Raw genomic sequence first — 87,875 nt, forward strand, 5'->3', positions numbered from 1 at the left:
CCAAGGGAGATTAAGGGGATATTTGAGTAGAATCGGTGGATATTTGAAACGAAAACAGCCGAAATCCTGTTTTGGGCTTCGGCTGTTGAGGAAAGGGCTATTTTGCAAAGGTCTCAGGCCGTCTGAATGGTGTAACCGAAATCCTTGATTTCGTTTTACGGCTGTTCAGACGGCCTTTGGTTTGTATCAGATTGGCTTGGGTAAGCTTTAAAAACAAAGGGCGTGTCTATCAATCACGCCCTTTGTGTTTGCTTCAGACGGCCTTAGAATTTCACGCCTTTATGCAGGGCAACGATGCCTGCGCTCATGTTGTGGTAATCCACGCTATCGAAGCCTGCATCCAGCATCATTTGTTTCAAGGTTTCTTGGTCGGGGTGCATACGGATGGACTCGGCGAGGTATTGGTAGCTGTCGGCATCTTTGGCAATCAGTTTGCCCATAATCGGCAGCAGTTTGAAAGAGTAGAGGTCGTACACGCCTTCCAAAGGTTTGTACACTTTGGAGAATTCCAACACCAGCAGGGTGCCGCCCGGTTTCAATACGCGGTACATTTCTTTCAGCGCGGCATCTTTGTGCGTCATGTTGCGCAGGCCGAATGCGACGGAAACCAGATTGAAATAGTTGTCGGGGAACGGCAATTTTTCAGCGTCTGCCAACGATACGGGCAGAATCATGCCTTCGTTGAGCAGGCGGTCGCGGCCGACGGTCAGCATGGAGGAGTTGATGTCTGTCAGCCAAACTTCGCCTTCTTTGCCCACACGTTTTGCCCAGCCTCGGGACAAATCGCCTGTACCGCCGGCGATATCTAATACTTTGTCGCCTTTTTTTAGGCGGGCGGTATTGATGGTGAAATGTTTCCAAACGCGGTGCAGACCGCCGGACATTACGTCATTCATAATGTCGTAGTTTTTTGCCACGGAGTGGAAGACTTCGGCAACTTTGCCTGCTTTTTCGTCTTCGTCAACGGTAGTGAAGCCGAAATGGGTTTTGTGGTCGCTCATAGTGTCTGCCTTCTTAAAATAATACGGATTCAGGTATCGAATACGTCGAAATCGCCAACCACTTTCGACGCGGGAAATATAGTTTGTGCCTGCCGCTCCAGCATCAGGCGTTGTTCTTCTTCGGTATAACGTGCGCTGATGTGGGTCAGGTAAAGTTGTTGCACATTGGCTTGCCAAGCCAGCTTGGCGGCATCGGATACGGTTGAATGGAACACTCGTTCCGCTGTTTCTTCATCGCCTGCCGCAAAGGTTGCTTCATGCACCGAAACGTCTGCGTTTTGCGCGGTGCGTACTGCCTGCGGACGGGCTTGGGTATCGCCGAAAATGGCCACTTTTCGGCCTTTGGGGGACGGGGAGAGGAACGCTTTGCCGTCAATGGTTCTTCCGTCATCCAAACTTACGGTCTCTCGCTTTTTTCAGACGGCCTTTCCGCCACAACCACCGCTACCGCAGGAATGTGTGTGCTTGGGTTTCAAATCTTCGGCACTTGGCGTTCTGGACGCACCGGCCTTTTCGAGGCGGTCGAGATAGTCTTGCCAAAGCGTGTCTTGATTGTGCGCCAGTCGGTAGAGATAGTCCCAATCGTAAAGGCCGCTGTCGTGGCCGTCTGAAAAAGTAATTTTCAAGGCGTATTGACCGACGGGGTCTAAATCGGTAATGCTGACTTCGGCTTTGCCTGTTTGCAAAACATCTTGGCCGGCACCGTGTCCGCGCACTTCCGCGCTGGGCGAGTACACGCGCAAGTATTCGGCAGGAAGGCTCTTGGCACCGTCAACATAGACCAAAGTCAGTACGCGCCGTTCTTTTTGAAGGCGGATTTCTTGTGGGATTTTATCGGCTTGGGTCATGTCATGCTCCGTTCTTTTTACGCAAATAGGCAACGCGTACAGAAAAAATACCACCAAGTACGGCAAACAGCATGATTGCGTAGAGTGAAAGCCGTATCAGGCTTACTTGGGTGTCCGCCGTCAGCCCCAAAGGCAGCAACATCACGGCAACGAACAGTAAAAATGCGGCCAACATGGCGGCAATGCTGGCAAAGGTATAGCGGGTATTGGCTGCTGTTTGCGGATGTTTGGTCATATTGGATGGCTTGCCGTAGGGTGATGAGGCGGTATTTTATCAGTTTTTTGGTGCTTCATGCCGTCTGAAAACGGCTTTATTTCCATAAATAAAGCGTAATGGCGCGCCTATCTTCGCCTTCGGGCATTAAGCGGATGCTGCTGCCCTTGCTTCCGTTGACACGGATAATGATACCGCCGGCCTGCCGCTCGATGATGTCGAGTTGGGTGTCGCGGTTCATGCGGTAGTTGTAGCGTTCGCATTGCTTCAAGCACCAAAAATCCTGCCAATGGATAAAATATTTTTGTCCGGATTCGATGGCCAGCGTTTCGCCGCCTTTGACGATGAAATAAGGATAATCGGGTTTTTGCGTGCTGAATGTCCATTCGGCCGTTCTGTTTTTTCCGTTTTGACGGTATTCGAACAGGGCACGGTAGTCGGTATCGTATTCCAAGGGCTGTAAAGGAAACAGCGCAAATTGGCGGTCGGTCAGGAGGTGGTTTGGGTCATTATCTTTATCTAAGATTTTGACGTCTTTGATTTCTTTTGTGTCCTGATATAGTTTGAACGAACGCATTTTGACCGGAGGCGATTGTTCTGAGAACGCGATGCTGACCGGATTGCCGGTCATTTCATAATGCGGCATAGGGTCGGGACGCTCGCCGTGGAAAACCGGTGAAGCGAAGTTGCCTTGCGGATAGGTGATGTAAGGCCGGAATTTGCGGTTGGAGATTTCATCTGCATAAACAATGGCATGACCATGACAGGCATCTTGATAAAATGAACGGCTGAGGTCAGATAATGGGCGGTTTTTTTGGCAGAGGCTGTTGAATCTGCTGTCGCCTTGATTGATGCTCAGCGCGATTTGTTTGCCTTGAGATTCAAATGCTGCACCGGCTTCGTCGATATTTTGATCGAGCAAGGAGAAACGGTGGTAAATCGCCGTCATTAGGTTGTCCAGTTGATGTTGGGCAGGCAGGTGGTCGTTGATTTTTTCGTTTGGCGGATGCTGGCCGGTACTGACGTTTTCGTGTACGCCTTTATAGGCATAACCGGCTTTGCGCGTGCGGTCTGATGGGCGTGGGCCTGTGTAAAAGGGATTGCGCGTATTGTGTTCGTCATGTCCGTCGTCAGGGTTTTGCAGAAGATAGCGGGCATGATTGCGCGCGGCGCGTTCGAGCGTGGCCGAGTGCGCCAGTGCGGGCAGATTGGCTGAGGCGCGGAGGAAGTTTAAATACGCCAAAGCGTCAAAATCGGCAACGGCAGAACGATTTTGCGGCGGTTGGGCGTAGATGAGCTGGTCTTCGGAATAGCGATGGGTTTCGTAGTATTGGAATATGCCGAGGGCGACGGCAAAACCACCCAGCCAGTAAAGAATGTGTTTCATTATATGCACTGCGTTCAGACGGCCTTGAGCTACGGCTCTTTTTCTTTGAAACTCATGCCGTTAAATGATTATTTTGATAGCGGCTTGACTTGGAATGCTTCAGGATGGGATTTGAAATATTCGACAGCGATAAATCCGCCGCCAATAATAATCAAGAGGGCAATGGCCATGCCGATCATCGCTAAAATGAATTTGTCCATATGTGTCCGTTTGAATGAAGGCCGTCTGAAACACTTGAAAGCGTTCAGACGGCCTTAAGTCAGTTTAATTAACGTTCGATTTGCGATACGTCGCGCACTGCGCCTTTGTCGGCGGAAGTCGCCATCGCGCCGTAGGCACGCAGGGCTGCGGAGACGTAGCGGTCGCGGTTTTCCGGTTTCCACGCTTTGCTGCCGCGTGCTTCCATTTCGGCACGGCGTGCAGCAAGCTCTTCATCGGAAATGACAAGGTGGATACTGCGGTTTGGAATATCGATTTCGATGGTGTCGCCTTCGTGTACCAAACCGATGGCGCCGCCTTCTGCCGCTTCAGGCGAAGCGTGACCGATGGACAGGCCGGAAGTGCCGCCGGAGAAGCGGCCGTCGGTCAGCAGGGCACAGGCTTTGCCCAAACCTTTGGATTTCAGGTAGGAAGTCGGGTACAGCATTTCTTGCATGCCCGGGCCGCCTTTAGGGCCTTCGTAGCGGATGATGACGATATCGCCAGCCACGATTTGGTTGCCCAAAATGCCTTCTACTGCGTCTTCTTGGCTTTCAAACACGCGGGCGCGGCCGGTAAATTTGAGGATGCTCTCGTCCACGCCTGCGGTTTTCACTACGCAACCGCGCTCGGCGATGTTGCCGAACAATACTGCCAAGCCGCCGTCTTGCGAGTAGGCATGCTCAACATCGCGGATACAGCCTTTTTCGCGGTCGAGGTCGAGGGTTTTCCACATACGGTTTTGCGAGAACGCCTGAGTAGTGCGCACGCCGCCTGGAGCGGCTTTAAAACGCTCGATGGCATGGGTGTTTTCGGGGTTGGTCACGTCCCATTTTTCAATCGCGTCTTTCAGCGTCGGCGCGTGGATGGTGTACACGTCGGTGTGCAGTTTGCCTGCTTTATCCAATTCTTTCAGGATGGCGAAAATGCCGCCTGCGCGGTGTACGTCTTCCATATAGTAGTCGTGGTTGTTTGGCGCGGTTTTGCAGATGCAAGGCACAACGCGGCTCAGGCGGTCGATGTCAGCCATTTTGAAATCGACACCGGCTTCGTTGGCAACGGCCAACAGGTGCAAAATGGTATTGGTAGAGCCGCCCATGGCGATGTCCATGGTCATGGCGTTTTCAAATGCTTTTTTGTTGGCAATACTGCGCGGCAATACGGTTTCGTCGTCTTGCTCGTAGTAGCGTTTGGTGATTTCGACAATCATGCGGCCTGCTTCGAGGAACAATTCTTTGCGGCCTGCGTGGGTCGCCAGATAAGAACCGTTGCCCGGCAGGGAAAGGCCGAGTGCTTCGGTCAGACAGTTCATGGAGTTGGCGGTAAACATGCCGGAGCAGGAGCCGCAAGTCGGGCAGGCGTTTTGTTCGACTTCTTCGACTTGTTTGTCGCTGATGTTGTCGTCAGCCGATTCGATCATGGCGTCAATCAAGTCCAAACGGCGTTCTGGTTGAATATTGGCTACGCCGATAACTTTACCGGCTTCCATCGGGCCGCCGGAAACGAAGATGGTCGGAATGTTCAGGCGCATGGCGGCAATCAGCATGCCCGGGGTGATTTTGTCGCAGTTGGAAATGCAGACCAGAGCATCGGCGCAGTGGGCGTTGACCATGTATTCGATGGAGTCGGCAATCAGGTCGCGGCTGGGCAGGGAGTAGAGCATACCGCTGTGGCCCATGGCGATACCGTCATCAATGGCGATGGTGTTGAATTCTTTAGCAATGCCGCCGGCTTTTTCGATTTCACGGGCAACCAGTTGACCCATATTGTGCAGGTGCACATGGCCCGGGACGAATTGGGTGAAGGAGTTGGCAATGGCGATAATCGGTTTGCCGAAGTCGGTTTCCATGACGCCGGTCGCACGCCACAATGCGCGCGCGCCTGCCATATTGCGGCCGTGGGTAGAGGTTTTGGAGCGGTATTCAGGCATTTTTGTTCCTTTGTTTTATGCTGAGGCCGTCTGAAATAGGCTGGTTAATTGGCGGCCCGTTGTAGAAATAACTGGGTATTTTATACCAATTACGAGCGATGAAGCACGCTATTTTGTAATAAAACTAAACTGTATTTGCTACACCTGAATTTGCTGCTCATTCTTTCAGACGGCCTGAAGTTTTCTTAAGATGAAACGTTGTCTTTCTCAGTTGCAAAAGATGTTGGTATCAAAAAGTGATATGATAGGGAACTTCTCACATTTCTAAGGATAAGACGATGAAAAAAATCATGTTTGCATTGTGTTCGGCCATGTTGGCTTCTGCTGCGTCTGCCGCTGTTTATAAAGTGGACGAATTTCATGCCAATGCCCGCTTTGCCATAGACCATTTCAACACCAGCACCAACGTCGGCGGTATTTATGGTTTGACCGGTAATTTGGAATTTGACCGTGCCAAACGCCAAGGCTCAATCGATATCGTATTGCCTTTGTCCAAACTGCAAACCGGTTCTGACCGCTTTACCCAACACTTGAAATCTGCCGATATTTTCAATGCAGACAAATACCCTGAAATCCGTTTTGTATCCACCAAATTCAATTTCAACGGCAAAAAACTGCTGTCTGTTGACGGCAATCTGACCATGAACGGCAAAACAGCGCCGGTGAAACTCAAAGCCGACAAATTCAACTGCTACCAAAGCCCGATGTTAAAAGCAGAAGTATGCGGTGGCGACTTCAGCACCACCATCGACCGTACCAGATGGGGCTTAGATTATTTGGTAAGTGCCGGTATGAGCAAAAAAGTTAACATCAATATCCAAATCGAAGCAGTGAAACAATAATCCTGCTTGATTTCAAAATAAAGGCCGTCTAAACAGGTAAGGCAGAAATCGTTGATTTCGTTTATCCCTGTTCAGACGGCCTTATGATTAAAGACGTTTAGGATTCTTTATTTTTATCGGCTTTGGCTGCCCAATAAGTTGCCAGGAGCGAGCCGGAGATATTGTGCCACACGCTGAACAATGCGCTGGGAACGGCAACAACCGGCGCGGCGGCAAAGTGCGCGGCCGCAAGGGCGGCACCTAAGCCTGAGTTCTGCATACCGACTTCGATGGCCAGCGTTTTTTGTGCATCATAAGGCAGGCCGGTCCATTTGGCGGCAAAGAAGCCGAGCAGATAACCGATGCCGTTGTGAAGTACGACAACGGCGAAAATCAGCAGGCCGCTTTCAATAATCTTGCCTTTGCTGGCACCGACTACCGCGCCGATAATCAGCACGATGGCGGCAACGGAAACCAGCGGCAGCGCGTCGGTCAATTTTTCAGTTTTTTTGCCCAAGACTTTATGGACAATCAAGCCCAAAACGATGGGGAACAAAACCATTTTGACGATGGACATCAACATACTGCCCGCTTGGATTTCCAGCATTTCACCGGCAAGCATCAGGAAGATGGCGGGGGTCAGCAATGGAGAAATCAGAGTAGAAACCGATGTAACGGCAACCGACAAAGCCACATTGCCGCGCGCCAGATAAGTCATTACATTGGAAGCCGTACCGCCCGGGCAGCAGCCGACCAAAATCACACCGACTGCGATTTCGGCAGGCAGGTTCAACAGCTTGGCCAGCAGATAGGCGGTTGCCGGCATGATGGCGAATTGTGCAATCACGCCGATGATGACGGCTTTGGGGCGTTTGAACAAAATGTCAAAGTCGGAGGGTTTAAGGGTCAAGCCCATACCGAACATGATGATGCCCAGAAGCCAAGGAATGTAAGGGCCGACCCATTTGAAGGTATCGGGTGCGAAAAAAGCGATACCGGCAAAGAGCGCAGCCCAAAGGGAAAATGTTTTTCCAATAAAGTTGCTGATTTTATTGAGGATACTCATGATAATATGTTGTGAAGTTGTTTTTAAGGGAAACCAAGGATACACGTCTTAACCTTAATTTGCAAAATGACACTTAAAAATAAACCAGGCCGTCTGAAAATAGAGATTGATTTTCAGACGGCCTGCAATTTGTATTTATGATATAGACAGTATTACTCTTTTGATAAAATATTGCGCAGCCATCGGGCGGCAGGTGCGATTTCTCCGGCGAGCATGCCGGTTTCGATTTGGCTGCTGTGTTTGATGACATCGGCTGCCGCTCCGTGCAGCCATACGCCTGCGCAGGCGGCTTGGAATGTCGGAATGCCTTGTGCCAGCAGGCTGCCGATAATGCCGCTCAAGACATCGCCGCTGCCTGCGGTGGCCAAACCGGCATTGCCGCTGGTGTTGGTATAGACTATGCCGTCTGCCGTGGCCACCAATGTATGATGGCCTTTCAACACGACGGTTGCACCATATTTACGGCTGATTTCGGTTACGGCTTTCTGTCTGTCGGCTTGAACTGATTGGGTATCAGTACCGAGCAGGCGGGCGGCTTCGGCCGGATGAGGTGTCAGGACGATATGTTTGTACGATTTGAGGCGTTCGGTCAATTCGGAAGAACGGGCCAGCAGTGTCAAGGCATCTGCATCGAGCAATAAAGGCTGGTCATGGTGTGTAGACAGGATTTGTGGCAGCAGCTGATCTGATAATCCGTCCAAACCGAATCCGCAGCCGATTACCCGTGCGCTGACATCGTTGCGCTCCATCAGTTGAGCCGCAGTGGCGAGCATGATTTCAGGGCGTTCGGGAATGATGGCAAAAGGCAGCGTGGCTTGGTTGAAACCCACCCAAACCTTGCCGCATCCTTGATACATCGCGGCTGTGGCTGCCAAAACCACTGCGCCGCTCATTCCCGTTGCGCCGCCGATAATGGCAAGCGTGCCGTATGTGCCTTTGTGCGATTCTTGGGCGCGGGGGCGGAATACGTCGGGAAATGCTAAGGCCGTCTGAAAAGCTTGAAGCGATTCAGGAAGCGTGTAGATGGGCTGCATGGCGTAACCTTCCAAGATAAGAAATTTAATTTTAAATCAGAAAGTAAAAGGTAATGAAGCAAAAAATAAAAGTTTGGGACGCACCTACGCGCCTGTTCCATTGGCTCTTGGTGTTATTGATGGGATTCATGTGGTACAGCGCAACCCAAGGCGGCGATATGCTGGTATGGCATTTGCGCGGCGGTTTGTTGATGCTGGCGTTGGTGGTTTTCCGCTTGTGCTGGGGGATATGGGGCAGCGATACGGCAAAATTCTGCCGATTTGTGCGTCCGTTCTCCGAAATCCGCCGCTATACGCAAGGCCGAATGTCTGAAGACGAATTGGTCGGCCACAATCCTTTGGGCGCGCTGATGGTCATTGCTTTATTGGCCGCCCTGGTTTTTCAGACGGCCACAGGCTTATTTGCCGCCGATGAAAATACGTTTACCAATTCCGGCTTTTTGAATCATTTGGTCAGCGAACACGCCGGTACGCTGGCGCGAAAAATCCATGTTAATTTCTTTAATGTGTTAGCTGTTTTGGCGGGCGTACATATCGCGGCTGTTTTGCTGTATCGCTTTGTGAAAAAACAGGATTTGATTACGCCGATGATTAACGGCTTTAAAACCATCGATGCCAAGCAGCCTAAATTGGCCGGAATGAGACAACTGTTTGCCGCTTTGTTGGTGGCGATTGCGTTAGTGTGCACAGTATGGATGTTGCGTGGCTGATGTTTTAAAACGGATACCAAAAACAAACCGACCCTGATAGCGAAATGGCTGTTGGGGTCGGTTTCTTTTAGAGTTTAAAAGATAAAGTTCAGTCGGCCTTAACGCAGCGCAAGATGCTGTGGCCGCGGCCGATGCCGTCTGAAATTTCTGCTACTTTCAATCCGGCTTTTTCAACGCAACGGATCAGGTCTTCAGAATGGAAGATTTTGCTGTTGCCGTTGGCCATGGCAGTGAAATACAGGCTGGTCATGGTCAGGCAGTAGGCGGCGGTTTCGTAGCGTTGTCTGTCCCAGAAAGGCTCCATGATGTAGAGGCTGGTGTTTTCGCTCATGGATGCAGCGGCGCGTTGAAGAATGCTGGTGGCTTGTTCTTCGGTGAAACAGTCTAGGAATTGGCTCATCCAGATCGCGTCAAAACCGGTTGGGAACGGAATCTCAGGATCAAGCAGGTTGGCCGGATGGGCGTGGATACGGTCCGCACCGTTTTTGCCTTTGGTCGCCTCACGCATTAAGCCGATTTGTTGCGGCAGATCCATGATGGTTACTTCGACTTCGGCATTGTGGTTGACGCATTGCTCCGCCCAGCGGCCGGTATTACCGCCGACATCGAGCAGTTTTTTAACCGGTTTGGCGAACACGGTGTTCAGTGCTTCGGCGAAGGAGTTGTCGGAATAATAATGGTCGAATGCAAACCATTTTTCCTGCGCGACGCTTGGCAATGAAGACAAGCCTTCGTAAATGGTCGGCCAGTCGCCGAATACTTTCAGGCCTTCGGGCTTGCCGGTTTGCAGGGTTTTTTCCAAATTAAACATGCCTAGGTAGCAGATTTCCTGCGTGAAATCCATGTTGACGCGGGCCATTTTGTCTTTGAGGACAAACCAACCGGCCTTGCTGATGAAATAGCGGTTGTCACGAGTCAAGACAGTGCCGATAGACAGCGAAGCTTCCAGCAGGACTTGTGCCGCGTAGTTGCTGATTTTCGCTTTTTCGGCGATTTCGGCTTGAGTGAGGCCGTCTGGATGGTCGTTCAGCAAGTCCAGAATGCCAAATTTCACCATCAGGCGGGAAACTTGGAACACAATCGGTGCAAAAGCGATTTCTTGAGCCAGACGTTGAGCCTCGCCTGCGGACTGGTGTTCGTGGGAATAGCGTTGTTCTAGGGCAGGGAAGAGTTGCATATTGTTGGTTTTCCACTAAAAAGTTAATAAGTATATTCAGACGGCCTCAAACACAATCCGTCCTGATGCACACGGATGCTCTCCGTTGTTGATTTTAAAGCTCAGTTTGTTTTTGCCTTCATCAAATTTCAGCTCTACCGACACTTCATCATGAGGGCGGATAAACTGCTGATATTTTAGATTTTCGATGCGGATGACGCGCTGTTTGCCCCATGGCTTGGGCGCGATCAGGTTGCGCACCCATTGCAGCTCGACCATGCCGGGAACCAGCGGGAAGGTGGCAAAATGGCCACCGAAATAAACCAAATCCAAAGGCACGCGCCCGATAAAAGTTTCGGTATTGGTTTCATCGTCAGATGATGTTTTCGACCAAACGGGCGAAGTTTGGGCAATGGTAAAGGCCGTCTGAAAATCCGCCGCAGCGATTTTGGCTTGGGCATTACGTGGCAGGTTGTCGGTAAAACGCCAGTAACGCGGCAGGGCGATGGTGTCCTGCGTGGCGGCCAGATGGCGTTTGAGCGTATCGGCGACCGCAGTGCGGCCTTTCTCGCGCAAGGCAGCGATACCGTCTGCGTTCAATGCCGCCCATATGGCAATGCGTTGATGTTGCGGATGACGGCCGCAGTGGGCGTCGGCAATCCAAGGGTGTTGTAAAAGTTCGTGTTCGATTTGGGTCAGCGACACGCGTTTGTCCTCAAATTTAATAATGCGGTCTTGGCGGCCGAGCAGCAGGAAACCGTCATCTTGCGGTTCGATCAAATCGGCGGTTTGGCGGCGTTCGGGCGACCAAGGCGAAGAAGCCCAAAGTGCGCCTTCTTCGTTTTGCCCGATTTCCACGCCTTTGAAAGGCTGCCATTCTTGGCGTTCGCAACGTGAGGCAATTACGCCGGTTTCGGTACTGCCATAGACTTCAAACGGGCGGACGGCAGCCTGTTGCAGCAAATCCGCCGTGGCTGAAGGAAGCGCGCCTCCGGCTGAGATAATGCCTGCAATTTTATGGCCGATACTCTGCCAGTTGCGGTTTTCGCCCAAGCGGTTGAGTACGGCCGGACTGGCAATCCAAACCACTTTATCATGTGCGGCCGTACTGGAAAGCAGGTTTTCCGGATAAACCGCCTGCTGTCGTTCCATAGTCCAACCCATTGTCAACGCGAGTGCGAAGCGGAAAGTGAAGCCGTAAAGATGCTGCGGAATCACGCTGCCGATCACGGTTTCACCGTGTTGTCCAAATGGCAGCGTATTTGCCAAAGTCAGGGCTTCTGCCTGCATTTGCGCGGCGGTTTTCACAATAATCTGCGCTTCGCCGCTGGAACCTGATGTTTTCAGCCATGCTTCGGCATGGTCGGGAATCAGATAGTTTTCAGGATAGGTGCTCAGTCCTTCCGATTCTGTTTGAGTCAATACATTAGGCAAGTGCCAGATGTTCAGGCCGTCTGAAGAGAGCTTTTTATCTGTTGAATCTGTTAAAAACGCCTCTGCCGTCCGCCCCCAGTCCAAATTGTCCCGCGCCAGATTCGGCAGCAGCAACACCCGCCCGCCCGAATGCCACACTGCCAACACGGCACAGGCAAACAGCGCGGCATCGTCAAACCACAACGCGGCAGTTTGCACGCCTACCTGTTTCAGACGGCCTGACAGATGAAAAACCGTACGGTTGAAATCAGCACGCGTCCAATTCGGATGGGCGGCGATAAGGTCGTGTTGGGGTAGGTTTGGGGATAGGATTTGGGTTAGGTGCATGATGGTTCTAAGGTTTTATAATTTTGATGTATTTGCCTTGGTATCTTCTTTGAATTGGGCCAAGCATTCATCGTATTGTTTGTTTGTCGTTTGGCGTACCAATTCGTAATCATTTGCCTGCCACTCTTCCAATGAATGGCTTTCACTTCTTTTGAAGCAATGGAGTAAGCGATCGGTTTTGCTGTTTTGTCCGTCTAAAAAAAGGCTGACTTCATTGTTCAGAAAGAATCGGTCTCGTTTATTGAATTTTTCATAAACCAAATAGAAACGACCCGGTTGGACAAATAGTTTTTTATTGGCACTATTGCCTTTAAATGACCATTTTGCCGCCCAATCGCGAACTTTTGGGGAGAATTGTTCAAAAACGGGATTCGCAAAATTCGGTTTAATAGGCTTCCCGCTTAAACTGTGTTTGTCCAGCAGGTCAGGACCTTCATATCCAATATGATTGCTGTTGTGGGCAAGAATAAGTAATGCAAAAGTTGCTGTAAATACGGCTGTTTGTGCAGCCCTTGCTTTTACCGTATTGGATTTCCGAATAATCATCAAATTCATGCTGCTGGTTGTAGTATCGTCAGAATAACGATTGTGTATTCGGTCAATGACGGTCAGGTTTCCCGAGCGCGTTTTAATGGTGTGGCTGGCAACTTCCGTATAATTTTTCTTGTATTCGGCTTCCGCCTTTTCTTCAGGGGATAAAGGCGTTTTAGATGTAGAAGAGCATGCGGTAAATGCGAAGGAAATCAGGGTGAGTAGGATGATTTTTTTCATTATGGTTATTCGTCATGGTTATTCGTCTAATTGATGAAATATTTTTAATGGATTAAACCTTCAAAACCAATTTCCGATAAATCCACTCTCCGGCAAATAAGATTCCCATTAACACATAAGACACGATGCCTGTATAAGCCGCCCACCAATCGTAATATTGCAAGCCTGCCAAAATGGCGGCGGTTGCGCCGTTGAAGACAAAGAAGGCGCACCAGATTTGCGTAACGCGCCGGGTGTGGCGCACGCCTTCGGGCGGCAGGTCGGGGTGTTGCAGTCGGGCGAGGCGTTCGATAACGGTTTGTTTGGCAAACAGGCTGCCGCCGAAAACGGCAAGCATCAGCGCGTTGACGGCGACGGGATACCAATACATCGAGTCGGGCCGTCTGAAAACCAGTACCGCCGCAAAAAAGGCGGCAAGGATAATGGCCGTAATGCGTTGTGCCGTGGTTTGCGGCATGGCGGCGCGTATCAGCCATAACACACACATAGCCGCTGCAAGCCAGAAAAATGCGCCGTTTTCCCTGCCGTAATACCATAGGAGTGGATAGGCAAGGCTGGCGAGGATAAGCAGGAGTTTTCCGAGTATTGTCATGGTTGCGATTGATTTTCAGACGGCCTTGCCGATTGACAAGGCCGTCTGAAAATATGCTGATTCAAAGCGGAATCAGGAATCTTGTTGTACTTTCAAAACCGCTTGAACCACGTCCTCTACGGTACGCACGTTGCGGAAATCTTCGGCTTGCAGTTTGCGGCCGGTTTCGCGTTTAATGTGGTCGATAAGGTCGATGGCGTCGATGCTGTCGATTTCCAAATCTTCGTAGAGGTTGGTTTCGGGTTTGATGCGTTCCGGTTCGATTTCAAACAGGTTAACCAGTGCATCGGTCAGCAGGGTGCGTACTTCTTGTTCGGTCATCTTCTCTCTCCCTTATGCTTGGCGGCTCTTGACGAACTCGGCCAGAGTTTTGACGTTGGCGAAGTTTTCGCGCAGGTTGTCGTTTTCGCCGTCGAGCTGGAAGCCGAAGGTTTTTTGTACGGCCAAACCAAGTTCCAATGCATCAACCGAATCCAGACCCAGGCCGTCGTCGCCGAAAAGCGGATCTTCGCTGCCGATGTCGGCAACGGTAATGTCTTCCAAGCCCAAGCTGTCGATGATTAATTGTTTGATTTGGTTTTCTAAATTGCTCATGTGGTTTTCCTTGTAAAATAGTCTTGCAGGTATTCGTTTAAACGGCGTGCGGCGATGGGCAGGGGTTTTTCTGCCAGCCATTCTTCCGGCAGGATGTCGTCGCCGACGGTAATTTCATAATGAATTTTTTGTGGCGGGATTTTGTACCACGGTTGCCCTTTTTTAAAATTGGGCGGCGTCATCTTAATGCACACGGGCGTGATGACTGATGCGCTGCGCAAACCGAGCGATACGGCGCCGCGGTGCATTTTAACCTGTCCGTCCCAACCTGTGCGCGTGCCCTCGGGGAAAATCAGCAAACTTTGCCCGCTTTTGAACACGGCATCTATTTCTTCCAGCATTTCCATGCTTTCATCGTTGGGGATATAGCCGGAAGCGATAATCTGGCTTTTCATGCTGGGGTTGTGCAACAGGTCTTTTTTAACCAGTACGTTTGGCTCCGAATAATGGCTGATCAGCAAGACGACATCCAAAAGCGAGGGATGGTTGGCAAGAATAAGCTGGCCGGGCCTGCCGAGTTTTTCCAAGCCGTTGAAGCGGACGCTCAATACGCCTGACCATTGCAGGTAGCCGACGAAGAAACGCCAAACTTTGCCTATCATGAGCCTTGCTTCAAGTTGACGTTTGATGTCGCCTTTGGTCGATTTGAGCGTATAGGGCAAAAGTGCGATTTTGAACAATACGCCTGCAACGCCGAAAAGGATAAAGCCGAAGAGTGTGGCAAAAAAGCGACGGAAATAGTCTAAAGTCTTCATGCGTTTTTCTGCCAGTGCCAGTTTCTACCGATATAGTGTTGCGTGTGTTGTCGGCCGTCTGAAAGCAGGAAGCGTATCCACTCCAAGCTGCTCCAATAAGGCTCGACTGTTGTATCTTTAGGATTTTCAGACAGCCTTGCGGCTGTGGTTTCCAAGCTTAAGGTATAGTCTTCGCCTTTTGTGATGACCAGTGCCAATGCATAGGCAAACGGCGCACGTGTAGCCAAGACGGGATAGTCTTCAGACAAAGGATCATCGGCGACAATCACTAAAACAGATGGCGCGCCGTCTTGCAAAAGCGCGAATGCCTCGGTCAGCGCGGTTTCAAAGGAATCGGCGGCAACGGCCAACGCGGTATGCTCGCTCATGTCTTTGCGCAACATCGACCATTGCCCAATCGTTGCGTTGTGGACGGACAGGCCGAATGAGGTCGGCGAGACGGTATGCGTGTTCAAAAGCTCTTGCCATAATTCAAAGCTGCGGTTGCTTTCGCCGTCGTGCGAAACGTAAACCGGTACACTTTCAGGATATTGGTCGGCCAGATTCCATGCGGCATCACAAACCAAGCGTGCCGCTTTTCCCAAGCGGCGGCGTTGCATAGGCGGCAAAAAGGAGAGCGCGGGTTTGCACTCCGGCAGGGATGCGGTATCGAGTTTTCCCTGCGCCCAGTCCTGCCATTGCTCCGGCGTACTGATTTTGCTGGAGGAGGCCTGCCATGCGGCGATATTGAAGCTGAAACGGCAAACGTTTTGAGGCATGATGTCTTTCAATGTTTTACATTTTCATACATTGTAATGAAATAGGTTAGTAAAAGCTAGGCTCTGTTATAATGCATATTGTAACGTAATTTATTCCCGGATGACATTTTATGCCTTCAATACCGAGTGCCCCGATTTATGATGTGGCTTCGCTGCTTCCGCACAGCGGACATATGGTGCTTATCGACTGTGTGAAAGAATTTGGCGATGACTACACGGTTTGCCGTGCGCCGGTTGGCGACAAGCATATTTTGCTGCAGGACGGCGTGTTGCCGTCTATGGCTTATATGGAATTGATGGCGCAGGGCATAGGCGCGTTTGCAGGCATTGAGGCTTTAAAGGCCGGAGAGCCTGTCCGTTTGGGTTTTTTATTGGGAACGCGCAAGCTGGATTTGTTTGCTGATTCCGTGCCTGTCGGTACTGAGCTGGAAGTCAGGGCGCATGTGTCCATTCAGGATTTGGGCGGCATGGGCGTATTTGATTGCGAGTTGCGCTGGACGGATGCGCCGGAAGATGTGAAGCATCTGTTGCCTCCGGACGGTTTGCTGGCAAAAGCTTCTTTAAATGTGTACAGTCCGAAAGACGGTCAAGTCATTTAAACCGTTTACAAGGCCGTCTGAAAAGACAAAGATTCAGACGGCCTGTCGATATAGTGAGAAAACGTATGAGTGAAACTATTTTAATTACAGGGTCTAATCGCGGTATCGGTAAAGCCGTCGCACTTGGTTTGGCGCAGGACGGCTTTGATATTGTCGTCCACTGTCGCAGCCGCCGTGATGAAGCGGAAGCTGTAGCGGAAGAAATCCGTACATTGGGTAGAAATGCGCGCGTGTTGCAGTTTGACGTATCCGACCGCGAAGCCTGCCGAGAAATTTTGACTGCCGACATTGAGGCAAACGGCACATATTACGGCGTGGTGCTGAATGCCGGCCTGACGCGCGACAATGCGTTTCCTGCGTTTACAGATGACGATTGGGACTTGGTGCTGCGTACCAATTTGGACGGTTTTTATAATGTGTTGCACCCTTTGACCATGCCGATGATCCGCCGCCGCAAAGCAGGACGGATTGTGTGCATGGCGTCGGTGTCCGGTTTGACGGGTAACCGCGGTCAGGTCAATTACAGCGCATCCAAAGCGGGCCTGATCGGCGCGGCAAAAGCCTTAGCAGTTGAGTTGGCAAAACGCAAAATTACCGTCAACTGCGTGGCACCTGGCCTTATCGATACCGATATTATCGATGAGAACGTGCCTGTCGAAGAAATCTTAAAGGCTGTCCCTGCCGCGCGTATGGGATTGCCCGAGGAAGTGGCGCATGCGGTGCGCTTTTTAATGGATGAAAAAGCGGCGTACATTACGCGCCAAGTGATTGCTGTGAACGGAGGTTTGTGTTGAATACCAGAAGAGTCGTAGTAACAGGTATCGGCGGTATTACCGCCTTCGGCCGTGATTGGCAAAGTATTCAGACGGCCTTTAAAGCCGAAAAAAACGCAGTCAAACACATGGACTGGAGCGAACGCTTTCCTGAATTGGAAGCGCAACTGGGTGCACCGATTGAAGGCTATTCCCCTCCAGAGCACTGGACGCGCAAGCAGCTCAGAAGCATGGGGCGCGTATCTCATTTGTGTGTTGATGCGGCAGAACAAGCCTTGACGGATGCGGGCTTGCTGGGCGATGAAAGCATTACCGACGGCCGTATGGGCGTGGCGTGCGGTTCATCTGTCGGCAGCACCAAAGACATTGGCGATATGGGCGAACTTTTGATAACAGGCACATCGCGCAATTTCAACGCCAATACCTATGTGCGCATGATGCCGCATACGACTGCCGCCAATATCGGCATTTTCTTCAGTTTGAAAGGCCGCATTATCCCGACTTCGAGCGCGTGTTCTTCCGGCAGCCAAGGCATTGGTTATGCCTACGAAGCGATTAAATACGGCCTGATTGATATGATGCTAGCCGGCGGCGGCGAAGAGTTTTGTCCGTCCGAAGTGTATGTATTCGACTCGCTTTATGCCGCCAGCCGCCGCAACGGCGAACCTGAGCTGACGCCGCGCCCTTATGACAACGCTCGAGACGGCTTGGTCATCGGCGAAGGCGCAGGTATTTTCGTATTGGAAGAATTGGAACACGCCCGTGCGCGCGGTGCGAAAATCTATGCCGAACTCGTCGGCTATGGCGCCAACAGCGACGGCAGCCACGTTACCCAGCCGCAAAAAGAAACCATGCAAAAATGTATGGAGCTTGCGCTGAAAGACGCTGGTATTACGCCTGATAAAGTCGGCTATGTCAGCGGCCACGGTACGGCGACCGAAAAAGGCGATATTGCCGAAACGCTGGCAACTGAGGCAGTGTTTGGTTTTGTGCCGATGAGTTCGCAAAAAAGCTACCTCGGCCATACACTCGGCGCGTGCGGCGCATTGGAAGCCTGGTTTACCATCGAAATGATGAACAACGGTTGGTTTGCGCCGACCGTCAATTTGGAAAACATCGATCCGCGTTGCGGCAAGGTGGATTACATTCAAACAGGCGGACGTGAGATTCAAACCGATTATGTGGTCAGCAATAACTTTGCTTTTGGCGGCGTCAATACATCGCTGGTGTTCAAACGTTGGCAAGAATAATCATTGCTTGATTTCATGATTAAAGGCCGTCTGAAACTTATCTTGAGTTTCAGACGGCCTTTATTTCATTTAGGGCTTGAGATGCTTGCGAATTTTATTCGTTTGTTTTCTTCTGATTTAAATCCACCAGCCTTGTTCCGGCCAAGAAGTCGTAGAGGAACTGGCGGTCGGGATGGAACAGGGCGAAGCCCCATGGCAGGATGAGCCAAATAAGCGCGGCGCCGAATGCGCCTTTGGGCGGTATATTGAGCAGATGACGCAATCCGGCGTAGGCAAATAGGGGAATGAAAACAATAAAAATGCTAGCCCAAATAAAGCGCAGGCGCAGCTGCGGCAGGGGCGGCTGGGTATCGTTTTTATCGGCTAAACCGATTTTCCATGTCTGCATGGCAAGGGTTTGGCCTTTTTTGTGCCAGTTGGCGCGAAAGTAGAGCCACCATGCGTAGAACAAAATCAGACAGGTTGTCAGCATGGACAGGCGCGTGGAAATGGGATTGAGAAAAATGGCGACAATACCGGCTGCAAGGGCGGCAATGCTGGTAACGGCGCCGGTCAGCAGAAGTTCGTAAACCAGTGCGGCGAGGCGGCGTTTGAGTGGGGCGGTAGGAAGACGGGTCATAATGCGATGGAAACGGAAATGGGTTTGATGGAAATAAAAACAGGCCGTCTGAAACGGGATAGGATGTTCAGACGGCCTGTTACTGTCGGGATTAACGATGTGGACGTTTTTGACCGCGTGCCTGTTGGGCAGCCATTTGGTTCATTTCCTGACGGGTCGGACGTTTTTTGAAGATGGCGTGCGCTTCGTCAACGGAACATTTTTGTGACAGGCAAACCAAGGTAATCGCGTCTTTTTGATGTTGACCGCCGCTGTGGTACATGCGGCGCAGGTTGGCTTCGTTGATACGGCCTTTTTCCGGATCGATGTCGAATTTTTTCAGGCGCTCGAGGAATTGGCGTTGCTGACGGCGTGAAGTCCAAACGAAACCGCCTGCGGCAGCGGCCACGATGATGGCGGCCAACAGGATGGCGAGCGGCCATGAGTCGACGATCAGAACGATGATGAGGCTTAATACGGCAGTGGTCAGCAGGGCCAGACCGCCGATGCGAAGTTTGGTTTTATTATCCATATGGTTGGTGTTTCCTTGTTTTTTGCTGGAAGAGGCCGTCTGAAATGCGAGGTTCAGACGGCCTGAATTTGAGTTTACGCTATTTTACAGTATTTTCTGTTTTTGGGGCGTATTGCGTGCAAGTTTCTTGACGCGTGGCAACGGTTTTCAGGCGGCCAGCGAAGTGACGAGCTGTTTGAACTCGGTCCATGCATCGCCTTCTTCCGCGCCTTTGATGATGCGGTCGATTTTGGCGCAGGTTTTGAGCGCGTCGAGTAGGCGGTTGATGAAAATGCGTTTGGCCGCCATCGGTGCAAGGGTCTGCTTGTCGCCCCATAAGCGCAGGCTGTTGCGCAGGCTTTGGATGTTTTGGCCTTGCTTGAGTGCGGCAGTCAGGCGGATTAGGGTGCGGATGTCTTCGGCAACTGCCCACAACAGCAAAACCGGCTCTTCGCCTTCTTCTTCCAAACCGTCCAGCAAACGGGAAACGCGCAGGGCATCGCCTTTCATCCATGCGCCTGCCAGTTGGAATACATCGAAGCGGGCGACGGTGGCAACCGCGGCCTCTGCGTCGGCAATATTGATCAAATGGCCTTGGGGATGGAGCAGGGCGAGTTTTTCGATTTCCTGACGGGCGGCCAAAAGATTGCCTTCGACGCGCTCGGCAAAAAGGGCGAGTGCTTCAGGTTCGATGTCCAAACTCTGCTGTTTCAGACGGCCTTGTATCCATTGCGGCAAAGCATGTGGCGCAACGGCTTTGGCTTCTAAGACGATGCCTTTGCCTGCCAATGCGGAAAACCATTTGGACTGGATTTGCGCTTTTTCAAGCTTGGGTAGGAGGATGAGCGTAACCGTATCTTCGGGCAGGCGTTCGGCGAAGGTTTGCAGGGCATCGCCTCCGTTTTTGCCGGGTTTGCCGTTGGGAATATGGATTTCCAGCAGTTTCAAATCGGCAAACAAACCTGCGCTGCCGGCACTTTGCAACAGCTCGTTCCAGTCAAAATTGTTTTCGGCGGTATAGACTTCGCGGTTGAGATAACCTTGTTTTTTTGCGGCTGCGCGCAGCGTATCCAAAGCCTCGATGCGCAATAAATCCTCTTCGCCGTGAATAATGTACAACGGTTTGAGCGGCGTATCGGGGCGCAGGCTCTCAATGGGCGCGGCAGCCATTATTGCGCCTTCAGGAAAGTCAGGCGGCGGACGATTTGATCTGCGGCGTCGATGCGCATTTCAGACCAAATGGTTTCTTCCTCTTCCTGTTTGCCCAACACTTCGCTGTCGGCGTAGTCCATGGTGCGGTGAACCTTAACTTCTATCGGTTCGCCAACCGGCTCGCCGTTGCGGAAGGCTTGGGCTTTGACGGTCATGGCCAGCAGGTATTCGTTGATCGCGGCGGCGCGGGTGATGGTGTAGATATCACGGCGTTTTTGAAAGTCGACAACGCGCAGGGTGATTTGTGATTCGGCTTCGCTAACCGGATGACCGTCGGCACGGCGTAAGGCATTTTCCAGCGCTTTTTGCATGATGGCTCCGCCTTCTACATGCCAGTTTTGATAAGGCAGCGGCTGAGAAGTCACACCCGTGCCTTTCAGGTGGAAACCGCAAGAGGCAAGTAATAGGGCGAGTGCAGGCAATAGGATTTTTTTCATTGGATATTCCTTCGTTGAAACCGGTTACGGTATCGTCGGATTATAACGAATAATGTTTAGGCCGTCTGAAACCGTAAACGGAAAGTATTTCAGACGGCCTTGTCTTTGATGGCGCAAATCTTATTTTTCCAACCAAATCAGGCTGACCATGCGGCCGGTTTGTCCGTCGCGGCGGTAGGAGAAGAAAGTATCGCGTTCCAAGACGGTGCAATGGGTGCCTCCATAAATCATGTTCACGCCTTCGCGGTGCAGAACCATGCGTGCCAAAGCGTAAATGTCGGCAAGGTATTTGCCGCCGCCGATGTCTTCAAACGCATCGACAGCTTCCGGCATGGGTGTGCAAAATGCATCAAATACATCTTGTCCCACCTCAAACGCATCAGGGCCGATGGCAGGGGCGAGATAGGCCATGATTTCCAACGGCTCGACATTCATTGCTGCAATAGTGTTTTGCAAAACGCCACCGGCCAAACCGCGCCAACCTGCATGAGCTGCTGCAACGACTGTCCCTGCTTTGTCGCAAAACAAGACAGGCAGGCAATCGGCAGTCATCGAAGCGCAAGCGACTGTTCCCGTTGTATCCACCGAGGCATCGGCGTCGGGTGTATTTCCTAACGCTTCGACGGCATTTACAACAATGGTGCTGTGGATTTGATTGAGGTAGGCAACGGGCAGGCCGACTTGTTCCTGTACGATTTCGCGGTTGCGGAGCACGGCTTCCAGATTGTCGCCGACGTGCGAACCGACATTCAGGCTGCGGTATACGCCTTCGCTGACACCGCCGTTGCGCGTGGTAATAAGCGTTTTAACATTGGTAGGAGCAGGCCAGTCGGCAGTTAAAAAATTTTTGCCTTGCGGGGTGAGGTTTAGGGTATCTGTGATGGTTTTCATAATCTTTGAGTTGCTGAAATATTGGAACGGATTGATTTCAGACGGCCTCAAATAATATTTTAGGCCGTCTGAAACTATGGGTTTAATCCCTTACATAAACGACTTCGACATCGTAGTCGTCTTCATTCCAATCATCATCATCGTCCATGCCGAATTTCTCTTGCCATTCTTCCTCGTTGCTTAGGGACGAATCCAAACCGGCTTCCAGACGCAGGACGGAGAGCAGGTGGTACATATCGTCAGGCATAGGCGCTTCAAAGGAAACGGTTTCGCCGGTTTTCGGGTGTACAAAGCTCAAGCGGTAGGCATGCAGGGCTTGGCGCGCGCCGAGGGCTTTGATGGCTTCTTTAACCGCATCGCTGCATGGATGGCGCAGGTTGCCGTAAACAGGATCGGCGGCCAGCGGATGGTTGGCTTCGCGCATATGAACGCGGATTTGGTGGGTGCGGCCGGTTTCGAGCGAGCATTCGATGTAGCTGTGCGCCAGATAACGTTCCAACACTTTGACGTGGGTAATGGCAGGTTTGCCGCCGAATTTGACGACTGCCATTTTCAGGCGGTTGTGCGGATCGCGGCCGATTTGGGTTTCGATTTTGCCGTCAAAAGGGACGATGCCGTTGGCAACGGCGCGGTAAATGCGTTTGACTGTGCGCTCTTGAAGCTGTTGAACCAGTGAGTTTTGCGCCGGCAGGGTCTTGGCGACTACCATCAGGCCGCTGGTTTCTTTGTCCAAACGGTGTACGATGCCCGCACGCGGCACTTGGCTTAATTCGGGACAGTGCGCCAACAGGCCGTTGAGCAGGGTGCCGCTCCAGTTGCCTGCGGCAGGGTGGACGACCAACCCGGCCGGTTTGTTGATGACGATGACGGTATCGTCTTCATAAATAATGTCCAAATCCATCGGTTCGGGTGTGAACGCGAGGTTTTCTTCGCTCGGACGTACCGTAACGGCAATCAATTCACCGCCTATCATTTTATCTTTGGGTTGCGCGGGCTTATCGTTTACAATGACTGCACCCTCTTTAATCCACGAACTCAGGCGGCTGCGCGAGTAGTCAGGCATGAGTTTGGCCAATACGGCATCCAGCCTTCCGCCCGCCATTTCGAGCGGAACGGTCAAATTAACACAACTTTCTGTTTCAGGGGATGACGGAAAGTCTAAATCATCGCTATAATCGGCTTCGTTATCAAAGGAAGTATTCTGCATGAAAAAAATTCTTTTAGTAGTTTCTTTAGGTTTGGCACTGAGTGCCTGCGCAAATAAAGGCACAATCGATAAAGACGCCCAAATTACTCAAGATTGGAGTGTGGAAAAGCTTTATGCCGAAGCGCAAGACGAGTTGAACAGCAACAATTATACGCGAGCTGTCAAGTTATACGAAATTTTAGAATCCCGTTTTCCAAACGGCCGATATGCCCAGCAGTCTCAGTTGGATACGGCGTATGCCTATTATAAAGACGATGAGCCGGAAAAGGCCTTGGCTGCCATTGCGCGCTTCCAACGCCATCATCCGCAACATCCGAATATGGACTACGCGCTGTACTTGAAAGGTCTGGTCCTGTTTAACGAAGACCAGTCTTTCTTGAACAAGCTGGCTTCTCAAGACTGGTCCGACCGCGACCCGAAAGCCAACCGCGATGCTTATCAGGCGTTTGCAGAGTTGGTTCAACGTTATCCAAACAGCAAATACGCTGCCGATGCAACCGAGCGTATGGCCAAGCTGGTGGACGCGTTGGGCGGTAACGAGATGTCTGTGGCGCGTTATTACATGAAACGCGGTGCTTATGTCGCAGCGGCCAACCGTGCGCAAAAAATCGTCAGCCGTTACCAAAATACCCGTTACGTCGAAGAAGCTTTGGCGATGATGGAATTGGCATACAAAAAACTGGACAAGCCGCAACTTGCTGCCGATACACGCCGTGTTTTGGAAACCAACTTCCCGCAAAGCCCGTTCTTGCAACATGAATGGCGATCTGACGATATGCCTTGGTGGCGTTACTGGCGCTAAGCGTCGGGTTGTTCAGGCATGAATTAAGGCCGTCTGAAAATGATGCAGCTATGCATTTGGTTTTCAGACGGCCTTTGTTTTTAATGTTTTTTTACGCTCTCTGTAAACAGGGTGCAAAATTCGTTTTAATATGGTAAAGTCTGATTTTAATAACTCGACGGTTTGAAGCCGTTACTCAGGGGCTGTTTAAATTTAAAATCAGTTTTGTTGAAGCTGCATCGGATTTGCCGTTGATGCATTCAGGAAAATTTCAGTCGTCAGGCTGATTTGGTTTTAAATTTAAGCAGCCCTTTATGTTTACAAAAAAAACAGAGGTAGATTCTCATGAAGTCTTGGCAGCTTCCTGAACACGTTGCCGACGTGTTACCGACCAATGCCCGACAACTGGAAAGTGCCCGTGAGCGGCTGTTGGCTTTGTTCCGCGTGCATGGTTATGAATTAGTGCAACCGCCATTGATGGAATACAGCCATTCCTTATTGACGCATATCGATGCCGGTTTGTCTTTGAAAACCATTTTGGTTGTCGATCAGCTCAGCGGCCGTCAGCTCGGTATCCGCGCGGATATTACGCCGCAGGTGGCGCGTATTGATGCCCACTTGCTTTCCGCCAACCAAGGCATCAACCGTTTATGCTATGCCGGTTCGGTGCTTCATGCGCGGCCTGATGGATTGCTCAATATGCGCGAGCCTTTACAGACAGGTGCGGAAATGTACGGCTTGGAAGGCATTGAAGCGGATATCGAATTGATTGATTTGATGCTGAAAAGCATGAAGATTGCCGACATGGGCGAAGTTTTGCTTTCATTAGGTCATATCGGCGTATTCCGTGCTTTAGCAAATGCCGCGCATTTAGATGAGCAGCAATCGGCAATCCTGCTGTCATCGATGCAGGACAAGGATGCCGAAGCCGTCAGCCAGTTGGTGAAAGAGTGGAAACTTGATGGCATGTGGGCAAAAGCGTTTTCATTATTGCCCCGACTGTACGGTGGTCGTGAAGTGCTGACTGTGGCTAGAGAGAAATTACCGGAATTGTCCGCAGTCAGTGTGGCTTTGGATGAATTGCAGGCAGTATGCGATGCGTTCCCAAATCAAAAAGTGCATATCGATTTGTCGGAATTGCGCGTTGACAATTACCACACCGGTTTGCTTTACGCGGCTTATGGTTCAAACCGTCATGATGCTGTGGCACGCGGCGGCCGTTATGACGGATTGGGCGGATACTTCGGACGCGCGCGTCCGGCTGCCGGATTCAGTTTTGATTTGCGCAGCTTTATCGGCCGCCTTCCTGCTATCGGACGGGAATCCGTGGTGGCGGTTGATGTCAAAGACATGCCTGCGGCTCAAGAAGCGGTAGATGCTTTGCGTGAACAAGGACAATGTGTCGTTATCGATTACGGTATCGGCTATAACGGTTCGGAAGAGGTTACAGGCCGTCTGAAACAGGTAGACGGTGTTTGGAAAGTAATCGCTTTGAACGATTGAGTTTTATTTTGAAATTTTGTATCTGAAATAAGGTTAGATGGCTATGGCTAAAAATGTTGTCGTAATCGGTGCCCAATGGGGTGATGAAGGCAAAGGTAAGATTGTTGACTGGCTGGCGGAAGAAACCAGCGGTGTAGTACGTTTCCAAGGCGGCCACAATGCCGGCCATACTTTGGTCGTCGGTGGCAAAAAAACCATTTTGCGCCTGATTCCAAGCGGCATTTTGCATGAGACTTTGGACTGCTTCATCGGCTCAGGTGTTGTAGTTTCTCCTGAAGCATTGCTGGGTGAAATCGACGAATTGAACGCTGCCGGTGTGAAAAACGTTGAAGGCCGTCTGAAAATTGCGCCGACCTGCCCATTGATTCTGCCTTACCACATTGCGCTTGACCAAGCACGCGAAGCTTCCCGCGGTAAAAGCAAAATTGGTACAACCGGTCGCGGCATCGGCCCGGCCTATGAAGATAAAGTTGCCCGTCGCGCGATTCGCGTGGTGGACTTGTTGCACCCTGAAAAACTGGTTGAAAAACTGGAAGCCGTTTTGGCTTATTACAACGTTCAGTTGCAACACCTGCACAATGCCGAGCCGGTAAAACTTGAAGATGTGATGGCGGTCATTGAAAAAGTTGCACCGCGCATTACGCCGATGATTACCGATGTTTCCCGTGTTTTGAACGAGAAAAACCGTAAAGGTGAAAGCCTGTTGTTTGAAGGCGCGCAAGGTACGTTGCTGGATATCGACTACGGTACTTATCCGTTTGTCACTTCTTCCAACTGCTTGGCAGGTGCCGCATCTGCCGGTGCAGGCGTAGGTCCGCAAATGCTGGATTACGTCTTGGGTATCGTTAAAGCCTATACCACCCGAGTGGGTTCCGGTCCATTCCCGACTGAATTGTTTGACGAAGTGGGCGCAGGTTTGGCTGAACGCGGCCATGAATTCGGTTCTGTAACCGGTCGTGCGCGTCGTTGTGGCTGGTTTGACGCGGCTGCTCTGAAACGCTCTATTCAAGTTAACGGCATTTCCGGCATGTGCATCACCAAGCTGGACGTGATGGACGGTATTGAAAACATCAATATCTGCGTAGGTTATGAATTGCCTGATGGCAGCAAAACCGACATTCTGCCTTGCGGCTCCGATGCGGTAGAAACCTGCAAACCGATTTATGAAACCATGCCTGGTTGGAGCGAGTCGACTTTCGGCGTGAAAGAGTACGACAAGCTGCCTGAAAACGCTAAAGCTTATCTGAAACGTATTGAAGAAGTGTGCGGTGCGCCTGTGGCCATTGTTTCAACCGGTCCTGACCGTGAAGAAACCATCGTTTTGCATCATCCGTTTGCTTAATTGATTAAGTGAATAAAAGGCCGTCTGAATGTTTCAGACGGCCTTTTATATGAAATGCAATAAAAATTCAGCCCTAAAGGATGTCTGTCTTCAGGGCTGAATTTTGCATTTTACGCCGTTTTTAAACGCGAGTGTTTGGAAACCGAGATGTAGTGCCAAGTAACAATTATTCTCATTGACGTAAATCAAGAAAAACCAAATCTGTAATTTTATTTCACAAAAACCCCTGTAAATAAATGGGTATTGATGTTATCCTTTCAGAAAATTTACAGTCTATATTTTCAATAAAATTAGGAGCTTGATATGTCAAATGATGTTCAGCAACGTCCTGCCGCTTGGGAAGGTTTTGTCGGTGGAAACTGGGAAACCAACGTAGATGTCCGCGATTTTATTCAGAAAAACTACACACCTTATGAAGGCGATGCTTCTTTCTTGGCACCTGCAACCGAAGCCACAACCAAACTGTGGGCGGAAGTGATGGAAGGCATCAAGGTTGAAAACCGTACGCACGAGCCGTATAAAATCGACGCGCAAATCGTCTCCGGTATTACCAGCCATGCACCGGGCTATATCGACAAAGATTTGGAAACCATCGTCGGCCTGCAAACAGACGAACCTTTGAAACGCTCTATCATGCCGTTTGGCGGTTTGAAAATGGTGCAAGACGCGTGCAAAGTGTACAACGTTGAATTGAATCCCGAAGTCAGCGAAATTTTCACCAAATACCGCAAAACCCATAACCAAGGCGTGTTTGACGTTTACACTCCCGACATCCGCCGTTGCCGTAAATCAGGCGTGATTACCGGTCTGCCGGATGCTTATGGCCGTGGCCGTATTATCGGTGACTACCGTCGTGTTGCATTGTACGGTATCGATTTCTTGATGAAAGACAAACTCAATCAGTTCAACTCACTACAAGCCGATTTGGAAAACGGTGTGGACTTGGAAGAAGTCATCCGCCGTCGCGAAGAAATCAACGAACAATACAAAGCTTTGGGTCAAATGAAAGAAATGGCGGCTTCTTACGGCTACGACATTTCCGGCCCTGCAAAAAATGCACAAGAAGCCATCCAATGGACTTACTTTGCCTACCTTGCCGCCGTTAAATCTCAAAACGGCGCAGCGATGTCCTTCGGCCGTGTGTCTTCGTTCTTGGATATTTATATCGAACGCGACCTGAAAAACGGTGTGATTACCGAAACCCAAGCGCAAGAATTTATCGACCACTTGGTGATGAAACTGCGTATGGTCCGTTTCCTGCGTACGCCCGAATACGACCAACTCTTCTCCGGCGACCCGATTTGGGCAACCGAATCCATCGGCGGTATGGGCTTGGATGGCCGTACCTTGGTAACCCGCACCAACTTCCGCGTGCTGCATACCCTGTACAACATGGGCCCATCTCCTGAGCCGAACATCACTGTATTGTGGTCAGAACAATTGCCGCAAGGCTTTAAAGAATTCTGCGCCAAAGTATCCATCGATACTTCATCTATCCAATACGAAAACGACGACTTGATGCGTCCTGACTTTAATAGCGATGACTACGCTATTGCCTGCTGCGTGAGCCCGATGATTGTCGGCAAACAAATGCAATTCTTCGGCGCACGCGCCAACTTGGCTAAAACTCTGCTGTACGCAATCAACGGTGGCGTGGATGAAAAATCTAAAGAGCAAGTTGGTCCGAAAACCGAGCCGATTATGGACGAAGTTTTGGACTACGACACTGTCTTTGAGCGCATGGACAAATTCATGGATTGGTTGGCAACCCAATACGTTACCGCGCTGAACATTATTCACTACATGCACGACAAATACAGCTACGAAGCCGCGTTGATGGCGTTGCATGACCGTGACGTGAAACGTACGATGGCATGTGGTATCGCCGGTTTGTCTGTGGCTGCCGACTCATTGTCCGCCATTAAGTACGCCAAAGTGAAACCGATTCGCGATGAAAACGGTATTGCTGTTGACTTCGAAATCGAAGGCGAATACCCACAATTCGGTAACAACGACGACCGCGTTGACGATATCGCCTGCGATTTGGTTGAACGCTTCATGAAAAAAGTGGCAACCCACAAAACTTACCGCAACGCCACTCCGACTCAGTCCGTACTGACCATTACTTCCAACGTTGTTTACGGTAAGAAAACCGGTAATACTCCAGACGGCCGCCGTGCAGGCGCTCCGTTTGGTCCGGGTGCAAACCCAATGCACGGCCGTGACGTCAACGGTGCAGTCGCTTCATTGACTTCCGTAGCCAAACTGCCATTTGAGTTTGCCAAAGACGGTATTTCCTATACCTTCTCCATTATTCCTGGCGCTTTGGGTAAAGACGAGCATTCTCGCGAGCGCAACCTTGCCGGTTTGATGGACGGTTATTTCCACCATGAAGACGGTATTTTGGAAGGCGGTCAACACTTGAACGTCAACGTATTGAATCGCGAGACTTTGGAAGATGCGATGCACAATCCGGAGAAATATCCGCAGTTGACCATTCGTGTGTCCGGTTATGCGGTTCGCTTCAACTCACTGACCCGCGAACAACAGCTTGACGTGATTACTCGTACGTTCACAGAAACCATGTAATCCGGGTGGCGAAACAAACCAGAAGCTAAATTTGCGTTTGGTTTGTTTTGAAACAAAGCTCCGAGGCCGTCTGAAATGTTCAGACGGCCTTTATTATCGTACAATCCATATAAGCAAAAACATTTTTGAGCCGAACACTATGTCCACGACTTTTGCCATTACCCCCGAGCCGGAACTGAAAGACCTTGGCCACCGTCACTATAACGGCAAAGGCATTATTCATTCGATTGAATCTTGCGGTGCTGTCGATGGTCCGGGTTTGCGCTACGTGCTCTTTTTGCAAGGTTGCCTGATGCGTTGCCTTTATTGCCATAATCGCGATACTTGGGATTTGCATACCGAGCAGGCGCAGGAATTGGATGTGGCAACCGTGATGAAGCAGGTCATGACCTATCGTCATTATCTGCGTGCGACAGGCGGAGGCGTAACGGCAACAGGCGGCGAGCCATTATTGCAATATGAGTTTGTACGCGATTGGTTTACGGCCTGTCGGGAACACGATATCCATACTTGTCTCGACAGCAATGGCTATGCCTTGCACTATGATTCGATTTTGGATGATTTGCTTGATCATACTAATCTGGTCATGCTCGACTTAAAACAAATCGATCCTGAAATTCATAAAGTGCTTGTCGGTATCCCAAATACCAAAACGCTGAAATTCGCGCGCTATCTTGCCGAACGCAATCAGCCGACGCGGATTCGTTATGTGGTTGTTCCAGGTTACACCGATGATGAGCGTTCAGCGCATTTATTAGGCGAGTTTATCGGTGATATGGATAATGTAGAAATGGTCGAGCTTTTGCCGTATCACGAATTGGGCGCACATAAATGGGCTTTGTGCGGCGACGAATACAAGTTAAAAGGCGTACATCCGCCGCCTAAAGAAACCATTTTGAAAATCAAAGAAATATTAGAGAGCTACGGAAAAAACATTATTTATTAAAACAGAAAAAGGCCGTCTGAAACGAAATAATCAGTTTCAGACGGCCTTTTCATTATTGAAAAAAATTTAAGCGTTTAATGCAGCCAGAACCTTAGCGACAACTTCTGATACCGCAACGGTTTGAGCCTGATTGTCACGGCGTTCGGCATATTCGACATTGCCTTCTTTTAAGGCGCGATCGCCGATCACGATACGGTGAGGAATACCCAACAGCTCGGAGTCATTCAGCAATACGCCCGCACGTTCGTCGCGGTCATCCAGCAATACATCCGCACCGGCAGCCAAAAGCTCGGCATAGATTTTGTCGGCGGCTTCGCGTACAGCTTCTGATTTTTTGTAGTTCATCGGTACAATCACGACTTCAAACGGTGCCATTGCTTTGGTCCAAACAATGCCTTTTTCGTCGTTGTTTTGCTCGATGGCTGCAGCCACAACGCGGGTGATACCGATACCGTAGCAGCCCATTTCCATGATTTGGGATTTGCCGTTATTGTCCAAGAAGCTGACATTCATGGCTTGGGTATATTTGTCGCGCAATTGGAAAACGTGACCGACTTCAATACCGCGCGCCAGTTTCAGACGGCCTTGTTCGTCGGGGCTGATGTCGCCTTCGATGACATTGCGCAAATCGACAAATTCAGGCTCGGCAGCATCTCGGCCGAAGTTGAAGCCGGTATAGTGGTAGTCGTCTTCGTTTGCGCCGATAACCCAATCTGCCCCTTTTTCGGTGGCGAAATCGGCATAGACTTTACCTTTGAAGTTAACAGGGCCGAGAGAGCCGCCGTTTGCACCGAACTGTTCAACAATCGCTGCAGGGCTTGCCATGGTCAGCGGTGATTTCACGCCGGCCAGTTTTTCTGCCTTGATGTCGTTAAACTCATGGTCGCCGCGCAACAGCAGCAGGACGAGTTCGCCTTCGTTTTCGCCTTCGACCACGATGGACTTGAGGGTTTGTTCAACCGGAATATTGAGGAATTCAACCAAAGACTCAATGGTTTTGACATTTGGTGTATGTACTTTGGTCAACTCAGCTTGAGCAGCGACGCGTTCGCCTTTGAGCGGCAAGGTAGGCGCCAGCTCGATATTGGCGGCGTAATCGGAAGTATCGCTGTATGCAATGATGTCTTCACCGCTTTCAGCCAATACTTGGAATTCGTGAGAGCCGGTACCGCCGATGCTGCCGGTATCCGCGGCAACAGGACGGAATTCCAAACCCAAACGGGTGAAGATACGGCAGTAAGCGTCGTACATATCCTGATAGGTCGTCTGAAGCGAGGCATAGTCGGCATGGAAGGAATAAGCGTCTTTCATGACGAACTCGCGCGCACGCATCACACCAAAGCGCGGACGCACTTCATCGCGGAATTTGGTTTGGATGTGGTAAAAGTTTTTCGGCAGTTGTTTGTAGCTGTTGACTTCTTTGCGTACGATGTCGGCAATCACTTCTTCACAGGTCGGACCCATGCAGAAATCGCGGTCATGACGGTCTTTCAGGCGTAGCAGCTCTTTACCGTAAAACTCCCAGCGGCCGGATTCCTGCCACAGCTCGGCAGGTTGTACCACCGGCATCAGCAGCTCTACGCTACCCGCGCGAGCCATTTCTTCGCGCACGATATTTTCAACTTTGCGCAATACGCGCAGACCCATCGGCATCCAAGTATAAAGACCAGATGCATTGGCTTTGATCAAACCGGCACGAATCATCAGCTTGTGGCTGGCAAGTGCGGCTTCGGCAGGGGCTTCTTTAAGGGTAGAAATGAAGAACTGGGAGGCTTTCATGGCGTATTTTTCTTTCTTAAAAATAAGTGCGTATTGTAACGCAAAATGTATGGCCGCGTGTCTTTTGAATGGCATCTGATGAAATCGGCCGTTGTTTTACGCAGCTTTTGATTCGGGGCGATTTTTAGGGATGTCAACCCTAATTTATGCACAAAGCCGCATAACCTTGTTTTACCTATAAATTTTCACTGTATGATTATAGTAAAATCTTATAAATATAACTAATTGATTTTATTATGTTTTATTTGATTAAATTTTAGTCAATTTAAGACTTAGTTTGTTCCTAAAGAAAATTTTACGATTACCCAAAGCTTATCAACAGATTTATCCACAGAGATTGTGTATAGATTTTAAATGCTGTCGGCGTAATGATTTCGCATGATTGGCAAGCCTTGTTTAAAGCAGATTTGGTTGCCTTAAAAAGATAGGGCAACAACACGATGGACAGGTTTTGCGCTAACATTCTGCTTATTGTTGTTTCCTTACAAGGAATAAAATGAAAAATTCAGAATTGCATTTGCTGGAACGCAGAAAGATGTTTAACGGGCATCAGGAACGGTACTGCCACTTTTCTCAAACCTGCCGGACGGATATGGTATTTGATGTCTATCTGCCGCCACAAGTCTTAAAAGGCTATCCCGCACCTGTTTTATATTTTCTTTCCGGCTTAAATAGTGATGGTTCTGAATTGGTTCGGCAAAGCGGAATCCAACGTTTTGCGGCACAATGGAATATTATTGTGGCTTTTCCGGATACCTCGCCACGCGGTCAGCATGTTGCCGACAGTGAGGAATATTATCTTGGGCAGGGTGCCGGATTTTATGTCAATGCAACTGAAGCACCTTGGGCGCAGCATTACCAAATGGAAAGCTATATCAGCCAAGAATTGCCTGATTTGATCGAGCATCATTTTCCGGTAACGAAAGAGCGCAGCATTGCAGGTTTCAGCATGGGCGGGCATGGCGCGCTGCATTTGGCTTTGAAGCATCCTGGCCGATATGCTGCGGTTTCAGCCTTTGCGCCTTTATGTCATCCAATCGATACGGAAGGCGGCAGGCAGGCGTTTTCAGCTTATTTGGGTCAAAACGTAGAAACATGGAAATACTATGACAGTACAAAGCTGCTTCAGACTGCCTCGCATAAATTGCCTGTTTTGATTGATGTCGGCAGTGAAGATGCTTTGTATCCTGAAGTCTTGCAACCGGAAGGGTTTGTTCGCTCAGCACGAGAAAAAGGTTTCAATATCCAATATAAAGTCCGTCCGGGCTATGGGCATGACTATTTCTTTATTGCCAGCTTTATCGATTCGCATATTGAGTTTCACGCTCAAGCATTAGGGCTTTAAGCAGTATTGAATAAAAGGCCGTCTGAAATCCGATTAATGGTTGGATTTCAGACGGCCTTTATTTGGTCTTTAACCTTTAATTTCAAACAGACTTATTCCTCAGGACGTTCGCCGTCGGTATCATCCAATTTGCCTTCGGTAATATCGACATTGATACCGACTGCCGCACGGATTTTGGCATCGATTTCGTTGGCGATATCAGGATTTTCTTTCAGCCAAACGCGTACATTGTCTTTACCTTGGCCGATTTTTGCGCCGTTGTAGCTGTACCATGCACCGGATTTCTCAACGATGTCATGTTTGACGCCCAAGTCAATCAATTCGCCTTCCCAGCTGATGCCTTCGCCGTAAAGAATATCGAATTCGGCTTGACGGAATGGAGGCGCAACTTTGTTTTTGATGACTTTGACTTTGGTTTCATTACCAATGACGTCATCGCCTTTTTTAATCTGACCGGTACGGCGGATGTCGAGGCGGACGGAGGCGTAGAATTTAAGCGCGTTACCGCCGGTCGTGGTTTCAGGGCTGCCGAACATCACGCCGATTTTCATACGGATTTGGTTAATGAAAACAACCAATGTATTGGTGCGTTTGATGTGGCCGGTCAGTTTGCGGAGGGCTTGGCTCATCAGGCGGGCTTGCAGGCCGACATGGCTGTCGCCCATTTCGCCTTCGATCTCGGCTTTAGGCACAAGTGCGGCTACGGAGTCGACAACGACCATATCGATACCGCCTGAGCGTACCAATGTATCGCAGATTTCCAATGCCTGCTCGCCGGTATCCGGTTGGGAGAGATAGAGTTCTTCGACTTTTACGCCGAGTTTGCGGGCGTAAATCGGGTCAAAAGCATGCTCGGCATCGATGAATGCGCAGATGCCGCCATTTTTTTGGCATTGGGCAATGGCTTCGAGACAGAGTGTGGTTTTACCGGAGGATTCTGGGCCGAAAATTTCAACCACGCGGCCGCGGGGTAATCCGCCAACGCCGAGTGCCAAGTCCACGCCGAGGGAGCCGGTGGAAATAACATCAAGGTTTTCTTCCTGCTGGCTGCCGTCCATTTTCATGATGGAGCCTTTGCCGAAGTTTTTTTCGATTTGGGCAAGGGCGGCGGCTAAGGCTTTGCTTTTTTCGTCTGACATGTTTTCTCTCCGAAAGGAAATATGAATAGCTAAGAATTTATTTAGCTATTATCGCATAAATTAAGAAAAAGTATAGTTTTATTTTATTTTTCAGACGGCCTGTGTTTTTTGTATGCAACAGGCCGTCTGAAACTTTGAATAATCAATCAGTTGGTCAATGATGCAAAAACTTGGAAATAGTCGGGGAAAGTTTTATGCGTACATTTCGGGTCGTTGATGATGACCGGGACACCCAAAAGCGAAGCCAGCGAGAAACACATAGCCATGCGGTGGTCGTCATAAGTATCGATGACGGCATCGGGGGTAAGTGTTTCGGGCGGCGTAATATGGATGGCTTCGGCCTCTTCAATAACTTCTGCCCCAAGTTTACGCAGTTCGGTTGCCATGGCGGCGATACGGTCAGTTTCTTTGACGCGCCATGAGCCGATATTGCGCAGGGTGCAGGGCTGTTTGGTGGCCAGTGCGACGATAGCCAGAGTCATGGCCGCATCAGGGATATGGTTGGCATCCAAATCAAAAGCCTGAATCTTGCGCTCGGCGGGACGGGAAATCTCAACAAAATTTTCGCCCCAAATAACATCCGCACCGATTTTCTCTAGCTCGCGTGCAAAGGCAACGTCGCCTTGGATGCTGTGTGCGCCGATACCGGTTACGCGGATGGGTGTACCGGCAATCAGGCCTGCACCCAAGAAATAAGACGCGCTGGATGCATCACCTTCTACATATAAATGTTCGGGCGCATGATATTTGGCACCGGCCGGGATTTTAAATACACGGTAGTCTTCATTGATGATGTCCACACCGAACTGCGCCATCAGCTTGAGCGTGATATCGATATAAGGTTTGGAAATCAACTCGCCTACCATGTGGATTTCAAATGCTTGTCCGGTCAGGGGCAAAGCCATCAGCAGGGCGGTCAGGAATTGGCTGGAAACATTGCCTTTAATCGGAATAACGCGCTCGTCGTTGTCTTGGCGTTTGCCGATCTGAAGCGGAGGATAGTTTTCATTGCCCAGATATTGTACGTCCGCGCCGGCAATGCGCAGCGCGTCGACCAAATCGCCGATAGGGCGTTCGTGCATACGTGGTACGCCGTGCAGATGATAGTCGCCACCCAAAACGGCAAGTGCGGCAGTCAAAGGGCGGAATGCCGTACCGGCATTGCCTAAAAACAAATCGGCGGTTGGATTGGGAAAGCGGCCGTCGGTGCCATGAACTTTCAGACGGCCTTCAGGTAAAGATTCAATTTGCACGCCGAGTTTGTCGAGTGCTTCAAGCATTCGGTCGGTATCATCGGATTTGAGCAAAGAATGGATTTCGCAAACGTTGTCGGAGAGTGCCGCCAAGAGTAGCGTGCGGTTGCTGATGCTTTTGGAGCCGGGCAGGGCAACGGTGGAGGGCTTGAGTGTGGAAGCGGGCAGGCGGATGGATTCGGTCATTGGTTAGGATTTCAAATTGTAGACAAAACGATATTATACGCAGGCAAAGGCTGTCTGAAAAATGGAAGTGGCGTTGTGGGTAAGAAAAGCCGGACTCTTTTTGAAAGTCCGGCTTTGGGATGCTCAATATTTTAATGGTTAACCTAAAATATGCATTAACTGGTCAATGTTGAACGTACCTTCGTCAAAGCGGAATTCGCTGACTGAGGGAATTTTTTTACCTTGGGCGTCGGTATGGATGTCGGCATATTGGTGGTCGATGGTGATGAGCTCATTGTGATTGTTTTCGCCACGAATGGTGATGTTCCAAGTCGTGCCGTCCTTTTCGGTAACCATTTCGAGCGACAGATCCGAGAGGGAAATGCCTGCGCCGAATTGGATAGCATTTGTGCCGTGATGGTCGAAAATGGTGTCATGACCTTCGCCGCGATTAAATACATAGGTATCGTTACCGGCTTCGCCGCGCAATATATTGTCTCCTAAGCCGCCGAACAGTGTGTCGTTGCCTGCGCCGCCGTGAAGGATGTCGTTACCTGCTTCGCCCAACATAGTATCGTTACCGGCGCCGCCATACAGCGTGTCATTGTCTAAACCGCCGTTCAGATGGTCATTTCCACCGCCTCCGTAGAGAATATCGCTGCCGGCATCGCCGTTGATGACGTCGCCGCCGGTGTCGCCGGACAATTTGTCATTGCCGCTGTCGCCATGAATCTCATCATTGCCCCAGTTGCCGTAGATGATGTCTTCGCTTTCAGTACCTTTGATATGGTCGTCGGTGTGGGTGCCGTTGAATGTGGTTTTGCCGTCGGCAAAGGTTTGGCTGACGCTTGCCTGCCCTAAATTGCTAACATAAAGCATATCCCAGACATCCAGGCTCGGTACGGTGACTTCCAGTGCCACCGGTTTGCCGTTTTCATAGATGACGGAAGATTCTAATGTGTGCATGGATATATCGTCTGAGTCGGGGGAAGACAGTTGTACGATGGCTTGCTCGGCCTGTTCTGCGCTGATTTCTATATCAAACGGGATTCTGACTTTAGGGTTGTCGAGTTTCAGCGTGTGGTGGTTGGAGCTGTTCCAATTGGTGTCTTTGTCGAGACCTGCGAGATTGATTAATTGGACAACTCGGCCGCCGTCTGCGGTGGCTTTGGTCCATGTATAAACTTTGCCTCCTTCGCCTGAAGTGGAAGTCATGTCATAGCCGTCGGATGCTACGATGGAGGCATGACTGTCTTTGAGTTCAACCAAGCCTTCGCCGCGAAGCAGCTCCTCATAGGCGGTAATGAATTGTTGATAGTTAAATTCTGATTTGGCCAGGGTTTCGTTGGTTTTGATCGTTTGAGCGGGATAGTATGGGTCTTGCAAAATACCAAAACCATGTGCGTTTTTATCCGGGAGGTTGTTTAATGCGGCAACAGTCATGTGGTAGCCGCCACTCGCTGCGATAACGGCATCGACCAGCAATTCGTTGTCCGGATTGAGTTCGGAAGAATGATCTTCCGGGTGGGTATCTTTTTGAGTATAGGCGGCAATAATCGGGGAAACGTGATTGTAATCGTACAGACGGCCTACCAAGCGTTTAAGCTCGGCATAGTTGTGGTTTTCATAATGGGTATTTCCGGCTGTATCTTTAAAATCGCGCGGCCAGATTTCTGAGTAAGGAACATCCATGCCGGTGGTGGATAAGACATCGGCCCTACCTGTGCTGATGTCGTTGATCATATAAGTTTGACCGTAATCGTGTAACTTTTCCGCAGCCGCGGCTGACAAATCGTCATAACCGTCAGACATTCTGAAGTTTTCAGTCTTTTGGCCGTTTTGTATTTTGTAAACGAGGTTATCACCCATGGTATCGGCCTGCCAGCCGTCGAAGCCGCCTGTTTTCAGGGCTTTGATCATGGTGTTGACGATATAGTTTTGCCAGCTTTTGTCGGCAGGATCGACGAATTGTTGTACGGATGTTTTGGTTTCTGCACCGGCTTTGCCGAAGTCGGGATGCTCTTGGGCATTGTAGAGTTTGACATTATTTAAAATTTCTTTGATGGCCGGGGTATCGAGTTCGTCATTGGAGGCGGCGTTAAGCATATTGTAGAGCATGGCACTGCCGCCTTTTTCGTGAATTTTATTCACGAGGTTTTTAATCAGCAGGGTATCGATTTGGGGAGGGTTTGGTTGGCCGTTTTTGACAGCCCAAGTCGCCCATTCTTGCTTGAAGCTGTTTACGTTTGGAAATGGATTGGAGGTTGTTTCGTACACATCATAGAAGAAATAATTGTTGATGTGCATTTGTGCCAGCTGATCGATATTGTTTTGATAGCCTTCGAGCTGGTCATTGGTCATGGAGTTGTTTTGTTCTGCCGAATTATCGTTAGATCCCGCCACTACGCCATAGCGGGGAAAAATGGTCCAGTCGTCTTCGACAGACAATCCCAGTGTTTTGCTGGTGTGGTTGCCGGTGTTGTCAACGGTTTCTACTTTGACGACGTAGCCTGAATTGGGTGAAAAAATATCGGAAGAGAGTTTGACGGTGGTTGAGTTCAGATTATCCAATTTTTGGATTTCCGTACCCAAATGGTTGACGGTAACAGAGGTGATTTTGTCTGTCGCATTGGAGATGTTCAGAATAGCATCATCGCCGTTGGTATAGGCTGCCTTGTTAAAGAGAATAGTCGGCAAAGGGGCTGTTTTTGCTTCAGTTGTCATGCTGTATATTCGCTTCTAAATATTATATTTTGAAATTACCTTAACAAATTAATATCACTTAAGTTGTTGATATGAATAATTGTTAAGACTTTTTAGTAGGAAGAGCAGAAAATAAGTTCCCCGTTTGATAGCAAATATCTAAAATAATTCGGTTTATGATTGAAATTCAAAAAGGCTGTCTGAATGTTTTGTTATTCGAAAGACGGTTTTTGCAGGCATATAACCAAACACCATAAGAAAATCAGAAACCATTCTTTCCTATTTTTTCAGACGGCCTTTAATATCAGCGGACAATCATTGATAAAGCAAGAGCACGACCATGAGCCATTATCCTTTGTTTGCTGATTTGAGAAACCGCCCTGTTTTACTGGTAGGTGCAGGTAAGGTTGCCGAGCGCAAGGCGGAAAGCCTGTTATCTGCCGGAGCGTGCGTGCGCGTTGTTGCGGAAACTTTGAATCCGCAGTTTCAGCAATGGGCGGCTGAAGGGAAAATAGTTTGGCTGGGCGGCTTATTTGAGGAAGCCATGCTGGACGAAGTGTATTTCGTTATTGCGGCGACGGATGATGGCATGTTTAACCGCCGTGTTTTTGAAGCGGCGGAACGACGGGCGAAATTGTGCAATACGGTGGATACGGCGGACTTGTGTTCGTTTATCGTACCTGCCGTGGTGGATCGGGGACCGTTGAAGATCGCCATATCCAGCGGCGGTACTGCGCCTGTATTGGCGCGTAAATGGCGGCAGATTATCGAGACATTGATTCCGCTGCATACGGGCACGATGGCGCGTATTGCCGGAAAATGGCGCGAAAAGGTTAAGCAAGCGCTGAATAATGTCGAACGACGCCGTTATTTTTGGGAAAAGTTGTTCGACAGCCGTTTCAGTATTTTTGCGGCTCAAAACAATATCGAGGCGGCAGAACGTGAATTGATCACGCAGTTAAACCGGGAAACGCCGTTTGGCGGCGAAGTGGTTTTGGTGGGCGCAGGGCCGGGCGATCCAGGCTTGCTGACCATACATGCTTTGCAGGCGATTCAGGCTGCGGATACCGTGTTTTACGATGCTTTGGTGTCGGATGAGATTTTGGCGATGGTGCGTAAAGATGCGGTGAAAATCAGCGTGGGCAAACGTGCCGGTGCGCACCATGTTCAGCAGGAAGAAACCAATCGTCTCTTGGTTGAACACGCTCAAAAAGGCGAGCGTGTGGTAAGGTTGAAAGGCGGCGATCCTTTTGTGTTCGGGCGCGGTGGAGAGGAAGTGCAAACCCTGCATCAGGCCGGAATCGCTTACCGCATTGTGCCGGGCATTACTGCTGCGCTTGGCGCTACTGCTTATGCCGGTATTCCGTTAACCCATCGCGATTGCGCCCAAAGTGCGTTATTTGTGACCGGCCATAGTAAACACGAGGGCAATCAGCCTGATTGGCAGACTTTGGCTTTAAGCCGCCAAACGTTGGTAATCTATATGGGTACGCTTAAAGCGGCTGAGATTGCGGAAAAACTGATGGCTTATGGCAGACAGCCTTCTACACCTGTTGCCGTGATTTCCAATGGGACTTTACACAATCAAACTGTGCGAACAGGCCGTCTGAAAGATTTGGGCTTGCTGGCTGCCGAAGCAGAGCGTCCGGCTTTAATGGTGATTGGCGAAGTGGTTGCCCTGCGCAATGAGATGAAATGGTTCGGAGAAGGTGTCGAATATTTCGAAGAGGCCGCATAAAGAAAATTGATTAAATCAGGCCGTCTAAACATTGGTTTCAGACGGCCTTGCCTTATTTAAAAGCTTGGCAATATTGCTGATAACGTTCTGCCAGTCCATATAGGATGATTGCTGTCAGCCCCCAGATGTCGTAGTGTCGGAAAGGCAGGGCGGGGAGGGCGAGGGTTTGATTGTTGTGATGAAGCTGACGGAATGTGTAGTTTTGCAGGTTTAAGGCGAAATCCAAAGGCAGATAAAAAATTTCAGCTACTTCGTCGGGATTGGCTTTTGGGTTGACGGGCTGGGTGCAAATTGCCGGAACAGGCGTAACACGATAGCCGGAAGGCGTGTCATAAAAGGGTAGCGGCGCAAAAGTCTGCCATGCGGCAATCGGAATGGCGGTTTCTTCATAAGCTTCTCTTAACGCCGTTGCCGTTAGGCTGTCGTCTTGGGCATCTTTGCGACCGCCGGCAAAGGCGATTTGTCCGGTGTGTTGCCTTAAGGTCTCGGCCCTTTTGGTCAGTAAAATTTGCCACGCTCCTTCATGCAAGGCGATGCCGACCAAAACGGCTGCTTCTTTGGCCGTTTGGGCGGTAACTAATTGATTGCGCTCTGCTTGCATACGGCTGCTGAAGCGTGAAGCTTGAGTTAGGAAATGGATAAGGTGGGCGGTATTCATTTTTGGCGCTGATCGTTTTATGCAGATGAGGATTACACAAGGTTTACGGTTACCGTGTCAACAAAATAGAGTGCGTGTGTTACAGTTATGCCTGAATGATAAATAAAGCTTTGCGTCTGTTTTGCAGATGCTTAGGCCGTCTGAAAATGCCGGCAGGTTCTCAAAAAGGATAGTTATGTTGTTTTCCCCATCCCGTATTCGAGTAGCAGCTGCGGCTGTCATGATGTTGTTTGCTACACAAACTTTTGCCGCGCCCGGCGATTCAAAGGCTGTTTTTGAATCGGCTAAGATTATCAAAAAGAAAAGCCGTGCCGACCGTTTTTCTCCCGAAGAGCGCGAGCAGGAACGGATACGTCTGTTGGGTATACAAAACCGCACTTCGCAGGTTTTCACTTTGTTAAATTCAGAACTGGCCTTGCAAAAGGGTGATGCGGCTTCTGCGCTGTTTACTTATATTTTGACTTTGCATCGCACCAAATCTCCCGAAGTGGCCGAACGCGCTTTGGAGATGGCGGTTTCTTTAAACGCATTTGAACAGGCTGAAGCCATTTACCAAAAATGGCGCGAAATCGAGCCGGAGCCTGGTGAAACACAAAAGCGTATGACTTGGTTGCGCAATTTGCTGCTGGGTAAAGCCGATAAGAATTTGAGCGGATTGGACAAGGTGATTGCCGGCGGTAGTGAAGATGAGCAAAAGCGCGTGTTCCTGCTTTTGGCACAAACCGCAGCCCAACAGCCGAATCTGACCAGCGATGCGGTTAAGCAAGTACATAAAACGGCATTGAATTATAAAGACTTCCCTGAAGCGGCGATTGCGGATGCAATTTTTAGTGCAAAAGACGGTCAAACGAAACACGCCATTGCGGCATTGCAGCGATTGGCCAAGTTGGACAATGAAATTTTGCCGCCGACTTTTGTTACATTGAGACTGATGGCGCAACGGCATCCTGATATTCTGGACGGCTTCTTCAAAGAGACAGACACCAAAACCTTATCTCCGATTTGGCAGGAATTGGATATCGCCAATTTAATCGCCCATGGCCAAAATGATAAGGCATTTAAGCGTTTGCAGACTTTGTTGGAAGAAAATCCCAACCCTGATTTGTATATTCAGGCCGCCTTATTGTCAGCGAGCAAGACGGAAAATATTTCTGCGGTAAACAGTTATCTGGAAAAGGCTTATAAAGCCGGTACGGAAGAGCAGCGCAGCCGTGCGGCGTTGATTGGCGCGGTTTCTTATAATGATGCTGAAGAATTGGCCAAAGCCAAACAATGGCTGGACAAGGTAACGGCTACGGCTTATACGTTTGATAAAACCATTTTGGCTGCTTCCATCGAAGCCAAACAGGGCAACCATAAAGAGGCTTGGGCTTTGGTGCAACGCGCACAAAAAATGCCCGAGCAAAGAGGACGTTATTTTGAAGCCAGTGATTTGCTAAATACGGCTTTGTTTGTATTGTCTAAAAACACCAATCTTCAAGAATCGTTGAACGCTTTAAACAGCTTGGTAAATTCCACAGAAAAATCCTTGAAAACCCAAGCTTCTCCAGAGCTGCTTGCCAATGTGCTGTATCAGCGTTCGATGGTGTATGAGAAGCTGAATCAGCCAGGCAAGGCGATTGCCGATTTGCGCCGTGTGGTAGAGCTGTATCCGGATAATCCGCACGGTTGGAATGCTTTGGGCTATACCCTGCTGATAAGTGGCAAGGATTTGGACGAGGCTTTCAAAATGGTTCAGACGGCCTATCAGATGGAGCCGGAAAGCGCAGCCATTAATGACAGTGTAGGCTGGGCTTATTATCTTAAAGGCGATGCCCAAATGGCTTTGCCGTATATCCAATATGCCTATGAAAAAGAACCTGAAGCCGAAGTCGCCGCACATTTGGGTGAAGTCCTATGGACGCTTGGCGACCAAGACAAGGCCAAAGAAATCTGGAATGACGGCTTGAAACGTGGAAGCAATCTCCGAGTATTAAAAGAGATAATGTCCAAATTCGGTATAATGCCCAGCAAACCGCATACTCAAAAACACAAATAAAACCAAAAGGCCGTCTGAAAAGCGTTTGATTTCAGACGGCCTATGAAGGAATATCCATGAATGTAAAACAATTATCATCGGTTGCAGCCTTATTGCTTTTAGCTGCCTGTGCGCAGCCAAACTTACCTCAGCAAAACAGTTGGCAAGCGGCCGAGCAGGTACAGGATTTTAGCGCTGACGGTCGCTTGGCTGTCAAAGTGGAAGGCAAAGGCTCTTATGCTAATTTCGATTGGACTTATCAAAACGCGGTTCAAACCATTGATGTGAATACCCCGTTGGGCAATACCGTAGGCCAGCTGTGTCAAGACAGCGAAGGCGTATTGGCAGTAGACAGTAAGGGTAAGGTTTATCAGGCGGAAACGGCTGAGGAATTGAGCAGACAGCTTTTGGGCTTTGCTTTGCCGGTTCAATATCTGCATATTTGGGCTGATGGTAAACGCGTTGCCAATGCGCCATACAAAATTCTGCCTGATGGCCGTCTAGAGCAGTTTGACTGGACAATATCGCGCACATTAAATAGTTCAGGACAGCCCAAAACGCTTCAACTTGAGAATGCCAAGTTTAATATCCGCTTGGTATTCGACACGGTAAATCACTCTTTGGATAAGAATGGACAAACCCGATGCGCAGCACGCAAATAGAGGATGCCATGTTTGCTTCAGCGGAAATCCAAGCCTTTCCTGCGCCGGCCAAATTAAATTTGGATTTGAGGATTACCGGCCGCAGGAGCGATGGTTATCATAATTTAGAAAGTATTTTCTGTTTGATCGGCTTATACGATACCGTTCATCTGAAAATGCGTACTGATGGGCAGATTATTCTGCATACGCCGGTCGAAGGGCTTGAACCCGAACAGGACTTGACTTATCGGGCGGCTAAATTATTACTGCCATATGCAAGCGTAGCGCACGGTGTCGAAATCTGGTTGGATAAAGTGATTCCAACCGGAGGCGGATTGGGCGGCGGAAGCTCTGATGCAGCCACGGTCTTAATGGTTTTAAACCAATGGTGGCAGTGTGGTTTGAGCAAGCAGCAACTGATTGATTTAGGTGTAAGTCTTGGTGCGGATGTTCCTTTTTTTATTTTTGGAAGAAGTGCTTTTGCCAAAGGCGTGGGCGAGAAGCTGGCTGAAATAGATGTCCCTAAACAGTGGTATGTTGTTGTTAAGCCCCCCGTCCATGTGGCAACCGCTAAAATTTTTGCACATGAATGCTTGACACGGGATTCCAAACCCAGCATAATGCCGACTTTCCAATCGTTACAGCCGTTTCAAAATGATATGCAGGCGGTTGTATTTCAGGAATATCCTAAAGTTTGGAAGGCTTATGTTGAGTTATCCCAATATGGTTATGCATTAATGACCGGTTCTGGAGCTTGTTTATTTATAGCAAGTGAATCTCATCAAGAAGTAAATACAATTTACCAACAGGTTTCTCAATCATATGAAGCTTATTGTGTGGAAGGATTAGATATTCATCCGCTGTTTCATATGATTTAGTAAGTTGGGGAGTCGTCAAGCGGTTAAGACACTGGATTTTGATTCCAGCATGCGAAGGTTCGAATCCTTCCTCCCCAGCCAAATAAAAGCGTGTAAGTTTTCTTACACGCTTTTTTACGCTAAGAGCAAAATAACGCTGAAAAACTTTTTTTTACCCGTCTTTACGCGTATAATCGCATAATTAGTGTCTTAGACATAGGGCAGAGGGAAGCGTAATGTTTTCTGAGCGTAAATCAAATCTAGAATCAGGTGAAGATATGGCTGCTTATGACAGTTTAATGGTGTTTACCGGTAATGCAAATCCGGAATTGGCGCAACGTGTTGTCAAACATTTGGATATTTCACTCGGTGAAGCCACCGTTTCCAAATTCTCTGATGGCGAAGTAGCCATTGAATTGTTGGAAAATGTGCGTGGTCGCGATGTGTTTATTTTGCAACCTACCTGCGCGCCAACCAATGACAACCTGATGGAAATTTTGACTATGGCCGATGCACTCAAACGTGCTTCTGCCGGTCGTATTACTGCCGCGATTCCTTACTTTGGCTATGCGCGTCAAGATCGCCGTCCTCGCTCTGTTCGTGTGCCGATTTCCGCTAAATTGGTAGCGAATATGTTGTACTCAGCCGGTATTGACCGTGTATTGACTGTTGACTTGCATGCCGACCAAATTCAAGGTTTCTTCGATATTCCGGTAGATAATATTTACGCCACCCCGATTTTATTGAACGATATTAAACAACAACGTATCGAAAATCTGACTGTTGTCAGCCCCGATATCGGTGGTGTTGTACGTGCACGTGCTGTTGCTAAATCTTTAAATGCTGATTTGGCCATTATCGACAAACGTCGTCCTAAAGCCAACGTGGCTGAAGTAATGAATATTATCGGTGACATTCAAGGCCGTACCTGCTTGATCGTAGATGATATGATCGATACGGCAAATACTTTGTGTAAAGCAGCCGTTGCCCTGAAAGAGCGCGGTGCAGATCGTGTACTGGCATACGCCAGCCATGCAGTATTCTCCGGTGAAGCAGTGAATCGAATTGCTTCTTCTGAAATTGACCAAGTAGTTGTAACAGATACGATTCCGTTGTCTGAAGCAGCTAAAAAATGTGAACGCATCCGTCAAGTTACCATTGCCGGTTTGCTGGCTGAAACGGTACGCCGTATCAGCAATGAAGAATCCGTCTCATATCTTTTCAATGAAGATGTGATGACTGGCGGCATGTTGCTGCCATAACCCGATGTCGTCTTAAGCTGGTCGCGGCCGATGACGACGATTTTATCTAAATTGGAGTATTAAACATGACTTACGAAATTCAAGCCTCTGTTCGCGAAGCCCAAGGCACTGGTGCGAGCCGCCGCCTGCGTCGCGAAGGCCAAATCCCTGGCATCCTGTACGGTGAAGGTCAAGAGCCTGTTGCTATCGCTGTAGACCACAAAACTGTATTCTACGCATTGGAAAAAGAATCTTTCCATACTGCTTTGATTAAACTGTCTTTGAATGGTGAAACTAAAGACGTTATCGTGCGTGACTTCCAAATGCACCCATTCCGTCGCGAAGTTCAACACATCGACTTCCAAGCTGTAAAAGCTGATCAACCTGTACGTATCCGCGTTCCTCTGCACATTGTTAACGCTGAAAACTCTCAAGCTGTTAAATTGCAAGGTGGTCGTGTATCTCTGTTGAACACTTCTGTTGAAGTAGTTGCTTTGCCTGCAAACATTCCTGCTTTCTTGGAGCTGGATTGTGCATCAGTAGTTGCCGGCGACATTCTGCATTTGTCAGACATCAAATTGCCAGAAGGTGTTGAAAGCGTTTCTCTGAAACGTAACGAAAACCTGGCTGTTGCTACTGTTACCGGTAAAAAACGCTAATAGGTAGTTAAGATAAGAAAACCGTATCAGCTTTATCTGATACGGTTTTTGTTTTGCATATAAAATCATTTGCTATAAAACTTAGGCAAATGCAGCAGCATATGTACTTTATAAGATTGAAGCAATTTCATTGCGAAGTTTATTAAGAAAGCGGCCATGCCGTACCCATTGTGCGGCCGATTCATAATCCTGTTGTTCAAATGCTTGTTGCAAATCTTGATATAGGTTGCTTTGTACTTCTTGGATTTCTTGATCCAGCGCTCGGATGGCATCATGGTTTTGTTCCATTTGTGCATCCATCAATGTTTCCCGCCATTCCATCTGCTGCATGAGGAATTCTGGTGAAAACGAAGTGTGTTCAGGTGCATCAGCATCAATATTTTGGCTTTTCAAGAGATAAGCGGCTCGATCAATAGGGCTTTTTAATGTGCGGTAGGCGTCATTAATTGTAGAAGACATCATAACGGCTTGTTTCTGCTCAAAAGCTGAAGCAGAAGCAAATTTATCGGGATGAAAACGGGCAGCTAAAGCTCGATAGGTCTGTTCGAGTGCTTCGGTATCAATATTGAAAGATGGCTCAAGCTGAAAGAGGTTGAAGTATTGAGACATGATATTAAAGGAAAAAATCTAAAGAAGAGGATTATTTTACGATATAATCCAGAAACTGTTTATACGAAAGGAAAACAATATGACCGGTAAGGTGCAACACAATAAAGGCAAAATACGAGACAATGCCTTAAAAGCCTTAGTCAAATCTGATTTGTTCCGACACAAGGTGGAACGGAAAAGAAAAGGCAAAGGCAGCTACAACAGGCAGGAAGCGAAAAAATGGCGGGACGGTTTTGATACAGTCCCGCCATTTTTATGTCTTAAACGTGGAAGCTCTCGCCGCAGCCGCAGGAGTCTTTAACGTTTGGGTTTTCAAATTTGAAACCTTCCTGTAATCCTTCTTTGGTGTAATCAACTTGTGTGCCGTCTAGATAAACCAAGCTTTTCGGGTCGATATAAACGCGCGCGCCATGCTCTTCAAAAATCAGGTCGTCGTCGTTCACTTCATCGACAAATTCAAGGTTGTATGCCATGCCCGAGCAGCCGCTGGTTTTCACACCTAAGCGCACTCCCAAACCTTTGCCACGCTTGGTCAGGTAGCCGTTGATGTGTTTGGCTGCGTTTTCTGTGATGGTAATCATGCTTTTTTCCTCATTTCGCAATCATTTTCTGTTTTGCCTGCTTTTTATTTCAGACGGCCTCTTGACTATCAGGCCGTCTGAAAACGCTGTTTTGCCCACTCTATTGCGGCGGCAATGGCAGCTTTAGTCTGCGGACTGTTTTTCCAACAGGTTGAGCCGGTTAATTGTGCGCCCTGTTCCAAAATATCGTCTAAATCCGCAACCGCCAGAGTGGCAATATCATCCAATCCCATTTGCTGCAAACGCTGCAATATGGTTTTACCTATGCCTTTGACAGCAAGTAGGGATTGGATTTCTTCATCGGTAAAAGGCATATCGTCTTCTTTGATTTTGCAGGTACTGGCGCACTTATATGGCAGTTGGTGCCTATCAAGCCGATTTAGACATTAATGTCTGCAAACTAAGTATCTGGCAAACAAGGTTATTTATTTTCCTGACGTTTGCGATAGTCGGCAACGGCTGCTTTTACTGCATCTTCAGCCAAGATGGAGCAGTGGATTTTTACAGGCGGCAATTCCAACTCTTCGGCAATTTCACTGTTTTTGATTGCCAGTGCATCGTCAAGGCTTTTGCCTTTAACCCACTCGGTAATCAGGCTGGAAGAAGCAATGGCAGAACCGCAACCGTAAGTTTTGAATTTGGCATCCTCGATAATACCCTCATCGTTTACTTTGATTTGCAGACGCATTACGTCACCGCAGGCCGGTGCACCGACCATGCCGGTACCGACAGATTCGTCGTTTTTATCGAAAGTACCGACGTTGCGGGGATTTTCGTAGTGATCGATTACTTTATCGCTGTATGCCATGATGTGGTTTCCTTTATGTTTTTAATGGTGAAAATGGTTTGTTTACGAATATTCAGACGGCCTGAAGTTTAGATTTTGCATGCGCCGCCTTCGCAGCCGTCATCGTTTTCCGAATCGACGCCACCTTCTACGGTAACGCCGTCAAAATCTTCGAGCAGGTTGTCGAGATTGTCGAGGTCGAGCTCTTGTTCGTCCATTGGTTTGTATCCTTAATTTGAAGGTTGTGGCTTTTAGGTCATCTGAAAAGGTTTTTTTTAAGGTTTCAGACGTCCTTTTTAATGTCTAAGTTGATTGCCTATTACAGTTGTTTTATCAACCATCTACAAAGGCACATTCTAAAATTGTTTGGGGTTTTCCGTTAACATTAATCGGTTTTAGTTTTGCTTGCAGGGTTTCGTATTCTTCTAAAATCAAACTGTATTTTCGAATAGGGCGGTATTTTCCTTTTAACACCTTGCGTGCCTGTTCCAAAGGTACATCCAATAATAAACGGGTGTAACTGTAACCTGCGGTTTCTACTTGGAACGTCTGGCTGATATGAACCACAGGCAAGCCATAGTAAGTACCGCTGAGTTTCAAACGGGTTTGATCAAGAATAAACGGTTTTCCATCTTCACTAAATTCCGCGCGGTGCAAAGTCATCGGAGGGTGCGCAAGATCACGGTAAGCCTTTGGCAGCTTGACTCTATTGGGATAATTCAAACGCAGGTTTTGATATTTAGAGTCTTTATCGTTCCAGTCATAGCTTACATCACTAAATGGATCCAACAGGTTTTCCAAATGTTTATCGAATTGGCAGCCATTTTCAAATGATTTGAATATAGTTGACCAATCAGATTGTGTCTGTGCTGAAACCAGCGGGGCCGAGCATAGAATCAGACAAGAAAGTAAGTGGCGTATTTTATTTTTATTATCGTCATTTTTAGTATTTTCTTGATGAGGTCGTCTGAAAAGGTAAAGGCCTTGTGGATTTTTCAGACGACCTTTTCTCTTGATTAATGCGCCGCCCATTCAATCGAGTTTAAATCGATACCTTCTTTAAACATTTCCCACAGCGGAGACAGTTCGCGCAGTTTGCCGATTTTGGATTTAATCAGTTCTGCTGCGAATTGGACTTCTTCTTCAGTGGTCATGCGGCCGAAGGTGATGCGCAGGGAAGAGTGCGCCAATTCGTCGTTACGGCCGAGTGCGCGCAGGACGTAGCTTGGTTCGAGACTGGCAGAAGTACAGGCGGAGCCGCTGGATACGGCGAGTTCTTTGACTGCCATAATCAGGCTTTCGCCTTCGACGAAGTTGAAGCTGACGTTCAGGTTGTTTGGAGCGCGGTGTTCGAGGTCACCGTTGATGTAGACTTCTTCGATGCCTTCGATACCTTTGAGGAAGATATCGCGCAGTTTCAGGTAGTGCGCAGTGTCTTGTGCCAATTCTTCTTTGGCGATGCGGAAGGCTTCGCCCATGCCGACGATTTGGTGGGTCGGCAATGTGCCGGAACGGAAACCGCGCTCGTGGCCGCCGCCGTGCATTTGGGCTTCGAGGCGGACGCGTGGTTTACGGCGTACATACAGGGCGCCGATGCCTTTAGGGCCGTATACTTTGTGGCCGGACATAGACAGCAAATCAACTTTGGCGGCTTCAACGTCGACAGGCACTTTGCCGCATGCTTGTGCTGCGTCAACGTGGAAAATGATTTTGCGTTCGCGGCAGATTTCGCCAATGGCAGGAATATCTTGAACTACGCCGATTTCGTTGTTTACCCACATTACGGAAACGAGGATGGTGTCTTCGCGGATAGCGGCTTTCAGCACGTCTAAGTCAACCAAACCGTTTTCTTGTACGTCTAGATAAGTTACTTCATAACCTTGGCGTTCGAGTTCACGCATGGTGTCAAGCACGGCTTTGTGCTCGGTTTTCACGGTAATGAGGTGGTTGCCTTTGGATTTGTAGAAGTGCGCCGCGCCTTTAATGGCGAGGTTGTTGGATTCGGTTGCGCCGCTGGTAAAAACGATTTCTTTAGAGTCGGCGTTAATCAGGGCTGCGATGTCTGCACGTGCTTTTTCTACGGCTTCTTCTGCTTCCCAGCCGAAGCTGTGGCTGTTGGAGGCTGGGTTGCCGAAAATATCGGACAGGTAGGGAATCATTTTTTCGGCAACGCGGCGGTCAACGGGAGTGGTGGCGGCGTAGTCGAGGTATACGGGGGTTTTGACGGTCATGGTTTGCTCTTTCGTTTGGTCATCTGCCTGCGGTCTTTGCCGCAAGTCGGTTTAATGAATGTGTGTAAAGGTAACGACATGACTGCTGTCGCTGCAGTTTTTTTGTTCAATGATGCTTTGCAGCGTAACGCTGCTGAGGTAATCATTGATAGTTTTGTTTAAGTTTTCCCAAAGGTCATGGGTCAGACAGGGGGCACCGTGGTGGCAGTTTGCTTTGCTGCCGCATTGTGTGGCATCCAGTCGGTCTTCGGCTGCGGAGATGATTTGTGCAATATTGATTTGCTCGGCGGGTGCGGCAAGGATATAGCCTCCGCCTGGGCCGCGTAGGCTTTCAACCAATCCGGCACGGCGCAGCTTGCTGAATAATTGTTCGAGGTAGGACAGCGATATGCTTTGTCGTTCGCTGATGGCACTGAGTTTGACAGCGCCGGTTTGCGCGTTCATCGCCAAATCTATCATGGCGGTTACTGCAAATCGCCCTTTGGTAGTCAGTCTCATGGTGTGGTTGCCTGTGTGGGGCGTTTTTATTAGTGGGGGAATTGTCTAATATCTGAGTGTTTCAGTCAAGTATGTGGCGGTTCGGTTTGATTGTTTGTTTAAATGGTGGCATGGGTTGATTTTTAAATCGGCAAATATTTTCTTTATTTTTCTGTAATTTGGATTTAAGGCCGTCTGAAAAAAGGCTATCAACCCTACAAATGGCAGGGTTAAAATGTTTTGATTTAATATTGATACTAATATAGATTATCAAAATTATTCTTAAAATTTAGTTGTTTTGATGGAGTAAAATAATGAGGTGTTTGAAATGTTCAGACGGCCTTGACCATCCATCTTACCTTAACAGAGGCAATCGACAATGAAATGTGATTTAAGCAAAATAACCTGTATCGAAGACTTGCGCCTTGTTGCCAAACGTAAAATGCCGCGTATGTTTTATGACTATATCGACTCAGGCTCTTGGACGGAAACTACTTATCGTGAAAATACTTCGGATTTCAAAGACATCCGTTTCCGCCAAAAGGTATTGGTTAATATGGAGGGACGCAGTCTCGAAACCAAAATGATTGGGCAGGATGTGAAAATGCCGGTAGCGATTGCGCCAACAGGTTTCACGGGCATGGCGCACGCTGACGGCGAAATCTTGGCGGCGCGGGCGGCGGAAAAATTTGGTATTCCGTTTACGCTGTCGACCATGTCTATTTGTTCGATTGAAGATGTGGCTGAAAACACCAGCTCGCCGTTTTGGTTTCAGCTTTATGTGATGCGCGACCGCGAGTTTATGGAAAACCTGATTAAGCGTGCAAAAGATGCCAATTGTTCGGCTTTGGTATTGACCGCTGATTTGCAGGTTTTGGGTCAGCGCCACAAAGACATCAAAAACGGCCTGTCCGCGCCACCGAAACCAACCATTGCCAATTTAATCAATTTGGCGACCAAACCGGAATGGTGTATGAAAATGCTGAACACGGAACGCCGCACTTTCCGCAATATTGTCGGTCATGCGAAAAACGTGGGCGATTTGTCTTCGCTGTCTTCATGGACTTCCGAACAATTCGACCCGCGTCTGAGCTGGGACGATGTGGCGCGTATTAAAGATTTGTGGGGTGGTAAGCTGATCATCAAAGGCATTATGGAACCCGAAGACGCGGAAAAGGCAGCGAAAAGCGGTGCGGATGCATTGGTCGTTTCCAATCATGGCGGCCGTCAGCTTGACGATACTGTGTCTGCCATTAAGGCTTTGCCTGATGTGGTCAGTGCGGTGGGCAGCGACATCGAGGTTTGGATGGACAGCGGTATCCGCAGCGGTCAGGATATTTTGAAGGCTTGGGCTTTGGGTGCGAAAGGTACGATGATTGGCCGGGCGTTCCTGTATGGTTTGGGTGCGTATGGTGAAGAAGGCGTAACCCGTGCGCTGGAAATCCTGTATAAAGAAATGGATATTTCCATGGCGTTTACCGGTCATCGCAATATTCAGGATGTGGATTCCAGCATTTTGCGTTCTACACATTGGGCTCAAGATGAATTTTAATTTTTAAATATAAGAAAAGGCCGTCTGAAAATCTGTTTTCAGACGGCCTTTTTATAGACGGCTATTTCTCGTTTTTGCGATACCATTCGATGAAGGCATCGGGTTTGACAAAGCCTAATAAGGCTTCGCTATGACTGCCGTCGGCGCGGACAACAAACACGCCCGGAGGGCCGAAGAGGCCGTATTCTTTCAGTAAGGCCTGATGGTCGGGAGTGTTGGCAGTTACGTCGATTTGGAAGAAGCGCTGCATATCGACCGCTTCGTGTACCTGCGGTTGGTTGAGCGTGTAGGCGGCCATTTCTTTGCAGGATACGCACCAGTCGGCGTAGAAATCAATCAGCACGGGCTTGCTTGGATCGGCTTTCAAAGCGGCATCCATAGTGGCTTTGAGTTCGCTGACATCGGTAAACATCTTGCCGTGGTCGGTTTCTTGTCCGGCTTCGGATGGCGGAACCAGCGTTAAGAAGTGGTGCAGGGCGGTGGTTTGTTTATTGAAGCTCTGCCAGCCAAACCATGAGCCGCCAATCAGTAGTAAAAAGCCCAATACGGCGGCAACCGTTTTCAGACGGCCTTTTTGTTTGCCGGATTTCGCCAAAAGCATCAGGGCGGGAACAATCATCAGCAAGGTGTAGAGGCCGACTACTGCGAAATAAGGCAGATGCGGTGTGGCAAGGTATACGGCAACGGCCAGTAAGATGAAGCCGAATGCGTATTTGATGCCGTTCATCCAGTCGCCTGCTTTAGGCAGGATATGGCCGCCGAATGTACCGATGATAATGAGCGGCACGCCGGTGCCGAGTGCCAAGACATAAAGCGCAAGACCGCCCAATACGGCATCGCCGGTCTGACCGATATAGCCCAAAGCAAATGCCAGCGGAGGCGCAACGCAAGGGCCGACAATCAGGGCGGACAAAATACCCATGATAAAGACGGAAATGATTTTGCCGCCGGAGAGTTTGTTGCTTTGGTTTTGGAAATAGGATTGGACGGAGTTGGGCAGCTGGATATTGAAGAGGCCGAACATAGACAGCGCCAGTATCACCATCAACGCGGCGGCGGCAAGTACGACCCAAGGCTGTTGCAGCCATACGGTCAACAGCGCGCCGGTCAAACCGGCAATCACGCCGACTAAGGTATAGGTCAGTGCCAAACCTTGTACATACACCATAGACAAGGTGAACGCGCGGCCTTTGCCGGCTTTTTTATCGCCCACGACAATGCTGGAAACAATCGGTAGGAGCGGATACATACAGGCGGTAAAGCTTAAGCCCAAACCTGCGACAAAAAACGCCAACAGGTTGGCGTTTAAAGTATCCCAAGAGAGCTTGAAGCGGCTGCTGTCGGGATTGTTTGTAGCGGGCTGCGTGGGCATTTGGCCGTCTGAAGAGGCAGATGGTTGCAAAAAGCGGTCTTTGGCAGAAACCGGCTCGTCGCTTTGCGGCTGGTAAACCCCGTTGCCTTTTACGTCAAACTCGGTGTCCACCGGCGGATAACACACACCCACTTCGGCACAGCCTTGATAAGTCAGCGTCAGTTTGTATTGCGGCGCGGCTTGTTTGTAAGGCAGGTCAACCTGTGCGGTATGGTGGTAAACCGTTTGTTTGCCGAAGAATTCGTCTTCTTTTTCTTCGCCTTTGCTGAATTTGGGTTCGGCCAAGACTTTGTCAGGATTGGTCGCTGCAACGATTTTGGACTGGTACATATAGTAGCCGTCAGCGATTTTGAACTGCACGCTGATGCCTTGGTCGGTTACATTGACCTGGGGTACAAAAGCTTGCTCTGGAGGCAGCAAATCATTGGCATCTACTGCGAATGCGAAGCTGCTCAAGCCTAAAAATGCAATGAGGAAATAAAGGAATTTTTTCATAGTATCCACGGATATGCCGTTGAGGAACCGTCATTATAAATGATGGGGAAAACAATCGGCTTAATTTATGTTAAATATTGCGAGAGAAATCTAATGCTTTTGAATTATATCGAAATAGGGTTGCCCATATATGACCGATAGTCTCATGTTATCGTTCAATCTATGCCAAAGGCCGTCTGAAACTTTCAGACGGCCTTTATTTCTATTCGGCTCGGCTTTTAAGGATAAGCGATATAAGCGTAAGCGGAATGGTTGTGTATCGATTCGAAGTTTTCGCTTTCGACGACAAACGATTCAATGCGTTTATCGGCAATCAGCGCAGTGGCCACATCGCGAACCATGTCTTCGACAAACTTCGGATTTTCGTATGCTTTCTCCGTTACATACTTCTCGTCAGGGCGTTTGAGCAAACCGTAGAGCTGGCAGCTTGCCTGTGCTTCGACGTAATCGATAATTTCTTCAATGCCTACATCTGCGTTTGCAATCAGGCTGACCGTCACATGCGAACGTTGGTTGTGCGCGCCGTATTGGGAAATTTCTTTGGAACACGGACACAAGGAAGTAACCGGAACCATCACTTTCAGGCTGTGGCTGTATGTACCGTTTTTGATTTCGCCGGTCAGGGTAACATCATAGTCGAGCAGCGATTGGATGCCGGAGACCGGCGCGCTTTTCTTGCGGAAAAACGGGAAGGAAACGCTGATTTTGCCGGAATGGGAATCCAGCAGGGCAACCATATCGGCAGTCAGCTTGTGCAGCGTATCGAAATCCAAAGCATCGGTTTGTTTTTCCATCAGGGCGACAAAGCGCGACATATGCGTGCCTTTTTGGTCGGCAGGCAGGAAAACCGTCATGGTCAGGCGGGCGACGGTGGATTGTTCGCCTTCTTTGCTTTTGAGGGAGATTGGAAAGCGCAGGTCTTTGATGCCGACCTGATTAATCGGCAGGTTGCGTAAATCGCGGCTGGATTGCACGTCTGCAATGGCGTTCATGCGTGGTATGTCCTTCATGATAGGATTGTTGAGATGCGTGTTGGGGAATCGGCTCGTATCGGCTGATTTGCAAATGCGAGATTATATCACTTGCTTTATCTGCCTGCATTGATTGTTTCTATTTTTCAGATAGTGATAAAATCTTTGATTATTCACATCTACATAGGCAGAGACCAAATGAAATTCGCTACGAAAGCCATTCATTCCAGCTACGATTGCGACGAACACAACCGCGCGCTGATGCCGCCGATTTATCAAAACAGTATGTTCGCGCTGCACGAAATCGGCGAGCAGGTTCCTTACCGCTATTCGCGTCTGAGCAACCCGACCCGCCAGGTCTTGGAAGATACCGTTGCCGATTTGGAGCACGGTGCGGCCGGTTTTGCGTTTTCCAGCGGCATGGCGGGGATTGATGCCGTGTGGCGTACTTTCCTGCGCCCGGGCGATACCATTGTCGCCGTCGCCGATATTTACGGCGGCGCTTATGATTTATTGGTCGATATTTATCAAAAATGGGGTGTGAACGTTGTTTTTGCCGATTTGGGCAATCCGGATAATTTGGACGAACTGCTCAACGCACACAATGTCAAACTGGTTTGGCTGGAAACGCCGTCCAATCCGCTTTTGCGCTTGGTAGACATCAAAGCGCTTGCCGCGAAAGCCAAGGCAGCTGGTGCGCTGGTCGGTATCGACAACACCTTTGCCACGCCGTATCTGCAACAGCCGTTGGATATGGGTTGCGATTTTGTGCTCCATTCCGCTACCAAATATTTATGCGGCCATTCCGACGTACTGATGGGCGTAGTCGTTGCTAAAACCAAAGAGCTGGCGCAGCCTTTGCACGACATGATGGTTCATACCGGCGCGATTGCAGGTCCGATGGACTGCTGGCTGGTGTTGCGCGGTATCAAAACATTGGCCTTGCGCATGAATGCCCATTGCCAAAACGCACTCGAAATCGCGCGCCGTTTGGAAGCCCATCCTGCCATTGAAAAAGTGTTCTACCCCGGCCTGCCGTCTCACGAACATTACGAACTCGCCCAAGCACAAATGCCCAAAGGCATCGGTGGCGTGGTGACGGTTTATCTCAAAAACGACACGCGTGAAGCGGCCAATAGTGTGATTAAAAACATGAAACTGGTCAAAATGGCTTCTAGCCTCGGCGGCGTGGAAAGTTTGGTCAACCATTGCTATTCCCAATCCCACAGCGGCGTGCCGCATGATGTGAAAATGGAAATGGGCATCAAGGTCGGCCTGCTGCGTTTCTCTGTCGGTATCGAAGATGTGGACGATATTTGGAACGATATTTCCAAAGCATTGGATACGACTTTGTAAATAAGGCTTAAAGGTCGTCTGAAGATGAATGGTTTTTCAGACGGCCTTTAAATTATGGTGATTAAGATGAATATCCCTGAAAAATTTATTCGTCCATTCCCCTCTCCGGAAGAAGTTTTTTCTGAAGAGATAGAGCGACACGCGAAACATTTTTTACCCATTTGTTCGCTTAATCTTCAATTTATACGTCCTGACAGTGAAGAGTTCTGGATACATTTCGTCCAACCTGCGGAAATTCATTCGGGTTGCGTAGGTGAGCATACATCGGCATTTCATGACCGCTATAATTTTGAGGACAGTATTTGTTTTGATGTCGATGAGAACGGTAAATATCGATTTAATGGCGATTGGCGTTTTTTTATTTTGGAAAATAAAGAAATGCCGTCTGAAATCAAAACTAGAATAATGGAACAAGCGCATAAGATTGCGGAAAAACAGGGTATAAGTTTTGATCAGGCGGCTTGGTATAAAACGCCGCATATTTATCGGCAAGATACGCAGGAAGAATTAGAAAACGTATATAGAATCAATCATCTTTGTTTTAATGCCATCAAAAATTTGTATCTGAAATATGGAGAATTCCTTCAGGAGTATGTGCCTATTGAGCTGGGCAGCAAATATACTTTGGAAGAATTGGTTGCATTGAAGGAAGCTGCAGATTCACAATGTCAGGGTGATGGGTTGGATAGAGATTTGATTGAGGATGCCGGCGGATTATCAGAGGGTATGTTGGAAGAAGGTTTTAACCATATTGATGAAATGTTCCAAGAAGAGTACGGTAATTTAGTGGATACACCCAAACGAGACGATGGAAAAGTTTTTTCTTATGTCGGCTATTTGAGCGGATATAAATTTCAGGAATATGGTTGCGATGAGTTATATCTATTTTTTGATGCAGACAGTAAAAAAGCCGTTGTCCGTTTGGTTTACAGTTAAATGATAAAACAGATTTTAAAAAAGGATGAATCATGAAAACCCTTATTTCAGCAATGATTAGTGCATTTGTATTGGTTGCTTGTTCTACGCCTGCCGATAAGCCTTTACCTAATCAACCACAAACTTCTTCTGCCAAATTATCTGAATCACATCAAATGAAAATGCCTACTCTAGCCGCCAAATGGCGTGTTGTCGCTTTCAATAAATTCACCGAAAAAGATTTGGCCGGTACTGATGCCTATCTGGATTTGAGCGAGATGCCTAAGGCGTATGGCAAGATGGGGTGTAACGGTATGATGTTCCAAGCCAATACGATTGGTTCGGACAAAATTGATTTTGGCCATATTGCGGTAAGCATGATGCTGTGTGAAGACATGAAGCTGGAAGATGCGTTTTTGAGCAAACAAAGCGTATGGAACTATCGTTTTGACGGTAACGATTTGATTTTGGAACAAAAAGGTATCAGTATCCGTTTGCGCCGTGAATAATCTTAAAGGCCGTCTGAAAATAAATATTTCAGACGGCCTTTTGAATCTTTATAATAAGCCCTATTTGAAACTGATACCGAATATCAAGGAAACCTATTATGGCAGCTTCTCCAGAAGCCAAGTTTACCGAAGAAAAAGTCTTGTGGATCAAACACCATACGCCTAAGTTGATGACTTTTGCCATCAGCCGCCCCGAGTCCTACCGTTTTTCGGCAGGGCAGTTTTCGCGCCTTGGTTTCCGTGACGGCGAGGGCTTTATTTGGCGCGCGTATTCTGTCGTGTCTGCCGAATACGCCGATACGCTTGAGTATTTCGCGGTGTTAATCGAAGGTGGCCCGATGTCGGCGCGTTTTGCTGCGATGAAAGAGGGCGACACTATTTTATTGGATAAAACGGCTACCGGTTTCCTCTTGCCCGAGCGTTTCCCTGACGGCAAAGATTTGGTCATGCTCTGCACGGGTTCCGGCATTGCGCCTTTCCTCTCCATTATCGAGCAGCCTGAAATTTGGCAGCGTTTCGACCGTTTGGTTTTGGCGCATTCCGTCTCTTACGCCGACGAGTTGATTTTCAACCAACGCCTTGCCGATTTGAAAGAGCATCCGCTGATTGAAGAATATTTCCATAAATTCACTTTTGTTCCGGTTACCACGCGTGAGGAAACAGAAGGCGCATTGAGCGGTAAACGGATTCCCGAATTGCTGAAGAATGGCGACTTGGAAGAAAAAGTCGGCTTCAAGTTCACCAAAGCCGATACGCGCTTTATGGTCTGCGGCAATCCGGCAATGGTCAAAGACACTTTCCAAGCCCTGATGGATTTGGGCTACGCCATGCACCGCAACCGCATCCCTGGCGAAATCATGATGGAAAATGGTTTTTAACAGATAAATAGTCAAAGGCCGTCTGAAAGTTTCAGACGGCCTTCAATATTAAATATAAACCGAAAATCAGAGAAAATATGAATATCAAACAAATTATCCAAGCCCTGCCCAAAGCCGAGTTGCACGTCCATATCGAAGGGACGTTCGAGCCGGAGTTGATGTTTGAAATCGCCAAGCGCAACCGTATAGCGATTCCTTATGAAAATGTCGATGCGGTACGGCAGGCTTATGATTTTCACAATTTGCAGTCGTTTTTGGATATTTATTATGCCGGTGCCGGCGTATTGTTGCACGAGGAGGATTTTTACGATTTGACCCGCGCGTATCTTGAGCGTTGCCGAGAAGACAATGTCGTGCATACGGAAATATTTTTCGATCCGCAAACCCATACTGCGCGTGGCGTTTGAAACCGTGATTAACGGCATTGTCCGCGCCTGCCATGAAGCCGGGCAGCAATGGGGCATAAGTACGCGTTTGATTATGTGTTTCCTGCGCCATTTATCGGAAGAAAGCGCATTTGAAACCTTAAATCAGGCTTTGCCTTATAAAGAACACATCATCGGCGTAGGCTTGGATTCGAGCGAACTGGGGCATCCGCCGTCCAAGTTTGAGCGCGTGTTTGCGCAGGCGCGGGCGGAGGGTTTGTTGACGGTGGCGCATGCCGGAGAAGAAGGCCCGCCGGAATATGTTTATGAGGCTTTGGACTTACTGCATATCCGCCGTATCGATCATGGTGTACGGGCGGAAGAAGATGAGGCCTTGATGGCGCGTTTGATTAAAGAGCAAATGCCGTTGACCGTTTGCCCGTTGAGCAATTTGAAATTGAAAGTATTTCCGGAGATGGCAAAACACAATTTGCGCCGTATGTTGCAACGCGGCGTGTTGGTAACCGTCAATTCCGATGATCCGGCGTATTTCGGCGGCTATATGAACCGCAATTTTGAAGCGCTTGCCGAGACTTTGGATTTGAGTGCGGAAGAAATCAAAACCTTGTGCGCCAATTCGTTCCGCGCTTCGTTTTTGAGCGAGGCGGAAAAGGAAGAATGGATACGGAAGATTGAAAGTTTTAATGTTGAATAACGATAAAAGGCCGTCTGAAAAAGTTTCAGACGGCCTTTTATCATGGCGGTTAATAGTCGACTTTGATTTTAGGCGTTTCCTGCGCGGCTTTGTATTCTTCTTCCAATTCAAAGCGCAGCGGATACAAATTCAATTTTTCCATCAGCAGGCGGTCGCCGTCTTCGTCCGGATTGCCCGTAGTCAGCAGCTTGTCGCCGTAGAAAATCGAGTTTGCGCCAGCCATGAAACACATGGCCTGCATGGATTCTGGCATATTGCTGCGGCCAGCGGACAGGCGGACGTAACTGTGTGGCATGGTAATGCGCGCGACGGCGATAGTGCGGACAAATTCCGTCCAGTCCAAATCTTCGGCATCGGCCAGCGGCGTGCCTTCTACTTTGACCAACTGGTTAATCGGTACGCTTTCGGGCTGAGGGTCTAGGTTGGCAAGGCTGGCAATCAGACCGGCGCGTTCGGCGCGGGTTTCATTCATGCCGACGATGCCGCCGCAGCAGACTTTCAAACCGGCATTGCGGACTTTGCCCAAAGTATCCATGCGGTCTTCGTGTTTGCGGGTGTGGATGATGTCGTTGTAGCGTTCGGGGTCGGTGTCGAGGTTGTGGTTGTAGTAGTCCAAACCGGCTTTTTTGAAGTCTTCAGCCATGCCGTCTTCAAGCATGCCGAAGGTGCCGCACACTTCCATGCCCAAGCCTTTCACCGCGCTGATGATTTCGGAAACGACAGCCACGTCTTTGGGCTTGGGACCGCGCCATGCCGCGCCCATGCAGAAACGGCTGGCGCCGCGCGATTGGGCAATTTTGGCTTTTTCGACGATTTCGTCCACGTCCATCATCTGCTCTTTGCCCAGATTGGTGTTGTGGTGTGCCGATTGCGGGCAGTAGGCGCAGTCTTCGGGGCAACCGCCGGTTTTGATGGAGAGCAGGGTGGAAAGTTGGATTTCGCGCGGGTTGAAGTTTTGGCGGTGGATTTCGGCGGCTTGGAAAACGAGGTCTAGGAAAGGCAGTCCAAACAAAGCCTCGACATCGCATTTTTTCCAATAACGCGCAGTCGGATGCGGCTTGCGCTCGGTTTGACGGCGCAAGGCTACGGGAGATACGGTCATAGTGTGTTCTTTCGTGTTTACAGCGACGCAGTGTCGCTGACGGCTTGACTTCCGGCGCAATGACGGCAGCAGCAGGTTTGAAATCAATATAAAAGGCCGTCTGAAACGGCGCAGCAAGTGTAACGCTTTTGATAATGTAGAGCAAATGTTTCAGACGGCCTGAAATATGGTTTGCCCGGGTTTGCTATAATCGCATTTTTAATTTTTCCGTTTTCTTATGAACGCGCCCAAAGCCTTCGCCGTACTCGGCCCGACAGCCGGCGGTAAAACCGCACTGGCCTTAAATATTGCCCAATCGTTGCCGGTAGAAATCATCAGTTTGGATTCCGCGCTGGTGTATCGCGGTATGGACATCGGTACGGCCAAGCCGACTGCCGAAGAGCTTGCCGCCGTACCGCATCATTTGATTGATATTATCTCGCCGCTGGAAAGTTACAGCGCGGCGGATTTTGTCGGCGACTGCGTGCGCTTGGTGAATGAAATACATACGCGCGGACGCTATCCGCTGATTGTCGGCGGCACGATGATGTATTTCCACGCGCTGACGGAAGGTTTGAACGATTTGCCCAGTGCGGATGCGGAGGTGCGCGCACAACTTCAGGCGGAAAAGAACGAACACGGTCTGGCAGGCCTGTATCGCCGTTTGCAGGAAGTTGACCCAATCACGGCAGGCCGTCTGAAAGCCAATGACAGCCAGCGTATTGAACGCGCTTTGGAAGTCTATTTTTTGACCGGCAAGCCTTTGAGCGAACATTTCACAGAGCAGAAGCAGGCCGCGCCTCTATTGGATTTATGCACGGTTGCCCTTATCCCCGAAGACCGCCATTTGTTACACCGGCAAATCGAAAAACGCTTTTTAAGTATGCTGGAACACGGTTTCCTCAATGAAATGCACGCTTTACGCCGCGATTATCCGCAGCTACATGCCGATATGCCGTCTATGCGCTGCGTGGGCTACCGTCAGGCTTGGGATTATCTCGAAGGCGAAACCGATTATGACACTTTTGTCGAAAAAGGCATTGTCGCCACGCGCCAGCTTGCCAAACGCCAGTTGACCTGGTTGCGGAAAATTCCTTTGGCGCACACGTTAGATCCTTACGCAGACAGCGATTATGTTCAGACGGCCTTAGCCTTGGCGCGTCAGCATTTTCAGGAATAATCCATGCTGACCACGCCACCACTCGCGCCTAAGACGTTGGCCGCATTAAAAGAATTGGGTATTTGTACACTGCAAGATTTACAGGAAATCGGCGCAGTCCGTGCATTTCTATTGCTGAAAGCGTCGGGTTTGACCATAACCAAAAGCACCTTGTGGCAACTGGCTGCACTGGTTTCGGGTGTGAATGTCCGGCATATTTCCGAGGAGAGAAAGACGGAGCTGGGCGAGGCCTTGAAAAACCATCCGCCTGTTGCCGTTTTCCCTTCGCAAAGCGATATGGAAGCCTTTATGCGGCTGGCGATACAACAGGCCAGACAATCGGCGGCATTGGGCGAAGTGCCGGTTGGTGCGGTCATCGTATATCAAGGCAAGGTAATCGCAGCGACACACAATACCTGCATTGGCGACCACAATGTCAGCCATCATGCCGAAATCAACGCGCTTGCCGCTGCCGGCAAAGCCTTACAAAATTACCGTTTGGAAGATTGCGACGTGTACATCACATTAGAGCCTTGCTCCATGTGCGCATCTGCCTTGATACAGGCACGGGTCGGGCGCGTGATTTATGGTGCGGCCGAAGCTAAAACCGGTGCGGCAGGCAGCGTGGTCGATTTGTTTGCCGACAAACGTCTGAATAAGCATACCGCAATTTTAGGCGGCATATTGGCAGAAGAATGCCAAAGCGTATTGCAGGATTTCTTTGCGGCCAAACGTAAGGCCGTCTGAATCTCAGACGGCCTGTCAGCAAAAATACTTTATTTTAAATTTTCGGATTTCCCATGTCAGTCAATCATTACGAAAACTTCCCTGTCGGCTCCATTGTGCTGCCGCGCCGTTTGCGCAAGCCGGTTCACGCCGTTTACACTTTTGCACGGACGGCGGACGATATTGCCGACGAAGGCAATGCCGAAGCAGCCGAACGCCTGCGCCAACTGGATGAGCTGAAGGCAGAGTTAGACCGCATTGCACAAGGCGGGAAACCTCAAACGGCTTTGATGCAGCGTTTGTACAACGAAGCGATTGGGCCGTTTCAATTACCGTTGCAGCCGTTTTATGATTTGCTGGCGGCGTTCAGTCAGGATGTGGTCAAAACCCGTTATGAAAACTTTGGCGAATTGATTGCCTATTGCCGTTTGTCCGCCAATCCTGTGGGACGCATTATGCTGCATTTGTACGGGCAAACCGATGAAGTGAGCATGGCGCAAAGCGACGGCATTTGCACTGCTTTGCAGCTGATTAATTTCTGGCAGGACGTGGCGGTAGATTGGCAGAAAGGGCGCGTGTACATCCCTCAGGAAGATTTGCAGAAGTTCAAAGTCAGCGAAGAACAGATTGCGGCCGGCAAAGCCGACTTTGCTTTTCAACGACTGATGGCGCATGAGTGCCAACGTGCTTTTCAAATGCTGAAGGCCGGATCGCCGTTGGGCAAAACCCTCAAAGGACGAATCGGTTTTGAGTTGCGCATGATTATTGTTGGCGGCCAGTTGATTTTGCAGAAACTGGACGGTTGCAAATATGACGTGTTTAACCAGCGGCCGCTGTTGGATAAGAAAGACTGGATGATTATCATCAAACGGGCTTTGATGAAGAAATAAAAAAAGGCCGTCTGAAATTGATGTTTCAGACGGCCTTGATGTTTTTCGATTAGCGGTTTTTCAAACGGTTGATGCGGTTGTCCAAAGAAGGATGGGTGCTGAACCAAGAATCTTTGGCTTCGCTGGCAATGCCCATTGCCGTCATGGTTTGCGGCAGGTCGCTGGGGTTGCCTTTCAAGCGTTGCAGGGCGGCAATCATTTTTGGCGCGCCCACCAGTTTTGCAGCGCCCGCATCGGCGCGGTATTCGCGTTGGCGGCTGAACCACATCACGATGATGCTGGCGAGGAAGCCGAATACGATCTGCAATACCATGCTGACCATGAAATATGTACCTTGCGACGTACTGCCGTCATTGTTACGTGCCACCATGCTGGAAACGATACGCGCCAAGAAGACGACAAAAGTATTCACAATACCTTGAATCAGCGTCAGCGTTACCATATCGCCGTTGCCGACGTGCGCCATTTCATGCGCTAAAACTGCTTCGACTTCATCGCGGGTCATGTGGTCGAGCAGGCCGGTGCTGACGGCGACGAGCGAACTGTTTTTGGTTGCGCCGGTTGCAAAGGCATTAGGCTCTGGGGAGTCGTAAATGGCTACTTTCGGCGTTTTCAGATTCCATTGGCGGGCTTGCGCTTCAACAGTTGCCAACAGCCAAGCTTCTTCTTCGCTTTGGGGTTGGTCGATGACGACGGCGCCAACTGAATGTTTGGCGATAGTTTTCGACATCAGCAGGGAGACAATCGAGCCGCTGAAGCCGACGACTGCGGAATAAGCCAACAGGCTGCCGACTTGGTCGGTACTGTTGATGCCCAAGATGGCCAAAATAACACGGATGACAACCAGAACTGCGATATTGGTTGCGATAAATAAGAAAATGCGTTTCACCGATTATTCCTTTTTAGTGTGGTTTGTGAGGTGATTTTTATATGGGCGCATTGTCTCAAAAACTCTATAGAGATGAAACAGCATGATAGGCAAAGGTATGCAAATTCAAAGCAATTGAAGCAAAGGCCGTCTGAAAAAGCAGTATTTATGGTTAAAAACAGCCTTTCAGACGGCCTGTATTGCAAACAGATATTATTTTCCGAATTCTTTCAGCCAGTCTCGAGCTACCAAAAATTGATTTAATGCGGCTTCTGGAGAACCTTCTTCCGGCGCATATTGATACTCGAAGCGTACCAAAGGCGGCATGGACATCAAAATGCTTTCCGTACGGCCGCCGCTTTGCAGGCCGAACAGCGTGCCTCTGTCCCAAACCAAGTTAAATTCCACATAGCGTCCGCGACGGTAGAGTTGGAAATCGCGTTCACGTTCTCCATAAGGCGTATTTTTGCGTTTGGCCACAATCGGCAGATACGCTGCGATATAGCCTTCCCCGACTGCCTTGATAAAATTCAAGCAGGTATCGAAATCCCAGCGGTTTAAATCGTCAAAAAACAGGCCGCCCACGCCGCGTGTTTCATTACGGTGTTTCAAATAGAAATATTCGTCACACCATTGTTTGAATTCAGGATAAACCGATTCGCCAAATGGCGTGCATAAGTCCCGCGCCACTGTGTGCCAATGCACGATATCTTCTTCAAAAGGATAAAACGGCGTTAAATCAAAGCCGCCGCCAAACCACCAAACCGGCTCGGCATTTTCAGGATAGGCAATAAAAAAGCGCACATTGGCATGGCTGGTCGGCACATACGGATTTCTCGGATGAATGACCAGCGACACGCCCATGGCTTCAAACGCCGCGCCTGCCAATTCCGGACGATGGGCAGTGGCAGAAGCCGGCATTTGGGTTCCCTTTACATGCGAGAAATTCACACCTGCCTGCTCGAATACTGCGCCGTTTTTCAATACGCGGGTTTCGCCGATGCCCAGTTTCCCCGTCCATGCTTCATGCACAAATTTGGCTTTGCCATCTTCTTGCTCCAGCGCGGCGCAGATTTGGTTTTGCAGGGTTTTGAGGAGGGTTAGAACGGATTCTGTGTGCATGATATATCCTTGATGGTGTTTTGTTATGGACAAATTTTTGCACAGGCCTATCTTGTAACCAAGCTTCATTCATCAGCAATAGGTTGAAAGGTATCGATGATGTTGCGATACCTTTCAGACGGCCTTGATTTATTCAGTAAAAAAAGTATGTGCGCCCAAATAGTTTTTGGCGTAGAACGGAGTGGAAAGTTTTTCGGTTTTGATGGTTTTACCACTGCTGGGGGCGTGGATGAATTCGCCGTTGCCGATGTAGAGGCCGACATGGGAATATTTGTGTGCGCCGCCGGTATTGAAAAAGACCAGATCGCCGGCTTTTAATTTGTCATCGGAAATTTTACGGCTGGCTGCGGCCATATCGCGCGCGGTGCGTGGCAGATTGACATTGAGGGCGTTTTTATAGACGAATTGGATCATGCCGCTGCAGTCAAAGCCTGTGGCTGTGGTGCTGCCGCCCCATTTGTAGGGCGTGCCGATTAGGCCTAGGCTGTGAAGCATCAATTCCTGCGAACCTTGGGTGCGGTCGATATGGGAAATGCGGACAGGTTGGACTTTTCTGGCGGTTGTTTGTGGCTTGTGGGATTTGTGTTTGCCGATGGTGCCGCAAGAGGCCAACAATAGGCCGGTGGTACAAACAAATAGGGTTTTGCAGATGAGTTGATACATGGTGAATTCCTTCGGCCGCATGATTTCTGTTTTCAGACGGCCTCTATAATAATCCTTCTATGGGCAGGATGGACAGGATTTTTGAAGTAATCCGTTTCCAGAACTTGGCTTCGGGTTCGTGTGCGTAAGTTCGTTTTTCGCTTGGGTCATACCAGTATAGTTTATTGTAATTGCCAAGCGTTACCTGATAGGCGTAGTTTGGGGTGGTCGTAACGAGGGTTCGCTGCATTTGGCCTGCGATTTCGGGGCTTTCGATGACGACACCCATTTCGGTATTGAGCCGTGCGGAGCGTGGGTCGAGGTTGAATGAGCCGATGAAAATGCGTTTCTCGTCCACGATGAATGTTTTGGCATGCAAGCTGGTGGCGGAGCTACCGGTCAAGCCGCGGTCTTTGGAAGTCGGAACGGCGTGGTTTGGCTGGAGTTCGTAAAGTTTGACTCCGGCTTTAAGCAAAGGTTTGCGGTATTTGACGTAGCCGGAATGGACGGCGGCAACATCGGTTGCTTGGAGCGAATTGGTCAGGACGGTAACGTCCACGCCGTTGTGAATCAGCTTTTCTATGGCCTTAACGCCCGATTTTGTGGGTACAAAATAAGGGGAGACAAGGTAAACGCTTTTTTCTGGTTGCTTGAGGGCATCTTGCAGGCGTTCGGAAATAGGCGGTTTGTGCCGGTCGCGGTCTAAGCCTTTGGCCGGGTCATCGCTGATCAGGCGTGTGCTGACGCTTTGCCACTCCATAAGGTTGCTCTGCATTTTTTGATAGAGGTTGGAGTGTTCGATACTTTGACGGTAGCGGATGAGCGTTTGGTTTTTATCTTGGTCGGTGTAATCGAGCTCTACCAATCCTTTTTGCAGGTTTCCCCGTTTGATGATGCTGGTTGCGTTGTAGGCGGAATGACTTGCCCAATAGCGGTCGAAGTCTTGGGAAACTTCGGTTACGACGCGGCCTGTGGCGAGGATATCGAGGTCGGCAAAGATGGTATCGTCGTTAACCTTAAAATATTCGTCGCCGATATTGCGTCCGCCCAAAATGGTAGCACGGTTGTCGGCGGTAAACGATTTGTTGTGCATCCGGCGGTTAAGTCGCGGAAAGTCAGTAACATAGCCGAGTGCACGCCATTTTCTGAAAATAAAGGGATTAAACAGACGGACTTCGATATTGGGATGATTGTCGAGTGCAAGCAGGAGATCATCCATGCCGTTGGTGTTGTTGTCGTCCAGAAGCAAACGCACACGGACGCCGCGTTCGGCCGCGCGATGAATCAGGTTGAACAAAAGCTTGCCGGAGATGTCGTTGTGCCAGATATAGTACTGCAAATCGAGGGTATGGTCGGCGGATTCAATCAGGGCGGCACGGGCGACAAAGGCTTCATGGGCATCGTTCAGCAGATAGATATGGGAAATATCGGCCTTGGAGGGAGTAGAAGGAATACCTAAGGCGCTGTCCAGTCGCGGCGTTGAAGGGATGTCAAGATAACTGCTTTGGGTGCGTTCGTCCAATGATGGCAAAAACGCGGCGCAACCGCCCAATAGCAGGGTATAAAGAAGAGGAAGATGAAATTTCATGGGAAACCGGTACAAACAATCCCTACCTAAATGACATTTAGGCAGGGATTGAATTGAAATTAAGTTGCTTGAATCAGCTTAGAAGGCAACATAATTTGCCGGATTGACCGGTTTGCCGTTTTGACGGATTTCAAAGTGCAACTGAGTGCGGGATGCATCGGTATTACCCATGTGCGCAATGGTTTGACCGCGTTTCACGGTTTGGTTTTCATTAACCAGCAGGCGTTGGTTGTGGCCGTATGCGCTCAAGAATGAGGAGTTGTGTTGGATGATGACCAAGTTGCCGTAACCGCGCAAGCCTGAGCCTGCGTAAACGACTTTACCGTCTGCCGCTGCAACGACAGGCTGACCTTGTGTACCGGCGATATCTACACCTTTGTTGCTGCCGCCGAAGTTGGCAATAACGTTACCGGTAGTCGGACGCTGCCATGTGATGCCGCTAACGTTGCGGCTGCTGCCGGTAGACACGGTTGGTGTATTGGCAGGAGTGCTTGGAGTCGGAGCAGTGGTTGTAGTTGTTGGAGTAGAAGGTTTGCTTGCAGAAGCTGCCGGTGCAACGTAGCCTTCAGGTTTCACACGGAGGGTTTGACCAATGCTGATGGTGTTGTCGGCCAAGTTATTCCATGCACGCAGATTGTCTTGGGTAATGTTGTAGCGTTTGGAGATGTTGTAAACGGTATCACCACGAACAACAGTATGTGTCGCTGCATTAATATCAACAGGCGCGTAAGAAGGCGTGTAAGTGCCGGTGCTGCCGCTGTTATATGTTGGAGCAGGTGTACTTGCCGGCGGAGTGTATGGAGCGTCTGCCGCTGGGCTGGTGTTGGTATTGTAAGGCGCTGCACCGTAAGGATTGTCAGCGGTAGAGTTTGTTGTTGAACTACCGCTTTGTGTGCCGACGACTACAGGAGCCGGTTGTTGGCTGGCACAGGCTGCAAGTAATAAAACCAAAGCTGCCGATCCGGCATAAGATACACTTTTTTTCAACATGTTAATGACTTTCGTATTCGGGTAATTGTTCTCGTCGGAGCATATCATAATAAAAATATGCTTGTTTCTCAAGTGTTCGGCTGTTAGGGACTGTTAAGGCGCAGGGATTTCTGACCAAAAGGAAGCGGTTTGCTCCATTTGTCCGTAGGCAGTCAAATCGACTTGCAGGGGGGTAATCGTGATGAAGCCGGACGCGCATTCGCCAAAGTCGGTACCTTCTTCGCTGTCGGAAACATCGCCGACCGGCCCAATCCAATAAATTTGTTCGCCACGTGGATTATACATGGGAACAATGCTTTGTTCATGATGGCGACGACCGAGCCGTGTCATTTTTATGCCTTGGATATCCTCAGGTGCGACGGCAGGGATATTGATGTTCCATAAGATGGGTTCGGAAATAGGGCGTTTGAGAAAGTAGGAAAGCAGTATCCAAGCGGCCTTCTCCGCGGTTTCCCAATAACGGCCGCTGGAATCGGCAAGCGAGAAGGCGATGGCGGGAATGCCCATTAAATAGGCTTCAGTCGCGGCGGCAACCGTACCGGAATAAAGCGTATCGTCGCCCATGTTCGCGCCGTTGTTAATGCCGGACAAGACTAAGTCGGGTTTGAAATCGGCGAGGGCGTGCTGGCCGACATGAATGCAGTCGGTGGGCGTGCCATTCACATAGTAAAACCCGTTTTCCGCCTGTTTCAGTTGTAAAGGACGGTCTAAAGTCAGGGAATTGCTGACGCCGCTGCGATCGCGTTCGGGCGCAACCACCCTGACATTGGCAAATTCTGCACATACTCTTGCCAAAACTGCCAAACCGGGCGCAAGATAACCATCGTCGTTTGAGATTAATATGTTCATGTGACAATATTGTGTCTATCGGTAAGATGGGCGGTATTGTACTGGTTTGCTTGAGCGATTGTCCACGAATCGGCAACGTTTGGGCGGAAAGGATAATAATGAAACATTATGAGTTAGACCCCAAAGCTTTATTGGGCGGCGTGATTGCTTCAGACGGCAATCAGGAGATTGTTCAGCTTTCACTGCAGAAGAATAATGAAATTCCGGCATATGAGGCGGATGCGATTATTTTGCTTTTGGTTTTAAACGGCAAAGCCGAAATCAAAACGGTGGACGAAGTTTTGCAAACCGAAGGCTTGCAAGTTATCCGTCTTGAGCCGATGGAGGCGCACAGCATTCGCGCGTTGGCCGATAACACCGATATTTTGGTTATCAAACAATTGATTCACGAAACCGGTCTCAGCAAACGTTTGAGATTTGGAAGTTGCTGTCTGTAATGGTAATAAAGGCCGTCTGAAAAGTTTCAGACGGCCTTTTTAAAATCAACTAGATTTATTTCAAACCTTTTTTCACCAAATCTTCATAACCGCCATGGTTGGTTACGTTGGTGTAGCCGGCTTTTTTCAGCTCAGTCAGCGCAGCTTCTGCTCGGCGGCCGCTGCGGCAGTAGAGGTTGACCGGTGCGTTTTTATCCGGGCTGACGGATTTGATGCGTTCAACGATTTGGTCGTGCGGAATATTGAGCGCACCTTGCAAATGACCTTCTTTGAATTCTTCGGCAGAGCGGACATCAATCCAAACGCCTTTTGCTTTTGCAGGCTGTGCCGCGCTTTTTTCAACCTTAGGCATAGAGGCTGCGGAAGCGGCCAAAGGAGTGGCAACAGCGGCGGCAAAAAGTACGGCGGTCAGCAGTTTCTTCATGGTTCAATCTCCTATTAGACAGAAAACAATATGATAACTTTATCAGTTTAGCATTTCATCAGGCCGTCTGAAAGGGGAGTCGGCTTTCAGACGGCCTGATTTTACAAACCGATTAGCGTTGGGTTTCTACTGCTTCCAAAGCGCGCAAAGCGTAGGTATAAGCGGCACCTGCGTTCAGGGCGATAGCGGTGGCCAATGCGCCGGCGATTTCGCTTTCGGTTGCACCTGCTTTGGCTGCAGCGGCTGCATGCACGCTGATGCAGCTTTCGCAACGTGTGGTAATGGCAACGGCAATGGCAATCAGTTCGCGTGTTTTGGCATCCAGTGCTTCGGCAGCGGCTGCTTGATCCAGTGCGCCGTAGGCTTGCAGCATTTTAGGATGGTTTTTACCCAGTTCGCCGAATGCTTTTTTTACCAAGGCGGTATGTTCAGGCCAGTCTTTAAACATGATATGTCCTTTCTTAATGTGAGTGGATAAGATAAAAAATCCTATCCGTTTGTGTTTGGTGTGTGTATTATTGCAATAATTGGAAGAATAAAATCGTCAAAACATCTCATTTATTGGTAAAAAACACTATGGATATTTTGGATAGGCTGGTCGAATTGGCGCAGGTAAAAGGCAGCGTGGATGTTCAATGTCTGTTTCAGGGGGAGTGGTATGTGCGGCATGAGCCAAAGCGTGCGCATGGTTTGGTGCATATCGTAACTGCCGGTTCGGGTTATATCCGAATTGATGGGGAGCAAGAGGCTAGGCTGCTGAGTGCGGGGGATATCATTTTTTTCCCGCGCAGCGTAGGGCATACTTTGAGTAGCGACAGCAGTTGTGAAAATCTCGGCGTCAATGTGCTGACGAGTGAAAAAGGCGCATTTAAAGTCAAGCAAAGTCATGCAGGAGGCGATGCGGCTTTGTATCTTTTCTGTGCGCGGTTTGAATATGAAGCGCAGGCGGATATTATGGCAGGTCTGCCTGACACTGTTTTGCTGAATATCAACCATCCTTCTTTACAGTATTTGGTGGCATTGTTGCAATATGAGAGCGGTCAGGCTTTGTCCGGCTCGGTAGCGGTTGTGAACGCATTGGCTTCGGTGTTGCTGGTATTTCTACTTCGAGCTAGCTTGGAAAAAAATGGGGAAGCGCAATTAAGCGGTTTGCTGAATGGTTGGCAGGACAAACGTTTGCGGAATCTGCTTCAGGCAGTAGTAGACAAGCCGGAAGAAGAGTGGAATATCGAGAAAATGACCGCGATTGCCAACTTGTCTCGCGCCCAGTTGATGCGAGTATTTAAGCAGCAGACGGGAACAAGCCCGCACGCCTTTGTTAACAGTATTCGCTTGCAACAGGGGGCATTATTATTGAAACAGACGGCGGATTCGGTTTTATCGGTTGCGCTCTCGGTCGGTTTTCAATCGGAAACGCATTTTGGCAAGGCATTTAAAAAGCAATATGGGATATCACCGGGGCAATATCGTAAGAATGATCGTACTGATGAGGCGGCAGTACAAGCGGAAGAAATGCCGATTTACTTTATTTGAACAGATGATAAAAGGCCGTCTGAAAGTGTAAAAATGAAATCTAGGATTTCCAAAACACTTTTCAGACGGCCTCAATTTTAAAACGTATCAATCAAACAGAATTAGTCTAGTTTTTTGAAATGACGGCGACGTTCCAATTCGCTCAGGTAGCGTTTACGCAGGCGGATGGATTGTGGCGTGATTTCAACCAGTTCGTCATCGTCGATGAACTCAACTGCACCTTCCAAAGTTAATTTAATCGGCGTAGTCAGGCGCACGGCTTCATCTGTACCGCTGGCACGGACGTTGGTCAGTTTTTTACCTTTCAGAGGGTTTACCACCAAGTCGTTGTCGCGGCTGTGAATACCGATAATCATCCCTTCGTAGACTTTGTCGTTTGGAGAAACGAACATACGGCCGCGGTCTTCCAAGTTCCACAGGGCGTAAGCAACAGCTTCACCTTGCTCTTGAGAAACCAGTACGCCGTTGTGACGGCCGGGCATATCAGGTTTAACCGGAGCATAGTCGTCAAAAACGTGGCTCATCAAGCCGGTACCGCGGGTCAAGGTCATAAATTCACCTTGGAAACCGATCAGGCCGCGTGCAGGAATGTGGTACTCCAGACGTGTACGACCGTTACCGTCGCTTTCCATATTGGTCAATTCGCCACGGCGACGGCCGAGTTCTTCCATGACCGCGCCTTGGTTTTCATCCGGCACATCCACAGTCAGATTTTCGTAAGGCTCGCATTTTTGACCGTCAATTTCACGGAATACCACGCGCGGTTTGCCGACTGCCAATTCAAAGCCTTCGCGGCGCATGTTTTCCAACAAAATGGTCAGGTGCAATTCGCCACGGCCGGAAACGCGGAATACGTCGGCATCGGCAGTATCTTCAACACGCAGGGCAACGTTGGTCAGCAATTCTTTTTGCAGGCGGTCGCGGATTTGGCGGGAAGTCACGAATTTGCCTTCAGTACCGGCCAAAGGAGAAGTGTTGACCATAAAGTCCATGGTCAGGGTCGGCTCGTCTACGCTCAACATAGGCAAGCCTTTAGGATTGTCTTTGTCGGTAATGGTTACGCCGATACCGATGTCTTCGATACCGGAAATAATCACGATATCGCCGGCTTCAGCTTCTTCCAAAGGTACGCGTTCCAAGCCTTGGAAACCCAATAGTTGGTTGATACGGCCTTGGGCAACTTGTTCTTCATGATTCATAACGGCAACGACTTGGCCGGGTTTGATGCGGCCGTTCAGGATGCGACCGATACCGAGGCGGCCGGTGTAGTTGTCGTAGTCCAGTTGGGAAATTTGCAGTTGCAGCGTTTCGTCCGCGCTGCCGCTTGGTGCAGGCGTGTGTTTCAAAATGGTCTCGAACAGAGGACGCATATCGCTGCTCTCGTCGTTTTCATCCAGTTTGGCAAAGCCGGACAGACCGGAAGCATAGACGATAGGGAAGTCCAATTGTTCGTCAGTTGCACCCAAGTTGTCGAATAATTCGAATGTTTGGTCGATAACCCAGCTTGGACGGGCAGACGGTTTGTCGATTTTGTTGATAACAACGATAGGTTTCAGACCCAAAGCCAAGGCTTTTTTGGTCACGAAACGGGTTTGCGGCATAGGGCCTTCTTGTGCGTCAACCAACAGTACGACGCAGTCAACCATGCCCAATACACGTTCCACTTCGCCACCAAAATCGGCGTGTCCCGGGGTATCTACGATGTTGATGTGGTAGCCTTCGTATTCGATGGCGGTATTTTTAGCGAGAATGGTAATGCCGCGTTCTTTTTCAAGATCGTTGCTGTCCATGACGCGTTCTTCGACTTGCTGGTTGGAACGGAATGTACCGGACTGGCGCAGCAATTGGTCAACTAATGTGGTTTTGCCATGGTCGACGTGGGCGATGATGGCAATATTGCGGATTTGTTTCATGATAATTTATAAGGTTTAGCTGGTTGCTTAAAAAAAAGATAACTGGTAATTATAGCACGATTCCTAAGTGTTGACCGAGTAGAAGATTCAAAAAAATGAGACAAAAGCAGTTGAGAATAATTCATAATTAAATTTGATTGATTTTGTTGGATTATTTGCTTTTATTTATGGTTAACGAATGTAAATGTTTTTGAATAATGCAATGGATTCTTAATACTAATGTCAAAAAAATATTATTAAAAACAGGGGATTAATTTTTCAGACGGCCTTTTTGGCTGGTTAACTTTTTTGATAATTGTTTGTATTTTAAATAGAAAATTTGTCAAAAGTGCTACTTGTGCATACAATTACCTCATTCCATAACAACACACGAATCTTCATTTCGTGATTATCAACTTTTAAAAGAAAGAGAAAGAATTATGCAAGGCAACCAAGCAGTTATTGATTACATGAACGAATTATTGTCTGGTGAGTTGGCTGCTCGCGACCAATATTTTATCCACTCTCGCCTGTACTCTGAATGGGGTTACACCAAACTGTTCGAACGTTTGAACCACGAGATGGAAGAAGAAACCACTCACGCCGAAGATTTCATCCGTCGTATCCTGATGTTGGGCGGCACTCCTAAAATGACCCGTGCCGAACTGAACATCGGTACTGACGTAATCTCTTGCCTGAAAGCAGACTTGAACACTGAATACGAAGTACGCGATGCGCTGAAAAAAGGCATCAAATTGTGCGAAGAAGCTCAAGACTACGTTACCCGCGATTTGATGATTGCCCAACTGAAAGACACTGAAGAAGATCACGCTCACTGGTTGGAACAACAACTGCGTCTGATCGAATTGGTCGGCGAAGGCAACTACTACCAAAGCCAACTGTAATCTAGCGTATAACGTATAAGGAGCTGAATATGAAAGGTAATATCTCAGTTATTCGCGAGCTGAACAAAAACTTAGGTTTGTTGCTGATTACCATTAACCAATACTTCCTGCATGCCCGCATTTTGAAAAACTGGGGCTTTGAAGAATTGGGCGAACACTTCTTCAAACAATCCATCCGCGAAATGAAATCCGCAGACGATTTAATCGAGCGTATTTTGTTCTTGGAAGGTCTGCCTAATCTGCAAGAATTGGGTAAACTGTTGATCGGTGAATCTACCGAAGAAATCATTGCCTGCGATCTGAAAAAAGAGTATGAAAAACATGATGCTCTGGTTGCAGCCATCGCTCTTGCAGAAGAGCAACAAGACTACGTCAGCCGTGATTTGTTGGAAAAACAAAAAGACATCAACGAAGAACACATCGACTGGCTCGAAACTCAGCAGGAATTGATTGGCAAAGTCGGTTTGCCAAACTACCTGCAAACAGCGGCGCAAGAGGACTAAAACACAAACCACTGCCAAATATAGCAGTCCCTGCTCCCATCAACGGCATATCTTTACAGATATGCCGTTTTCTTTTATAGAAATGCTTAAAGGCTGTCTGTATGTTCAGACGGCCTTGATTTTATATCGCTTTTAAACGGTATAGATAAGTAGTTTCCTTGTTTCTGGCAAATGCCAGAGGATCGGCTTCATCTATTGCTTTTTTGTGTTGCGGTTTGGTTTTCAGAATATCAACTACATTGAGCGAGGCCGTCTGAAAGCATTGGTTTAGAAAGTCTTTATCACGCAAATGCAAGTGTTCTGCCAAGTCGGAAATAATCAACCAAGCTTCGCCGTTCGGGTTTAAGTGATGACGTACGCCGTTGAGGAACGCAGTCAGCATGGCATGATTGGGATCGTAAAGGGCAGTCTCAATAGTGGAGGTTGGTTTTGCCGGCAACCAAGGCGGATTGCAGACGATAAGGTCGGCGCAACTTTCAGGAAATAAATCAATCGATTGAATACTGACAGCTTTATCCAAGCCTAGGCGTTCGAGGTTTGCTGTGGCACAGGCTATTGCTTTTTGGTTGGTGTCTGTGGCAATGATGTCGGGTATGCCTCGCTTGGCCAAAATTGCGGCAATAACACCTGAGCCGGTGCCGATGTCAAAGGCCGTCTGAATATTGGGAGCGAGTGGCGCTTGGGTGATTAAATCCAAATATTCGCCACGCAGTGGAGAGAATACGCCGAAAGGAACATGGATTTTTCCATCAAGCTGAGGAATGTCTATGCCTTTTTTGTGCCACTCGTGCGCACCGATAAAGCCCAGTAATTGATTCAGCGGCAAAAGAAACGGCTTGTTGTTTGGGGTATCGTAAACATCGCGCAGGGCGGCGTAGATGTCGGGTGCGCGTGCATTATCCAGTTGAAAATTCGGTTGGATTTCAACGGCAAGCATATTGAGCAAACGGCTTTGCTGAGCCTGTTTCATACGGTGGGCGTGAAAGGCCGTCTGAATATCGGCAGGTACGTCTTTCTTTTTTTCAGACGGCCTGTGGATACGCTTTTTCATTGCGGCCAAGACTTGCTTGGCATTGTGAAAATCGCCAGTCCAAACAGTTGCAGTTTGCGCGTGGGCATTTTTTAAGATTTCTGCTGCGCCTACTTCTTGTATGTAAACCGCCTGCTTGGGTGGCTTTTGTGTGCTTTCGTTGCGCCATTCGATGTCGGAGCAGTTGGTAGGGATGGTATGGGGCATAATGCGTTTCAAATCGTAAAAATAGAGGATTAGTTTACTATATTTAGGATGTGTTCGGTTTGAGAGGAGCTTTTAATAGTCTCAATTAGACAAAATGTATAAAAATTTCTCAAATTTTAAAATTTAAACCAATATTTTGATAAAAATAGATTGTCGTTTTGTCTAAAATGAGTATAATGCAAAACTAGAACACAATAATCTTAATCGGATTTGGACAAGGAACATCATGCAATTAGACATTGACCGTTTGGTTGCCTATTTTGGCGGTGTAAACGCGCTGGCCGAAGCCCTGAAACAGCACGACCCGGAAAATGCTGCGACCACTGCGGCTATCTACAAATGGCGTACACGCGGTTCCCTGCCTTTGGCTCAGTTGCAAAAACTGACCGCTTTGGCGGAAGCGCAAGGCAGACCGCTTGATTTGAATGCTTTTTTACAAAAAAACGAATCTCTGGAGAGAACAGAAATGACACAGACCAATCGTGTAATTATTTTTGACACTACCATGCGCGATGGCGAGCAGTCGCCCGGTGCGTCCATGACCAAAGAGGAGAAAATCCGTATTGCCCGCCAGTTGGAAAAGATGGGTGTCGATGTGATTGAGGCAGGTTTTGCAGCAGCCAGTCCGGGCGATTTTGAATCGGTTAATGCGATTGCCAAAATCATTACCAAATCTACAGTTTGCTCATTGGCGCGTGCCGTTGAAAACGATGTGCGCAAAGCAGGCGAAGCTGTTTCCCCTGCTCCGAAAAAACGTATTCACACTTTTATCGCCACCAGCCCCATCCACATGGAGCACAAACTGAAAATGAAGCCGCAGCAGGTCATTGATGCGGCGGTCAAAGCGGTAAAAATTGCCAAAGAATATACTGACGATGTGGAATTTTCCGCCGAAGACGCCGTGCGTTCGGATTTGGACTTCCTCGCCAAAATCTTTACGGCGGTTATCGAGGCTGGCGCAACCACCATCAATATACCCGATACTGTCGGCTACTCCATCCCTTCCGTATGGTACGAGCGTATCAGCAACATCATCAAAAGCGTGCCCAACGGCGACAAAGTAGTCTGGTCGACCCACTGCCATAATGACTTGGGTATGGCGGTTGCCAACTCGCTGGCCGCTGTTCAGGCAGGCGTGCGTCAGGTGGAATGTACCATCAACGGCTTGGGCGAACGCGCGGGCAATGCCAGCCTTGAAGAAATCGTGATGGCGTTGAAAGTGCGTCATGATTTGTTTGGCTTGGAAACTGGCATCGATACCACGCAAATCGTGCCGGTATCCAAACTGGTGTCCACCATTACCGGCTATCCGATTCAGCCAAATAAAGCAGTAGTTGGTGCAAATGCCTTTGCACACGAATCAGGCATTCATCAGGACGGCGTGTTGAAACACCCTGAAACCTATGAAATCATGACTGCCGAATCAGTTGGCTGGTCAACCAACCGCCTGACTTTGGGTAAACTCTCCGGCCGCAGCGCATTCCGCAGCAAGCTGGCAGATTTGGGCATCGAGTTGGAAAGCGAAGAGGCATTGAATGCGGCATTTGCACGATTCAAAGAGCTGGCGGATAAGAAACGCGAAATCTTTGATGAAGACTTGCACGCTTTGGTGTCTGATGAAATGGGCAGCCTGAATGCTGAGAGCTACAAATTCATCTCTCAAAAAATCAGTACCGAAACCGGTGAAGAGCCTCGTGCCAATATTGTGTTCAGTATTCGCGGCGAAGAAAAACACGCCACCGCTACTGGCTCTGGCCCTGTTGACGCGATCTTTAAAGCCATTGAAAGCGTGGCTCAAAGTGGCGCGACCTTGCAGATTTACTCTGTCAACGCGGTGACGCAAGGTACAGAAAGCCAAGGCGAAACTTCTGTCCGCCTGCAACGTGGCGACCGTGTGGTCAACGGCCAAGGTGCGGATACCGACGTATTGGTGGCAACTGCCAAAGCCTATTTGTCTGCGTTGAGTAAATTGGAATTCGGCCAAGCCAAGCCAAAAGCGCAAGGCAGAGGCATGATTTAATGCTTTGAACAAGTAAAGGCCGTCTGAAATCGTAGTGATATGTTTCAGACGGCCTTTTTTATTTGGTCAAAAAATAGTTTGTTTATTGAAGTTTAAGCAGTCGGTCTTGTTCGACAGACAATACGCCGTTTACTTTTTTGAAATAGGCAATGGCATCTTCAATCTTGGTCTTGGAAGACGGACGAATAGCAATGCCGTTCAGGTTTTTGTATTCATAAATCAAACTTGCACCCGAGGTTTTCACTGCTTTTAGCAATGGCGCGGAACCGGTTTGGGCATCATAGAAGATAATCAGGTTTCCGGTTGTATCTTGGGCTTGCTGTTGAGATGGAATGACAGTTGATTGAACGGCAGTGCTTGGGCTTTGGCAGGAACAAAGCAGGGTGGAGAGTAGGATAAATGCTAGGGTTTTCATGGCATTAATTCAATTTGATAAAAGACTAAGGCCGTCTGAACAATCGTAAAACGAAATCAAAGTTTCCATTTACAACGTTCAGACGGCCTTTGTCAGTTATGCTTCAGGCAATTCCATGGCTAGAACGGTTTGTTCTTGTTTGGCACGGAAAGCGGCCAATTTTTCAGCCAATTCAGGATTTTCGTTGGCCAAAAGTGAAATGGCAAATAGCGCTGCATTGGCTGCACCGGCTTCGCCAATGGCAAATGTAGCAACAGGAACGCCTTTGGGCATTTGCACAATCGAAAGCAGGGAGTCTTCGCCGCGCAGATATTTGCTGGGAACGGGAACGCCCAAGACGGGAACCGTAGTTTTGGCAGCGACCATGCCTGGCAAATGCGCTGCGCCGCCCGCGCCGGCAATGATGGCTTTGATGCCGCGTTCGCGTGCGGTTTTTGCGTATTCAAACATCAAATCAGGCGTACGGTGTGCAGAGACGACACGTGCTTCGTATTCAACGCCGAATTCTTTGAGAAATTGTGCTGCCTGCTGCATCACCGGCCAATCGCTGTTGCTGCCCATAATAATGCCGACTTGGATCATGAGGAGTTCCTTTTGCTTGAATGGATTAAGGGTAAAAAAATATTCAGACGGCCTTGGGGATGACAAGGCCGTCTGAACGTTTATCTTTGTTTAAGACTGATGGAAGCGCGTTTTGCCGCCTCGCTGTTTGGGAAGCTTTGTATCAGTTTGCGCCATGTGCTGCGCGCGATGTCTTTTTGTTGCAGTTTGTATTGGCACTGGCCGATGCTGTACATGGCTTCGGGAGCTTGGGGGCTGCTGCGGAATCGGTTGGCGTAGCGGTTGCCGATTTCGATAACGGATTCGCAGTTGCCCAAACGTTGTTGGCTTTGCAGGAGCAGGTACATATTGCGGCGGGCAATTTCGCTGCCGTTGCCACCGTCGGCTTCTTTCAAAATGGCCACGGCAGTGGAGAAGTTGTTGCGCTGGTAGTATTTTTGCGCTTGGTTATAAAGGCGCAGTTCATTTTGTGCGGCTGAGTCTGTTTCAGACGGCACGCCGCCACCATTGGCCAAATAGTTCATTTTCAGCTTGCGGTCGTCTAAGCGCTGGGCTTTGGGTTTGGAAGCCAAAGGGGTTGGACGTTTGATGTTTCGTTGTTGTTCCAGTGTGTGCAAGCGTTGATTTAATTCTTCAACCGTGCGTTCCAGTCGGGCAATTTGTATGCCCAAGTGGTCAATCTGGGTTTGTGCGTCCAAACGCGGATAGGGAATACTTTTTTCATGTAAAGGCTCACGCGGAATATCCGGTAGGACAAAGTTGGGATTGTCGGTAGGTTGGGGAGGATGGGAAACGGCGCACGATGCGGCCAATAGAGTAAGCGGCAAAAGAAATAGGGAATGTGATAATGTTTTCATCGGATTGTGTCGTTTTATTTTTTTAGTAGCAGTGTCAAACCGTCGCCGACAGGCAGGGTAATGGGAATAATGCGTGTATCGTGCGGTAGATTTTGGTTGAAATGGCGCAGGATATCCAAGCTTGGCGGATCATTTTCGGCAGCTTCATTCATGACGCGCCCACCCAACAAGATATTGTCGATGGCAATCACGCCGCCACTCCGTACCAGTTGCAAACAGCGTTCAAAATATTTCGGCGTAGGCGGTTTGTCGGCATCGATAAGTGCCAAGTCGTAGCTTTCCGATTCGCCTTGCGCAATCAAATCGTCCAAAGTCAGCAAAGCCGGTTGCAGATGAAGCGAGATTTTATGCGCTATGCCTGCAGCCTGCCATGTTTCGCGGGCAATATCGGTAAAGGTTACATTGATGTCGCAAGCCGTGATTTTGCCGTCTTCGGGGAGGGCAAGCGCCATGGCGGTGCTGCTGTAACCGGTAAAGACGCCAACTTCCAAATATTTTTTGGCATTCAATAATTTGGCCAACCACACCAACATGGCCGCCTGCTCTTGGGCGATGGCCATCTTTCCCAGACGATGTGATTGGGTACGCTCGCGCAATGCGGTCAAAACGGGATGTTCGGATTGACCAATGCTGTTGAGGTAATGTTGTAATGCCGGATCGGTATTGTGTGTGTTGGTCGTCATGCCGATACGGGATTAGTCTTGATAGTAGGTGTAGGGTTTTTTGTTGACTTTGGCCGCTTCAAATTCAGCCTGTTCAGTCGGATTGAGGGTAACATCCCACAGCAAATGGCGGTTTTCGAGGCGTTGTGCTTCCATTTCGGGATTGTCTTCCATGAGTTTGTCGAGGAATTGGGTAGCTTCGGATTTGTAGTGGTACATGATGTTCTGCCTGAATCGTTGTCAGACTGTCATTATAGCCGATATTTTTTGCCAATACGCTAATTAATCGAACTTCCATAAGGTATAATGGCACGTCTTTTTAGGCCGTCTGAAGTCTTTGCTCAATGTTTTGCCCCTTCTGCAGCAGAATATTGTGCAAAGGCTTAAGCCAGACAAGTTTCAGACGGCCTTTTTTATTGTGAAAAGAGCTGCTTATGTTAAAGAAATGGCTGCATAAAGTGTTGCCTAAAAAACACGTCAAATCGTTGCCCGAAAAGGAAATTATCCCGCTTGAGCAACACGGTATCCGTGCGGATATGTTGAGCTTTGCCGCAGAGAAAATTGCCAAACGCCTGCATGAAGCCGGTTTTCAGGCTTATGTTGTGGGCGGTGCCGTTCGGGATTTGTTGCTTGGGGTCGAGCCCAAAGACTTTGATATCGCAACCGATGCCACGCCGGAGCAAATCCGCAAAGTATTTCGCCGCAGCCGCATTATCGGCCGCCGCTTCCAAATCGTTCATGTGATGATTGGTCCTGAAACCATTGAAGTCACGACGTTCCGCGGTGGCGATAAGGTTCAGCAAAATGCGCAAGGCCGCATTATGAAGGATAATACTTACGGCAGCATTGAAGAAGATGCCATGCGCCGCGACTTTACTTGCAATGCGCTGTATTACGACCCGATTAAAGAGGAAATTTGGGACTTCCATCAGGGCGTGACTGATGTTGCCGATAAAAAATTGGTGATGATAGGCGATCCTGCCGAACGCTATCAGGAAGATCCTGTCCGTATTCTTCGTGCCGTCCGTTTGTCTGGCAAGTTGGGCTTTGAAGTGGAAGAGCAAACGGCTTTGCCGATTGCAGAATATGCAGGCCGTCTGAAAAATGAGCCTGTTGCTCGTCTTTTTGACGAAATTCTGAAAATTCTGTTTTCCGGTTATTCTCGTGCCTGTTTGAAACGGCTAAACGAGTTGGGTATTCCCGAAGGCATCCATCCGCTTTTAGATGCCTTGAAAACTGCTGAAGCGGCTGAAAACCGTATGATTATGTTGGCCTTGAAAAATACCGACGAGCGTATCCGTGCGGATAAGTCCGTTTCCGTCGGTTTCGTATTGGCGGCGGTATTGTGGCCGACACTGAACGCTATTTGGCAACGCAATCAAAGCCATGGACAAAAACCTGTCCCTGCATTGATGGATGCGATGAACACCATGCGTGACACAGTGGAGAAAGGTTGGGGCGTACCGCAACGATTTTCTGCAACCATGCGTGAAATTTGGCAATTTCAGCCGCAATTTGACAATATGCGTGGCGCACGCCCGTATCGCCTGCTATCGCAAGCCCGTTTCCGTGCTGCTTATGATTTTCTGATTTTGCGTAGCGAGGTTGGCGAGGTTGATAAAGAGATGGCTTCTTGGTGGACAACTTTCCAACATGCCGATGAGGAAACCCGTCAGCAAATGACTGCGGCTAATGAGCACAAACGTCAGAAACAAAGTGGATCAACTGACGGCAAACCCAAACGTCGCCGCCGTCGTCCGAAAAAGAAAACCACTGAGGCTGAATAAATTATCAAAATAAATTTAAGGCCGTCTGAAGCGATTAAATCTTTTGAGATTTGGTTTTCAGACGACCTTCGTATTCCAATAAAAACCGCAGGTCTTTCAACCTGCGGTTTGCTTTTATGATTTGTTTTCTTCGCTGTCGAGGAAGCTGCGGAGGCGGTCGCTACGGGTCGGGTGGCGCAGCTTGCGCAGAGCTTTGGCTTCGATTTGACGGATACGTTCACGGGTTACGTCAAATTGTTTGCCGACTTCTTCCAAAGTGTGGTCGGTATTCATATCAATACCGAAACGCATACGCAAAACTTTGGCTTCGCGTGGTGTCAGGCTTTCGAGGATTTCTTTGGTTACTTCGTGCAGGCTGGTGTACATCGCAGCTTCTGCCGGCGCAACGTTGTTGGCATCCTCGATGAAGTCGCCCAAGTGCGAATCATCGTCATCGCCAATCGGTGTTTCCATGGAAATCGGCTCTTTGGCGATTTTCATGATTTTGCGGATTTTGTCTTCCGGCATTTCCATCAGCTCGGCCAGTTTGGCGGAATCAGGTTCTTCACCGGTTTCTTGCAGGTATTGGCGCGAGATACGGTTCATTTTGTTGATGGTTTCAATCATGTGAACCGGAATACGGATGGTACGCGCTTGGTCGGCGATGGAGCGGGTAATCGCTTGACGGATCCACCATGTGGCGTAAGTTGAGAACTTGTAGCCACGGCGGTATTCGAATTTGTCCACCGCTTTCATCAGACCGATATTGCCTTCTTGAATCAAATCAAGGAACTGCAAGCCGCGGTTGGTGTATTTTTTGGCAATGGAAATAACCAAACGCAAGTTGGCCTGAATCATTTCCTGTTTGGCAGCTGAGGTTTCTTTCTCGCTCAGCACCATGTTTTTGTTGATTTCTTTCAACTCTTCGATGGAAATTCGGGTTTCGGCTTCCATATTGGCCAGCTCGGCTTGTTTTTCGAGGATGGCGTGGCGGAAACGATCCAAAGCGTTTGCCCATACACGGCCTTTGGCTACTTCTTTTTCAACCCATTCCAAATTGGTAATGGCAGGCAGGAAGTTTTCGATGAAGTAGTCGCGATCCATGCGGACGCGGTCGATACAGATATCGCGGATTTCACGCTCAAGTTTGCGGATGTTTTCAACGCGGCTGCGCAGGCTGCTGCTCAGGTTTTCGATTTGACGTGTGGCAAAACGGACTTCCAACAGTTTGTTGGCAATGGCATCGCGGTGTTTCAGGTAGTTGGCGTGCTGACTGCCGTGTTTTTCCAACTGCTTGATCATTTTGCCGTATTCGCTCTCGATAAAGGCGAAGTGTTCCAAAACTTTTTGCTTCAGTTCGGCCAAATGGGCAGCGGATATGGCTTCAGAGTCGCCGCCGGAGTCGTCTTCATCTTCCTCGTCGCCATCTTCATCATCGCTATCGGTTTCGCCTTCTTCGTCATCAGGTTTAGCATTTTCCAAATGACCCAAGCCTAATTCGTTCAACAAGACTTCATTAGGGTCGATGATCGCTTCAACCACTTCATCCACACGGATTTCATCATTGCGGACTTGTTCGATCAAAGCCAGAATTTCGGCAATCGATCCTGGGCAGGCGGAGATTGCCTGCACCATGTTTTTCAGTGCATTTTCGATTTTTTTGGCGATGATGATTTCGTCTTCACGCGTCAACAGATCGACTTGCCCCATTTCACGCATATACATACGCACAGGGTCGGTTGTGCGGCCGAATTCTGAATCTGCGCTGGAGAGTGCTGCTTCGGCTTCTTCAACGGCATCGTCGTCGGTCATGGCGGCGGCGTTGTCGCTCAAGAGGATGTCTTCAGCATCGGGGGCTTGCTCGGTTACTTGGATACCCAAGCCGGAAATCATGCTGACGATGTTGTCGATTTGTTCGGCATCAGACATATCGTCGGGCAGGGCGTCGTTAATTTCAGAATAAGTGATGTAGCCGCGTTCTTTACCCATGATAATGAGTTGGCGCAGACGGGCGCGCTGCTCTTCGATACTCAAGGGACGGTTGTCATCTTGGTCTTGGTATTCTTCGTAGTTTTGGTTTTTAGACATGGATTGCTCTCTAGGTTGATAGGATGCCGACGGTTTACGGTGATGTGGCCATACCTGAAGGCGGAGCAGAGCTTTTTGTTGTGAAATCAGATTTCACTTTAATACTCTGAGGCCGTCTGAAAATATTACAGATGGAGTGTTCTGCGTGTCATGTTTCGCAGCGTGTGTTTAGATTGTTCAGACGGCCTGAGGGGTTAGTTTTGCTTTGCCGTCAAAAGCGACAGCAATAGTCTTTTTTCATTTTCGGTCAAACCAGTTTGAATACTTTTTTGCTTTAAAGTTTCGATTTGACTGTATTTTAATTCATTTAACAACTTTTTCATGCCGATTTGGAAACTTTCGCAATCTTCTTCGTTATCCCCTTCCATTTCTTCAGAGTGAAGGGTCGATAAAAAGATTTGATTGACGGTTTCCTCATAGGGCGAACCGCGCATATATTCAAGCACTTGTGCTGTTGCTGGAATCGTGGCGTGATTCTTGATGGTTTCGGCCAGATTGGCAAGGCAGGCAAAGTCGCCGCTTAAAGCCAGATAATCGGGCAGGTCTATATATGAAGCCCAAGCCGGATTTATCAAGAGGCTGCGTATCTGTCTTTGAACCAGTGTCAGCATGGTTGGCTGTTTGACAGAAATAGGCGGCAGTTTGTAACTTTTTTGTTTGACGTGCCGCTTTGGCGCTTCTTGTCCAAGTAACTGGGCGAGGTTGTCAGGATCAATACCTACCAACTCGCTAAGTTTTTGTTTCAGGAGATAGCCCAATGCCGGCGCGGTAATCTGAGCCAAGAGCGGAGAACTGGTTTTGACCAATTCTGCTTTGCCTTCTTGCGTATTGAGGTTGAGGCCGTCTGAAAGATGTTCCCAAAAGTATTCCGATAGGGGCTTGCTTTGGTTTAACAAGGCATCTTCAAATTGAGTCTTGCCGTAGGCGCGGATGTAGCTGTCTGGGTCGTGTTCTTCGGGTAGGAATAGAAAATGCAGCGATTTATCGTCTTTTAATTGTGGCAACGCATTTTCCAGCGCGCGCCAAGCCGCTTTACGCCCCGCACTGTCGCCATCGAAACAAAATAAATACTGTCTGCCTGACGCATCAGGATTTTGACGTGTTCCGCCGTAGTTGCCGTACCTAAAGCCGCTACGCCGTAGCCGACGCCGAACTGAGCCAATGCGACCACGTCCATGTAGCCTTCGACCACCAAAATCCGTCCGGCCTCTTTTACGGCAGCACGCCCTTCATATAGCCCGTAAAGGTTTTTCCCTTTGTCAAACAAAGGCGTATCCGGTGAGTTCAGGTATTTAGGTTTGGAGTCGTCCAATACGCGGCCGCCAAAGCCAATTACCTGACCGCGCGGATTACGGATAGGGAACATAATCCGATGGCGAAAGCGGTCGTAATGTTTGCCTTCGTTATCAATGACCATGCCTGTATCTACCAACGCAGTATTCGGATAGGGTTGGAATACTTGCGCCAAAGGTTGCCAACCGTCAGGTGCATAGCCTAAGCCATAATACGCGATGACTTCCGCACTCAAGCCGCGTTTGTCCAAATAAGCCTTCGCCGCTGGATTGAATTTCAACTGTTGTGCGTAAAAATCCGCTGCAGCCGCCGTTGTTTCTTCCAAAGTTTGTTGCTTTTTTTTACGTTCGGCACGGATTTCGGGGTTGTCTTCCTGCCCACGAACTTTAGGTACCGCCATGCCGACGCGATCAGCCAAAAACTGCACCGCCTCCGGAAACGGCAGCCCCTGATGTTCCATCACAAAACCAATCGCCGAACCATGAGCCCCGCAACTGAAGCAATGGTAAAACTGCTTGGTTGGGCTGACCGAAAACGAAGGCGTCTTTTCCTTATGAAACGGACAGCAGGCCATATAGTTCGCCCCGCCTTTCTTCAGCGGAACCTGCTCGTCGATAATATCGACAATATCGACTTTGGATAAAAGCTCGTCAATGAAATCAGATGGAATCATGGCTCGGCAGAAGAGGATGGACGGAAAACATTTCAGACGGCCTTATAAACAGACAAAGGCCGTCTGAAAATGGAATTTTGGATGAGGGTTGAAATGAGTTTCGTATTATAGCAAATTGTTGTAATACATGTGTCTTATCCTTTTGAGGTAGGGTATTTGGAAAGAGTATTTCATGTTCAAAATAATCACAAATATTACAAATTTTTGTTATACCAAGGAGCCTAGGTTAAGGGAGATGTTGTTCCAAAATTGTAGATTTCACTGGATATTTTGACTAAATTTCTTTATACCTATGGGCAAAGAAATAATTACTTGTAGGAGTAGAAATCCTCTTTCCTTTTTGGAAAGAGGATTTTTCAAGTTTGCCTAATTGCTTATTTCTTTTCTTTAGGCATTTGAGATACCAATGACAAGTTGACATCCAAGCCTTCGATTTGGAAGTGTGGGCGGG

General features: G+C 48.9%; 87 protein-coding genes, 1 tRNA gene and 2 pseudogenes. 34 read left to right on the plus strand and 56 right to left on the minus strand.

The annotated features are described in order from the left end of the window. Window positions 1-263: 263 nt before the first annotated feature. The 7 genes from ubiE to ilvD all read right to left on the minus strand — a co-directional run bounded on the left by ubiE (window position 264) and on the right by ilvD (window position 5,578). Window positions 264-1,001 carry a bifunctional demethylmenaquinone methyltransferase/2-methoxy-6-polyprenyl-1,4-benzoquinol methylase UbiE gene (ubiE, locus tag TW89_RS03650; RefSeq protein WP_003746386.1) on the minus strand — a complete coding sequence of 246 codons (738 nt, stop codon included), beginning with the start codon at window positions 999-1,001 and terminating at the stop codon, window positions 264-266. Window positions 1,002-1,030: 29 nt separating this feature from the next. Beyond that, entirely contained in the window at window positions 1,031-1,396 is a 366-nt protein-coding gene (locus TW89_RS03655; RefSeq protein ID WP_283114413.1) for an MBL fold metallo-hydrolase, read from the minus strand. Window positions 1,397-1,417: 21 nt separating this feature from the next. After that, window positions 1,418-1,849: a gamma-butyrobetaine hydroxylase-like domain-containing protein gene (locus TW89_RS03660; RefSeq protein ID WP_128580580.1), complete on the minus strand. Its 432-nt coding sequence runs from the start codon at window positions 1,847-1,849 to the stop codon at window positions 1,418-1,420. Window position 1,850: 1 nt separating this feature from the next. Next, a complete protein-coding gene (locus TW89_RS03665) occupies window positions 1,851-2,084 on the minus strand; it encodes a cytochrome b6 (protein ID WP_128580581.1) in 234 nt (77 codons plus the stop codon). Window positions 2,085-2,160: 76 nt separating this feature from the next. Further along, window positions 2,161-3,450, minus strand: a complete 1,290-nt coding sequence (locus tag TW89_RS03670) for a CAP domain-containing protein (protein WP_128580582.1) — start codon at window positions 3,448-3,450, stop codon at window positions 2,161-2,163. Between the two features lie 68 nt (window positions 3,451-3,518). Next, window positions 3,519-3,650 (minus strand): hypothetical protein, encoded by a 132-nt coding sequence (locus TW89_RS11935; RefSeq protein ID WP_256388404.1) that lies wholly within the window; start codon window positions 3,648-3,650, stop codon window positions 3,519-3,521. Window positions 3,651-3,718: 68 nt separating this feature from the next. Then, window positions 3,719-5,578: a dihydroxy-acid dehydratase gene (ilvD, locus tag TW89_RS03680; RefSeq protein ID WP_107768997.1), complete on the minus strand. Its 1,860-nt coding sequence runs from the start codon at window positions 5,576-5,578 to the stop codon at window positions 3,719-3,721. A 278-nt stretch (window positions 5,579-5,856) separates the two neighbouring features. Between ilvD and TW89_RS03685 the strand changes: the two genes are divergently transcribed. After that, entirely contained in the window at window positions 5,857-6,420 is a 564-nt protein-coding gene (locus TW89_RS03685; RefSeq protein WP_128580583.1) for a YceI family protein, read from the plus strand. Window positions 6,421-6,517: 97 nt separating this feature from the next. Here the strand turns inward: TW89_RS03685 and TW89_RS03690 are convergent, their stop codons facing one another. Continuing rightward, window positions 6,518-7,465, minus strand: a complete 948-nt coding sequence (locus TW89_RS03690; RefSeq protein ID WP_128580584.1) for a bile acid:sodium symporter family protein — start codon at window positions 7,463-7,465, stop codon at window positions 6,518-6,520. Between the two features lie 152 nt (window positions 7,466-7,617). Next, window positions 7,618-8,499, minus strand: coding sequence for an NAD(P)H-hydrate dehydratase (locus TW89_RS03695; RefSeq protein WP_128580585.1), 882 nt, complete (start codon window positions 8,497-8,499; stop codon window positions 7,618-7,620). Between the two features lie 53 nt (window positions 8,500-8,552). On the opposite strand from TW89_RS03695, the gene TW89_RS03700 reads away from it, so the two are divergent. Next, window positions 8,553-9,209 carry a cytochrome b/b6 domain-containing protein gene (locus tag TW89_RS03700; protein WP_128580586.1) on the plus strand — a complete coding sequence of 219 codons (657 nt, stop codon included), beginning with the start codon at window positions 8,553-8,555 and terminating at the stop codon, window positions 9,207-9,209. A gap of 88 nt (window positions 9,210-9,297) precedes the next feature. Here TW89_RS03700 and TW89_RS03705 read toward each other — a convergent pair whose 3' ends face one another. The 8 genes from TW89_RS03705 to TW89_RS03740 all read right to left on the minus strand — a co-directional run bounded on the left by TW89_RS03705 (window position 9,298) and on the right by TW89_RS03740 (window position 15,596). Then, window positions 9,298-10,386, minus strand: coding sequence for a methyltransferase (locus TW89_RS03705; protein WP_128580587.1), 1,089 nt, complete (start codon window positions 10,384-10,386; stop codon window positions 9,298-9,300). Between the two features lie 36 nt (window positions 10,387-10,422). Further along, complete coding sequence (locus tag TW89_RS03710) at window positions 10,423-12,126, minus strand: AMP-binding protein (RefSeq protein ID WP_128580588.1); 1,704 nt, start codon at window positions 12,124-12,126, stop codon at window positions 10,423-10,425. 15 nt (window positions 12,127-12,141) lie between these two features. Then, a complete protein-coding gene (locus TW89_RS03715; protein WP_128580589.1) occupies window positions 12,142-12,897 on the minus strand; it encodes a hypothetical protein in 756 nt (251 codons plus the stop codon). A gap of 52 nt (window positions 12,898-12,949) precedes the next feature. Beyond that, window positions 12,950-13,489 (minus strand): hypothetical protein, encoded by a 540-nt coding sequence (locus TW89_RS03720; protein WP_128580590.1) that lies wholly within the window; start codon window positions 13,487-13,489, stop codon window positions 12,950-12,952. A gap of 72 nt (window positions 13,490-13,561) precedes the next feature. After that, entirely contained in the window at window positions 13,562-13,810 is a 249-nt protein-coding gene (locus TW89_RS03725; protein WP_003680823.1) for an acyl carrier protein, read from the minus strand. Window positions 13,811-13,822: 12 nt separating this feature from the next. Next, the gene (locus TW89_RS03730; RefSeq protein ID WP_003680822.1) at window positions 13,823-14,083 is read right to left on the minus strand and encodes a phosphopantetheine-binding protein; all 261 of its coding nucleotides are present in this window, start codon (window positions 14,081-14,083) and stop codon (window positions 13,823-13,825) included. Beyond that, window positions 14,080-14,838 carry a lysophospholipid acyltransferase family protein gene (locus TW89_RS03735; protein ID WP_128580591.1) on the minus strand — a complete coding sequence of 253 codons (759 nt, stop codon included), beginning with the start codon at window positions 14,836-14,838 and terminating at the stop codon, window positions 14,080-14,082. Before TW89_RS03735 ends, TW89_RS03730 begins: the two co-directional genes overlap by 4 nt. Continuing rightward, on the minus strand, window positions 14,835-15,596 hold the full coding sequence (locus TW89_RS03740; protein WP_128580592.1) for a beta-ketoacyl synthase chain length factor: 762 nt from the start codon (window positions 15,594-15,596) through the stop codon (window positions 14,835-14,837). Before TW89_RS03740 ends, TW89_RS03735 begins: the two co-directional genes overlap by 4 nt. A 110-nt stretch (window positions 15,597-15,706) precedes the next feature. Between TW89_RS03740 and TW89_RS03745 the strand changes: the two genes are divergently transcribed. From TW89_RS03745 to TW89_RS03755, 3 genes are all read left to right on the plus strand, one after another. Further along, on the plus strand, window positions 15,707-16,195 hold the full coding sequence (locus TW89_RS03745; protein WP_049336784.1) for a hypothetical protein: 489 nt from the start codon (window positions 15,707-15,709) through the stop codon (window positions 16,193-16,195). Window positions 16,196-16,260: 65 nt separating this feature from the next. Beyond that, window positions 16,261-16,989 carry a 3-oxoacyl-ACP reductase FabG gene (fabG, locus tag TW89_RS03750; RefSeq protein ID WP_003680817.1) on the plus strand — a complete coding sequence of 243 codons (729 nt, stop codon included), beginning with the start codon at window positions 16,261-16,263 and terminating at the stop codon, window positions 16,987-16,989. Beyond that, on the plus strand, window positions 16,983-18,218 hold the full coding sequence (locus TW89_RS03755; RefSeq protein WP_128580593.1) for a beta-ketoacyl-ACP synthase: 1,236 nt from the start codon (window positions 16,983-16,985) through the stop codon (window positions 18,216-18,218). The genes fabG and TW89_RS03755 overlap by 7 nt, the downstream gene beginning before the upstream one ends. 94 nt (window positions 18,219-18,312) lie before the next feature. On the opposite strand, the gene TW89_RS03760 is transcribed toward TW89_RS03755, so the two are convergent. The 6 genes from TW89_RS03760 to rluD all read right to left on the minus strand — a co-directional run bounded on the left by TW89_RS03760 (window position 18,313) and on the right by rluD (window position 23,074). Next, complete coding sequence (locus TW89_RS03760) at window positions 18,313-18,837, minus strand: RDD family protein (protein ID WP_004519927.1); 525 nt, start codon at window positions 18,835-18,837, stop codon at window positions 18,313-18,315. 91 nt (window positions 18,838-18,928) lie between these two features. Continuing rightward, window positions 18,929-19,348 (minus strand): hypothetical protein, encoded by a 420-nt coding sequence (locus TW89_RS03765; RefSeq protein WP_070695643.1) that lies wholly within the window; start codon window positions 19,346-19,348, stop codon window positions 18,929-18,931. A gap of 147 nt (window positions 19,349-19,495) precedes the next feature. After that, the gene (gene holA, locus TW89_RS03770) at window positions 19,496-20,497 is read right to left on the minus strand and encodes a DNA polymerase III subunit delta (protein WP_128580594.1); all 1,002 of its coding nucleotides are present in this window, start codon (window positions 20,495-20,497) and stop codon (window positions 19,496-19,498) included. After that, a complete protein-coding gene (gene lptE / locus TW89_RS03775) occupies window positions 20,497-20,976 on the minus strand; it encodes an LPS assembly lipoprotein LptE (protein WP_128580595.1) in 480 nt (159 codons plus the stop codon). The genes holA and lptE overlap by 1 nt, the downstream gene beginning before the upstream one ends. A gap of 120 nt (window positions 20,977-21,096) precedes the next feature. After that, the gene (gene pgeF, locus TW89_RS03780) at window positions 21,097-21,867 is read right to left on the minus strand and encodes a peptidoglycan editing factor PgeF (protein ID WP_128580596.1); all 771 of its coding nucleotides are present in this window, start codon (window positions 21,865-21,867) and stop codon (window positions 21,097-21,099) included. An 82-nt stretch (window positions 21,868-21,949) separates the two neighbouring features. After that, window positions 21,950-23,074 (minus strand): 23S rRNA pseudouridine(1911/1915/1917) synthase RluD, encoded by a 1,125-nt coding sequence (gene rluD / locus TW89_RS03785; protein ID WP_070585696.1) that lies wholly within the window; start codon window positions 23,072-23,074, stop codon window positions 21,950-21,952. Between rluD and TW89_RS03790 the strand changes: the two genes are divergently transcribed. The 5 genes from TW89_RS03790 to pflA all read left to right on the plus strand — a co-directional run bounded on the left by TW89_RS03790 (window position 23,073) and on the right by pflA (window position 30,235). After that, the gene (locus TW89_RS03790; RefSeq protein WP_004519923.1) at window positions 23,073-23,876 is read left to right on the plus strand and encodes an outer membrane protein assembly factor BamD; all 804 of its coding nucleotides are present in this window, start codon (window positions 23,073-23,075) and stop codon (window positions 23,874-23,876) included. The two genes, rluD and TW89_RS03790, sit on opposite strands and share 2 nt — an antisense overlap. Before the next feature lie 324 nt (window positions 23,877-24,200). Further along, window positions 24,201-25,358: an ATP phosphoribosyltransferase regulatory subunit gene (locus TW89_RS03795; RefSeq protein WP_128580597.1), complete on the plus strand. Its 1,158-nt coding sequence runs from the start codon at window positions 24,201-24,203 to the stop codon at window positions 25,356-25,358. A gap of 43 nt (window positions 25,359-25,401) precedes the next feature. Continuing rightward, entirely contained in the window at window positions 25,402-26,700 is a 1,299-nt protein-coding gene (locus TW89_RS03800; RefSeq protein ID WP_164836690.1) for an adenylosuccinate synthase, read from the plus strand. Window positions 26,701-27,003: 303 nt separating this feature from the next. Next, a complete protein-coding gene (pflB, locus tag TW89_RS03805; RefSeq protein ID WP_128580599.1) occupies window positions 27,004-29,289 on the plus strand; it encodes a formate C-acetyltransferase in 2,286 nt (761 codons plus the stop codon). Window positions 29,290-29,428: 139 nt separating this feature from the next. Continuing rightward, the gene (gene pflA / locus TW89_RS03810) at window positions 29,429-30,235 is read left to right on the plus strand and encodes a pyruvate formate lyase 1-activating protein (protein ID WP_070827042.1); all 807 of its coding nucleotides are present in this window, start codon (window positions 29,429-29,431) and stop codon (window positions 30,233-30,235) included. Window positions 30,236-30,301: 66 nt separating this feature from the next. On the opposite strand, the gene TW89_RS03815 is transcribed toward pflA, so the two are convergent. Further along, entirely contained in the window at window positions 30,302-32,014 is a 1,713-nt protein-coding gene (locus TW89_RS03815) for a proline--tRNA ligase (RefSeq protein ID WP_128580600.1), read from the minus strand. A 496-nt stretch (window positions 32,015-32,510) separates the two neighbouring features. On the opposite strand from TW89_RS03815, the gene fghA reads away from it, so the two are divergent. After that, the gene (fghA, locus tag TW89_RS03820; RefSeq protein ID WP_128580601.1) at window positions 32,511-33,359 is read left to right on the plus strand and encodes an S-formylglutathione hydrolase; all 849 of its coding nucleotides are present in this window, start codon (window positions 32,511-32,513) and stop codon (window positions 33,357-33,359) included. Between the two features lie 92 nt (window positions 33,360-33,451). Here the strand turns inward: fghA and recA are convergent, their stop codons facing one another. From recA to TW89_RS03835, 3 genes are all read right to left on the minus strand, one after another. Then, entirely contained in the window at window positions 33,452-34,498 is a 1,047-nt protein-coding gene (gene recA, locus TW89_RS03825; RefSeq protein ID WP_003680794.1) for a recombinase RecA, read from the minus strand. A 146-nt stretch (window positions 34,499-34,644) separates the two neighbouring features. Beyond that, complete coding sequence (aroA, locus tag TW89_RS03830; RefSeq protein ID WP_128580602.1) at window positions 34,645-35,937, minus strand: 3-phosphoshikimate 1-carboxyvinyltransferase; 1,293 nt, start codon at window positions 35,935-35,937, stop codon at window positions 34,645-34,647. A gap of 138 nt (window positions 35,938-36,075) precedes the next feature. Next, window positions 36,076-38,640 (minus strand): glycoside hydrolase family 66 protein, encoded by a 2,565-nt coding sequence (locus tag TW89_RS03835; RefSeq protein ID WP_128580603.1) that lies wholly within the window; start codon window positions 38,638-38,640, stop codon window positions 36,076-36,078. Between the two features lie 319 nt (window positions 38,641-38,959). On the opposite strand from TW89_RS03835, the gene cysG reads away from it, so the two are divergent. Then, window positions 38,960-40,357, plus strand: a complete 1,398-nt coding sequence (cysG, locus tag TW89_RS03840; RefSeq protein ID WP_128580604.1) for a siroheme synthase CysG — start codon at window positions 38,960-38,962, stop codon at window positions 40,355-40,357. 52 nt (window positions 40,358-40,409) lie between these two features. Here cysG and TW89_RS03845 read toward each other — a convergent pair whose 3' ends face one another. Continuing rightward, window positions 40,410-41,015 carry a CoA pyrophosphatase gene (locus TW89_RS03845; RefSeq protein WP_128580605.1) on the minus strand — a complete coding sequence of 202 codons (606 nt, stop codon included), beginning with the start codon at window positions 41,013-41,015 and terminating at the stop codon, window positions 40,410-40,412. Window positions 41,016-41,190: 175 nt separating this feature from the next. Here TW89_RS03845 and TW89_RS03850 point away from each other — a divergent pair, with 175 nt between their 5' ends. The 6 genes from TW89_RS03850 (at window position 41,191) to TW89_RS03875 (ending at window position 46,430) form a co-directional block, all read left to right on the plus strand. Beyond that, the gene (locus TW89_RS03850; RefSeq protein WP_128580606.1) at window positions 41,191-43,053 is read left to right on the plus strand and encodes a tetratricopeptide repeat protein; all 1,863 of its coding nucleotides are present in this window, start codon (window positions 41,191-41,193) and stop codon (window positions 43,051-43,053) included. A gap of 56 nt (window positions 43,054-43,109) precedes the next feature. After that, entirely contained in the window at window positions 43,110-43,694 is a 585-nt protein-coding gene (gene lolB / locus TW89_RS03855) for a lipoprotein insertase outer membrane protein LolB (RefSeq protein WP_070814223.1), read from the plus strand. After that, a complete protein-coding gene (gene ispE / locus TW89_RS03860) occupies window positions 43,676-44,551 on the plus strand; it encodes a 4-(cytidine 5'-diphospho)-2-C-methyl-D-erythritol kinase (protein ID WP_128580607.1) in 876 nt (291 codons plus the stop codon). Before lolB ends, ispE begins: the two co-directional genes overlap by 19 nt. Before the next feature lie 5 nt (window positions 44,552-44,556). After that, window positions 44,557-44,632: transfer RNA gene (locus tag TW89_RS03865), tRNA-Gln, on the plus strand. A 176-nt stretch (window positions 44,633-44,808) separates the two neighbouring features. Continuing rightward, window positions 44,809-45,792 carry a ribose-phosphate pyrophosphokinase gene (locus TW89_RS03870; RefSeq protein WP_107723665.1) on the plus strand — a complete coding sequence of 328 codons (984 nt, stop codon included), beginning with the start codon at window positions 44,809-44,811 and terminating at the stop codon, window positions 45,790-45,792. Window positions 45,793-45,857: 65 nt separating this feature from the next. Further along, window positions 45,858-46,430 carry a 50S ribosomal protein L25/general stress protein Ctc gene (locus tag TW89_RS03875; RefSeq protein ID WP_004519902.1) on the plus strand — a complete coding sequence of 191 codons (573 nt, stop codon included), beginning with the start codon at window positions 45,858-45,860 and terminating at the stop codon, window positions 46,428-46,430. Window positions 46,431-46,538: 108 nt separating this feature from the next. Here TW89_RS03875 and hscB read toward each other — a convergent pair whose 3' ends face one another. Beyond that, window positions 46,539-47,039: a Fe-S protein assembly co-chaperone HscB gene (gene hscB, locus TW89_RS03880; protein ID WP_049351512.1), complete on the minus strand. Its 501-nt coding sequence runs from the start codon at window positions 47,037-47,039 to the stop codon at window positions 46,539-46,541. 79 nt (window positions 47,040-47,118) lie between these two features. Here hscB and TW89_RS03885 point away from each other — a divergent pair, with 79 nt between their 5' ends. Further along, on the plus strand, window positions 47,119-47,340 hold the full coding sequence (locus tag TW89_RS03885; RefSeq protein WP_128580608.1) for an alternative ribosome-rescue factor A: 222 nt from the start codon (window positions 47,119-47,121) through the stop codon (window positions 47,338-47,340). Here TW89_RS03885 and iscA read toward each other — a convergent pair. The 7 genes from iscA to iscR form a co-directional block, all read right to left on the minus strand. Next, the gene (gene iscA, locus TW89_RS03890) at window positions 47,300-47,620 is read right to left on the minus strand and encodes an iron-sulfur cluster assembly protein IscA (RefSeq protein WP_128580609.1); all 321 of its coding nucleotides are present in this window, start codon (window positions 47,618-47,620) and stop codon (window positions 47,300-47,302) included. The two genes, TW89_RS03885 and iscA, sit on opposite strands and share 41 nt — an antisense overlap. 68 nt (window positions 47,621-47,688) lie before the next feature. Further along, window positions 47,689-47,934, minus strand: coding sequence for a recombinase RecA (locus TW89_RS03895; protein WP_128580610.1), 246 nt, complete (start codon window positions 47,932-47,934; stop codon window positions 47,689-47,691). Between the two features lie 107 nt (window positions 47,935-48,041). After that, window positions 48,042-48,428, minus strand: coding sequence for a Fe-S cluster assembly scaffold IscU (gene iscU, locus TW89_RS03900; protein ID WP_003674559.1), 387 nt, complete (start codon window positions 48,426-48,428; stop codon window positions 48,042-48,044). A 68-nt stretch (window positions 48,429-48,496) separates the two neighbouring features. Further along, the gene (locus tag TW89_RS11940) at window positions 48,497-48,625 is read right to left on the minus strand and encodes a hypothetical protein (RefSeq protein ID WP_004519897.1); all 129 of its coding nucleotides are present in this window, start codon (window positions 48,623-48,625) and stop codon (window positions 48,497-48,499) included. A 115-nt stretch (window positions 48,626-48,740) separates the two neighbouring features. Continuing rightward, window positions 48,741-49,439, minus strand: a complete 699-nt coding sequence (locus tag TW89_RS03905) for a hypothetical protein (protein WP_283114430.1) — start codon at window positions 49,437-49,439, stop codon at window positions 48,741-48,743. After that, a complete protein-coding gene (locus TW89_RS03910; RefSeq protein ID WP_004519895.1) occupies window positions 49,424-50,638 on the minus strand; it encodes an IscS subfamily cysteine desulfurase in 1,215 nt (404 codons plus the stop codon). Before TW89_RS03910 ends, TW89_RS03905 begins: the two co-directional genes overlap by 16 nt. A 51-nt stretch (window positions 50,639-50,689) precedes the next feature. Next, window positions 50,690-51,136: a Fe-S cluster assembly transcriptional regulator IscR gene (iscR, locus tag TW89_RS03915; protein ID WP_004519894.1), complete on the minus strand. Its 447-nt coding sequence runs from the start codon at window positions 51,134-51,136 to the stop codon at window positions 50,690-50,692. A 358-nt stretch (window positions 51,137-51,494) separates the two neighbouring features. Here iscR and TW89_RS03920 point away from each other — a divergent pair, with 358 nt between their 5' ends. Then, complete coding sequence (locus TW89_RS03920) at window positions 51,495-52,667, plus strand: alpha-hydroxy acid oxidase (RefSeq protein WP_070585712.1); 1,173 nt, start codon at window positions 51,495-51,497, stop codon at window positions 52,665-52,667. Between the two features lie 61 nt (window positions 52,668-52,728). Here the strand turns inward: TW89_RS03920 and dsbD are convergent, their stop codons facing one another. Together dsbD and folE2 are read right to left on the minus strand one after the other, a co-directional pair. Next, window positions 52,729-54,534 (minus strand): protein-disulfide reductase DsbD, encoded by a 1,806-nt coding sequence (dsbD, locus tag TW89_RS03925; RefSeq protein ID WP_128580636.1) that lies wholly within the window; start codon window positions 54,532-54,534, stop codon window positions 52,729-52,731. A gap of 218 nt (window positions 54,535-54,752) precedes the next feature. Next, on the minus strand, window positions 54,753-55,526 hold the full coding sequence (gene folE2 / locus TW89_RS03930; protein ID WP_049329433.1) for a GTP cyclohydrolase FolE2: 774 nt from the start codon (window positions 55,524-55,526) through the stop codon (window positions 54,753-54,755). A 177-nt stretch (window positions 55,527-55,703) separates the two neighbouring features. Here folE2 and TW89_RS03935 point away from each other — a divergent pair, with 177 nt between their 5' ends. The 5 genes and pseudogenes from TW89_RS03935 (at window position 55,704) to TW89_RS03955 (ending at window position 60,243) form a co-directional block, all read left to right on the plus strand. Beyond that, a complete protein-coding gene (locus TW89_RS03935; protein WP_128580611.1) occupies window positions 55,704-56,861 on the plus strand; it encodes a trans-sulfuration enzyme family protein in 1,158 nt (385 codons plus the stop codon). 66 nt (window positions 56,862-56,927) lie between these two features. Then, window positions 56,928-57,797, plus strand: a complete 870-nt coding sequence (locus TW89_RS03940) for a hypothetical protein (RefSeq protein ID WP_128580612.1) — start codon at window positions 56,928-56,930, stop codon at window positions 57,795-57,797. Between the two features lie 32 nt (window positions 57,798-57,829). Then, the gene (locus TW89_RS03945; RefSeq protein ID WP_128580613.1) at window positions 57,830-58,285 is read left to right on the plus strand and encodes an META domain-containing protein; all 456 of its coding nucleotides are present in this window, start codon (window positions 57,830-57,832) and stop codon (window positions 58,283-58,285) included. 98 nt (window positions 58,286-58,383) lie between these two features. Beyond that, the gene (locus tag TW89_RS03950) at window positions 58,384-59,163 is read left to right on the plus strand and encodes a ferredoxin--NADP reductase (protein ID WP_128580614.1); all 780 of its coding nucleotides are present in this window, start codon (window positions 58,384-58,386) and stop codon (window positions 59,161-59,163) included. A gap of 77 nt (window positions 59,164-59,240) precedes the next feature. Further along, window positions 59,241-60,243, plus strand: a pseudogene (locus tag TW89_RS03955) (adenosine deaminase). Between the two features lie 49 nt (window positions 60,244-60,292). Here TW89_RS03955 and bioB read toward each other — a convergent pair. Further along, window positions 60,293-61,345 (minus strand): biotin synthase BioB, encoded by a 1,053-nt coding sequence (gene bioB / locus TW89_RS03960; RefSeq protein ID WP_004519884.1) that lies wholly within the window; start codon window positions 61,343-61,345, stop codon window positions 60,293-60,295. 217 nt (window positions 61,346-61,562) lie between these two features. On the opposite strand from bioB, the gene miaA reads away from it, so the two are divergent. Genes miaA through hpnC form a run of 3 tightly spaced genes read left to right on the plus strand, consistent with a single transcriptional unit; the run spans window position 61,563 to window position 64,099 of the window. Next, window positions 61,563-62,504, plus strand: a complete 942-nt coding sequence (gene miaA / locus TW89_RS03965) for a tRNA (adenosine(37)-N6)-dimethylallyltransferase MiaA (RefSeq protein WP_128580615.1) — start codon at window positions 61,563-61,565, stop codon at window positions 62,502-62,504. 3 nt (window positions 62,505-62,507) lie between these two features. Further along, on the plus strand, window positions 62,508-63,230 hold the full coding sequence (tadA, locus tag TW89_RS03970; RefSeq protein ID WP_128580616.1) for a tRNA adenosine(34) deaminase TadA: 723 nt from the start codon (window positions 62,508-62,510) through the stop codon (window positions 63,228-63,230). 53 nt (window positions 63,231-63,283) lie between these two features. After that, a complete protein-coding gene (hpnC, locus tag TW89_RS03975; RefSeq protein WP_128580617.1) occupies window positions 63,284-64,099 on the plus strand; it encodes a squalene synthase HpnC in 816 nt (271 codons plus the stop codon). Window positions 64,100-64,148: 49 nt separating this feature from the next. Here the strand turns inward: hpnC and htpX are convergent, their stop codons facing one another. The 6 genes from htpX to surE all read right to left on the minus strand — a co-directional run bounded on the left by htpX (window position 64,149) and on the right by surE (window position 70,158). After that, window positions 64,149-64,988, minus strand: a complete 840-nt coding sequence (htpX, locus tag TW89_RS03980; RefSeq protein WP_128580618.1) for a protease HtpX — start codon at window positions 64,986-64,988, stop codon at window positions 64,149-64,151. Window positions 64,989-65,180: 192 nt separating this feature from the next. After that, the gene (hemF, locus tag TW89_RS03985; RefSeq protein ID WP_128580619.1) at window positions 65,181-66,089 is read right to left on the minus strand and encodes an oxygen-dependent coproporphyrinogen oxidase; all 909 of its coding nucleotides are present in this window, start codon (window positions 66,087-66,089) and stop codon (window positions 65,181-65,183) included. Window positions 66,090-66,218: 129 nt separating this feature from the next. Then, window positions 66,219-66,752, minus strand: a complete 534-nt coding sequence (locus TW89_RS03990; protein WP_128580620.1) for a C40 family peptidase — start codon at window positions 66,750-66,752, stop codon at window positions 66,219-66,221. Between the two features lie 43 nt (window positions 66,753-66,795). After that, complete coding sequence (locus TW89_RS03995; protein ID WP_128580621.1) at window positions 66,796-68,319, minus strand: phospholipase D family protein; 1,524 nt, start codon at window positions 68,317-68,319, stop codon at window positions 66,796-66,798. 78 nt (window positions 68,320-68,397) lie between these two features. Continuing rightward, window positions 68,398-69,309, minus strand: coding sequence for a peptidoglycan DD-metalloendopeptidase family protein (locus TW89_RS04000; protein ID WP_128580622.1), 912 nt, complete (start codon window positions 69,307-69,309; stop codon window positions 68,398-68,400). 93 nt (window positions 69,310-69,402) lie between these two features. Beyond that, window positions 69,403-70,158, minus strand: a complete 756-nt coding sequence (gene surE / locus TW89_RS04005; protein WP_128580623.1) for a 5'/3'-nucleotidase SurE — start codon at window positions 70,156-70,158, stop codon at window positions 69,403-69,405. A 98-nt stretch (window positions 70,159-70,256) separates the two neighbouring features. Here surE and TW89_RS04010 point away from each other — a divergent pair, with 98 nt between their 5' ends. Then, complete coding sequence (locus TW89_RS04010) at window positions 70,257-70,595, plus strand: hypothetical protein (RefSeq protein ID WP_128580624.1); 339 nt, start codon at window positions 70,257-70,259, stop codon at window positions 70,593-70,595. A 55-nt stretch (window positions 70,596-70,650) separates the two neighbouring features. Here the strand turns inward: TW89_RS04010 and TW89_RS04015 are convergent, their stop codons facing one another. Together TW89_RS04015 and TW89_RS04020 are read right to left on the minus strand one after the other, a co-directional pair. Next, entirely contained in the window at window positions 70,651-71,019 is a 369-nt protein-coding gene (locus TW89_RS04015; RefSeq protein WP_049351660.1) for a rhodanese-like domain-containing protein, read from the minus strand. Window positions 71,020-71,131: 112 nt separating this feature from the next. Next, window positions 71,132-71,467 carry a carboxymuconolactone decarboxylase family protein gene (locus TW89_RS04020; protein ID WP_003686488.1) on the minus strand — a complete coding sequence of 112 codons (336 nt, stop codon included), beginning with the start codon at window positions 71,465-71,467 and terminating at the stop codon, window positions 71,132-71,134. Window positions 71,468-71,595: 128 nt separating this feature from the next. Here TW89_RS04020 and TW89_RS04025 point away from each other — a divergent pair, with 128 nt between their 5' ends. Further along, window positions 71,596-72,552, plus strand: coding sequence for a cupin domain-containing protein (locus TW89_RS04025; RefSeq protein ID WP_128580637.1), 957 nt, complete (start codon window positions 71,596-71,598; stop codon window positions 72,550-72,552). A 101-nt stretch (window positions 72,553-72,653) separates the two neighbouring features. Here TW89_RS04025 and typA read toward each other — a convergent pair whose 3' ends face one another. Further along, window positions 72,654-74,465, minus strand: coding sequence for a translational GTPase TypA (gene typA / locus TW89_RS04030; protein ID WP_107723336.1), 1,812 nt, complete (start codon window positions 74,463-74,465; stop codon window positions 72,654-72,656). A 419-nt stretch (window positions 74,466-74,884) separates the two neighbouring features. Between typA and bfr (TW89_RS04035) the strand changes: the two genes are divergently transcribed. Together bfr (TW89_RS04035) and bfr (TW89_RS04040) are read left to right on the plus strand one after the other, a co-directional pair. After that, window positions 74,885-75,349 carry a bacterioferritin gene (bfr, locus tag TW89_RS04035; RefSeq protein ID WP_004520304.1) on the plus strand — a complete coding sequence of 155 codons (465 nt, stop codon included), beginning with the start codon at window positions 74,885-74,887 and terminating at the stop codon, window positions 75,347-75,349. A 29-nt stretch (window positions 75,350-75,378) separates the two neighbouring features. Further along, complete coding sequence (gene bfr, locus TW89_RS04040; protein ID WP_107696846.1) at window positions 75,379-75,852, plus strand: bacterioferritin; 474 nt, start codon at window positions 75,379-75,381, stop codon at window positions 75,850-75,852. A gap of 121 nt (window positions 75,853-75,973) precedes the next feature. On the opposite strand, the gene TW89_RS04045 is transcribed toward bfr (TW89_RS04040), so the two are convergent. Beyond that, window positions 75,974-77,089, minus strand: a complete 1,116-nt coding sequence (locus tag TW89_RS04045) for a methyltransferase (protein WP_128580625.1) — start codon at window positions 77,087-77,089, stop codon at window positions 75,974-75,976. Window positions 77,090-77,315: 226 nt separating this feature from the next. On the opposite strand from TW89_RS04045, the gene TW89_RS04050 reads away from it, so the two are divergent. Continuing rightward, window positions 77,316-79,109, plus strand: a complete 1,794-nt coding sequence (locus TW89_RS04050) for a 2-isopropylmalate synthase (RefSeq protein ID WP_128580626.1) — start codon at window positions 77,316-77,318, stop codon at window positions 79,107-79,109. 82 nt (window positions 79,110-79,191) lie between these two features. On the opposite strand, the gene TW89_RS04055 is transcribed toward TW89_RS04050, so the two are convergent. The 5 genes from TW89_RS04055 to TW89_RS04075 form a co-directional block, all read right to left on the minus strand. Next, a complete protein-coding gene (locus TW89_RS04055) occupies window positions 79,192-79,524 on the minus strand; it encodes a hypothetical protein (RefSeq protein ID WP_128580627.1) in 333 nt (110 codons plus the stop codon). 96 nt (window positions 79,525-79,620) lie between these two features. Next, a complete protein-coding gene (purE, locus tag TW89_RS04060) occupies window positions 79,621-80,106 on the minus strand; it encodes a 5-(carboxyamino)imidazole ribonucleotide mutase (protein ID WP_128580628.1) in 486 nt (161 codons plus the stop codon). Window positions 80,107-80,186: 80 nt separating this feature from the next. Further along, window positions 80,187-80,942 (minus strand): tetratricopeptide repeat protein, encoded by a 756-nt coding sequence (locus tag TW89_RS04065; protein WP_128580629.1) that lies wholly within the window; start codon window positions 80,940-80,942, stop codon window positions 80,187-80,189. 14 nt (window positions 80,943-80,956) lie between these two features. After that, the gene (locus TW89_RS04070; protein ID WP_128580630.1) at window positions 80,957-81,625 is read right to left on the minus strand and encodes a class I SAM-dependent methyltransferase; all 669 of its coding nucleotides are present in this window, start codon (window positions 81,623-81,625) and stop codon (window positions 80,957-80,959) included. A gap of 12 nt (window positions 81,626-81,637) precedes the next feature. Further along, complete coding sequence (locus TW89_RS04075; protein WP_003680728.1) at window positions 81,638-81,823, minus strand: DUF3460 family protein; 186 nt, start codon at window positions 81,821-81,823, stop codon at window positions 81,638-81,640. A gap of 215 nt (window positions 81,824-82,038) precedes the next feature. Here TW89_RS04075 and TW89_RS04080 point away from each other — a divergent pair, with 215 nt between their 5' ends. Next, a complete protein-coding gene (locus TW89_RS04080; protein WP_128580631.1) occupies window positions 82,039-83,391 on the plus strand; it encodes a polynucleotide adenylyltransferase PcnB in 1,353 nt (450 codons plus the stop codon). Window positions 83,392-83,505: 114 nt separating this feature from the next. Here the strand turns inward: TW89_RS04080 and rpoD are convergent, their stop codons facing one another. Further along, window positions 83,506-85,458, minus strand: coding sequence for an RNA polymerase sigma factor RpoD (rpoD, locus tag TW89_RS04085; RefSeq protein ID WP_128580632.1), 1,953 nt, complete (start codon window positions 85,456-85,458; stop codon window positions 83,506-83,508). A gap of 194 nt (window positions 85,459-85,652) precedes the next feature. Further along, window positions 85,653-87,424 (minus strand): annotated as a pseudogene (gene dnaG / locus TW89_RS04090) (DNA primase). Window positions 87,425-87,875: the final 451 nt, after the last annotated feature.

The sequence above is a fragment of the Neisseria flavescens genome, assembly GCF_001618065.1.
In the GTDB taxonomy this organism is placed as follows: Bacteria; Pseudomonadota; Gammaproteobacteria; order Burkholderiales; family Neisseriaceae; genus Neisseria; species Neisseria flavescens_A.

Bases quoted from the DNA above. Each gene is read 5' to 3' on its own strand.
- TW89_RS03800 (WP_164836690.1), top strand. From the start codon at position 25,402: ATGGCTAAAAATGTTGTCGTAATCGGTGCCCAATGGGGTGATGAAGGC.
- surE (WP_128580623.1), bottom strand. From the start codon at position 70,158: ATGAACATATTAATCTCAAACGACGATGGTTATCTTGCGCCCGGTTTG.
- TW89_RS03990 (WP_128580620.1), bottom strand. From the start codon at position 66,752: ATGTATCAACTCATCTGCAAAACCCTATTTGTTTGTACCACCGGCCTA.
- TW89_RS03710 (WP_128580588.1), bottom strand. From the start codon at position 12,126: ATGCACCTAACCCAAATCCTATCCCCAAACCTACCCCAACACGACCTT.
- TW89_RS03760 (WP_004519927.1), bottom strand. From the start codon at position 18,837: ATGACCCGTCTTCCTACCGCCCCACTCAAACGCCGCCTCGCCGCACTG.
- ispE (WP_128580607.1), top strand. From the start codon at position 43,676: ATGCGCAGCACGCAAATAGAGGATGCCATGTTTGCTTCAGCGGAAATC.
- TW89_RS03845 (WP_128580605.1), bottom strand. From the start codon at position 41,015: ATGAATACCGCCCACCTTATCCATTTCCTAACTCAAGCTTCACGCTTC.
- pflA (WP_070827042.1), top strand. From the start codon at position 29,429: ATGTCCACGACTTTTGCCATTACCCCCGAGCCGGAACTGAAAGACCTT.
- pgeF (WP_128580596.1), bottom strand. From the start codon at position 21,867: ATGAAAACCATCACAGATACCCTAAACCTCACCCCGCAAGGCAAAAAT.
- ubiE (WP_003746386.1), bottom strand. From the start codon at position 1,001: ATGAGCGACCACAAAACCCATTTCGGCTTCACTACCGTTGACGAAGAC.
- TW89_RS03835 (WP_128580603.1), bottom strand. From the start codon at position 38,640: ATGACAACTGAAGCAAAAACAGCCCCTTTGCCGACTATTCTCTTTAAC.
- TW89_RS03745 (WP_049336784.1), top strand. From the start codon at position 15,707: ATGCCTTCAATACCGAGTGCCCCGATTTATGATGTGGCTTCGCTGCTT.
- TW89_RS04065 (WP_128580629.1), bottom strand. From the start codon at position 80,942: ATGAAAACATTATCACATTCCCTATTTCTTTTGCCGCTTACTCTATTG.
- tadA (WP_128580616.1), top strand. From the start codon at position 62,508: ATGCTGACCACGCCACCACTCGCGCCTAAGACGTTGGCCGCATTAAAA.
- TW89_RS03660 (WP_128580580.1), bottom strand. From the start codon at position 1,849: ATGACCCAAGCCGATAAAATCCCACAAGAAATCCGCCTTCAAAAAGAA.
- TW89_RS04050 (WP_128580626.1), top strand. From the start codon at position 77,316: ATGCAATTAGACATTGACCGTTTGGTTGCCTATTTTGGCGGTGTAAAC.
- TW89_RS03715 (WP_128580589.1), bottom strand. From the start codon at position 12,897: ATGAAAAAAATCATCCTACTCACCCTGATTTCCTTCGCATTTACCGCA.
- miaA (WP_128580615.1), top strand. From the start codon at position 61,563: ATGAACGCGCCCAAAGCCTTCGCCGTACTCGGCCCGACAGCCGGCGGT.
- TW89_RS03740 (WP_128580592.1), bottom strand. From the start codon at position 15,596: ATGCCTCAAAACGTTTGCCGTTTCAGCTTCAATATCGCCGCATGGCAG.
- TW89_RS03920 (WP_070585712.1), top strand. From the start codon at position 51,495: ATGAAATGTGATTTAAGCAAAATAACCTGTATCGAAGACTTGCGCCTT.
- TW89_RS03720 (WP_128580590.1), bottom strand. From the start codon at position 13,489: ATGACAATACTCGGAAAACTCCTGCTTATCCTCGCCAGCCTTGCCTAT.
- rluD (WP_070585696.1), bottom strand. From the start codon at position 23,074: ATGCAGAATACTTCCTTTGATAACGAAGCCGATTATAGCGATGATTTA.
- TW89_RS04045 (WP_128580625.1), bottom strand. From the start codon at position 77,089: ATGCCCCATACCATCCCTACCAACTGCTCCGACATCGAATGGCGCAAC.
- iscU (WP_003674559.1), bottom strand. From the start codon at position 48,428: ATGGCATACAGCGATAAAGTAATCGATCACTACGAAAATCCCCGCAAC.
- holA (WP_128580594.1), bottom strand. From the start codon at position 20,497: ATGGCTGCCGCGCCCATTGAGAGCCTGCGCCCCGATACGCCGCTCAAA.
- dsbD (WP_128580636.1), bottom strand. From the start codon at position 54,534: ATGAAAAAATTCCTTTATTTCCTCATTGCATTTTTAGGCTTGAGCAGC.
- TW89_RS03795 (WP_128580597.1), top strand. From the start codon at position 24,201: ATGAAGTCTTGGCAGCTTCCTGAACACGTTGCCGACGTGTTACCGACC.
- TW89_RS03935 (WP_128580611.1), top strand. From the start codon at position 55,704: ATGAAATTCGCTACGAAAGCCATTCATTCCAGCTACGATTGCGACGAA.
- TW89_RS03790 (WP_004519923.1), top strand. From the start codon at position 23,073: ATGAAAAAAATTCTTTTAGTAGTTTCTTTAGGTTTGGCACTGAGTGCC.
- TW89_RS03815 (WP_128580600.1), bottom strand. From the start codon at position 32,014: ATGAAAGCCTCCCAGTTCTTCATTTCTACCCTTAAAGAAGCCCCTGCC.
- typA (WP_107723336.1), bottom strand. From the start codon at position 74,465: ATGAAACAAATCCGCAATATTGCCATCATCGCCCACGTCGACCATGGC.
- iscR (WP_004519894.1), bottom strand. From the start codon at position 51,136: ATGAGACTGACTACCAAAGGGCGATTTGCAGTAACCGCCATGATAGAT.
- TW89_RS04025 (WP_128580637.1), top strand. From the start codon at position 71,596: ATGGATATTTTGGATAGGCTGGTCGAATTGGCGCAGGTAAAAGGCAGC.
- TW89_RS04055 (WP_128580627.1), bottom strand. From the start codon at position 79,524: ATGAAAACCCTAGCATTTATCCTACTCTCCACCCTGCTTTGTTCCTGC.
- TW89_RS03765 (WP_070695643.1), bottom strand. From the start codon at position 19,348: ATGGATAATAAAACCAAACTTCGCATCGGCGGTCTGGCCCTGCTGACC.
- TW89_RS04020 (WP_003686488.1), bottom strand. From the start codon at position 71,467: ATGTTTAAAGACTGGCCTGAACATACCGCCTTGGTAAAAAAAGCATTC.
- TW89_RS11935 (WP_256388404.1), bottom strand. From the start codon at position 3,650: ATGGACAAATTCATTTTAGCGATGATCGGCATGGCCATTGCCCTCTTG.
- TW89_RS03905 (WP_283114430.1), bottom strand. From the start codon at position 49,439: ATGGGCGGCGCATTAATCAAGAGAAAAGGTCGTCTGAAAAATCCACAA.
- TW89_RS03875 (WP_004519902.1), top strand. From the start codon at position 45,858: ATGACTTACGAAATTCAAGCCTCTGTTCGCGAAGCCCAAGGCACTGGT.
- TW89_RS03690 (WP_128580584.1), bottom strand. From the start codon at position 7,465: ATGAGTATCCTCAATAAAATCAGCAACTTTATTGGAAAAACATTTTCC.
- TW89_RS03730 (WP_003680822.1), bottom strand. From the start codon at position 14,083: ATGAGCAATTTAGAAAACCAAATCAAACAATTAATCATCGACAGCTTG.
- TW89_RS03685 (WP_128580583.1), top strand. From the start codon at position 5,857: ATGAAAAAAATCATGTTTGCATTGTGTTCGGCCATGTTGGCTTCTGCT.
- TW89_RS03725 (WP_003680823.1), bottom strand. From the start codon at position 13,810: ATGACCGAACAAGAAGTACGCACCCTGCTGACCGATGCACTGGTTAAC.
- TW89_RS04075 (WP_003680728.1), bottom strand. From the start codon at position 81,823: ATGTACCACTACAAATCCGAAGCTACCCAATTCCTCGACAAACTCATG.
- hemF (WP_128580619.1), bottom strand. From the start codon at position 66,089: ATGCACACAGAATCCGTTCTAACCCTCCTCAAAACCCTGCAAAACCAA.
- lptE (WP_128580595.1), bottom strand. From the start codon at position 20,976: ATGAAAAAAATCCTATTGCCTGCACTCGCCCTATTACTTGCCTCTTGC.
- TW89_RS03895 (WP_128580610.1), bottom strand. From the start codon at position 47,934: ATGCCTTTTACCGATGAAGAAATCCAATCCCTACTTGCTGTCAAAGGC.
- purE (WP_128580628.1), bottom strand. From the start codon at position 80,106: ATGATCCAAGTCGGCATTATTATGGGCAGCAACAGCGATTGGCCGGTG.
- TW89_RS03850 (WP_128580606.1), top strand. From the start codon at position 41,191: ATGTTGTTTTCCCCATCCCGTATTCGAGTAGCAGCTGCGGCTGTCATG.
- TW89_RS03950 (WP_128580614.1), top strand. From the start codon at position 58,384: ATGGCAGCTTCTCCAGAAGCCAAGTTTACCGAAGAAAAAGTCTTGTGG.
- TW89_RS04015 (WP_049351660.1), bottom strand. From the start codon at position 71,019: ATGAAGAAACTGCTGACCGCCGTACTTTTTGCCGCCGCTGTTGCCACT.
- TW89_RS03665 (WP_128580581.1), bottom strand. From the start codon at position 2,084: ATGACCAAACATCCGCAAACAGCAGCCAATACCCGCTATACCTTTGCC.
- lolB (WP_070814223.1), top strand. From the start codon at position 43,110: ATGAATGTAAAACAATTATCATCGGTTGCAGCCTTATTGCTTTTAGCT.
- ilvD (WP_107768997.1), bottom strand. From the start codon at position 5,578: ATGCCTGAATACCGCTCCAAAACCTCTACCCACGGCCGCAATATGGCA.
- TW89_RS03695 (WP_128580585.1), bottom strand. From the start codon at position 8,499: ATGCAGCCCATCTACACGCTTCCTGAATCGCTTCAAGCTTTTCAGACG.
- cysG (WP_128580604.1), top strand. From the start codon at position 38,960: ATGAGCCATTATCCTTTGTTTGCTGATTTGAGAAACCGCCCTGTTTTA.
- TW89_RS04010 (WP_128580624.1), top strand. From the start codon at position 70,257: ATGAAACATTATGAGTTAGACCCCAAAGCTTTATTGGGCGGCGTGATT.
- bioB (WP_004519884.1), bottom strand. From the start codon at position 61,345: ATGACCGTATCTCCCGTAGCCTTGCGCCGTCAAACCGAGCGCAAGCCG.
- TW89_RS03700 (WP_128580586.1), top strand. From the start codon at position 8,553: ATGAAGCAAAAAATAAAAGTTTGGGACGCACCTACGCGCCTGTTCCAT.
- rpoD (WP_128580632.1), bottom strand. From the start codon at position 85,458: ATGTCTAAAAACCAAAACTACGAAGAATACCAAGACCAAGATGACAAC.
- TW89_RS03705 (WP_128580587.1), bottom strand. From the start codon at position 10,386: ATGCAACTCTTCCCTGCCCTAGAACAACGCTATTCCCACGAACACCAG.
- TW89_RS03995 (WP_128580621.1), bottom strand. From the start codon at position 68,319: ATGAAATTTCATCTTCCTCTTCTTTATACCCTGCTATTGGGCGGTTGC.
- TW89_RS03910 (WP_004519895.1), bottom strand. From the start codon at position 50,638: ATGACCGTCAAAACCCCCGTATACCTCGACTACGCCGCCACCACTCCC.
- pflB (WP_128580599.1), top strand. From the start codon at position 27,004: ATGTCAAATGATGTTCAGCAACGTCCTGCCGCTTGGGAAGGTTTTGTC.
- TW89_RS03735 (WP_128580591.1), bottom strand. From the start codon at position 14,838: ATGAAGACTTTAGACTATTTCCGTCGCTTTTTTGCCACACTCTTCGGC.
- hscB (WP_049351512.1), bottom strand. From the start codon at position 47,039: ATGTCTCAATACTTCAACCTCTTTCAGCTTGAGCCATCTTTCAATATT.
- TW89_RS03885 (WP_128580608.1), top strand. From the start codon at position 47,119: ATGACCGGTAAGGTGCAACACAATAAAGGCAAAATACGAGACAATGCC.
- TW89_RS04000 (WP_128580622.1), bottom strand. From the start codon at position 69,309: ATGTTGAAAAAAAGTGTATCTTATGCCGGATCGGCAGCTTTGGTTTTA.
- fghA (WP_128580601.1), top strand. From the start codon at position 32,511: ATGAAAAATTCAGAATTGCATTTGCTGGAACGCAGAAAGATGTTTAAC.
- fabG (WP_003680817.1), top strand. From the start codon at position 16,261: ATGAGTGAAACTATTTTAATTACAGGGTCTAATCGCGGTATCGGTAAA.
- TW89_RS03670 (WP_128580582.1), bottom strand. From the start codon at position 3,450: ATGAAACACATTCTTTACTGGCTGGGTGGTTTTGCCGTCGCCCTCGGC.
- folE2 (WP_049329433.1), bottom strand. From the start codon at position 55,526: ATGAACGCCATTGCAGACGTGCAATCCAGCCGCGATTTACGCAACCTG.
- hpnC (WP_128580617.1), top strand. From the start codon at position 63,284: ATGTCAGTCAATCATTACGAAAACTTCCCTGTCGGCTCCATTGTGCTG.
- TW89_RS04070 (WP_128580630.1), bottom strand. From the start codon at position 81,625: ATGACGACCAACACACACAATACCGATCCGGCATTACAACATTACCTC.
- bfr (WP_107696846.1), top strand. From the start codon at position 75,379: ATGAAAGGTAATATCTCAGTTATTCGCGAGCTGAACAAAAACTTAGGT.
- recA (WP_003680794.1), bottom strand. From the start codon at position 34,498: ATGTCAGACGAAAAAAGCAAAGCCTTAGCCGCCGCCCTTGCCCAAATC.
- bfr (WP_004520304.1), top strand. From the start codon at position 74,885: ATGCAAGGCAACCAAGCAGTTATTGATTACATGAACGAATTATTGTCT.
- TW89_RS03870 (WP_107723665.1), top strand. From the start codon at position 44,809: ATGGCTGCTTATGACAGTTTAATGGTGTTTACCGGTAATGCAAATCCG.
- aroA (WP_128580602.1), bottom strand. From the start codon at position 35,937: ATGACCGAATCCATCCGCCTGCCCGCTTCCACACTCAAGCCCTCCACC.
- TW89_RS11940 (WP_004519897.1), bottom strand. From the start codon at position 48,625: ATGGACGAACAAGAGCTCGACCTCGACAATCTCGACAACCTGCTCGAA.
- TW89_RS04080 (WP_128580631.1), top strand. From the start codon at position 82,039: ATGTTAAAGAAATGGCTGCATAAAGTGTTGCCTAAAAAACACGTCAAA.
- iscA (WP_128580609.1), bottom strand. From the start codon at position 47,620: ATGATTACCATCACAGAAAACGCAGCCAAACACATCAACGGCTACCTG.
- TW89_RS03940 (WP_128580612.1), top strand. From the start codon at position 56,928: ATGAATATCCCTGAAAAATTTATTCGTCCATTCCCCTCTCCGGAAGAA.
- TW89_RS03945 (WP_128580613.1), top strand. From the start codon at position 57,830: ATGAAAACCCTTATTTCAGCAATGATTAGTGCATTTGTATTGGTTGCT.